General features: G+C 65.1%; 102 protein-coding genes and 2 pseudogenes (2 of these 104 cut by a window edge). 35 read left to right on the forward strand and 69 right to left on the reverse strand.

Annotated elements, in window-relative coordinates; genetic code table 11:
• Positions 1-1094: the 3' portion of an acyltransferase family protein gene (locus BST28156_RS01495; RefSeq protein ID WP_060243047.1), read on the forward strand. It extends 82 nt beyond the left edge of the window; 1094 of the gene's 1176 nt are visible here — the last part of the coding sequence; the start codon falls outside the window, past its left edge; the stop codon is at positions 1092-1094.
• Positions 1095-1467: 373 nt separating this feature from the next.
• Here BST28156_RS01495 and BST28156_RS01500 read toward each other — a convergent pair whose 3' ends face one another.
• From BST28156_RS01500 to BST28156_RS01510, 3 genes are read right to left on the reverse strand one after another with little or no spacing between them, the layout of a single operon-like run.
• The gene (locus BST28156_RS01500) at positions 1468-3930 is read right to left on the reverse strand and encodes a glycosyltransferase family 4 protein (RefSeq protein WP_174901270.1); all 2463 of its coding nucleotides are present in this window, start codon (positions 3928-3930) and stop codon (positions 1468-1470) included.
• Positions 3927-5393 carry an oligosaccharide flippase family protein gene (locus BST28156_RS01505; protein WP_174901271.1) on the reverse strand — a complete coding sequence of 489 codons (1467 nt, stop codon included), beginning with the start codon at positions 5391-5393 and terminating at the stop codon, positions 3927-3929. The genes BST28156_RS01500 and BST28156_RS01505 overlap by 4 nt, the downstream gene beginning before the upstream one ends.
• Positions 5394-5419: 26 nt before the next feature.
• Positions 5420-7612 carry an NHL repeat-containing protein gene (locus tag BST28156_RS01510; protein WP_437341280.1) on the reverse strand — a complete coding sequence of 731 codons (2193 nt, stop codon included), beginning with the start codon at positions 7610-7612 and terminating at the stop codon, positions 5420-5422.
• A gap of 483 nt (positions 7613-8095) precedes the next feature.
• Here BST28156_RS01510 and BST28156_RS01515 point away from each other — a divergent pair, with 483 nt between their 5' ends.
• Genes BST28156_RS01515 through BST28156_RS01525 form a run of 3 tightly spaced genes read left to right on the forward strand, consistent with a single transcriptional unit; the run spans position 8096 to position 11184 of the window.
• Positions 8096-9166, forward strand: a complete 1071-nt coding sequence (locus tag BST28156_RS01515; RefSeq protein ID WP_174901273.1) for an acyltransferase family protein — start codon at positions 8096-8098, stop codon at positions 9164-9166.
• Between the two features lie 31 nt (positions 9167-9197).
• Positions 9198-10244 (forward strand): GDP-mannose 4,6-dehydratase, encoded by a 1047-nt coding sequence (gmd, locus tag BST28156_RS01520; RefSeq protein WP_060243039.1) that lies wholly within the window; start codon positions 9198-9200, stop codon positions 10242-10244.
• Entirely contained in the window at positions 10231-11184 is a 954-nt protein-coding gene (locus tag BST28156_RS01525; RefSeq protein WP_174901274.1) for an NAD-dependent epimerase/dehydratase family protein, read from the forward strand. Before gmd ends, BST28156_RS01525 begins: the two co-directional genes overlap by 14 nt.
• A gap of 115 nt (positions 11185-11299) precedes the next feature.
• Here the strand turns inward: BST28156_RS01525 and BST28156_RS01530 are convergent, their stop codons facing one another.
• From BST28156_RS01530 to BST28156_RS01635, 22 genes are all read right to left on the reverse strand, one after another.
• On the reverse strand, positions 11300-12490 hold the full coding sequence (locus BST28156_RS01530) for an O-succinylhomoserine sulfhydrylase (RefSeq protein WP_060243035.1): 1191 nt from the start codon (positions 12488-12490) through the stop codon (positions 11300-11302).
• A 228-nt stretch (positions 12491-12718) separates the two neighbouring features.
• Positions 12719-14251: an amidophosphoribosyltransferase gene (purF, locus tag BST28156_RS01535; protein WP_060243033.1), complete on the reverse strand. Its 1533-nt coding sequence runs from the start codon at positions 14249-14251 to the stop codon at positions 12719-12721.
• Positions 14252-14302: 51 nt separating this feature from the next.
• On the reverse strand, positions 14303-14797 hold the full coding sequence (locus BST28156_RS01540) for a CvpA family protein (RefSeq protein ID WP_040129826.1): 495 nt from the start codon (positions 14795-14797) through the stop codon (positions 14303-14305).
• Between the two features lie 6 nt (positions 14798-14803).
• Positions 14804-15631: an SPOR domain-containing protein gene (locus BST28156_RS01545; RefSeq protein WP_174901275.1), complete on the reverse strand. Its 828-nt coding sequence runs from the start codon at positions 15629-15631 to the stop codon at positions 14804-14806.
• Positions 15632-15660: 29 nt separating this feature from the next.
• A complete protein-coding gene (folC, locus tag BST28156_RS01550) occupies positions 15661-16971 on the reverse strand; it encodes a bifunctional tetrahydrofolate synthase/dihydrofolate synthase (protein WP_174901276.1) in 1311 nt (436 codons plus the stop codon).
• A gap of 100 nt (positions 16972-17071) precedes the next feature.
• Positions 17072-17944: an acetyl-CoA carboxylase, carboxyltransferase subunit beta gene (accD, locus tag BST28156_RS01555; protein WP_009691548.1), complete on the reverse strand. Its 873-nt coding sequence runs from the start codon at positions 17942-17944 to the stop codon at positions 17072-17074.
• Positions 17945-18008: 64 nt separating this feature from the next.
• Positions 18009-18833, reverse strand: a complete 825-nt coding sequence (trpA, locus tag BST28156_RS01560; RefSeq protein ID WP_060243026.1) for a tryptophan synthase subunit alpha — start codon at positions 18831-18833, stop codon at positions 18009-18011.
• Positions 18834-18867: 34 nt separating this feature from the next.
• Positions 18868-19722, reverse strand: a complete 855-nt coding sequence (locus BST28156_RS01565) for a DNA-methyltransferase (protein ID WP_060243024.1) — start codon at positions 19720-19722, stop codon at positions 18868-18870.
• Positions 19723-19731: 9 nt separating this feature from the next.
• The gene (gene trpB, locus BST28156_RS01570) at positions 19732-20925 is read right to left on the reverse strand and encodes a tryptophan synthase subunit beta (protein WP_060243022.1); all 1194 of its coding nucleotides are present in this window, start codon (positions 20923-20925) and stop codon (positions 19732-19734) included.
• A gap of 56 nt (positions 20926-20981) precedes the next feature.
• On the reverse strand, positions 20982-21680 hold the full coding sequence (locus BST28156_RS01575; RefSeq protein WP_174901277.1) for a phosphoribosylanthranilate isomerase: 699 nt from the start codon (positions 21678-21680) through the stop codon (positions 20982-20984).
• Positions 21677-22489: a tRNA pseudouridine(38-40) synthase TruA gene (gene truA, locus BST28156_RS01580; protein ID WP_060243017.1), complete on the reverse strand. Its 813-nt coding sequence runs from the start codon at positions 22487-22489 to the stop codon at positions 21677-21679. The genes BST28156_RS01575 and truA overlap by 4 nt, the downstream gene beginning before the upstream one ends.
• The gene (locus BST28156_RS01585; RefSeq protein WP_174901278.1) at positions 22489-24564 is read right to left on the reverse strand and encodes a motility hub landmark protein FimV; all 2076 of its coding nucleotides are present in this window, start codon (positions 24562-24564) and stop codon (positions 22489-22491) included. The genes truA and BST28156_RS01585 overlap by 1 nt, the downstream gene beginning before the upstream one ends.
• A 555-nt stretch (positions 24565-25119) precedes the next feature.
• Positions 25120-26241 (reverse strand): aspartate-semialdehyde dehydrogenase, encoded by a 1122-nt coding sequence (gene asd / locus BST28156_RS01590; RefSeq protein ID WP_060243013.1) that lies wholly within the window; start codon positions 26239-26241, stop codon positions 25120-25122.
• 86 nt (positions 26242-26327) lie between these two features.
• On the reverse strand, positions 26328-26447 hold the full coding sequence (locus tag BST28156_RS34630) for a hypothetical protein (RefSeq protein WP_006756675.1): 120 nt from the start codon (positions 26445-26447) through the stop codon (positions 26328-26330).
• 107 nt (positions 26448-26554) lie between these two features.
• Positions 26555-27622: a 3-isopropylmalate dehydrogenase gene (gene leuB, locus BST28156_RS01600; RefSeq protein ID WP_006399581.1), complete on the reverse strand. Its 1068-nt coding sequence runs from the start codon at positions 27620-27622 to the stop codon at positions 26555-26557.
• A gap of 40 nt (positions 27623-27662) precedes the next feature.
• Complete coding sequence (leuD, locus tag BST28156_RS01605) at positions 27663-28313, reverse strand: 3-isopropylmalate dehydratase small subunit (protein WP_060243011.1); 651 nt, start codon at positions 28311-28313, stop codon at positions 27663-27665.
• A 67-nt stretch (positions 28314-28380) separates the two neighbouring features.
• Complete coding sequence (locus BST28156_RS01610; protein WP_174901279.1) at positions 28381-28527, reverse strand: entericidin A/B family lipoprotein; 147 nt, start codon at positions 28525-28527, stop codon at positions 28381-28383.
• Positions 28528-28530: 3 nt separating this feature from the next.
• Positions 28531-29940 carry a 3-isopropylmalate dehydratase large subunit gene (gene leuC / locus BST28156_RS01615; RefSeq protein ID WP_060243006.1) on the reverse strand — a complete coding sequence of 470 codons (1410 nt, stop codon included), beginning with the start codon at positions 29938-29940 and terminating at the stop codon, positions 28531-28533.
• A gap of 200 nt (positions 29941-30140) precedes the next feature.
• The gene (locus BST28156_RS01620; protein WP_437341278.1) at positions 30141-31418 is read right to left on the reverse strand and encodes a cytochrome-c peroxidase; all 1278 of its coding nucleotides are present in this window, start codon (positions 31416-31418) and stop codon (positions 30141-30143) included.
• Positions 31415-32644 carry an alkaline phosphatase family protein gene (locus tag BST28156_RS01625; RefSeq protein WP_174901280.1) on the reverse strand — a complete coding sequence of 410 codons (1230 nt, stop codon included), beginning with the start codon at positions 32642-32644 and terminating at the stop codon, positions 31415-31417. Before BST28156_RS01625 ends, BST28156_RS01620 begins: the two co-directional genes overlap by 4 nt.
• A gap of 56 nt (positions 32645-32700) precedes the next feature.
• Positions 32701-33471, reverse strand: coding sequence for a Tat pathway signal protein (locus BST28156_RS01630; RefSeq protein ID WP_174901368.1), 771 nt, complete (start codon positions 33469-33471; stop codon positions 32701-32703).
• A 33-nt stretch (positions 33472-33504) separates the two neighbouring features.
• Positions 33505-34335 (reverse strand): hypothetical protein, encoded by an 831-nt coding sequence (locus tag BST28156_RS01635; RefSeq protein ID WP_174901281.1) that lies wholly within the window; start codon positions 34333-34335, stop codon positions 33505-33507.
• A gap of 404 nt (positions 34336-34739) precedes the next feature.
• On the opposite strand from BST28156_RS01635, the gene BST28156_RS01640 reads away from it, so the two are divergent.
• Positions 34740-35465, forward strand: a complete 726-nt coding sequence (locus BST28156_RS01640; RefSeq protein WP_060242999.1) for a glutathione S-transferase — start codon at positions 34740-34742, stop codon at positions 35463-35465.
• Positions 35466-35484: 19 nt separating this feature from the next.
• Here the strand turns inward: BST28156_RS01640 and BST28156_RS01645 are convergent, their stop codons facing one another.
• Both BST28156_RS01645 and BST28156_RS01650 read right to left on the reverse strand, forming a co-directional pair.
• Positions 35485-35883 (reverse strand): DUF4440 domain-containing protein, encoded by a 399-nt coding sequence (locus tag BST28156_RS01645; protein WP_174901282.1) that lies wholly within the window; start codon positions 35881-35883, stop codon positions 35485-35487.
• 19 nt (positions 35884-35902) lie between these two features.
• The gene (locus BST28156_RS01650) at positions 35903-37282 is read right to left on the reverse strand and encodes an MFS transporter (RefSeq protein ID WP_174901369.1); all 1380 of its coding nucleotides are present in this window, start codon (positions 37280-37282) and stop codon (positions 35903-35905) included.
• Positions 37283-37495: 213 nt separating this feature from the next.
• Here BST28156_RS01650 and BST28156_RS01655 point away from each other — a divergent pair, with 213 nt between their 5' ends.
• A complete protein-coding gene (locus BST28156_RS01655; RefSeq protein ID WP_174901283.1) occupies positions 37496-38410 on the forward strand; it encodes a LysR family transcriptional regulator in 915 nt (304 codons plus the stop codon).
• 93 nt (positions 38411-38503) lie between these two features.
• On the opposite strand, the gene BST28156_RS01660 is transcribed toward BST28156_RS01655, so the two are convergent.
• The 5 genes from BST28156_RS01660 to BST28156_RS01680 all read right to left on the reverse strand — a co-directional run bounded on the left by BST28156_RS01660 (position 38504) and on the right by BST28156_RS01680 (position 43399).
• The gene (locus BST28156_RS01660) at positions 38504-40036 is read right to left on the reverse strand and encodes an amino acid permease (RefSeq protein ID WP_174901284.1); all 1533 of its coding nucleotides are present in this window, start codon (positions 40034-40036) and stop codon (positions 38504-38506) included.
• Positions 40037-40147: 111 nt separating this feature from the next.
• The gene (locus tag BST28156_RS01665; RefSeq protein WP_009695398.1) at positions 40148-40612 is read right to left on the reverse strand and encodes an Lrp/AsnC family transcriptional regulator; all 465 of its coding nucleotides are present in this window, start codon (positions 40610-40612) and stop codon (positions 40148-40150) included.
• 107 nt (positions 40613-40719) lie between these two features.
• Positions 40720-41478 carry a dimethylarginine dimethylaminohydrolase family protein gene (locus BST28156_RS01670; protein WP_174901285.1) on the reverse strand — a complete coding sequence of 253 codons (759 nt, stop codon included), beginning with the start codon at positions 41476-41478 and terminating at the stop codon, positions 40720-40722.
• Between the two features lie 184 nt (positions 41479-41662).
• The gene (locus BST28156_RS01675) at positions 41663-42904 is read right to left on the reverse strand and encodes a DUF1479 domain-containing protein (protein WP_174901286.1); all 1242 of its coding nucleotides are present in this window, start codon (positions 42902-42904) and stop codon (positions 41663-41665) included.
• Positions 42905-43009: 105 nt separating this feature from the next.
• Positions 43010-43399, reverse strand: coding sequence for a VOC family protein (locus BST28156_RS01680; RefSeq protein ID WP_060242991.1), 390 nt, complete (start codon positions 43397-43399; stop codon positions 43010-43012).
• 72 nt (positions 43400-43471) lie between these two features.
• Here BST28156_RS01680 and BST28156_RS01685 point away from each other — a divergent pair.
• Positions 43472-44427: pseudogene (locus tag BST28156_RS01685) on the forward strand (helix-turn-helix domain-containing protein).
• Positions 44428-44519: 92 nt separating this feature from the next.
• Here the strand turns inward: BST28156_RS01685 and gltA are convergent.
• From gltA to BST28156_RS01720, 7 genes are all read right to left on the reverse strand, one after another.
• Positions 44520-45821, reverse strand: coding sequence for a citrate synthase (gltA, locus tag BST28156_RS01690; protein WP_009690695.1), 1302 nt, complete (start codon positions 45819-45821; stop codon positions 44520-44522).
• A 54-nt stretch (positions 45822-45875) separates the two neighbouring features.
• Positions 45876-46148 (reverse strand): FAD assembly factor SdhE, encoded by a 273-nt coding sequence (locus tag BST28156_RS01695; protein ID WP_060243255.1) that lies wholly within the window; start codon positions 46146-46148, stop codon positions 45876-45878.
• A gap of 7 nt (positions 46149-46155) precedes the next feature.
• Positions 46156-46857 (reverse strand): succinate dehydrogenase iron-sulfur subunit, encoded by a 702-nt coding sequence (locus BST28156_RS01700; RefSeq protein WP_060242989.1) that lies wholly within the window; start codon positions 46855-46857, stop codon positions 46156-46158.
• Between the two features lie 21 nt (positions 46858-46878).
• Complete coding sequence (gene sdhA / locus BST28156_RS01705; RefSeq protein ID WP_060242987.1) at positions 46879-48654, reverse strand: succinate dehydrogenase flavoprotein subunit; 1776 nt, start codon at positions 48652-48654, stop codon at positions 46879-46881.
• A gap of 3 nt (positions 48655-48657) precedes the next feature.
• A complete protein-coding gene (gene sdhD / locus BST28156_RS01710; protein ID WP_006399546.1) occupies positions 48658-49026 on the reverse strand; it encodes a succinate dehydrogenase, hydrophobic membrane anchor protein in 369 nt (122 codons plus the stop codon).
• A 4-nt stretch (positions 49027-49030) separates the two neighbouring features.
• Positions 49031-49447: a succinate dehydrogenase, cytochrome b556 subunit gene (gene sdhC / locus BST28156_RS01715; RefSeq protein WP_009690690.1), complete on the reverse strand. Its 417-nt coding sequence runs from the start codon at positions 49445-49447 to the stop codon at positions 49031-49033.
• Positions 49448-49618: 171 nt separating this feature from the next.
• Complete coding sequence (locus BST28156_RS01720) at positions 49619-50443, reverse strand: GntR family transcriptional regulator (protein WP_174901370.1); 825 nt, start codon at positions 50441-50443, stop codon at positions 49619-49621.
• Positions 50444-50732: 289 nt separating this feature from the next.
• On the opposite strand from BST28156_RS01720, the gene BST28156_RS01725 reads away from it, so the two are divergent.
• The 5 genes from BST28156_RS01725 to acnA all read left to right on the forward strand — a co-directional run bounded on the left by BST28156_RS01725 (position 50733) and on the right by acnA (position 57913).
• A complete protein-coding gene (locus tag BST28156_RS01725; protein ID WP_040129868.1) occupies positions 50733-51719 on the forward strand; it encodes a malate dehydrogenase in 987 nt (328 codons plus the stop codon).
• A 191-nt stretch (positions 51720-51910) separates the two neighbouring features.
• Positions 51911-52918, forward strand: a complete 1008-nt coding sequence (locus BST28156_RS01730; RefSeq protein ID WP_174901287.1) for an HpcH/HpaI aldolase/citrate lyase family protein — start codon at positions 51911-51913, stop codon at positions 52916-52918.
• Positions 52919-53155: 237 nt separating this feature from the next.
• Positions 53156-53668, forward strand: a complete 513-nt coding sequence (locus BST28156_RS01735; protein WP_060242980.1) for a hypothetical protein — start codon at positions 53156-53158, stop codon at positions 53666-53668.
• Positions 53669-53688: 20 nt separating this feature from the next.
• A complete protein-coding gene (locus tag BST28156_RS01740) occupies positions 53689-55143 on the forward strand; it encodes a bifunctional 2-methylcitrate dehydratase/aconitate hydratase (protein WP_174901288.1) in 1455 nt (484 codons plus the stop codon).
• Positions 55144-55195: 52 nt separating this feature from the next.
• Positions 55196-57913 (forward strand): aconitate hydratase AcnA, encoded by a 2718-nt coding sequence (acnA, locus tag BST28156_RS01745; protein WP_060242976.1) that lies wholly within the window; start codon positions 55196-55198, stop codon positions 57911-57913.
• 132 nt (positions 57914-58045) lie between these two features.
• Here the strand turns inward: acnA and BST28156_RS01750 are convergent, their stop codons facing one another.
• The 3 genes from BST28156_RS01750 to BST28156_RS01760 are packed head-to-tail and all read right to left on the reverse strand — an operon-like array spanning position 58046 to position 59237.
• Positions 58046-58486, reverse strand: coding sequence for a DUF1801 domain-containing protein (locus tag BST28156_RS01750; protein ID WP_040129874.1), 441 nt, complete (start codon positions 58484-58486; stop codon positions 58046-58048).
• Positions 58483-58917, reverse strand: a complete 435-nt coding sequence (locus tag BST28156_RS01755; protein WP_174901289.1) for an SRPBCC family protein — start codon at positions 58915-58917, stop codon at positions 58483-58485. The genes BST28156_RS01750 and BST28156_RS01755 overlap by 4 nt, the downstream gene beginning before the upstream one ends.
• A complete protein-coding gene (locus BST28156_RS01760) occupies positions 58914-59237 on the reverse strand; it encodes an ArsR/SmtB family transcription factor (protein ID WP_059518189.1) in 324 nt (107 codons plus the stop codon). Before BST28156_RS01760 ends, BST28156_RS01755 begins: the two co-directional genes overlap by 4 nt.
• A gap of 599 nt (positions 59238-59836) precedes the next feature.
• On the opposite strand from BST28156_RS01760, the gene BST28156_RS01765 reads away from it, so the two are divergent.
• Positions 59837-61576 (forward strand): S53 family peptidase, encoded by a 1740-nt coding sequence (locus BST28156_RS01765; protein ID WP_174901290.1) that lies wholly within the window; start codon positions 59837-59839, stop codon positions 61574-61576.
• Positions 61577-61657: 81 nt separating this feature from the next.
• On the opposite strand, the gene BST28156_RS01770 is transcribed toward BST28156_RS01765, so the two are convergent.
• The 5 genes from BST28156_RS01770 to BST28156_RS01790 all read right to left on the reverse strand — a co-directional run bounded on the left by BST28156_RS01770 (position 61658) and on the right by BST28156_RS01790 (position 67834).
• On the reverse strand, positions 61658-63064 hold the full coding sequence (locus tag BST28156_RS01770) for an MFS transporter (protein WP_174901291.1): 1407 nt from the start codon (positions 63062-63064) through the stop codon (positions 61658-61660).
• Between the two features lie 276 nt (positions 63065-63340).
• Complete coding sequence (locus BST28156_RS01775; protein WP_040129882.1) at positions 63341-64177, reverse strand: ABC transporter permease; 837 nt, start codon at positions 64175-64177, stop codon at positions 63341-63343.
• Between the two features lie 25 nt (positions 64178-64202).
• Positions 64203-65459: an ABC transporter permease gene (locus tag BST28156_RS01780; protein ID WP_174901371.1), complete on the reverse strand. Its 1257-nt coding sequence runs from the start codon at positions 65457-65459 to the stop codon at positions 64203-64205.
• 104 nt (positions 65460-65563) lie between these two features.
• Positions 65564-66610, reverse strand: coding sequence for an ABC transporter substrate-binding protein (locus BST28156_RS01785; RefSeq protein ID WP_174901292.1), 1047 nt, complete (start codon positions 66608-66610; stop codon positions 65564-65566).
• Positions 66611-66703: 93 nt separating this feature from the next.
• The gene (locus tag BST28156_RS01790; protein WP_174901293.1) at positions 66704-67834 is read right to left on the reverse strand and encodes an ABC transporter ATP-binding protein; all 1131 of its coding nucleotides are present in this window, start codon (positions 67832-67834) and stop codon (positions 66704-66706) included.
• A gap of 108 nt (positions 67835-67942) precedes the next feature.
• On the opposite strand from BST28156_RS01790, the gene pdxR reads away from it, so the two are divergent.
• The gene (gene pdxR, locus BST28156_RS01795; protein ID WP_174901294.1) at positions 67943-69466 is read left to right on the forward strand and encodes a MocR-like pyridoxine biosynthesis transcription factor PdxR; all 1524 of its coding nucleotides are present in this window, start codon (positions 67943-67945) and stop codon (positions 69464-69466) included.
• A 23-nt stretch (positions 69467-69489) separates the two neighbouring features.
• Here the strand turns inward: pdxR and BST28156_RS01800 are convergent, their stop codons facing one another.
• From BST28156_RS01800 to BST28156_RS01820, 5 genes are all read right to left on the reverse strand, one after another.
• Entirely contained in the window at positions 69490-70524 is a 1035-nt protein-coding gene (locus BST28156_RS01800) for a lipase secretion chaperone (protein WP_174901295.1), read from the reverse strand.
• Between the two features lie 3 nt (positions 70525-70527).
• Positions 70528-71622, reverse strand: coding sequence for an esterase/lipase family protein (locus tag BST28156_RS01805; RefSeq protein WP_174901296.1), 1095 nt, complete (start codon positions 71620-71622; stop codon positions 70528-70530).
• A 222-nt stretch (positions 71623-71844) separates the two neighbouring features.
• Positions 71845-73977, reverse strand: a complete 2133-nt coding sequence (locus BST28156_RS01810; RefSeq protein ID WP_174901297.1) for a TonB-dependent copper receptor — start codon at positions 73975-73977, stop codon at positions 71845-71847.
• Between the two features lie 83 nt (positions 73978-74060).
• Entirely contained in the window at positions 74061-74429 is a 369-nt protein-coding gene (locus BST28156_RS01815) for a DUF2946 domain-containing protein (RefSeq protein WP_060245895.1), read from the reverse strand.
• 159 nt (positions 74430-74588) lie between these two features.
• Positions 74589-75125 carry a cytochrome b gene (locus tag BST28156_RS01820; protein ID WP_060245894.1) on the reverse strand — a complete coding sequence of 179 codons (537 nt, stop codon included), beginning with the start codon at positions 75123-75125 and terminating at the stop codon, positions 74589-74591.
• Positions 75126-75361: 236 nt separating this feature from the next.
• On the opposite strand from BST28156_RS01820, the gene BST28156_RS01825 reads away from it, so the two are divergent.
• Complete coding sequence (locus BST28156_RS01825; RefSeq protein WP_060245893.1) at positions 75362-76000, forward strand: Pr6Pr family membrane protein; 639 nt, start codon at positions 75362-75364, stop codon at positions 75998-76000.
• Between the two features lie 45 nt (positions 76001-76045).
• Here the strand turns inward: BST28156_RS01825 and BST28156_RS01830 are convergent, their stop codons facing one another.
• On the reverse strand, positions 76046-76780 hold the full coding sequence (locus tag BST28156_RS01830) for a peptidoglycan DD-metalloendopeptidase family protein (RefSeq protein ID WP_174901298.1): 735 nt from the start codon (positions 76778-76780) through the stop codon (positions 76046-76048).
• A gap of 393 nt (positions 76781-77173) precedes the next feature.
• Between BST28156_RS01830 and BST28156_RS01835 the strand changes: the two genes are divergently transcribed.
• Complete coding sequence (locus tag BST28156_RS01835; protein ID WP_060245891.1) at positions 77174-77494, forward strand: hypothetical protein; 321 nt, start codon at positions 77174-77176, stop codon at positions 77492-77494.
• 128 nt (positions 77495-77622) lie between these two features.
• On the opposite strand, the gene BST28156_RS01840 is transcribed toward BST28156_RS01835, so the two are convergent.
• The 4 genes from BST28156_RS01840 to BST28156_RS01855 form a co-directional block, all read right to left on the reverse strand.
• Positions 77623-77967 (reverse strand): DUF4148 domain-containing protein, encoded by a 345-nt coding sequence (locus tag BST28156_RS01840; RefSeq protein WP_060245890.1) that lies wholly within the window; start codon positions 77965-77967, stop codon positions 77623-77625.
• Between the two features lie 200 nt (positions 77968-78167).
• Positions 78168-79580, reverse strand: a complete 1413-nt coding sequence (gnd, locus tag BST28156_RS01845) for an NADP-dependent phosphogluconate dehydrogenase (RefSeq protein ID WP_174901299.1) — start codon at positions 79578-79580, stop codon at positions 78168-78170.
• A gap of 97 nt (positions 79581-79677) precedes the next feature.
• Positions 79678-80319 carry a DUF938 domain-containing protein gene (locus BST28156_RS01850; protein WP_174901300.1) on the reverse strand — a complete coding sequence of 214 codons (642 nt, stop codon included), beginning with the start codon at positions 80317-80319 and terminating at the stop codon, positions 79678-79680.
• Positions 80316-81212: an NAD-dependent protein deacetylase gene (locus tag BST28156_RS01855; protein ID WP_174901301.1), complete on the reverse strand. Its 897-nt coding sequence runs from the start codon at positions 81210-81212 to the stop codon at positions 80316-80318. The genes BST28156_RS01850 and BST28156_RS01855 overlap by 4 nt, the downstream gene beginning before the upstream one ends.
• A gap of 1008 nt (positions 81213-82220) precedes the next feature.
• Between BST28156_RS01855 and BST28156_RS01860 the strand changes: the two genes are divergently transcribed.
• The 4 genes from BST28156_RS01860 to BST28156_RS01875 all read left to right on the forward strand — a co-directional run bounded on the left by BST28156_RS01860 (position 82221) and on the right by BST28156_RS01875 (position 87304).
• Complete coding sequence (locus BST28156_RS01860) at positions 82221-82967, forward strand: GNAT family N-acetyltransferase (protein ID WP_174901302.1); 747 nt, start codon at positions 82221-82223, stop codon at positions 82965-82967.
• Positions 82968-83039: 72 nt separating this feature from the next.
• Positions 83040-83384, forward strand: coding sequence for a DMT family transporter (locus BST28156_RS01865; protein WP_059480609.1), 345 nt, complete (start codon positions 83040-83042; stop codon positions 83382-83384).
• Positions 83385-83474: 90 nt separating this feature from the next.
• Positions 83475-84434, forward strand: coding sequence for an LLM class oxidoreductase (locus BST28156_RS01870; protein WP_174901303.1), 960 nt, complete (start codon positions 83475-83477; stop codon positions 84432-84434).
• Positions 84435-84862: 428 nt separating this feature from the next.
• Positions 84863-87304 (forward strand): mechanosensitive ion channel domain-containing protein, encoded by a 2442-nt coding sequence (locus BST28156_RS01875; RefSeq protein ID WP_174901304.1) that lies wholly within the window; start codon positions 84863-84865, stop codon positions 87302-87304.
• A 120-nt stretch (positions 87305-87424) separates the two neighbouring features.
• On the opposite strand, the gene BST28156_RS01880 is transcribed toward BST28156_RS01875, so the two are convergent.
• Positions 87425-88264, reverse strand: coding sequence for a CerR family C-terminal domain-containing protein (locus BST28156_RS01880; protein WP_174901305.1), 840 nt, complete (start codon positions 88262-88264; stop codon positions 87425-87427).
• Between the two features lie 92 nt (positions 88265-88356).
• Here BST28156_RS01880 and BST28156_RS01885 point away from each other — a divergent pair, with 92 nt between their 5' ends.
• From BST28156_RS01885 to BST28156_RS01915, 7 genes and pseudogenes are all read left to right on the forward strand, one after another.
• On the forward strand, positions 88357-89475 hold the full coding sequence (locus tag BST28156_RS01885; protein ID WP_060245882.1) for an HlyD family secretion protein: 1119 nt from the start codon (positions 88357-88359) through the stop codon (positions 89473-89475).
• The gene (locus tag BST28156_RS01890; RefSeq protein ID WP_174901306.1) at positions 89468-91054 is read left to right on the forward strand and encodes an MDR family MFS transporter; all 1587 of its coding nucleotides are present in this window, start codon (positions 89468-89470) and stop codon (positions 91052-91054) included. Before BST28156_RS01885 ends, BST28156_RS01890 begins: the two co-directional genes overlap by 8 nt.
• Positions 91055-91067: 13 nt before the next feature.
• Positions 91068-92555 carry an efflux transporter outer membrane subunit gene (locus BST28156_RS01895; RefSeq protein ID WP_174901307.1) on the forward strand — a complete coding sequence of 496 codons (1488 nt, stop codon included), beginning with the start codon at positions 91068-91070 and terminating at the stop codon, positions 92553-92555.
• A 223-nt stretch (positions 92556-92778) separates the two neighbouring features.
• Entirely contained in the window at positions 92779-93702 is a 924-nt protein-coding gene (locus BST28156_RS01900) for a D-alanyl-D-alanine carboxypeptidase family protein (RefSeq protein ID WP_174901308.1), read from the forward strand.
• Positions 93703-94205: 503 nt separating this feature from the next.
• Positions 94206-95816 (forward strand): DUF3300 domain-containing protein, encoded by a 1611-nt coding sequence (locus BST28156_RS01905; RefSeq protein ID WP_174901309.1) that lies wholly within the window; start codon positions 94206-94208, stop codon positions 95814-95816.
• 84 nt (positions 95817-95900) lie between these two features.
• Positions 95901-96824 (forward strand): LysR family transcriptional regulator, encoded by a 924-nt coding sequence (locus BST28156_RS01910; protein WP_060245878.1) that lies wholly within the window; start codon positions 95901-95903, stop codon positions 96822-96824.
• Positions 96825-96863: 39 nt separating this feature from the next.
• Positions 96864-97046: pseudogene (locus tag BST28156_RS01915) on the forward strand (cation:dicarboxylate symporter family transporter); the annotation flags it as partial.
• 52 nt (positions 97047-97098) lie between these two features.
• On the opposite strand, the gene BST28156_RS01920 reads toward BST28156_RS01915, so the two are convergent.
• Both BST28156_RS01920 and BST28156_RS01925 read right to left on the reverse strand, forming a co-directional pair.
• Complete coding sequence (locus BST28156_RS01920) at positions 97099-97881, reverse strand: substrate-binding domain-containing protein (protein ID WP_174901311.1); 783 nt, start codon at positions 97879-97881, stop codon at positions 97099-97101.
• A gap of 55 nt (positions 97882-97936) precedes the next feature.
• Complete coding sequence (locus tag BST28156_RS01925) at positions 97937-99232, reverse strand: MFS transporter (protein ID WP_174901312.1); 1296 nt, start codon at positions 99230-99232, stop codon at positions 97937-97939.
• A 571-nt stretch (positions 99233-99803) separates the two neighbouring features.
• Here BST28156_RS01925 and BST28156_RS01930 point away from each other — a divergent pair.
• The 3 genes from BST28156_RS01930 to BST28156_RS01940 all read left to right on the forward strand — a co-directional run bounded on the left by BST28156_RS01930 (position 99804) and on the right by BST28156_RS01940 (position 102842).
• A complete protein-coding gene (locus tag BST28156_RS01930) occupies positions 99804-101195 on the forward strand; it encodes a tyrosine-type recombinase/integrase (protein ID WP_174901313.1) in 1392 nt (463 codons plus the stop codon).
• A complete protein-coding gene (locus tag BST28156_RS01935) occupies positions 101185-102024 on the forward strand; it encodes a helix-turn-helix transcriptional regulator (protein ID WP_174901314.1) in 840 nt (279 codons plus the stop codon). The genes BST28156_RS01930 and BST28156_RS01935 overlap by 11 nt, the downstream gene beginning before the upstream one ends.
• Before the next feature lie 149 nt (positions 102025-102173).
• On the forward strand, positions 102174-102842 hold the full coding sequence (locus BST28156_RS01940; RefSeq protein ID WP_174901315.1) for a hypothetical protein: 669 nt from the start codon (positions 102174-102176) through the stop codon (positions 102840-102842).
• A gap of 631 nt (positions 102843-103473) precedes the next feature.
• Here BST28156_RS01940 and BST28156_RS01945 read toward each other — a convergent pair.
• The gene (locus tag BST28156_RS01945; RefSeq protein ID WP_060080794.1) at positions 103474-103692 is read right to left on the reverse strand and encodes a helix-turn-helix domain-containing protein; all 219 of its coding nucleotides are present in this window, start codon (positions 103690-103692) and stop codon (positions 103474-103476) included.
• An 89-nt stretch (positions 103693-103781) separates the two neighbouring features.
• Here BST28156_RS01945 and BST28156_RS01950 point away from each other — a divergent pair, with 89 nt between their 5' ends.
• Complete coding sequence (locus BST28156_RS01950) at positions 103782-104603, forward strand: hypothetical protein (protein WP_156444532.1); 822 nt, start codon at positions 103782-103784, stop codon at positions 104601-104603.
• Between the two features lie 600 nt (positions 104604-105203).
• On the opposite strand, the gene BST28156_RS01955 is transcribed toward BST28156_RS01950, so the two are convergent.
• Entirely contained in the window at positions 105204-105974 is a 771-nt protein-coding gene (locus tag BST28156_RS01955) for a hypothetical protein (protein WP_174901316.1), read from the reverse strand.
• A 226-nt stretch (positions 105975-106200) separates the two neighbouring features.
• On the opposite strand from BST28156_RS01955, the gene BST28156_RS01960 reads away from it, so the two are divergent.
• Positions 106201-108942 carry a DotA/TraY family protein gene (locus BST28156_RS01960; protein ID WP_254596332.1) on the forward strand — a complete coding sequence of 914 codons (2742 nt, stop codon included), beginning with the start codon at positions 106201-106203 and terminating at the stop codon, positions 108940-108942.
• Positions 108943-109144: 202 nt separating this feature from the next.
• Positions 109145-109432, forward strand: a complete 288-nt coding sequence (locus BST28156_RS01965; RefSeq protein ID WP_174901318.1) for a hypothetical protein — start codon at positions 109145-109147, stop codon at positions 109430-109432.
• A 421-nt stretch (positions 109433-109853) separates the two neighbouring features.
• Here BST28156_RS01965 and BST28156_RS01970 read toward each other — a convergent pair whose 3' ends face one another.
• The 7 genes from BST28156_RS01970 to BST28156_RS35035 all read right to left on the reverse strand — a co-directional run bounded on the left by BST28156_RS01970 (position 109854) and on the right by BST28156_RS35035 (position 113239).
• The gene (locus BST28156_RS01970; protein ID WP_059825664.1) at positions 109854-110456 is read right to left on the reverse strand and encodes a hypothetical protein; all 603 of its coding nucleotides are present in this window, start codon (positions 110454-110456) and stop codon (positions 109854-109856) included.
• Positions 110457-110523: 67 nt separating this feature from the next.
• Complete coding sequence (locus BST28156_RS01975) at positions 110524-110757, reverse strand: hypothetical protein (protein WP_156444529.1); 234 nt, start codon at positions 110755-110757, stop codon at positions 110524-110526.
• 58 nt (positions 110758-110815) lie between these two features.
• On the reverse strand, positions 110816-111229 hold the full coding sequence (locus BST28156_RS34635; RefSeq protein ID WP_059825516.1) for a hypothetical protein: 414 nt from the start codon (positions 111227-111229) through the stop codon (positions 110816-110818).
• Positions 111230-111295: 66 nt separating this feature from the next.
• Complete coding sequence (locus tag BST28156_RS01985) at positions 111296-111610, reverse strand: hypothetical protein (protein WP_174901319.1); 315 nt, start codon at positions 111608-111610, stop codon at positions 111296-111298.
• 138 nt (positions 111611-111748) lie between these two features.
• On the reverse strand, positions 111749-112261 hold the full coding sequence (locus BST28156_RS01990) for a hypothetical protein (RefSeq protein WP_174901320.1): 513 nt from the start codon (positions 112259-112261) through the stop codon (positions 111749-111751).
• A gap of 92 nt (positions 112262-112353) precedes the next feature.
• Positions 112354-112668 carry a hypothetical protein gene (locus tag BST28156_RS01995; RefSeq protein WP_174901321.1) on the reverse strand — a complete coding sequence of 105 codons (315 nt, stop codon included), beginning with the start codon at positions 112666-112668 and terminating at the stop codon, positions 112354-112356.
• A gap of 298 nt (positions 112669-112966) precedes the next feature.
• Positions 112967-113239 carry a DUF5710 domain-containing protein gene (locus BST28156_RS35035; protein ID WP_367651218.1) on the reverse strand — a complete coding sequence of 91 codons (273 nt, stop codon included), beginning with the start codon at positions 113237-113239 and terminating at the stop codon, positions 112967-112969.
• Between the two features lie 111 nt (positions 113240-113350).
• On the opposite strand from BST28156_RS35035, the gene BST28156_RS02000 reads away from it, so the two are divergent.
• Together BST28156_RS02000 and BST28156_RS02005 are read left to right on the forward strand one after the other, a co-directional pair.
• Positions 113351-113728, forward strand: a complete 378-nt coding sequence (locus tag BST28156_RS02000; RefSeq protein WP_174901322.1) for a hypothetical protein — start codon at positions 113351-113353, stop codon at positions 113726-113728.
• 1238 nt (positions 113729-114966) lie between these two features.
• On the forward strand, positions 114967-115343 hold the 5' portion of the coding sequence (locus BST28156_RS02005) for a replication/maintenance protein RepL (protein WP_174901323.1). 61 nt of this gene lie beyond the right edge of the window; 377 of the gene's 438 nt are visible here — the first part of the coding sequence; the start codon lies at positions 114967-114969; its stop codon lies off the right edge, out of view.

The following is a 115343-nucleotide window of genomic DNA, read 5'->3' on the forward strand; positions in this document are numbered from 1 at the left end:
TCGCGGCGCTGCTCGTCGCCTATTTCCACTGCCGGCAGGTCGTCTGGGTCGGCATGCAGAGCTTCCATCGCGCTTACGGTCACGCGCTCGACCCGAGCGTGCTGGTCGGCTACCTGACCTTCCCGTTCGCCTGGGGCTCGGCCGGCGTGCCGATCTTCTTCGTGATCAGCGGCTACTGCATCCACCGCAACGCGGCGCTCAAGCTCGCGGCCGATCCCGCGTACCGGCTCGATGCGCCGAACTTCTGGGCGCGCCGCTTCGCGCGGATCTACCCGGTGCTGCTCGCCGCGCTGCTGCTCACGCTCGCGCTCGACACGATCAGCCTGCAGATCCAGCCCGTCAGCCACAAGATCCGCGACATCGGCGTCGCCGCGTTCCTCGTGAACCTGTTCTCGCTGCAGGGCGTCGCCGGCTACACGTACGGATCGAACGGCGCGCTGTGGACGCTGTCGCTCGAAGTGCAGTTCTACGTCGTCTACCCGCTGCTGTTCGCGGTACGCCGCCGCATCGGGATGCCGGCGGTCGTGGGCGCGATCGCGCTCGTCAACGTCGCGTCGGCGTGGCTGCTCGAACGGCATGACCTGCAGTTCTTCACGTCGTACTGGCTGTCGTGGACGATCGGCGCGTGGATCGCCGACGTGCGCGCGCAGCCGTCGCGCGCCGCGGCCGCGGCGCCGTCGCGCGCGTGGTACGTCGCGGCCGCCGTGCTGCTGGCGGCCGGCTGCGGCGCGTTCCACTTCGGCCAGTACGGCGCATTCCAGCTGTGGGCGGCCGGCTTCGCGTGCTTCCTGTACCGCGCGCTCGCCCGCCCGCCGCGGCCGACGCCGCCGCTGCGCGTGCTGGGCTGGTTCGGCGACTTCAGCTACTCGCTGTACCTGATCCACCTGCCGCTGTTCGTCTGCCTCGGCTCGGTGCTGTTCCACTCCGAACTGCAACTGTCGATCTGGCCGTCGCTCGGGTTCATGGTCGTCGCGATCCCGGTCGCGTACCTGTTCTACCGGCTGTTCGAACGGCCGGCGATGCGGTGGTCGGCCAGCCTGAAGCCGTCGCGCCCCGCCCGCGTCGTCGCGTCAGCGCCCGAACAGGCGGTCTGAGCGTTCCGGTCGGGACCGGAAGCCCCCGCACGGCAGCGCCGGTGCGGGGGCTTTTTGCAGCGCGGATACGGGGCGGCAAATGCCGCAAGGGATCGGATACCGGCGGAAATCGCGGATGCGCCACGCTCGGCGCGTCGCCGGTCAATGCAAACGCGGACAGCTCGTCGCGGCCGCCGACGGCATCCCGACAGCGGCACCGGCCGCGCGCGCTTCACCGGCCCCCGACAGATTCGCCGGCCGTCACGCCACACGCGCCATGCCGTCCTTCGGCGCCCGCAATGCACAAGGCCCCCGCCCGGCATAACGCCGTGCAGGGGCCCTTATCGGCCAGCCACCGGCCCCGCGCCATCGGCGCAGGCGCGGCAACGACCGCTCAAGCCTGCTTCGCCTTCGCCGCGCGCGCCGTATCCGCGAGGATCTTTTCGACCCGCTCGACGTAGGTCTCGGTCCCGAACCGGCGCACCGCGGTCGCGCGCCCGCTCGCGACCAGCCGCTCGCGCAGCCGCGCATCGGAGCGCAGCGCGTCCAGCGCATCGGCGAGCGCGGTCGCGTCGCCCGGTTCGCACAGCAGTCCGTTGTCGCCGTGCTCGATGATCTCGATCACGCCGCCCGCGCGCGCCGCGACGACCGGCCGGCGCGCCAGCATGCCCTCGACGATCACGCGGCCGAACGGCTCCGGCGTGATCGACGTATGCGCGACGACGTCGACGGCCTTCATGCAGGCCGCGATGTCGCGCTGGAAGCCGACGAAATGCACGCGTTCGTCCATCCCGTGCCGCGCGACGTATTCGTGCAGCTGCGCCGCGTATTCGTCCTCGCCGAACAGCGGCGCGCCGACCAGCACCACGTGCATGTCCGGCTGCCGCGCGGCGGCCTCCAGCAGCACGTGCTGCCCCTTCCAGCGCGCGAGGCGGCTGAACGAGCCGACCAGCCACGCATGCTCGGGCAGCCCGAAGCGCGCGCGCAGCGCGGCCTGGCTGACGCCGTCCAGCGCGTCGAACGGCTCGGCCGAAATGCCGTTGAACACGACGTCGACGTGCTGCGGCGTAAAGCCGGTCAGCGCGCGGAACGCCTGCGCGGACGCGTCCGAGTTCGCGATCACGCGCGTCACGCCGAGCCGCGCGCAGTACTTGATCGCCAGCAGCTGCTTGCTGCCGAAATGGTCGTCGCTGACGATGTCGCGCAGATGCCAGACCACCGGCTTGCGCGCGAGCCGCCCGGCGAGCGCGGCGACCACCATCGCGCGCTGCGTGTTCGCATAGATCACCTCGGCGCGGCGCGCGCGGCGCGCGACGTCGCGCACCAGCCGCACCAGCTGCTTCAGCGCGCCGAGCGACACGCCGCCCTGCTTGCGCACGCCCGCGAGCGCGCCCTGGTCGACCACGTCGACGCGCGCGCCGATCTCGTCGAGCGCCGCGCGGAACGGGCCGTCGTCGAACAGCAGCACGTCGGCGTTCGCGCGCATGTGCTTCATGATCTCGAGCAGCGACAGCTCCGCGCCGCCGAGCACGCCGCTCTGGTCGAGCACGAGCGTCGCCGGGCCGCGCGCGGCCGGCATCGGCGCGGCCACGCCGCGCTGCGCGGTCGCGCCCGGCAGCGCCGCCTCGACGTAGTCGAGAAAGCGCTTGCGGAAGGTGTCGGCGGAAAACCGCTCCGCGTTCGCGCGGCACGCGTGCGGCGTGAAGCGCTGCGGCGCGCGCTCGAAATCGTCGACGGCCGCGACGATCGCGTGCGGCGTCTGCTCGTCGAAGAACAGCCCGGTCGGATGCGCGTCCGAGCGCGGATCGCGCACGGTCTCGAGCGCGCCGCCCTTGCCGTAGGCGATCACCGGCGTGCCGCAGGCCTGCGCCTCGACCACCGAGATCCCGAAATCCTCCTCCGCCGCGAACACGAACGCCTTCGCGCGCCGCATCCGGTCGTGCAGCACCGCGAACGGCTGGTAGCCCATGATCTCGACGTTCGGGCCGGCCTTCGCGCGGATCTTGTCCATCTCCGGGCCGTCGCCGATCACGACCAGCTTGCGCTCCGGCGTTTGCGCAAACGCTTCGACGATCAGGTCGATCTTCTTGTACGGCACCATCCGCGACGCCGTCAGGTAGAAATCCTCCTTGACGGTATTCAGCGAGAAGCCGTCGACGTCGACCGGCGGAAAGATCACCGCCGCGTCGCGGTGGTAAACCTTGCGGATGCGCCGCGCGATGAACGCGGAGTTCGCGATGAAGCCGTCGACCGCGTTCGCGGTGCGCGTATCCCAGTTGCGGATGTAGTGCAGGATCATCCGCGCGAGCAGCGATTTCGGCCCGTGCGTGAGGTTCGACTGTTCCAAATACTGGTGCTGCAGGTCCCACGCATAGCGGATCGGCGAATGCACGTAGCTGATGTGCATCTGGTCCGGCCCGGTCAGCACGCCCTTCGCGACCGCGTGACTGCTCGAGATCACGAGGTCGTACCCGGACACGTCGAGCTGCTCGATCGCGAGCGGCATCAGCGGCAGGTAGCTGCGGTACTTGGTGCGCGCGAACGGCAGCTTCTGGATGAACGACGTCGTCACGCGCTTGCCGCGCACGAACATGCGGTCGTCGAGAAAATCGACGAGGCTGAACAGGTCCGCGTCGGGGAAGCACGCGACGATCTGTTCGAGCACGCGCTCGGCGCCCGCGTAGGTCACCAGCCAGTCGTGGACGATCGCCACGCGCAGCGGCCGGGATGCGTCGCGCGCGGGTGCGGCTTCGCGGCGCGCGGTGCGCAGCGCGGCCGCTTCGCCGGCGCCGGCCGCAGCCGTCGCGTCGGCCGTCGCCGCATTGAGGATGGCGTGTTCCGCCAGATCGCGATTCATGTGGTTTTCCTCGCATTGAGACGGAGAATCAGGCCGAGGGCCAGCGCACGCAGCCCCGGCGTCATCGTGAGCGACCATGCGACGTTCAGCGCCAGCACGACCGCGCACATGCCGATCGACTCGACGAGCGCCGGCCACGCCTGCGCCAGAAACAGACTCGCGAGCAGGAACGCGAGGTGCGCGAGCATGTCGAGCACGATCGCGCGCATCCGGATCGCCGACAGGTACAGCAGCACGCCGTAGTCGACCAGCGCGCGCGTCGCGACGACCACCGCCGCGCCGATCAGCCCGAAGTGATGAATGCCGAACCACAGGCCGCCGACGAAGAACGGCATCTCGACGAGCCCGGCGATCGCCGCGCGCGCCGGATTGACCTGCGACTGGATCAGGATCCGCGTGACGCTCGCCTGCCCGACGAGCCACACGCTGATCACCAGCACGCGGCCGACCGGCGCCGAATGCGCGGCCAGGTCGGGGCCGACCCACAGCGTGAGGAACGGCGCCAGCGCGAAGATCGCGACGATGCCGATCGGCGTGAACACGCCGTTCAGGAATTCGAGCGACTGGCGCGCGAGCGTGTCCGCGTGATCGCGGCCGACCGCCGACAGGCGCGGGAACAGCGTGCGCACCAGCGCGTTCGGCAGCATGTTCAGCCGCGTGACGAGGTTCTGCGGCACCGTGTAGTAGGTGACGAACTTCGCGCCCATGCCGGCGCCGAGCATCACGCGATCGAGCGTGTCGGCGACCATGCTCGCGGTGCTCGCGATCAGCATCCAGCCGCCGAAGTTGAACAGCCCTTTCGCGGTGCCCCACTTCGGCGGATCGATGCGCGTGATGCCGAGCACCTTGATGCTCGCGTGACCGAGCATCACCGCCGCGACCAGCCGCGCGACGACGGCCGCGGCCAGCACCGTCTGCAGGTTCGGCGCGATCCACCACGCGGCGCCGAGCGGCAGCAGCTGGAACAGGAAGGTGCCGATCGTCTGGTTCGTGTTGAACACGCCGAAGCGCTCGGCGCCGTTGATCGCGCCGGCGAACACCCACGACACGTTCGCGAGCGGGATCGCGAGCGCGAGCCACGGCAGCGCGAGATACACCTCGTGCTGCATCGCGGCCGACACCTTCGTGAAGTACGCGGTGTAGACGAACGCGCCGAAATAGATCAGCAGCCCGCCCGCGATGCCGGTGCCGAGGTTCAGCCAGAACGCGCTCCAGAACACGCGCGCGCTCTCGGCGGCGTCGCCGCTCGCGAGCGCCTTCGAGATGTGGTTCTGCGCGGCCATGCTCATCCCGAGATCGAGGATCCCGAAATAGCCGATCAGCGTCCACACCAGACTGACGACGCCGTAGCGTTCGACGCCGAGCGCGTGGATATAGGCGGGCACCGTCACCAGCGACACGAAGGTCGGCAGGATCAGCCCGATGAAGTTGATCGAAACGTTCTTGAGTATGCCTTTGTCCATGCTTGTGCCTTGTCGACGACCGCGCGTCACGGTTTCCAGCGATACATCAGCACCTTGCCGCGCGCGTCTTCCTCGACGAACACCAGGTATTCGCCGTTCTCGCGCCGGAACGCGCTGATGCCGAACGGCACGTCGACCCAGCCCGACGCCTTGCCGACTTCCGCGCCCGGGCTCATCACGCCGACCTCCTTGCCGGTTTCCTTGTCGTACACGTGGATCTTGCCGACCGGCTCCACCGTGAAAATGTAGCGGCCCTCGACGGTGATCCCGATCAGGTCGAGGATCGGCTTCGCGTCGAGCTGCCACGGCAGCGCGACCGTATAGCGCGCCACCGGCGAGCCCGTCGACCACTTGTCGAAGCGCACCAGCACGCGGCCGACTTCCTTGTTGATGCCCGGCTGCGGCGGCGCGTCGGCCGTGTAGCCGGTCACGTACAGCGTGTCGGTCTGCGGCTCGTAGATCGCGCGGCGCAGCTGCGTGAACGGCTGCGGCATCGGATAGGTCGTGACCTTGTCGTACGCGTAGATCGGGTTGCCGGCCTTGTCGACGCCGCCATAGCGGAAGCGGTGAATCCCGCGCACGTCGCTGGTGCGCCAGATGTCGCCCTTCGTGTCGACCCACCAGCCCCAGCCGCCCGCCTTCGCCTTGCCGGTCGTGTTGATCTCGAACTCGTCCGCGTCGAGGCGGCCGTTGCCGTTCGCGTCGCGCCACATCCAGTCGCCGCCGGGCGGCTTGTTCGGCACCTTGTCGACCGGCCGCGCGCGGCCCGCGATCAGCCCGGACGGAATCGCGACCTCGCCGTCGCGCTTCGCGTCGAAGCGGTAGATCTTCAGGTGATCGGCGTACATGTCGGTCAGGTACAGGAACGTGCGGCCATCCAGCCGGCGCGCGGTCGGCATGCCGGGCCACTGGTCGGTGTGGAACACCGGATCGTCCGGATACTTGAAGCGGTTCGACAGGAAGCCGACGTATTTCCAGTCCTGGCCCGGCGGCTTCGACAGGTCGAGCTCGAAGCGCTTGTTGCCCGTGTAGACGCTGTTCGGTCGCGCAGGATCGAGCCACGCGCCGTCGACGAACAGCAGCCCCTGCACCTGCCAGCGCAGCGCACCGTCCGGCGTGTAGCTTTCGAGCACCGCGCCGAGCCCCGCACCGATCGTGTCGTGGCGCGGCCCGATGCCGTTCATCGCGACATAGATATTGCCGGCGCGATCGACGCCGACGCCCGTCAGCCCGTTGAAACGCTGCGGCCCCGGCCGGCCCGGCACCGGGCCCGCGAAGATGCCGCCGCGCGTGCCGAGCGTGCCCGACGGCGCATAGCCCTTGCCGCCCTTCGAGAAAATCAGGATCTGCTGGCGCGGGCCGTTGTCCGCGACCAGCACGCGGCCCTTCGCGTCGACCGCGACGTCCACCGCGTCGGTGCCGTCCGGCAGCGCGGGCGCGTCGTCGAGCTTGCGGCCGTCCGCCCGCACGTGCACCAGATGTGCGGGACCGTGCAACGTATCGGTCAGCAGCCACAGCGTGCCGTCGCCGGCGAGCGCGATGCGTCCCGGCTCGTGCGCGCTCCACGTGCCCTTCTTCTGCATCGTCTCGGCGTCGTAGACGTCGACCTCGTCGTGCGACGGATTGGTCGCGAACAGCGTCTTGTCGTCGGCCGCGAGGCCGCCGACTTCCGCCTTCACGTCGCCCGCTTCCGAGCGCGCCGGCGCCGGCACCTCGTTGACCATCATGAAGCTCGCGGCCATCCGCGCGCGGCCGGCATCGGCGCGCCCGCCGGGCGCGACCTGCGGCGCTGCGCGGAACGGCGCCGGCTGCTTCATGTCGCCGAGCGTGCGCCGCGAGATGCCGAACCACTGCTTGCCCTTGTCCGGCCAGATGCCGGGCGACTGCAGATGGCCGCGCTCGTTGCCGACGCCGATCGCGACATACGCGTACTTGCTGTTGACCGCGATCGCATTGCCGCCGAGATTGCCCCAGCCGTGCGTGCCGCCCGCGAAGCCGAGCATCTTGCCGTCCTGGTAGACGCTCGCCTCGGCGCCGCTCTCGTCCCACGGCGCATTCGTATACACCTTGCCTTCGGGCGTGACCGCGATCGCGCGGATGTCGATCTGCGTCCAGCTGCCGTCGCCATAGCCGAACGTGTTGCCGATCCACGACGTCGTCGCGGGCAACACCGTTTCAGCTTGCGCGGTGCCGGTCAGCAGCGCCGTGCACACCGTCATGCCTACCAGAATCAGACGTCGCAATGCGCTTCTCCAGACTCGATACGGAAGCGGCCGGGCCGCGGCAAAGGATCGCCGGACTGCCCTGTCGCTAAATGGGTTTCAAACGTCGCGATGCAGGTTACAAGCAAAAATAATCACAAGAAATTTGGAAATATTTGGGGATGTTTCTGCGTGAAATATCGAACCGGAACAGATTCCCATCGCCACCGAAAACCGGCAATAACGACCGCATTTCGTATTTTTTATCTGTAGAAAATGCCGCTTCGGCATGCTCATGGCGGCTGGCCGGGCGTCAAGCTTTCATTTTCCGATTGAAATTTCCCGATTCGATTGTTTTCGGGCGGATAAATGACACGCGTTTTTTTGCCGATTTCTTTTCCCTAGAATCGATTTCGATTCGATATTTCAATTCAAAGGCATGCATTACGTTCACGCATCGGATGCACGACGTGCTGGCGCGCGTCGCGAAGGAGCGGCGCGATGACGGGCATCTCGCGATCCGCCGACCTCGACCTCGCCCCGCCGCAACACGGCCGCATCGTGCAGCTCGACGGGCTGCGCGCGATCGCGGTCGGCGCCGTGTTCCTGCAGCACGCGCTGAAGGCGCCGCTGTGGATGGGCGTCGACCTGTTCTTCGTGCTGAGCGGGCTGCTGATCACCGGCATCCTGCTCGACCGCAAGGCGCGCGGGCAGTCGTACTTCAGCCACTTCTATGCTCGCCGCGTGCGCCGCATCCTGCCGCCGTACGTGCTGCTGCTGGTGGTGTCGACGATCCTGTTCGGCGCGAGCTGGCTGCCGCACTGGCCGTGGTTCGCGTTCTTCTCGACCAATATCGGGCTGTCGCTGGGCAGCATCGGCCACGACAGCCTGAACGTGCTGTGGTCGCTCGCGGTCGAGGAGCAGTTCTACATCTTCTGGCCGTTCGTCGTGCTGTGGTGCTCGGAGCGCGCGCTGCTGTGGGTCGCCGTCGCGCTGATCGTCGTCGCGCCGGTGCTGCGCGCGATCGCGACGCCGTGGTTCGACTCGTTCTGGCCGATCTACTACCTGACGCCGTTCCGGATGGACCTGCTCGCCGCAGGCGCGCTGCTCGCGATCGTGCTGCGCCGCGACCGGCGCGCGCTGGAGCCGTTCTACCCGCTCGCGATCGTCGGCGCGCTCGTGTCGCTCGCGATCCTCGGCTGGCTGCACCTGTCGTTCCCGCGCTTTCGCGCCGCCAACACGCCGCTATCGAATGCCGCGCTCTACAGCATCTCGCTGCTGCTCTGCACGTCGGTCGTCGTGATCGCGCTGCGCGGCCGCGGCCTCGTGCAGCGCGTGCTGACGAACCCGGTGCTCGTCTACGTGGGCACCGTCAGCTACACCGTGTACCTGATCCACCTGAGCGTGCTGTACGCACTGTGGCCGCTGCACCTGAACCGCTTCGTCACGGCCGCGCTCGCGCTGGCGATCACGCTCGCCTACGCGACGCTGAGCTGGTACGGCTTCGAACGGCGGCTGACGCGCGGCCCGGCCCGCCGCGCGCTGCCGGCCGCCGCACGCACGACCGCCTGATTTTCACTTTCGTTTCTACCAGGACATCACCATGAGCCAAACTCGCAAGAAGGCCATCATTACGGGGATCACGGGGCAGGACGGCGCCTACCTGACCAGACTGCTGCTCGACAAGGGCTACGAGGTCACGGGCACCTATCGCCGCACCAGCTCGGTGAATTTCTGGCGCATTGCCGAACTCGGCGTCGACACGCACCCGAACCTGTCGCTCGTCGAGCACGACCTGACCGATGCCGGCTCGAGCCTGCGCCTGCTCGAACGCACGCAGCCCGACGAGCTCTACAACCTGGCCGCGCAAAGCTTCGTCGGCGTGTCGTTCGACCAACCGGCGACGACCGCCGAGGTGACGGGCATCGGCCCGCTGAACCTGCTCGAGGCGATCCGCGTGGTGAGCCCGAAAACGCGCTTCTACCAGGCGTCGACGTCCGAGATGTTCGGCAAGGTGCAGGCGATCCCGCAGACGGAAACGACCGCGTTCTACCCGCGCAGCCCGTACGGCGTCGCGAAGCTGTACGCGCACTGGATGACCGTGAACTATCGCGAGTCGTACGACCTGTTCGGCTGCAGCGGGATCCTGTTCAACCACGAATCGCCGCTGCGCGGCCGCGAGTTCGTCACGCGCAAGATCACCGACACCGTCGCGAAGATCAAGCTCGGCAAGGCGTCGCGCCTCGAGCTCGGCAACCTCGACGCAAAACGCGACTGGGGCTTCGCGCTCGAATACGTCGAAGGGATGTGGCGCATGCTGCAGGCCGACGAGCCCGACACCTACGTGCTCGCGACCAATCGCACCGAGACCGTGCGCGACTTCGTGCGGATGGCGTTCGCCGCGGCCGGCTACCAGATCGAATGGACCGGCAAGGGCGAACAGGAACGCGGCCTCGACGCATCGACCGGCAACGTGCTCGTCGAAGTGAATCCGAAGTTCTACCGCCCGGCCGAAGTCGACCTGCTGATCGGCTGCGCGGACAAGGCGAAAAGCAAGCTCGGCTGGGCGCCGGAAACGACGCTCGAACAGCTTTGCCAGATGATGGTCGAAGCGGACCTGACGCGGAACAGCCACCATGACACGTTCTGATGCCGGACGCGCGTCGCGGCGCGCGTTCGTCACCGGCCTGACTGGCTTCACGGGCCGCTACATGGCGCAGCGCCTCGAAGCGGCCGGCTACGAAGTGTGGGGCACGACCGCCCCCGGCGTGCCGCGCCCCGACGATCCGGCGCTCGCGCGCTGCACGCTGCTGCCCGTCGACCTGCTCGACGCGAACGCGATGCGTGCGGCGGCGGCCGACGCGCGGCCCGACGCGGTCGTGCATCTCGCGGCGCGCGCGCATGTCGCCAACGACGAGCCGTCGCAGACCTACGCGGTCAACATCGCCGGCACGCGCAACCTGCTGGCCGCGCTCGCGGGCCTCGACCGCCGCCCGTCGGCGGTGCTGCTCGCGAGCAGCGCGAACATCTACGGCAATTCGACGGCCGGCGTGCTCGACGAAACCGTCGCGCCCGCGCCCGCCAACGACTACGCGGTCAGCAAGCTGGCGATGGAATACGCGGCGAAGCTGTGGGCCGACCGGCTGCCGATCGTGATCGCGCGGCCGTTCAACTACACGGGCGTCGGCCAGAGCGAAGCGTACCTGCTGCCGAAGCTCGCCGCGCACTTCGTGCGCAACGCGCCGCGCATCTCGCTCGGCAACCTCGACGTGAGCCGCGATTTCTCCGACGTGCGCGACGTGACGGCCGCATACCTGCGGCTGGTCGAAACCGCGCCGGCAGGCGAAACGTTCAACGTCTGCTCGGAGCACGCGTATTCGCTGAAAGAGGTGCTGGCGATGCTGTCGCGCATCGCCGGTTATGTGATCGACGTGAAGGTCGATCCGCGCTTCGTTCGGCAGAACGAGGTGAAGCGCCTCGTCGGCTCGCGCGACAAGCTGCGGCGCGCAGTGGGCGAGCTGCCCGTCACGCCGCTCGACGAGACGCTGCGCTGGATGGTGGAAGCGATGCGCGACGCGCACGCCGGCTGACACGGTGCGTCGGCGCGTTGCGCAGACGATATAGACCGCCCCAAACGAACGAGCCGTTCGCGCCGGCATTGCCCGGCGCGAACGGCTCTTTGCATCGATGCGGCTCGCGCCGCGCTCAGGCGTCCAGCCCGCGCGCGAGATCGTTGCGCAGGTCGCCCGCGTTTTCGAGGCCGACCGACAGGCGGATCAGCCCTTCGCCGATCCCGGCCGCGGCGCGCGCTTCCGGCGTGATGCGGCCGTGCGTCGTGGTCGCCGGGTGGGTGATCGTCGAGCGCGTATCGCCGAGGTTGCCGGTAATCGAGATCAGCTTCGTGCTGTCGATCACGCGCCATGCGTTCGCGCGCTGCTGCTCGGGCGTGTCGCCCTTCAGCTCGAACGACACGAGCGCCCCGCCCGCCTTCTGCTGGCGCTTCGCGAGCTCATGCTGCGGATGCGATTCGAGGCCCGGATAGAACACGCGCGCGACGGCCGGATGCGAGTCGAGCCAGCGCGCGATTTCCAGCGCGTTCGCCGACTGCTTCTCGACGCGCAGCGACAGCGTCTCCATCCCCTTCAGCAGCACCCATGCGTTGAACGCCGACAGCGTCGGGCCCGCGCTGCGCACGAACGGGAACACCTTGCCCATGATGAAGTCCTTCGAGCCGACCAGCGCGCCGCCCAGCACGCGGCCCTGGCCGTCGAGGAACTTGGTCGCCGAGTGCATCACGACATCCGCGCCGAGCTTCAGCGGCTGCTGCAGCACCGGGCTGCAGAAACAGTTGTCGACGACGAACAGCGCGTTCGCGGCCTTCGCGATCTTGCCGATCGCCTCGATGTCGGCGAGCTCGGTCAGCGGGTTCGACGGCGTCTCGAGGAAGAACATCTTCGTTTCGGGACGCACGGCTTGCTGCCATGCGTTCAGGTCGGTCGGATCGACGAAGGTCGTCGTGATCCCGAACTTGCTGAAGATCTGCGAGAACATCCCGAGCGTCGAGCCGAACAGGCTGCGCGAGCTGACGAGGTGGTCGCCCGCCTGCAGCGCGGCCATCACGACCGACATGATCGCAGCCATTCCCGACGCGGTCGCGATGCACGCCTCGCCGCCCTCGAGCGCCGCGAGACGCTCCTGGAACATCGTGACGGTCGGGTTCGTGAAGCGCGAATAGGTGAAATAGTCTTCCGAGTTCGCGAAGCGCTCGGCCGCTTCGGCCGCGCTCTTGAAGCAGAAGCTCGACGTGAGGAACAGCGCTTCCGAATGCTCGTTGAAGTCGCTGCGCAGCGTGCCCGCGCGCACGGCGAGCGTGTCGAAGTTGAGGGAGTCGTCCATGTCCGTTTTCCGTATTCGATGGCCGCGCGTGCGCGCGAGCCAGGCCAAACAAAAAGCCCGCCATGCGTGTGCATCGGCGGGCTTCGTGCGGTACGACAGCTCGACTCGGGCCGGCTGCCGCCGGCCTTCGCTTTAGCTGTTTGGGGTATTCGCCCCGCGTCCGCAAGCTGAAATCAAATCGACGCAAGCCCACATGCTAGCACGCTTCGGCAACAGCGTGCGCCGCGGTCATTCGACCGACAGTTGCAGGTTCATCTGCGAGCGCGCGGTATCGCCGGCCGTATCGCGATCGGCCTGCGACGCCGGCGTCAGGCGCGCGCGCTCGATCGCGTCGAGATACTCGGGCGTCACGTCGCCGGTGATGTAGTCGCCGTCGAAGCACGACGCCTCGAAGCGCTCGAGCTTCGGGTTGATGTCGCGCACCGCGCGGCGCAGGTCGTCGACGTCCTGATAGATCAGGTAGTCGGCGCCGATGATCTTCGCGACTTCGTCGTCGGTGCGGCCGTGCGCGACGAGTTCGCCGCGCGTCGGCATGTCGATGCCGTACACGTTCGGGAATTTCACGGGCGGCGCCGCCGACGCGAAGATCACCGACTTCGCGCCCGCATCGCGCGCCATCTGCACGATCTCGTGCGATGTCGTGCCGCGCACGATCGAATCGTCGACGATCAGCACGTGCTTGTCCTTGAACTCGATGCTCATCGCGTTGAGCTTCTGGCGCACCGACTTCTTGCGCACCGCCTGCCCCGGCATGATGAAGGTGCGGCCGACGTAGCGGTTCTTGAAGAAGCCCTCGCGATACTCGACGCCGAGCTTCGCGGCGACCTGCATCGCGGCCGGGCGCGACGAGTCGGGAATCGGCATCACGACGTCGATCGGCACGTTCGGCAGCTCGCGCTTGATCTTCTCCGCGAGATAGTCGCCCATGCGCAGGCGCACGTTGTAGACCGGCACGCCGTCGAGGCACGAATCCGGACGCGCGAGATACACGTACTCGAACATGCACGGATTCAGCGTCGGGTGTTCCGCGCACTGCTGGCTGTGGAAATTGCCGGCCTGGTCGATGAAGATCGCCTCGCCCGGCAGCACGTCGCGCACGAACTCGAAGCCGATGCCTTCGACCGCGACCGATTCCGACGCGACCATCCATTCGGTGCCGTGCTCGGTCTCGAGCTTGCCGATGCAGAGCGGGCGAATGCCGAACGGATCGCGGAACGCGAGCAGGCCGTAGCCGGCGATCAGCGACACGATCGCATACGAGCCCTGCAGACGGCGATGCACGCCCGCAACCGCCTTGAATACCGCGGCCGGATCGAGCTCGAGGCCCGTCGTCGACAGTTGCAGCTCGTGCGCGAACACGTTGAGCAGCACTTCGCTGTCGGAATTGGTGTTGATGTGCCGGCGGTCGATCCGGAACATCTCGTCCTTCAATTGCTGCCAGTTCGTCAGGTTGCCGTTGTGCGCGAGGATGATCCCGAACGGCGCGTTCACGTAGAACGGCTGCGCCTCGGCTTCGCTCGACGCCGAGCCGGCCGTCGGGTAGCGGACCTGGCCGATGCCGAAGGTGCCGGGCAGGCTGCGCATGTTGCGCGTGCGGAACACGTCGCGCACCATGCCGTTCGCCTTGTACATGTGGAAATTGCTGCCGTCCGCGGTCGCGATGCCCGCTGCGTCCTGACCGCGATGCTGCAGCAGCAGCAGGCTGTCATAGATCAGCTGATTGACCGGGGATTGGGAGATAACGCCTACGATGCCGCACATGGCATGTCCTTCAGAATGACAAAATCGGTTCCGTCCTGCCCGGCCGCGCGATCACACGCGCACGTACTGGGCCATGCCGTCGGGCAGGAGCTGCTTCAGCTCGTGCACGCCCTGCTCGGCAATCGGACGCAATAGCGCATTGCGCCAGAAATCCTGTTTGGGCAACTCGGTCAACCCGGCCGCCGCGACCAGCAGCACCACCAGCACGCAGCCGCGGACGAGCCCGAACATCATGCCCAGCGAGCGGTCGACGCCGCCGAGGCCGGTGGCCTGCGCGATCCGCGACAGCAGCGCATTCGCGACACCGGCGACGAACACGACGCCGATCACGATCAGCGCGAACGCGATCACCCACTGCGTCAGCGCGCCGCCCGGCCAGTTCGCCGGAATATACGGCACGAGCAGACCGACGTAGCGGCCCGCGATCACGATCGCCGCGATCCAGCCGATCAGCCCGAAAATCTCCGAGACGAAGCCGCGCCACGCGCCGCGCAGCGCCGACAACGCGATCACCGCCAATACAGCGTAGTCGAAAGCCGTCAGCATTGCGCGTTACTGGGTCAGCCCGGCTTCGCGCACCTTCGCGATCGCCGCGGACGCTGCCGCGCGATCCGCGAACGGACCCGCACGCAACAGTGTAGCCGCGCTGCCATCCGCCTGCTTGCGATGCTCGACATATGCGGGCACGCCCGCCGATTTCAACTTCGCGGCCCACGAACGGGCCGTCGCATCGTCCTTGAACGAGCCGAGCTGCACCGCGAAGCGCGCACCGGCCGGCGACGACGGCGACGATGCGTCGCGCGTGTCCGCACCGGACGCATCGGCGTTCGCAACCTGGGCGGGCGCGGGCGCCGGCTTCGGCGCGGCAGGCTTCGCAGCGGGCGCGGCCGGCTTCGGCGGCGGCGCCGCGCTTGCCGTGGTCGTCGTATCGGGTTTCGCAGCCGGCCGGCCCGTGTCCTTCGGCGCGGGCGCGGCGGCGATAGCCGCATCCGAAGCCGGCGGCTCGTCGTGCGCGACGCCTGCCTGCACGTCGGACACATCGTCGTCGCGCGGCGCGGCCGCCTGGTGCGCGGGCCGGTTCGGGATATCGATCGCGATATCGTCCGTCACCGGCTTCGGATGCGAGTCGAGCACCATCGGCAGCACGATGACGGCGGCCACGACGAGCGCGATCGCGCCGACGAGGCGACGGCGTGCGCGTTGCTTTTCTGGAAGGGTCGGATCGAGGAGCAGTGCGTCCGATTCCGGACGCTCGGTGCGGCGCGAGCGTCGCTCGACGCGTTCAGTGCGCTCGGTGCGCACGTTCCGGGAGGTCCCGGTACGACCGCCGCGCCGGACCGGCGCGTCGTCGTCTTTCTTGCCGAACGAGAAAATTCCCATGAATGGCTGAGTCCGAAACTGCTCGTCAGTCAGTGTTGCTGCGATTTACGGTAGGCCATCACACCGGCCACCGTATGGAAACTGCCGAAAACCACGATTCTATCATTCTCGGATGCTCTTTTTAGTGCATCGCGAAACGCTTCGGCGGGAGACGCGTAGCGCGTGACGCTCGAATCGGGCCCGTTCTCGACGCTGGCCTTGTGCAGCGCAGCTTCGAGCTGCTCTGCGCTGGCCGCGCGCGGCAGCGGCAGGTCGGTCACGCACCAGTGGTCGATCTCGCCCTTCAGGTGCCGCAGCACGCCGTCGATGTCCTTGTCGTGCATCGCGCCGAACACCGCGTACGTGTACGGGAAGAAGCCCATGTTGCCGAGATTCTGCGCGAGCACGGCCGCCGCATGCGGATTGTGCGCGACGTCGAGCACGATCGCCGGCTTGCCGGGCAGCACCTGGAAGCGCCCGGGCAGCTCGACATTCGCAAGCCCGAGCCGGATGTCCTGCGCGGACACCGGCAGTTGCGCGCGCAGCGATTCGAGCGCGGCCAGCGCGGCCGACGCATTGATCAGCTGGTTCGCGCCGCGCAGCGCCGGATACGCGAGCGCCGGATAGCGCTTGTCGCGGCCGAGGTAGCTCCACTGCTGGCGCTCGGTGCCCGGCTGCGCCTCGTAGCGGAAATCGCGGCCGACGAGCCACAGGTCGGCGCCGATCGCGGCCGCATGGTCGACCAGCGTCTGCGGCACGGCGGGGTCGCCGCAGATGGCCGGCTTGCCCGCCCGGAAGATCCCGGCCTTCTCGAACGCGATCTTCTCGCGCGTGTCGCCGAGATATTCGGTGTGGTCGATGTCGATGCTGGTAACGATCGCGCAGTCGGTATCGATGATGTTGACCGCATCGAGCCGGCCGCCGAGGCCGACTTCGAGGATCACCGCGTCGAGCCCGCGCGACGCGAACAGGTGCAGGATCGCGAGCGTCGTGAATTCGAAGTACGTGAGCGACACCGGCTCGGGCAGCGACGTGCGCGCGGCTTCGACGGCCTCGAAATGCGGCAGCAGCTCGGCATCGCTCACGGCCTGCCCGTTCACGCGCGCGCGCTCGTTGAATTCGAGCAGGTGCGGCGACGTGTGGCAGCCGACCTTGTAGCCGGCGCGCACGAGAATCGCCTCGATGAACGCGCAGGTCGAGCCCTTGCCGTTGGTGCCGCCGACCGTGATGACGGGGCACGCGAATTCGAGTTGCAGCGCCGCCTTGACCTGCCCGATGCGGGCAAGGCCCATGTCGATGCCGACCGGGTGCGCGCGTTCGAGATGCGAAAGCCACGCGTCGAGGGTGGGAAAAGTGCTCATCGGATCAAATCTGGATCGGTATCGCCACTACGCCAAAAAACGAAGCGCGCCGCCCGACGGTTCAGCCAGGCGACGCGCGAGGGTCACGAGCTTGCGCCGGTCAAGCCAGCGCGTCGGCCGGCTGTCGCTGCAGCAGCGCGAGCAGTTGCGCGATCTCGTCGCGCATCTTGCGGCGGTCGACGATCATGTCGATCGCGCCCGTCTTCAGCAGGAACTCGGCGCGCTGGAAGCCTTCCGGCAGCTTCTCGCGCACCGTCTGCTCGATCACGCGCGGGCCGGCAAAGCCGATCAGCGCCTTCGGCTCGGCGATCACGACGTCGCCGAGGAACGCGAAGCTCGCCGACACGCCGCCCATCGTCGGGTCGGTCAGCACCGAAATGAACGGCAGCTTCGCTTCGGCCAGCTTGGTCAGCATCGCGGTGGTCTTCGCCATCTGCATCAGCGACAGCAGGCTTTCCTGCATCCGCGCACCGCCCGAAGCCGTGAAGCAGATGAACGGCACGTGCTGTTCCAATGCATTCTGCGCGCCGCGCGCGAAGCGCTCGCCGACCACCGAGCCCATCGAGCCGCCCATGAACGAGAACTCGAAACAGGCCGCGACGACCGGCAGCGTGTGGATCGCGCCGCCCATCACGACCATCGCGTCGGTCTCGCCCGTCTCGTCCATCGCTTCCTTCAGACGATCGGGATACTTGCGGCTGTCCTTGAACTTCAGCGAGTCGACCGGCACGATTTCCTGGCCGATTTCATAGCGGCCTTCCGGATCGAGCAGCCCGTCGAGGCGCTCGCGCGCACCGATGCGCATGTGGTGGTCGCACTTCGGGCACACGTGCAGGTTCGCGTCCACGTCGTTGCGGTACAGCACGGCCTCGCAGGACGGGCACTTGACCCACAGGCCTTCCGGAATGCCCTTGCGGCTTTTCGGGTCGGTCTGCTTGATCTTCGGCGGCAACAGTTTGTCGAGCCAGCTCATCGTATGGTTTCCTGTTCCGTGGCGGGACGGGCCGTTCGGCCCGCACCCGCTTCCTGTGTTGTGTTTATCGCGCTTGTCGCGCCGCGTTGCCCGCGCCGTCCAGCGCGGCGCGCAGTTCGGCGATGAACGCCTTCAGCGCGGCCGCCGCGCCTTCCGGCGCGGCGCTTTCGAGCAGTTGCACGAGGCGGCTGCCGATCACGACGGCGTCCGACACTTCGGCCACCGCGCGCGCCGTTTCGGCGTCGCGGATGCCAAAGCCGACGCCCACCGGAACCGGCACGCGCGACTTGATGGCCGGGATTTTACCCGCAATGCTCGAAACATCCAGATTTCCGGCACCGGTCACGCCCTTGAGCGACACGTAATACACGTAGCCGCTCGCGATCTTGCCGACTTCGGCGATGCGTTCGTCGGTCGAGGTGGGCGCGAGCAGGAAGATCGGATCGATCTGCGCGGCACGCATCCGCTCGGCGAAGGCGGCCGCCTCTTCCGGCGGATAGTCGACCACCAGCACGCCGTCGACGCCGGCCGCCTGCGCAGCGGCCGCGAACGCGTCGACGCCCATCCGCTCGATCGGGTTCGCATAGCCCATCAGCACGACGGGCGTTTTCTGGTCGGTTTCGCGGAAGCGCTGCACGTCGGCGAGCACGCTCTTGAGCGACACGCCGCGTGCGAGCGCGCGCTCCGACGAACGCTGGATCACCGGGCCGTCGGCCATCGGGTCCGAGAACGGCACGCCGAGCTCGATCACGTCGGCGCCGCCCGCGGCGAGCGCGTGCATGAATTCGACGGTCTTCGCGGGATCGGGATCGCCGGCGGTAATGAATGGGATCAGGCCCTTTCGACCTTGTTCGGCGAGCGCGGCGAAGGTTTGCTGAATACGGGACATGGCAATTTTCCTTGGTGCGATGCGGCGGCGCGACTCACGCGCACGCCTGCGCGGCGAGCGCGCTCACGCGCTCGTGCGCGATCGCGCAATAACTTTCGTTGATCTCGTAGCCGACGAAGTCGCGCCCCTGCCGTGCGCAGGCCACCGCGGTCGTGCCGCTGCCCATGAACGGATCGAGCACGCGGCCGCCCGGCGGGCAGCTCGCGAGCACCATCCGCTCGATGATTTCCAGCGGCTTCTGGGTCGGATGATCGACGCGCTCCGCGTGCTGCCGGTGCAGGCGCGAGACCGACCAGACGTCCTTCGGGTTGTAGCCCATCTCCAGCCACTTGCTGCCTTCGAACAGCTTGCGCGAGCGGGCCTTCTTCGTATCGGCGTCGTACGGGATGCGGACCGGATCGAGATCGAAGTAATACGCTTTCGAAACCGCGAAAAAGCCGATGTTGTCGTGCACCGACGTGAAACGGCGCGTCGTGCCGCCCATGCTCGGCACGCGGCGGTCCCAGATGATCTCGTTGACCATCGTGAGCTTCGTCTTCAGGAAGCTGAAGATTTCCGGCGCGTACTGCCATGTGCAGAAGATGTACATCGACCCGCTCGGCTTGAGCTTCGGCACCGCGAGCTCGAGCCACTCGCGCGTCCACGCGAGAAACGCGTCGCCCGAGCGCTTGTCCGAGTCGTTGCCGTAGTCCTTGCCGAGCCCGTACGGCGGATCGGCGACGATCAGGTCGATCGACGCGTCCGGCAGCCGCGCGGCCTCGGTCATGAAATCGCGGTTGTGCAGTTCGATCCCGGACGGCAGCGCACGCGGCACGACCGCGGCGACGGGCTGCGCCGCCTCCGCTTCGCTCGCCGCGCCGCCGCCCGGCTCTTCGATCAGGTCACGCATCGGGCGGGGTCAGAGCGCGATGCCCGATCGCTCGGCGACCGTATGCATGTCCTTGTCGCCGCGGCCCGACAGGTTGACGAGCAGGATCCTGTCCTTCGGCAAGGTCGGCGCGAGCTTCACGCCGTACGCGATCGCGTGGCTCGATTCGAGCGCGGGAATGATCCCCTCGATCCGGCAGCAGTCGTGGAACGCCTTCAGCGCTTCGTCGTCGGTGATGCCGACGTACTGCGCGCGGCCGCTGTCCTTCAGCCATGCGTGCTCGGGGCCGACGCCCGGATAGTCGAGGCCCGCCGACACCGAATGCGTCTCGATGATCTGGCCGTTGTCATCCTGCAGCAGGTAGGTGCGGTTGCCGTGCAGCACGCCCGGGCTGCCGGCGATCAGCGACGCCGCGTGATGGCCGGTGTCGAGGCCGTCGCCGGCCGCTTCGACGCCGATCAGCTGCACCGACGTATCGTCGATATACGGATAGAAGATGCCCATCGCGTTCGAGCCGCCGCCGACGCACGCAATCACCGCATCGGGCTGCCGGCCCGCGAGTTCGGGCATCTGCACCTTGCACTCGTCGCCGATCACGCGCTGGAAGTCGCGCACCATCATCGGGTACGGGTGCGGGCCTGCGACCGTGCCGATGATGTAGAACGTGTTCTCGATGTTGGTGACCCAGTCGCGCATCGCTTCGTTCAGCGCGTCCTTCAGCGTGCGCGAGCCCGATTCGACCGGCACGACGGTCGCGCCGAGCAGCTTCATCCGGTACACGTTCGCGGCCTGGCGGCGCACGTCCTCGGCGCCCATGTAGACGACGCACTCCATCCCGAAGCGCGCGCAGATCGTCGCGGTCGCGACGCCGTGCTGGCCGGCGCCGGTTTCGGCGATCACGCGCTTCTTGCCCATCCGCTTCGCGAGCAGCGCCTGGCCGATCACGTTGTTGATCTTGTGCGCGCCGGTGTGGTTCAGGTCCTCGCGCTTCAGGTAGATCTGCGCGCCGCCGAGCGTCTCGCTCCAGCGCTGCGCGTGATAGATCGGCGACGGACGGCCGACGAAGTGCTTCAGCTCGCGCTCGAATTCGGCGACGAAATCGGGGTCGTTCTGGTATTTCGCATACGCGCCGCGCAGTTCGTCCAGCGCGTGCACCAGCGTCTCGGCGACGAACGTGCCGCCATACGGGCCGAAATGGCCGCGATCATCAGGAAGGTTGTACATGGTGTGTCACTCTCGATCGGTCGGCGCGCCCCGCCTGCGGGCCGCACCGGCTTGCATCACCCGGCGTCCGCTTCGCGCACCGCGCGCACGAACGCCGCCATCCGGGCGTGATCCTTCACGCCCTTTGCGCCCTCCACTTCGATGCCGCTCGAGACATCGACAGCAAACGGACGCAGCTGGCGTATCGCATCACCGACGTTTTGCGCGTTCAAGCCACCACTCAAAACGGCCCGACGCGCGAGCTCTGCGGGAATAAGTGACCAATCGAAGACCTTGCCGCTGCCGCCGTAGTCCGGCACGAGTGTGTCGAACAGCAGGCCGCGCGCTTTCGAATAATGAAGACCCGATTCTACCAAATCGGCCGACTGCGTCGAGGGCCCCACGCGCACCGCGCGCAGCCATGGCAGGCGTGCCGCGCGGCCGAGCGCGTCGCACTGCTCGGGGGTTTCGTCGCCGTGGAACTGCAGCAGCGTGAGCGGCACCTCGCGCACGACGGCCTCGATCTCGGCTTCGGTCGCGTTCACGAACAGCCCGACCACCGACACGAACGGCGGCGCGAGCTGCGCGAGTTCGGCCGCCTGCGCGATGCTCACCGCGCGCGCGCTCTTCGGATAAAACACGAGGCCGATCGCATCGGCGCCGAGCGCGGCCGCATGCAGCACGTCGTCGGCGCGCGACAGCCCGCACAGCTTGATGCGCGTGCGCGGCGGCAGGCCGGCCGCGGCGCCCGGGGAAGAAAGGGCGTGATCGGTCATGGTTGTGGGTCCAGATCGGCCCAGACGCTGCTCCACGGCACACTGCCGAGCTGCGCGGGCGGGACGGCGAATTCCGCCGGGTAGCCGACGTGGGCAAGGTACAGCCCGTCGGCCATGAAGGTGGGCGCCGCGAGGTTGCGGTCGCGCCCGGCCAGCACCGCGGCCATCCAGTCGGCCGGATAGCGGCCGCGCCCGACCGCGACGAGGCAGCCCATCAGGTTGCGCACCATGTGGTGCAGGAACGCGTTCGCGCGGAAGCGGAAATGCAGGAAATGGCCGACGCGCCGGATGTCGATCTGGTACAGGTGCTTGACCGGCGTCTTCGACTGGCATTCCGACGAGCGGAACGACGAAAAATCGTGCTCACCGATCAGGTGCGCGGCGGCGGCGCGCATCGCGTCGTCGTCGAGCGGCGTATGGATCCAGCCTGCACGGCGGTCCAGCATCGGCGAACGCACCGGGTGCACGTACAGCGCGTAGTAATAGGTGCGCTCGAACGCCGAGAAGCGCGCGTGGAACGCGTCCGTCATCGGCTTCGCCCATTGCACGGCAACGCTCGGCGGCAGGAACGCGTTGGTGCCGCGCACCCACGAAAACGCCTCGCGATCGAGATCGGTATCGAAGTGCACGACCTGCCCGAGCCCGTGCACGCCCGTGTCGGTCCGCCCCGCCACCGTCGTGTGCAGCGGCACGCGCGCGAATTCGGCGAGCGCGTGCTCGAGCGCGTTCTGCACGGTCTTGCCGTGCGGCTGCGCCTGCCAGCCGCAGAACGCCGCGCCGTCGTACTGAATGCCGAGTGCGATCCGCATCACGCCTCGTCCGCCAGTTTCGCGAGCAGCGCGCGCGCATCGTCGCGCGTCGCCGCATCGTTCGCGTCGACCACTTCCTGCAGCAGCGTGCGCGCGCCGGACAGGTCGCCCAGTTCCACATATTCGGCCGCGAGGTCGAGCTTGTTGCGCGCGATGCGCGCCAGTTCTTCCGGCGTCAGCGCGGGCAGCACCGCGCCCGGCGTCGGCGGCAGGTCGAGATCGAAATCGAGCTTCAGCGCGCCGAACTGTGCGCCGCCGAGCGGCGGCAGCGACGACGGCAAGGACGAATGGGCCGGTGCGTCGTCCGGCTCCCATTCGGGCTCGTCGTCGTGGTCGGCTCGATGTTGCGGGGTCGGATCGGCTGCGCCAATTGGCGGATGGGTGGTGGCTTGACCGTTAGTTGCGACTCGGGGGACTCCGACGTGCTCGTCCAGGCTACCCGGCGCGTCCGCCGCGAGCGACGACTCGCCCGGCGTGCGCGGCGGCAGCGGCATGTCGAGACTGCCGAGCGCGGTGATCGCGTTCTGCATCAGCGCCGCGTGCTGCGCATCGGTTGCCGGCGGCACGACGGGCGCGTCGGTCGACTCGGCGATCTCGGCCGGCTTTGCGTCGTGCGTCGCCGGCGATGCGTTGCTGGTCTGCGTCAATTCGGCATCGTCGGACGGCGAGTGCGTGTGCGCGTCATCCATCTTTGCCGTCGGCTCCAGCAGCGACGGCGCCGCTTCCGCGTCGGACGGTGCAACCGTTTCGGCCGCTGCCGCCGTGGCGGCGGCCAGATTCATGTCCGCTGCCGCATCGCGGGCAACCGGCATCTCCGGCTGGATCGGCAGTTCCTGCTCGACCTCCGGCACGGCCGCGGCAGCCGCGCCACCGCCTGCCGCAGCAGACGCCGCGGCCGCGTCGGCCTGACGCGCCTTGCGGCGCTTGCGCCACAGGAATCCGGCCGCCAGCACGACGACGGCCGCGCCGGCAACCGACGCCGGGCGCCAGTCGATCTGTTGCTCCGCGCGATTCGCGGGCGGCGGCGCGACCACGGGCGCGGCCGACTGCGCGGATGCCGACGCCGGCTGCGCCGCGCTGGCGGCGACCTCGGAAGCCGCATCGCTTGCCGGCGACGCGACGGCGGCCGATGCGCGTGCCTCGCCCGACGTCGCACGCGGCGCAACCGGCGCAGGCGCCGGTGCGACTGCGTCGGTCACGGCCGGCTTGCCGATCCCGTGTTTCTGCAGTTCCATCAGCACGCGATTCTTCAGCGCGAGCAGTTGCTGCAGGCTCGACGGGCGCGGCTGCGACGCCGCCGCGACGGGCGCCGCGCCGGCCGGCTCGCTCGCCGCGCGACTCCGCGCGCCCGACGCCGGCTGGACCGCCGCGTCGCTGGCGGACGACGGCGCGGACTGGATCGCACCGCTCCACATATGCGGGCCGCTCGCGCCCGCTGCCGCAGCAGCCGACGAAGCCGACGCCGTTTCACCGGCGACGAAAGAAGCGCCATGCGCCGCGGAGGCAGCGGATACAGCAGACGAAGCCGATGCGCCCGCCGCCGCCGCCGCGACGTTCGCGCCACTTGCCGTGCTCCGGTGCGCAGCCGAGGCCGCCGAAGCGGATGGCGCGGCAGACGACGCACCATGCGGCGCCGAAGCCGCGTGCTGCGCGCCCGCCGTCCCGCCCGAAGCGGCAATAGCCGCCGAGGCTGCCGCACTCGATGCGCCGGCCGGCGCCAGCGCCGCACCGTTCGCGTCGAGCGCGGGCACCGTCAGCGTCGCGCCGACTTTCAGGCGGCTCGGATCGCGCTTCATGAACGCCTGCGGATTCGCGTCGAACAGCGCGCGGCCGGCGCGCGCGAGCACGCCGGGATCGTGCGATTGCGTGGCCGCGATCGCGATGTCGTTGAGGGACTGGCCGGGCTGGACCGTGATCGCGAGCGGTGCGGGGCCTTCGGCCGCCGCAGTCGCATCGCCGGCACCGCTGCCGGCCGCCCAGACCGACGCGGCCGCGCCGAGCGCCAGGACCGCCAGCGCAGCGCGCACGGCGCGTGACAGACGGGACTGACGCGGAAACAAGGAAATTCGGGACATCGTTGGCTCTATCGCCGCGCGCGGGCGCGGCTCGGATTCGCGTATGGAAGCGTCAATAAAGTCGCCGCAGAAATGCAAAAGCGTCGCGCTGAACGCGACGCTTTCGGCCGGTCTGCGCGTCGTAACCGCGTAGTTTACTTCACGCGATCGGGTTCGGGCCGAATTCGTCTCCGACGGGCGCAACCGCACGGCACATTCGAGCGCGAACCGGCAGCCGCGCCAGACCACTCCACCCGCTTGCCGTACCTCCGCCACACCGATTCGACCGATCGCCCGGTGCAGCGCCGGTTTATCAAAAATCAGACATCAATTGATGCAAATACCGACAACAATTTCACGAAAGGAATGGATTGAAGCCCTTATACTACGCCCCGCATCACCTCCTCGTGCCAAAGGAACCGATGCAAGAAAGCCCCGGACCGGGAGAGCGGTTCGGGGCTTTCGCATTTGCGCGCGCGGCGCGCGGCCGCAGGCGACGCAGCCCCGCCCGAATAAAAAACGCGCCGGCCGCCCCGCGAGGGGCAGGCAGGCGCGTCGTTTTCCGCGCGTTCCGGCTTACTTGTCGAGCAGGATGCGCAGCATGCGGCGCAGCGGCTCGGCCGCGCCCCACAGCAGCTGGTCGCCGACCGTGAACGCCGACAGGTATTCGCCGCCCATCGCGAGCTTGCGCAGGCGGCCGACCGGCACCGTCAGCGTGCCCGTGACCTGCGCCGGCGACAGATCGCGCATCGACGCTTCGCGCTCGTTCGGCACGACCTTCACCCAGTCGTTCGCCGATGCGAGGATGCCGTCGATCTCGTCGAGCGGCACGTCCTTCTTCAGCTTGATCGTCAGCGCCTGCGAGTGGCAGCGCATCGCGCCGATCCGCACGCACAGGCCGTCGACCGGGATCGAGCCCGGCTCGCCCATCGCCGGCTTGCCGAGGATCTTGTTGGTTTCGGCGCCGCCCTTCCACTCTTCCTTCGACATCCCGTTGCCGAGATCCTTGTCGATCCACGGGATCAGCGAGCCGGCGAGCGGCACGCCGAAGTGGCTGGTCGGCATCGCGTCGCTGTTCATCGTCGCCAGCACGCGGCGATCGATGTCGAGGATCGCCGAAGCCGGATCGGCGAGCTGCTGCTGGACCGCGCCGTGCAGCGCGCCCATCTGCGACAGCAGTTCGCGCATGTTCTGCGCGCCCGCGCCCGACGCGGCCTGGTAGGTCATCGCCGTCATCCAGTCGACGAGGTTCTCGCGGAACAGGCCGCCGAGCGCCATCAGCATCAGGCTGACCGTGCAGTTGCCGCCGACGAAGTTCTTGGTGCCCTTGACGAGCGCGTCCTTGATCACGTCGAGGTTGACCGGATCGAGGATGATGACCGCGTCGTCCTTCATCCGCAGCGACGACGCCGCGTCGATCCAGTAGCCGTTCCAGCCGGCCGCGCGCAGCTTCGGGAACACGTCGTTCGTGTAGTCGCCGCCCTGGCACGTGATGATCACGTCGCACTTCTTCAGCTCGTCGACGTTGGTCGCGTCCTTGAGCGTGGTCTCGTTTTTCGCGAACGACGGCGCCTTGCCGCCCGTGTTGCTGGTGCTGAAGAACACCGGTTCGATCAGGTCGAAATCGCCCTCTTCCTGCATGCGCTGCATCAGGACGCTGCCGACCATGCCGCGCCAACCTACGAGACCTACGTTCATGACTAACCCTTTGCTTTGAATGGAGCTTCCCCGCCATTTCCGTCCCCGCGTGACCGCGCGGGGAAACAGGCGGGCACGACGGACGATCAGCGTTTAATGATCGTTTTCGTGGTAATGGTTTTCGTGATGACGATGGCGCGCGCACCCGCACGGGCAGTGTTGCCGTGGAGTTTCAGGACCGGGGAGATCAGGGAAATCAGCGCCATCGTTCGAGTCTACACAAAGCCGGTTGGCCGCACAACGGCCAACCGCGGGCGAACGAGCCGATTTTTGCGGCCCGTTCGCGCCCTTTTCTACCTTACTTCCGCATCGCCTACAGCGCCGCGACCACCGCGTCGCCCATCGCCGCCGTGCCGACCTGCTTGCAGCCCGGCGTCGCGATGTCGCCGGTGCGGTAGCCCTGTTCGAGCACCGTTTTCACCGCGCGCTCGATGCGATCGGCCTGCTCGGCGCGATTCAGCGAATAGCGCAGCAGCATCGCGGCCGACAGGATCGTCGCGAGCGGATTCGCGATGCCCTTGCCCGCGATGTCCGGCGCCGAACCGTGCGACGGCTCGTACAGGCCCTTGTTGTTCTTGTCGAGCGACGCCGACGGCAGCATGCCGATCGAGCCCGTCAGCATCGACGCCTCATCCGACAGGATGTCGCCGAACATGTTGCCGGTGACGATCACGTCGAACTGCTTCGGCGCCTTCGCGAGCTGCATCGCCGCGTTGTCGACGTACATGTGCGACAGCTCGACGTCCGCGTATTCCTTCGACACGTCGATCATGATGTCGCGCCAGAACTGCGACGTCTCGAGCACGTTCGACTTGTCGACCGACAGCAGCTTCTTCGCGCGCTTTTGCGCAGCCTGGAACGCGACGTGCGCGATGCGGCGCACTTCCGGCTCCGAATAGCGCATCGTGTCGAAGCCTTCGCGCTCGCCCGCGAACGGGCCGTCCGGCGCGGCGCGCACGCCGCGCGGCTGGCCGAAGTAGATGTCGCCGTTCAGTTCGCGCACGATCAGGATGTCGAGGCCCGCGACGAGTTCCGGCTTCAGCGGCGACGCGTCGACGAGCTGCGGATAGCAGATCGCCGGACGGAAGTTCGCGAACAGCTCGAGGTGCTTGCGCAGCCCGAGGATCGCCTGCTCGGGACGCAGCGCGCGTTCGAGCGAATCGTACTTCCAGTCGCCGACCGCGCCGAACAGGATCGCGTCGGCTTCCTTCGCGAGCTTCAGCGTCGCGTCCGGCAGCGGATGGCCGCTCGCCTCGTAGCCCGCGCCGCCGACCGGCGCCTGTTCGAGTTCGAACTTCTCGTCGAGTGCGTTCAGCACCTTCACCGCTTCGGTGACGATTTCCGGACCGATGCCGTCGCCCGGCAGCACTGCAATCTTCATGCGTTATTCCTGACTGGGTAGGTTGTGAATGCCACGGCGCTCAGCCGACCAGCTTGTTGTTCAGCCACGGCTGCTTCGCGAGCCGCTCGGCTTCGAACTGGCGAATCTTGTCCGCGTGACGCAGCGTGAGGCCGATGTCGTCGAAGCCGTTCAGCAGGCAGTACTTGCGGAACGCGGTGATCTCGAACGGATACTCGCGGCCGTCCGGCGCGCGCACGACCTGCGCGTCGAGGTCGATCGTCAGCTGATAGCCGTTGAACGCGACCGTCTCGTTGATCAGGTGGTCGACCTGCTGCTCGGTCAGCACGATCGGCAGCAGTCCGTTCTTGAAGCAGTTGTTGAAGAAGATGTCGGCGAAGCTCGGCGCGATGATCGCGCGGAAGCCGTACTGCTGCAGCGCCCACGGCGCATGCTCGCGCGAGCTGCCGCAGCCGAAGTTCTTGCGCGTGACGAGGATCGACGCGCCCTGGTAGCGCGGCTGGTTCAGCACGAAGTCCGGGTTCAGCGGACGCTTCGAGTTGTCCTGGCCCGGCTCGCCGTGGTCGAGGTAACGCCACTCGTCGAACGCGTTCGGACCGAAGCCCGTGCGCTTGATCGACTTCAGGAACTGCTTCGGAATGATCGCGTCGGTGTCGACGTTCTCGCGATCGAGCGGCGCCACGACGCCGGTATGCACAATGAATTTTTCCATGATCCGCTATCCGGTTGAAGGGCCGGCACTCGGCCGGCGCACATCGACAAATTCTCGGGGGTCGGCGTCAGTCCGCGGCGCGCTGCAGCGCGTTGCCGGCGGCGTTGACGTCCTCCCCGAAGCCTCGGACGGTATTGCAGCCCGCGAGGCCGAAGCCCAGCCCCGCGATCGCCAGCGCGGCGAGCAGCCGCGCGATGCGTTTCGATGCCGTCACGCGTTACCCCAGCTTGCGAATATCGACGAAATGGCCTTCGATCGCCGCCGCCGCCGCCATCGCGGGGCTGACCAGGTGCGTGCGGCCGCCCGCGCCCTGCCGGCCTTCGAAGTTGCGGTTCGACGTCGACGCGCAGCGCTCGCCCGGATCGAGCCGGTCGGCATTCATCGCGAGGCACATCGAGCAGCCCGGCTCGCGCCATTCGAAGCCCGCGTCGGTGAACACCTTGTCGAGGCCTTCGCGCTCGGCCTGCGCCTTCACGAGGCCCGAGCCCGGCACGACCATCGCGAGCCGCACGTTCGGCGCGACGCGGCGGTTCAGCTTCTTCACGACGTATGCGGCCGCGCGGATGTCCTCGATGCGCGCGTTCGTGCACGAACCGATGAAGATCTTGTCGACCTTGATCGACTCGATCGGCGTGTTCGGCGCGAGCGCCATGTAGGCCAGCGCGCGCTCCATCGCGTCGCGCTTGACCGGATCCTTCTCGCGCTCGGGATCGGGCACGCGACCGTCGATCGACGTGACCATCTCCGGCGACGTGCCCCACGTGACCTGCGGGACGATCTCGGCCGCGTTCAGCTCGACGACGCGATCGAAATGCGCGCCTTCGTCCGACTTGAACTGGCGCCAGTATTCGACGGCCTGATCCCATTCCGCGCCGGTCGGCACGAACGGACGGCCCTTCAGGTAGTCGATCGTCGTGTCGTCGACCGCGACCATGCCCGCGCGCGCGCCGGCTTCGATCGCCATGTTGCAGACCGTCATGCGGCCTTCCATCGTCAGCGCGCGGATCGTCGAGCCGCCGAATTCGATCGCGTAGCCCGTGCCGCCTGCCGTGCCGATCCTGCCGATGATCGCGAGCACGATGTCCTTCGCGGTGCAGCCGCGCGGCAGCGCGCCCTCGACCTTCACCAGCATGTTCTTGCTCTTCTTCTGCAGCAGCGTCTGCGTCGCGAGCACGTGCTCGACTTCCGACGTGCCGATGCCGTGCGCGAGCGCGCCGAACGCGCCGTGCGTCGACGTGTGCGAATCGCCGCACACGATCGTCATGCCCGGCAGCGTCGCGCCCTGCTCGGGCCCGATGATGTGGACGATGCCCTGGCGCAGGTCGTTCATCTTGAACTGCGTGATGCCGTACGCGTCGCAGTTCGCGTCGAGCGTGTCGACCTGCAGCTTCGAGACGGGGTCGGCGATGCCGTGGCTGCGGTCGGTGGTCGGCACGTTGTGGTCCGACACGGCCAGGTTCGCGCTGATGCGCCACACCGGACGCTGCGCGAGCTTCAGCCCTTCGAACGCCTGCGGGCTCGTGACTTCATGCAGCAACTGACGGTCGATGTACAGCAGGGTCGTACCGTCTTCCTCGGTGTGGACGACGTGGGTATTCCACAGTTTGTCGTAGAGAGTCTGTGCCATGGGTATGCGGGGTCGTTGTGACTACAAGCCTTGCGGATGGAGCCGATTATGCCACGCGGAATGCGCGCCGGCGCAGGCCGGACGCTAAAAAACCCATTAAAAACAGTAGCTTGGCTGGTAGTTCCAATACCTGTATCGGCATTACCCGGCAAATCGGCACGCAGCGCGCGCCGCCCGGCCGGGACGCACTGCGCGCGCCGTCACTGCGGCTTGCGCGGGCCGCGCTGCGCCGCCGCCGGCAACACGTACCCGTCGTCGAGCGTCGCCAGGAACGCGGCGACGTCGTCGATATCGCGCTCGCTCCACACCGGCCGCTCGCCGCGCCGGCGCGTCAGCGGCGCATCCGTCGTGTCGACGTTCGCGCGCAGGTTCGCGGGCAGGTCGTCGTACGGCACCACCCGGCCGCGCCGATCCTTCGAATACCACTTCGCGGGATCCGTATCGCGCTGCACGTAGAAGCGCAGCACGTCCTTCAGCGCGTGGAAACGTCCGTTGTGGAAGAACACGCGCCGCGTCGCCGTATTGCGCAGCGACGGCGTCTTGAACAGCCCGCAGTTCGCGCGGTCTGCCGACTGGTCGGTGCGCACCGGCCCGCACAGGCCGAGGTCGTAGTAAGCGGGATTCGCGTTCGCGCGCAGCTCCCGGTTGCGCGGCACGCCGAGCGCCTCGAACGTGAAGTCGGTCAGCAGCGGATGCGCGCCGTTCACGCCCGGCTGATCGATATGGCACGACGCGCAATTGCCGCGAGCGGGATCGTCGAACAGCCGCTTGCCGCGCATCTCCTGCGCGCTCAGCGCGACCTTGCCGTCGAGGTAGTAGTCGAACTTGCTGGTGTACGGATGAAAGTCGGGATCCTCGAGCTCGAAACGCTCGATCGCGAGCGCCGCGTTCGCAAACGCCTGCTTCGGATCGTCGAGCGCATGCGCGCCGAACACCGCACGAAAGCGCGCCGCATACGGCGCGGCCCGCAGCTTCGCGACGACGGCCTCCGGATTCGGGTTCGCCATCTCGTCCGGGTTCAGCAGCGGAAAGGCCGCCTGGTCGCGCAGCCGGTTGAAGCGGCCATCCCAGCCGAACCCGCCGATCGGCGCGTTGTCGGTTTCGGTCAAGCGCTCGGCCACGCTTGCAGCCTGTGCGTGCGACCAGATCGGCGTCCGGTTCAGCACGTAGCGCAGGCTCGGCACCGCGCGCGTGCCCTGCCGCTTCAGGTCGGCGCCGCCGAGCTGCGCGGCGAGGCCGTTCGGCGGGCCGTAAGCGTGCGCGGGGCTGTGGCAGGTCGCGCACGACATCCGGCCCGACGCGGACAGCGACGGATCGAAGAACATCAGCTTGCCGAGCGCGGCCGCGTCGCCCGGGTCGGCCACAGCGGCCGGCGCCGCGCCGGCACGCGTCGCGCAGAGTCCGAGCGCCAGCGCGAAGCCCAGCGCGCGCCAGCCGACGCGCCGTTGCGCGCCGCCGATCGTCCGCAGCGCCTTCACAGGTTCGTGAAGATGTCGTTGCCGAAGCCCTGCAGCCCGGCCTGCGCCGCGTAGCCGAGGTGATCGAGGCCGAAGATGTCCTCGATGCTGCGGAGCATCGAATAGTGGTTGTACTGCACCGTCGACACCGTGCCCGGCTTGATGAACTTCGAGATCATCACCGCGCCCGTCTGGTCGCCGCCGAAGCTCTGCTTCGTCAGCTCGATCGTCGCGCCCTTGTAGTTGAGCGACGAGGTCTGCGGGAACGGCGCGAGGTTCGGGCCGGGCTGCTCGCTGCAGCACGTGGCGCCCGCAAAGGTGAACGCGGTCACGCCCGGCGACGGCTGCGTGACGCTCGCGTAGCTGCTTTCGTCGAAGTTGACGATCAGCAGACCGTCTTTCTGGAACGCCGGCGACGCGGTGATCAGCGGCACCCACTTCTTCAGGAACGCATCGGCGCTCGTCAGGCCGCCCGGCTCGCCGTTCACGCACGGCGCGTCGTGGCCGTCGTGGCACAGGTTCGGCGTGATCAGGTTGAAGTTCGCGGTGGTGTCGACCGATTTCAGGTCGTTCTCGAGGTTCGCAAGATTCACGACGTTCTTCTCGCAGTCCGGCGAGTCGATGATCGAATGGAAGTACACGAACGGGTTGTGGCGCGCCGCGTACTGGTCGCCGGCCGGCACTGCCGCGCTCGGCGCCTGCGCCGCCTGCGTGAGGTCGGTCGTGTTCAGCGTCGGATGGCCGCAGGTCGCCGCCTCGCGCGACGGATCGTTGCCCATGTCCTCCTCGTAGCCCTTCCACGTGTAGCCGGCCGCCTTCAACTGGTCGGGCAGCGTCTTCACGCTCGCCGGATACACGCAGCCGGAGCCGATCGCCTGCCCGTCCGGCGTCATCCCGGTCAGCTTGAAGTCCTGGTACACCATGCAGTCGTTGTCGGTTTCATTGGTCGGCGACTGGCCGCTGAGCATCGCGATGTAGTTGTCGAGGCTCACGTGCCCGGTGCCGTAGTACTGCTGCACCAGCGCGCCCTGCGCGGACAGCGTCGTGGCGAGATACGGCGCCTTCGTGTTCGCGCCGAAGGTGGTCGCGTAGTTCTCGTTTTCGAGCGTGATCACGAACACGTGACGAATCTGCTGCTGGCCGCTGGCCTGCATCGACGAAGACGATCCGCACGCCGCGACGATCAGCGCGACGAGCGACCCGAGCGCGGCCACCAGCGTGGCACGCATCAGCAAGCGAAAGGACATGACGACTCCGGAATTGACGTGAATGGATACGGGAAACGGGCGGACCTCCGTCCAGCCTAGCCGTTCGGATATTCCTGGTTGATCAGCGCGATCCGCAGCATGCCGAGCTGCGCGCCCAGATTGCCGAGCAGGTAGAGATCGCGACGACGCAGCGCCGCCTGCTGCGCGGACGCGTCGTAGGCGGACGGCAGCGCCAGGCCGGCCGGCACCGCGGCCTGCATGCCGAGCGCATTCGACGCCTGCACGGCAAGCGCCGCCTGATCCCGATGCGTGACGACACCGACCTGGCCGAGCGCCGCGGCCGAGCCGGCCTGCTTGACGATCGCGGCGGCCACGCCGTCCGGTGTCGGCACCGTGCTGAGCGCCGTGGCGGCCGATACGGCCGGCGTCGCGATCGACGTGACGCCGGCCGTCAGCGCGTATTTCGACGCGAGCACGCTCGCCACTTCCTGCTGCGCGAAGATCGGCGCCGCGACTTGCTGGTGAAGCTGGAACACGGCGTCGGCAATCGCTTCGTTCACCGGGCCGGGCAGCGGCGTCGTCGAACCGGTCGCCGGCGCACGGCTGCCGAAGCCGAACGCGACGAGGGTCCGGATCGCGCTCGCGGCGACGGTCGGCGGCGTCCACGAAAAAAACGCATTGAACAGGTAGCCGCTGTCAGCAGCGGCCACCGTGCGGTCGTCGAGTTCGTTGGTCAGCTTGCCGAGCATCTGGCGCTGCAGTTCGGCATCGGAATACGGGACGTCGCCGGCGAAACCGGGCGTGCTGGCCGCACACGATGCGGCGAACAGCGACGTGGAGGCGAGGAAATGGCGGCGGGTCTGCATGGTCATGGAAATCGGATGGAATGGGGGAATGCGTCAGCCTTTCGGGAACGCCTGCATCGTGGCGACGGTGGCGCTCGTCAGCATCTGCGCGTACATGTCGTGCACCAGATAGAGATTGCGGTTGCGCGTCCACGGCTGCCCCGATTGCGGGTCGTAGAGCGTCGGCAGCGGCACCTCGGCCGCCGCGGCCGCCTGCATGCCGGCCTGCTGCGAAGTCTGGATGCAGCGTTTCGCGTGATCGCGATGACCGACGACCGCGACCTTGCCCATCGCGGCCGCCCCGCCTGCGCGCGACACGGCCACGGCCGCGACGCCGGCCGTGCTCAGGTAGACGATCGTGCCGTCGCTGGCGATCTGCGGTTCGATCGACGTCAGCACGTCGGTGCCCATTCCGTATTTCGAGACGAGAAAGCGCGCGATCTCCCACTGCGCGTAGACCTTCACCGGCTTGAGCCGATAGATCGCGTGCACGGCGTCCGCGAGTGCTTCGTTGACGGGGCCCGGATCGGGCAGCGCGGCCTGGTTGCCGCCCGTGCTCGACGTGTTGCCGCTCGCCGCGTTCGGGCGATTGCCGAAGCTGTACGCGACGATCGCGCCGGCCTGTGCAGCCGCGATCGTCGGCAGGTCCCAGGTGAAGCCGACATCGAGCATCGCCGGCATGACGGCGTCGACGGTCGCGGCATCGCCGAGCTGCGCGTTCAGCTTCGCCGACATCTGCGCGGCGAGTGCGGCGTCGCTGACCGGCGTCGACGTGACATCGTCGCCGCCGCATGCGGCCAGCAGCGAGGTCGCGGCGACGGCCGGCGCGGCGGCGAGGAATTTCCTGCGGGAAGAAACGGGTTGATCGGGCTGATTCAAGTTCATGAGAAATACGAAATGATGCGTATCGCGCCGGTGTCGGAGAGCGGACGTCGGCGTTTCGAGTCGCGGGTTCACGGGAATATGGCCATCCGGCGAGTCGTACACCGGACGCGACGAACGTCGAAATGCGGAGACAGCGCCATGCATCGAGCAATTGACGATGCGCGATCGTATTGGCCGTTTATTAAGTTCCAGTGAAATTTTCGATCTAATCGCGTCGATCGTTTCCGCGTTTCGCCTATGAACCGATTTGTTCCGGATATGGTGAATCAGCCGGTCAATTTCACGGGTTGGTGACGCGCGGCAATTTCCGCGCGATCTCCTAGACTGTCTATTTGCGACGGGCAACGCAGCGACGCCCGCCCCCGCGATTCAGCAGCGCCCGCCTCGTCGGGCAGGAGAACGGCATGCGTTATGAACTCTATTACTGGCCCGAGATCCAGGGCCGTGGCGAATACGTGCGGCTCGCGCTCGAAGCCGCCGAAGCGGACTACGTCGACGTCGCGCGCGAGTCGGGCCGCGGCATGGGCGTATCGGCGATGATGCGCATGATGGACAGCGAGAAAACCGAATGCGTGCCGTTCGCGCCGCCGTTCCTGAAGGCCGGCGACGTGCTGGTCGGACAGGCCGCGAACATCCTGCTGTTTCTCGGCACGCGGCTCGGGCTCGCGCCCGACGACGAGGCTGGCCGGCTATGGGTGCATCAGCTCCAGCTGACCGTCGCCGATTTCGTCACCGAGATCCACGATACGCATCACCCGATCGCGAGCGGCCTGTATTACGAGGACCAGAAGGCCGAGGCCGCCGAGCGCGCGAGCGACTTCCTCCAGCATCGACTGCCGAAATTCCTCGGCTACTTCGATCGCGTGCTCGAACGGAATCCGCACGCGAGCGGCTATCTCGCCGGCCGCGCGCTGAGCTACGCGGACCTGTCGATGTTCCAGCTGATCGAGGGATTGCGCTACGCATTCCCGAACGCGATGAAGCGCGCGGAACGGGACGTCGCGGCGCTGGTCGGGCTGCACGACCGTGTCGCGCAACTGCCAGCCATCGCGCGCTACCTCGCGTCCGAACGCCGCATTCCGTTCAACGAGATGGGGATCTTCCGGCACTACCCGGAACTGGATTCGTGAGGCCGGCGCGCGCCGGCGCTCAGGCCGTCACGGGCGTCTCGTGCAGGTGCTGCCAGACGATGCGGCCGTCCGCTTCGCGCCGCAGCACGGCGGTCGAGCGCCGGACCGTGCGCCGCCCCGCTCCGTCGGTCTGCGTCTCGCGATAGCCGATCACCGCGCCGTCGGTGCAGCCGGCGATTTCGCGCAGTTCGTCGATCGCGATCTGCAGCCCCGGACGCGCACCGTGTCCATGGGAAAACAGCGCATCGACGCCCGCGCAATCGAGCACCGCGCCCGACGTCGTCATCATCGAAAATTCCGGCGCGAAACGCGCGAGCAGCGGCGCGAGCCGCTCGGGGCCCGCGCGGCCGGACAACCAGTCTTCGATGTCGACGTGGGCATCGACGATTTCGTTGCAAAACGGATTCGGCAGATTCATCAGTCTCTCAGGTTCGTTTTCATGGTCGGGACGAAACGGCTTGCACAGCCGGCGCGCGATGCGCGGGCAGCCGCACGATCATGCCGAGCGGCAGCAAGGTCAGCAGTACCGCCAGCCCGAAGCACCAGCGGTACGGCGCCGGGCCGCCCGCGTCGAGCGCCAGCAGCGCATTGAGCGCGCTGCCGAGCACGGCCACGCCGAGACAAAAGCTCAACTGGCGGTTGATATTCCACAGCGCGCTCGCGTCGCCCATCCGCTCGGCCGGCACATCGACGAACGCCGCGCTTTGCGACGTGCTCGTGCACAGACTCGCACCGAAGCCCATCGCGACGAAGGCCGCGATGCGCACCGCCTCGAAGGTGGCCCACGGCGTCGCGAGCAGCACGATGCCCGTGCAGTCGACCGCGATCCCGCAGACGAACAGCGGTTTCGCGCCGCACCGCGGAAACCCGCGGCGCGTCGTCGCGATCGCGAAGAACGCCGCGATCGCCCACGGCAGCATCAGCGCGCCGACATGCGCGGCGCTCAGCCCGAGCGTGTCCTGCAGATAGAGCGACGTAACGAGATTGACGCCGGTAAAGACGCCCGGCACGCACAGATAGACCACGACGCCGATCCGCAGCAGCGGCTGTGCCAGCAGGCGCAGGTCGAGCACCGGCGCCGCCGCACGACGCGCATGCGCCGCATAGCCGGCGCCGGTCGCCGCCGCGAGCATCAGCATCGCCAGCGGAAATGCCGCGCCGCCGGGCAGCCCGGCCGCGCTCAGCCCGAGCAGCAACGCGACCAGCGCCGCCGCGCTGAGGCCGAGCCCATGCCAGTCGAGCCGCGGCGGCCGCTCGCGCGCGCCGTCGCGCGGCAACCATGCGAACGCGAGCGCGCAGGTCGCCAGCGCGATCGGCAGCATCGCGAAGAAGATCGCGCGCCACGCCCCGCGATCGACGATCGCGCCGCCGATCGCGGGCGACAACGCCGGCACGAGCAGCGCGACCATCATCACGACCGACGTGAGCCGTGCCCGCGCGTGAGGCGGATACGCGCGATAGGCGATCGTCTGCCCGACCGGAATCAGCAGCCCGCCGCCGAGCCCCTGGATCAGCCGCGATGCGAGCAGCGTCTCGATCGACGGCGACGCGCCGACGCAGGCGCTGCCGAATCCGAACAACAGCAGCGACGCCGCCAGCACGCGACGTTCGCCGCAGCGGCGCGCGAGCCATGTGCCGAGCGGAATCACGACGGTCAGCCCGAGCACGTACAGGTTGCCGATCCACGCGAGCTGCGCGACCGATGCGTGCAGTTCGCGCTGCAATGCCGGATACGCGGCATTGAGCATGAACATGTTCGCGAGATCGAGCGCGAAGCCGAGCAGATAGACGACGGCGATCCTGAAACGGTCTGGCATGGCGGCGTAAAACATCACGAAACGCCGCAGTGTAGGTCGCGCCGCCCGCGCCGGTAAGCGGCCGGATTCGACCGGTCCCGTCGAAAAACTTTGACAATCGGCAGCCGCCTCGACGCAGCGACGCGCCGGGCCGCGGTACGCGACGCCCGCATGCGCCGCACATTCGGGTACCCTTCGATCCGTCTATCGTGTTCACGGGATGAACGACACCTCATGGTGAGCCTGGATCGTTTCGTCGTATTTCGCGCCGTGGTCGAGGCCGGCTCGTTCACGGCCGCCGCGACCGCGCTGAACCAGGCGCGCGCGGCCGTCAGCTTCAACATCAAGCAGCTCGAAACCGAGCTCGGCGTCACGCTGCTCACGCGGACCACTCGCCGCGTCGAGCTGACCGATGCCGGCGAGCGCTTCTACCGGCGCTGCCTGCGCGTGCTCGACGAAGCCGAAGGCGCGATCGACGAGGTGCGCGGCGAACATGGCGGGATGGCCGGCATCCTGCGCGTCACATCGACGGTCGAGTATGCGGCGCGCGTCCTCGCACCGGCGCTGCATGCGTTTACCGCGCTGCACCCCGCGCTGCGCGTGCGGCTCGAAACGCATACGTCGCAGGCCGATCTCGTGCGCGACCGCTTCGACGTCGCAATCCGGCTCGGCCGCCACGAGCACTTTCGCGACCTGCCGTATCGCGGCGTCTGCCTCGGCACCTACGACGTGCTGCCGGTGATGGCGCCCGATCTGCCCGCGCGCGCCGGCGTCCCGCATCCGACATCGCCCGACGACCTCGCGCGCCTGCCGCAGCTCGGCCACAGTCGCCTCGAGCGAATCGCGCAATGGACGCTCACCGATCGCGCGGGCGCCGAACATGTATTCCGGCCTCCCGGGAAACCCCGCATCGTCGTCGACAACGCATCGGTGCTGCGCGAACTGGCGCGTGCAGGCAGCGGTGTCGCGCTGCTGCCCGCCTGGCTCGTGCATGACGATCTCGAAGCCGGCACGCTGGTCGACGCGCTGCCCGCGTACCGGTTTCCGCAACAGAACGTCTATGCGCTGTACGTCGCGACGCGGCACGTTCCGCAGAAAGTGCGCGCGTGGGTGGACTTCATGAAGGCGCAGCTGAAGCACGCGCGCTGAGCGCGGATCGCGTGCATGACCGCTGCATGCCCGATCACGGCAGCCGGCCGCACGATGTGGCGACCGGCCCCCGTTGCCTGCGCAGGCGAACGCTCAGCGCGACGGACCATGCTGCGCGACCGTCGCATCGACCGCGTCGACCGAGCGCGTCAGCCACGGCCCGATGTCCATCTCCTCGTAGCGCACGAGCCGGCTCTTGCGCACGCGGCGATACGCAAACCAGATCGCGACGAACAACGGAATCCACACGTAGATCGACAGCACCTCCATCCAGTCGATACGGGCTGCGAAGAACGCCTGATAGTCCTGCCCGAGCGAGATCACGATGCAGATCGCGATCGCGAACAGCGGCCCGAACGGGAACCACTTCGCGCGATACGGCAGCTGGTCGAGCCGATAGCCCTGCCGCAGGAAACCCTTGCGGAACCGGTAATGGCACACCGCGATGCCGAGCCACGCGATGAAGCCCGTGATGCCCACCGTGTTCAGCAGCCACAGATAGATGCTCTGGTTGTTGACCAGCGAGGTCAGGAAGCACAGCCCGCCGACCGCCATCGTCGCGTACAGCGCGTTGCGCGGCACGCCGCCCGGCGACAGCGTCGCGAACATCGCGGGCGCGCGCCGCTCCGCCGCGAGGTTGTACAGCATCCGCGTCGCCGCGTAGGTGCCGGAATTGCCGGCCGACAGCACGGCCGTCAGGATCACGAGATTCATCGCGCCGGCGGCAAGCCGGAACCCCGCGTGGCTGAACACCAGCGTGAACGGGCTCACGCCGATGTCGGTCACGTCGCTCTTCAGCAGGTTCGGATCCGTGTACGGCACCAGCAGGCCGATCACGAAGATCGCGAGCACGTAGAACAGCATGATGCGCCAGAAGATCTGCTTCACCGCGCGCGGAATCGTCTTGCGCGGGTTCTCCGATTCGCCTGCCGTGATGCCGACCAGTTCGGTGCCGAGAAACGAGAAGCCCGCGATCAGCGCGACGCTCATCATCGCGTGCACGCCGCCGACGAACGGCGCGTCGCCGGTCGTGAAGTTGCGCAGTCCGACCGCGTGCCCGCTGCCGATCAGGCCGGCCGCGATCAGCAGCCCGGCCGCGATGAACGCAACGACCGTGACGACCTTGATCAGCGAGAACCAGTATTCGGACTCGCCGAAGCCGCGCACCGACAGCGTGTTCAGCACGAAGATCAGCACCAGGAAGCCCGCGCCCCACCATATGCCCGGCACCGACGGAAACCAGTAGCGCATCACGATCTGCGCGGCGACCAGCTCGATCGCGATCGTCACGGCCCAGCTGTACCAGTAGGTCCAGCCGAGCGCGACGCCGAAGCCTTCGTCGACGTACTTCTCGCCGTAGATCGCGAACGACCCCGACACCGGCATCAGCGCGGCCATCTCGCCGAGGCCGGTGACGACGAAGTAGACCATCAGCCCGATCGCGATATACGCGGCGATCGCGCCGCCCGGCCCCGCCTGCGCGACCGATGCGCCCGACGCGACGAACAGCCCCGTGCCGATCGAACCGCCGATCGCGATCATCGCGATATGGCGCCCCTGCAGCCGACGCTTCAGCGTCGTCCCGGACGGCGCGGCCGTCTCCACTGCCGCTTGCAAAGCATCCATCGTATTCACCCTGAATGGTTGTCGGGTCGATTCATTTCATTTGGAATACGAATCGATCGACCCGGTGATTCGCATCGAAACGGAACCGGCGCATGGCGCCGCCGCGCCGCGTCAGACCACGCTGCGCTTGATCGCCTGCAACTCGGCCGTCGTCACGATCTTCTCGATCCGGAAGCGCGGACTGTCGAGCCATGCGTTCGCGATTCGCCGGTACTCGTCGAGGTCCTCGCACGCGAGCCGCACGAGAAAATCGAACGTGCCGCTGACCAGCCAGCAGTCGAGCACGGCCGGATTCGCGCGCATCTCGTCCTCGAACGGCGCCTGCGAACGCCCGTGATCGGCCAGCACGATCTGCGCGATCACGACGATCGGCTTGGTCGCGCGCGGCGCGTTGATCACCGCGCGGTAGCCGGCGATCACGCCGAGCGCCTCGAGCCGCTCCACGCGCGCCTGGCACGGCCGCGGCGTGAGGTTCACGAGCTCCGACAGCTTGCGGTACGAGATCCGGCCGTCGGTGCGCAGGATGTCGAGGATCCGGAGATCGATCTTGTCGAGCTGCATTTTCTTGTCGGTCATCCGCGGTCGCTCCGGTCGGGTCGTGGCTCGGGCGCGGAACGTCTCCCGTTCCGCGCGGGGGCCACATTATCCGGCCGAAGCGGGCCGCGCGCCAGCCGCCTGGGATCCTAGAACCGCAGCGACAGGCAGGTCAGCCCGCCGTCCATCTTGCGGAACTCGCTGGTATCGATCACGTGCAGCGGCAGGCCGAGCGTCGCGATCGCGTCGTGCACGCGCGGATAGCCGGCCGGCGTGATCAGCGTGCCGTTTACGCGCAGCGTGTTGCCCGCGTATTCGTCGGCCGCCGAGATCGCGATCCGGCGATAGTCGGCGAAGGCCGGATGCGCGGCCAGCGCTTCGGTGACCAGTAGCGTGTCGTCGCCGAGCGCGTTGACGACCGACTTCAGGTGCAGGCCGGCACCGACCGGCACCGCGACGACCGTATAGCCGTAGCGCGATACGAGCGACTCGAACGCCGCGATGCCGTCGGCGTCGGTGCGGCCGGTCAGGCCGATGTAGAAGCGCTTGCCGACCAGCATCACGTCGCCGCCGTCCAGCCGGCCGTCGCGCATCGGCAGCAGTTCGCGATGCGCGCCGAGCGCCGCTTCGATATGCGCGGTCTCGCCGCGCCGCGCGGGCGCGCCGGGGCGCGTGATCACCGCGAATTCCGGCGTCACGACGGCGACGTCCTCGACGAAGTGCGAATCGGGAAAGGCTTCCAGCGGCGGCAGCTCGGTCAGTTCGACGCCGAGCTGGCGCAGCGCGTCGCAGTATGCGTGGAACTGCGTGAGCGTCTTGTCGTAATCGGGCACGCCGAGCTCGGCGGTGGTCAGGCCCGCGCCGCAGGACGGCGCGGGACGGCGAACGATCGCTTGCGTGAATTGCATCGACTCCTCCATGGTCTGGGTCGCCCCGTGCGGCGCACGAGGCGGCTGCGTTGTGTCCGGACCATTATCGGAAGCCAATTTGCGCAATTCGCGTCGATTTCGGCCGCGCCGACAGCCGATTGCGTCGAATTGCACACGGCGCGCAACGGATTCGGCAGACAACCGTTTCCGCCGCGCGCGCCGCTCACGCCGACGGTTCGAACCCCATCTGCGCGCGGCCGAGCGCGGTGAGGTCGCCGGCCGCCGCGCGTCCGTCGAACGCGACCTCGAAATGATCGACCGGGAAATCGGGCGGACTCTCGCCGGCGACGAACGCCGGCAGCTGGCGGCGCAGGTACGCGTCGTTCTTCGCGCAGCCGGGCGCGGCCGCGATATACATCACGTTGCTGTCGCCGCTGCCGCGATGCGCATCCTCGACCGCATGCACGACGTCGCCGTGCCAGAACACCGCGTCGCCGGGTTCCATATGCGGGATCGGCACCAGCGCGTCGAGCAGCAGCGCATGCCATTCGGGCAGGATCGACAGCGCGCGGCCCGGACGCGCGCCGCACAGGTCGTCGTCGGCGACGTCGTCCTGCAATGCGCGCAGCACCACGTAGGCCATCGCATTCGCGACCGGGATCAGTTGCAGCGTGCCGTCGCCGGGCCCTTGCGGCGTCAGCGCGGTCCAGCCCTGGAACGTGCGGAACATCGAACACACGGCCGGCGACGGAATCTCCTCGACATCGGGCCGGAACGCCGCGTCGAACGGATCGTAGTCGCGCCAGTTGCCGGCCAGCACGTGACGATAGACCTGCCGGAACTGCGGGCCGAGCCAGCGCTCGACCGAACCGCCGTCGACGTGCGGCGACAGCCCGAGCGACGTCGAGCCGGGCGGCCGGCGGCGGATCCGGTCCGCATAGGCCGGCACGCGGTCGGGATCGAAATGCGTGTCCGTGCCGCGCCACAGCCGGTTCAGGAACACGCGCGCCTGCGTGAGCGCCGGCGACTGGCGCGCGGCCACCTGCGGCTTCGACCAGTAAACGCCGTAGATCTGCGGCTTGCCCGACGCGAGATTGCCGAAGTAGCGGTCTTCGGCGCGCGCATGCAGCCGCTCGGTGAAACGGTTCGCGTCGAGATACGCGCCGATTTCGTCGTTCCAGTCGCGCGCCTGCCGCGCATCGAACACGCCGCGGATCACCACCGCGCCGCGCGTGCGGATCGCGTCGATCGCGCGCGGATCGACGCGGCCCTGCGCGATGTCCGAAAACGGCAGCACCGGAATCACGTCCTGCCGGTGCGCATGCGCCGTGCGAATCGCGTCGACCTGCCTCGCGATGTCGCCCGCCAGTTCGCGGAACGTCGCCGCGTAGCGCGGCAGGCCGGCGCGCAGCGTTCTTTTCGCGGCGCGAATCGCGGCCGGCACATCGTCGATCGTCAGTGGCATCGTTGTCTCCGAATCGGATTGGAATGTGATGCCAGCTTAGGGCGACGCCCGGCCGTTCCTCACGTCGATCCGGTCAATCATCGATACAATCCTGACAACCGCGCGTCATGCGGGCCGATGGCAGACGACACAGAGCTTGTTGCCGTCGGGATCGCGAAAATAGGCGCCGTAATAGTCGGCGTGATAGTGCGGGCGCAGGCCCGGCGGCCCTTCGCAGGTGCCGCCCGACTGCAGCGCGAGCGCATGGCAGCGATCGACGCACGCCCGCGTCGGCGCGTCGAACGCGATCGTCCGACCATTGCCCGGCGCAGGCGCGCGGCCGTCGAGCGGCAGCCCGAAGAAGAACAGCGGCCGGTCGGCGTCGGCCGGCATCCAGCCGCACCAGCCGTCCGGTTCGCGGAATTTCAGGCGCAGCCCGAGTTCCGCAAGCAGCGGCGCATAGAAATCGTAGGCGCGTGCGGTATCGCTGACGCCCACGCAAATATGTGAAAACATCGGCTTCGCTCCGTCGTGAGATCGGCAACGATCATGCCACGGCACGACGCCCGCTTTCGTCCGGAGATCGCGATGAAACCGCAGTACGAGCATGTGACCTTCGCGCCCGGCTGTTCGATCCGCGTGTATCACCGCCAGCTCGCGCGCATTCCGTTCGAATGGCACCGTCATCCCGAGTATGAGCTGACGCTGACGCTCAACAGCCGCGGCCGGCGCTTCATCGGCGACCACGTCGCCGCCTATGCGGACGACGACCTCGTGCTCGTGCCGCCGAACCTGCCGCATACCTGGGCGTCGAATGCGCGCATCGATCCCGCTGCACCGGAAGTCGCGCTCGTCGTCTGGTTCGACGGCGACTGGGTGCGGCGGCTCGCCGACTGCTGTGCCGAGTACGCGCCGCTGCGCTCGCTGCTGCGGCGCGCGGCGCCGGGCCTGCAGTTCGACGCCGATACCGCGCGCGCGATGCGTGCCCGCTTGCCGGCCCTGCTCGCGCCGTCGCCGCGCGTACGGCTCGCGGCGGCGCTCGACACGCTCGCCGACCTCGCCGACGCCGGCGGCGCACCGCTCGCGACCGCGCACGCGTACGGCCGCTCCGACGCGCCGTCGCGCCCTGCCGACACGCCCGCGCCGGAAGCCGAGCGGCTCGACCGCGTGCTCGACACGATCGACCGGCATTTCCACGAGCCGCTGCGAATCGACGCGCTCGCCGCCGTCGCGCACATGTCCGAACGCACGCTGCAGCGGCTGTTCGTCCGGCACCTCGGCGAAAGCGTCGGCCGCTACGTGCAGCGGCTGCGAATCGCCCACGCGTGCCGCCATCTGGTCGGCACCGACTGGCGGTCGCGACCGTCGCCGCGCGCTGCGGGATTCCGAATCCGGCGAACTTCAACCGCCAGTTCCTCGCCGCGCGCGGCATGACGCCCGGCGCGTACCGGCAGTTCTTCATGCAGCACGGCCACGCGCCCGGCGGCGACACGCCGGCGCTCGATACGCGGCCGCCGTCGCTGGAACGCGCGCCGCGCAAATGAAAAACACCCCGGCGGAATGACCCGCCGGGGTGTCTGGCGTTGCGCTTCGCCCGACGCAAACGGCCTTGCCGGCCGTTCGCGCCGCGCACGGCTTAACGTGCGTCGAGCGGCTTCGCTTCGCGCGGCGTGTCGCCGATGAACAGCTGACGCGGACGACCGATCTTTTGCTCGGGATCGGCGATCATTTCGTTCCACTGGGCGATCCAGCCGACCGTACGCGCCATCGCGAAAATACACGTGAACATCGACGTCGGGATGCCCAGCGCGCGCTGCACGATACCCGAGTAGAAGTCGACGTTCGGGTACAGCTTGCGCGACACGAAGTATTCGTCTTCCAGCGCGATCTTCTCGAGCTGCATCGCGAGCTTGAACAGCGGGTCGTCGTGCAGGCCCAGTTCGTTCAGCACTTCGTAGCAGGTCTCGCGCATCAGCTTCGCACGCGGGTCGTAGTTCTTGTACACGCGGTGGCCGAAGCCCATCAGCTTCACGCCCGAATTCTTGTCCTTCACCTGCTTGATGAATTCGGGGATGTTGTCCGGCGAACCGATCTGCTCGAGCATGTTCAGCGCGGCTTCGTTCGCACCGCCGTGCGCCGGGCCCCACAGACACGCGATACCGGCCGCGATACATGCGAACGGGTTCGCGCCCGACGAACCGGCCAGGCGGACCGTCGACGTCGATGCGTTCTGCTCGTGGTCGGCGTGCAGGATCAGGATGCGGTCGAGTGCGCGGACCAGCACGTCGTTGACCTTGTACTCTTCGCACGGGTTCGAGAACATCATGCGCATGAAGTTCGCGCTGTACGACAGGTCGTTCTTCGGATAGACGAACGGCTGACCGATGCTGTACTTGTAGGCCATCGCGACGAGCGTCGGCAGCTTCGCGATCATGCGGATCGCGGACACTTCACGGTGACGCGGGTCGTTGATGTCGAGCGAGTCGTGGTAGAACGCGGACAGCGCGCCGACCGCGGCGACCAGGATCGCCATCGGGTGCGCGTCGCGGCGGAAGCCACGGAAGAAGAAGTGCATCTGCTCATGCACCATCGTGTGCTTCGTGACGGTGTCGACGAATTCCTTCTTCTGCGCGGCGTTCGGCAGTTCGCCCTTCAGCAGCAGGTAGCAGGTCTCGAGGAAGTCGGCATTCTGCGCGAGATTGTCGATCGGGTAGCCGCGATACAGCAGCTCGCCCTTGTCGCCGTCGATGTACGTGATCGCCGAATTGCACGAAGCCGTCGACATGAAGCCCGGGTCGTACGTGAACTTGCCGGTCTGGCCGTACAGCTTGCGGATGTCGATTACGTCCGGGCCCATCGTGCCCTTGTAGATCGGCAGTTCGACGCTCGGCGAGTTGTCGCTGAACGATAGCGTGGCTTTAACATCAGACGGAGTCATGGCACATCCTCAATCGAAATAAAGAAACGGGATTCGATAACGGGCGTAACGCGGTTACACGTTGCGCAGCATCTCCAACAGCCGGTGAACATCGGGGCTGTCTAGGTCGCCTTCTGGTTCCTTGCGAGCAAGCAGCAAGTCCATCAGGTCGTTGTCGCTCAGATCGAGCAGGCGCGACAACGCGCCTACGTCTGCATCGGTGAGGTCATGCTCGTATCTGCTGAAGAAACGCTCGAAAACCAGATCGTTCTCCAGCAGACCCCGCCGCGCGCGCCAGCGAAGACGCGCGCGGCGGTGCGGGTCGGATTGATGGGCGTTGTCGCTCATCTCGACCTTAAACCGCACGGCGGACCATCAGTTCCTTGATCTTGCCGATCGCCTTCGTCGGGTTCAGGCCCTTCGGGCAGACGTCGACGCAGTTCATGATCGTATGGCAGCGGAACAGACGGTACGGATCTTCGAGGTTGTCGAGACGCTCGCCGGTCGCCGTGTCGCGGCTGTCCGCGATGAAGCGGTAAGCCTGCAGCAGGCCGGCCGGGCCGACGAACTTGTCCGGGTTCCACCAGAAGCTCGGGCACGACGTCGAGCAGCTCGCACACAGAATGCACTCGTACACGCCGTCGAGCTCGTCGCGCTCTTCCGGCGACTGCAGGCGTTCCTTCTCCGGCGGCGGCGCGTCGTTGATCAGGTACGGCTTGATCGAGTGGTACTGGTTGAAGAAGTGCGTCATGTCGACGATCAGGTCGCGCACGACGGGCAGGCCCGGCAGCGGGCGCAGCACGATCTTCTGCGGCAGGTCGTTCAGGTTCGTCAGGCACGCGAGACCGTTCTTGCCGTTGATGTTCATCGCGTCCGAACCGCACACGCCTTCGCGGCACGAACGGCGGAACGACAGCGTCTCGTCGACGGCCTTCAGCTTGACCAGCGCGTCGAGCAGCATGCGCTCGTGCTGGAGCTCGAGCTCGTACGTCTGCATGCGCGGCGCTGCGTCCTTGTCCGGATCGTAGCGGTAGACTTCAAAAATGCGTTTTGCCATTTCAGATTCCTTTGATTCGGCTTAGAACGTACGCGCCTTCGGCGGCACGGACTCGACCGTCAGCGGCTGCATTTGAACCGGCTTGTAGTCGAGGCGGTCACCTTCGCTGTACCACAGCGTGTGACGCAGCCAGTTCTCGTCGTCGCGGTGCTCGTAATCGCTGTGTGCGTGTGCGCCACGGCTTTCCTTGCGCGCCTCGGCCGACACCATCGTCGCGCGGGCGACCTCGATCAGGTTCTCCAGCTCGAGCGCTTCGACGCGCGCGGTGTTGAACACCTTCGACTTGTCCTTCAGGTGGATGTTGTCCACGCGTGCCTTCAGGCCGGCCATCTGCTCGACGCCTTCCTTCAGCAGCGCCGACGTGCGGAACACGCCTGCATGCTTCTGCATCGTCGCGCGGATGTCGTTCGCGACGTCCTGCGTGTATTCGCCCGAGCTCGACTTGTCGAGCTTGTTCAGGCGCGCCAGCGAGAATTCGCCTGCATCGGCCGGCAGCGGCTTGTGTTCCTTCTGGTTCTTCACGTGCTCGACGATGTGGTTGCCGGCAGCACGGCCGAACACCACGAGGTCCAGCAGCGAGTTCGTGCCGAGGCGGTTCGCACCGTGCACGGACACGCACGAGCATTCGCCCACCGCATAGAAGCCGTTGACCGGTTCCTTGTGATCGCGCGACGTGCCGACGACCTGACCGTGGATGTTGGTCGGGATGCCGCCCATCTGGTAGTGGATCGTCGGGACGACCGGGATCGGCTCCTTGATGCAGTCGACGTTCGCGAACTTCAGCGCGATTTCGCGGATCGACGGCAGACGCTTCATGATCGTCTCGGCGCCGATGTGCGACAGGTCGAGCAGCACGTGATCCTTGTTCGGACCCACGCCGCGGCCTTCCTTGATTTCCTGGTCCATCGAACGCGACACGAAGTCGCGCGGCGCCAGATCCTTCAGCGTCGGCGCGTAGCGCTCCATGAAGCGCTCGCCGTTCGCGTTGCGCAGGATGCCGCCTTCGCCGCGCACGCCTTCGGTGATCAGCACGCCCGCGCCGGCCACGCCGGTCGGGTGGAACTGCCAGAACTCCATGTCCTGCAGCGCGATGCCCGAACGCGCGGCCATGCCGAGGCCGTCGCCGGTGTTGATGAACGCGTTGGTCGACGCCGCGAAGATCCGGCCTGCGCCGCCCGTCGCGAACAGCGTCGTCTTGCCTTCCATGATGTAGACGTCGCCCGTTTCCATTTCGAGCGCCGTCACGCCGAGCACGTCGCCGTCCGCGTCGCGGATCAGGTCGAGCGCCATCCATTCGACGAAGAACTGCGTCTTCGCCTCGACGTTCTGCTGGTACAGCGTGTGCAGCAGCGCGTGACCGGTACGGTCGGCGGCCGCGCAGGCGCGCTGGACCGGCTTCTCGCCGTAGTTCGCGGTATGGCCGCCGAACGGGCGCTGGTAGATCGTGCCGTCCGCGTTGCGGTCGAACGGCATGCCGAAGTGCTCGAGTTCGTACACGACGTTCGGCGCTTCACGGCACATGAATTCGATCGCGTCCTGGTCGCCGAGCCAGTCGGAGCCCTTGATCGTGTCGTAGAAGTGGAAATGCCAGTTGTCTTCGCTCATGTTGCCGAGCGACGCGCCGATGCCGCCCTGCGCGGCCACCGTATGCGAACGGGTCGGGAACACCTTCGACAGCACGCCGACCGACAGGCCCGCGCGCGACAGTTGCAGCGCTGCGCGCAAGCCGGAGCCGCCCGCGCCGACGATCACGACGTCGAACTTGCGACGCGGGAGGGAAGTTTTGATTGCAGCCATTCTTTACACTCTCCAGAGAATCTGCGCGGCATAGCCCGCACATGCGAGCAGCCAGACGATGGTCAGCGATTGCAGCAGCAGGCGCACACCGACGGGCTTCACGTAGTCCATCCAGATGTCGCGCACGCCGACCCATGCGTGGTAGAAGAGGGAAAGCAGCGTCACGAAGGTCGCGAGCTTCATCCATTGCGCGGAGAAGATCGATGCCCAGCCTTCGTACGAGAAGTCGTGCGCGCCGAAGAACAGGACGAGCAGAATGACCGTGTAGACCGCCATGATCGTGGCGGTGACGCGCTGCGCGAGCCAGTCGCGCAGGCCGTAGTGTGCGCCGACGACGAGGCGCTTCGAGCCGATTCGGTTATTGGCTGCCATTTTCTTAGAATGCTCCGAACAGTTTGAGTGCCATGGCGATCGTCAGTGCGATCGAGACGACAAAGACGACGACTGCCGTCCGCTTGCCGCTTTCCTTCGAGACGGCGTCGTGGTTGACGTCCATCAGGAGGTGGCGAATGCCGGCGCAGAAATGGTGGAAGAACGCCCAGGACAGCGCGAGGACGATCAGCTTGACGACGATGTTGGAAAGGAAGGCCTTGAAGACTTCGAAGCTGAGCTCGGACGTCAGGCTCTGGTCGAAGAGGAACAGCAGGAACGGAAGGAACAGGAACAGCAGCGCACCGCTGACTCGATGGAGGATCGACAATTTCGCTGCCAGCGGCATGCGATATTTCATCGTAATGTCGCCGAATCCGATGTTCCGGTATTCCGGCCTCGGTTTTCTTACTGCGTCAGTCATGCTAGACCCCTACTATGTTGTCACACTAATCCGCAATTTTAGCGCCTTTTTATATCGCGCTGCAGCGAAAGTCTGCTCTGGATAGTTGCGCGAACAATAACAAAAGGCGGCCCGAAACGTGCTTCGCGAACATGGGAAGCGCAAACGCACGCCGCTTGTGCCGATACGTCGTCAGCTCAAGTCGTTCTGATAGTAGTACCCGGTTGTGACATACCAGCCGCGTCGCACCTCGACCGGCCGGTCTCCGTATGTATAGGACACGCGCTCCACGGACAGCAGCGGGAAGCCCGCCGGCACGTGCAGCAGGTCGGCCACCGAGGGCTCCGCCGCCACTGCGCGGATCTTCTCGGTCGCGCGGATCATCCGCGTGCCGAACTCCGTCTCGAACATCGCGTAGAGCGGGCCCTTGTATTCGCTGAGCCGCTCGAACGTGAGCCCGCGGAACATCGCGCCGGGCAGCCAGATCTCGTCGAGCACGGTCACCTCGCCCTCGAACTCAAGCAGCCGGCGCACCTGCACGACCGGATCGGCCGGCTTCAGGTCGAGCTGGCGCGCGATCTCGGCCGGCGCGCGCAGGCGCCGACACTCGAGCAGGCGGCTGACGTGCGCGTGTTCGGCGCCGTCGTCGGCCAGCAGCCGCAGGAAGCGGAACTGCGCGCGATCCTCATTGTGCGTCGCAACAAACGTGCCCTTGCCCTGCCGCCGGACCACGAGGTTTTCCGCGGCCAGTTCGTCGATCGCCTTGCGCACGGTGCCTTGACTGACCTTGTAACGGGCGGCAAGCTCCACTTCGCTCGGGATGATCTCGCCCGGCTTCCATTCGCCGGATTCGAGACTCTGCGTGATCAACGACTTGATCTGCTGGTATAAAGGACTGAATGTCGGCGACGGCGAAGCCGCAGGCGTCGGCGCGGCATCGGACGCGCCCGGCTGCCCTGGGCCGCCTGCGCCGGTCTGATTCGCGTTATTCGCCTGGTTCGATGTCATGGCGCGCATTTCATCACAAACCGCGCTTTTCCGTCCACTCAAATTCAGCAAAACATCTGTCTTATATAAGACATATGATACTGTTTGACTTTGCACGTCACGGCTCCTACACTCCGGGTCGAGCAAGGGTTCGCGGGTGCAAGAAGCGCGTCCCCGGCTACGTGCCACGGCCGTCTCCAGGTTCACCGCGTCTGCCATCGCGAGTCCTCCGCCCTGCTTCAATGCAACGCTACGCACAACGCGCATAGAATGGCGTTTTCGCTAGCGTCCCACGCTTCACCCGTCCTGGAGATTTTCAATGGCTAAGCCCGCAAAGCGCGTTGCCGTCACCGGCGCCGCAGGTCAAATCGCTTACTCCCTGCTGTTCCGCATCGCGAACGGCGACCTGCTCGGCAAGGACCAGCCGGTCATCCTGCAACTGCTCGACCTCCCGCAAGCCCAAGCCGCCGTCAAAGGCGTCGTGATGGAACTCGACGATTGCGCGTTCCCGCTGCTCGCGGGCGTCGTGATCACCGACGATCCGAAGGTTGCATTCAAGGATGCCGACGTCGCGCTGCTGGTCGGCGCACGTCCGCGCTCGAAGGGCATGGAGCGCAAGGACCTGCTGTCGGCGAACGCCGAGATCTTCACGGTTCAGGGCGCAGCGCTGAACGAAGTCGCGAGCCGCGACGTGAAGGTGCTGGTCGTCGGCAACCCGGCGAACACCAACGCGTACATCGCGATGAAGTCGGCGCCGGACCTGCCGAAGAAGAACTTCACGGCGATGCTGCGCCTCGACCACAACCGCGCGCTGTCGCAGCTCGCGGCCAAGTCTGGCAAGCCGGTCGCATCGATCGAGAAGCTCGCCGTGTGGGGCAACCACTCGCCGACGATGTACCCCGACTTCCGCTTCGCGACCGCCGAAGGCGAATCGCTGCTGAAGCTGATCAACGACGACGAATGGAACCGCAACACGTTCATCCCGACCGTCGGCAAGCGCGGCGCGGCGATCATCGAAGCGCGCGGCCTGTCGTCGGCGGCGTCGGCAGCCAACGCGGCGATCGACCACGTCCGTGACTGGGTGCTCGGCACGAACGGCAAGTGGGTCACGATGGGCATCCCGTCGGACGGCTCGTACGGCATCCCCGAAGACATCATCTACGGCGTGCCGGTCACCTGCGAAAACGGCGAGTACAAGCGCGTCGAAGGCCTCGAGATCGACGCGTTCTCGCGCGAGAAGATGGACGGCACGCTGGCCGAGCTGCTCGAAGAGCGTGACGGCGTCGCCCACCTGCTGAAGAACTAAGCGCACCGCATCACGCGCATCGCCGGGCGGCCTGCGGGCCGCCCGACAGCCGGGGGCCGGCAACACCGCCGCCCCCGGCTGCACGATCCGATCCGGACACGTTTTGCCGCCCCGCGCCGTCGCTGCGCCAGCCCAGAACGCGCCCGAATCCGATTTTCGCCACGTTGACCCGCTTCCTCGACGTAGAAGAGATGCCCGCGCTCACTCCTGCACAAGTGTTGTACGACGGCGCTTCGCCGCCCGCGATCCTGCCCTGCTGCGATCACTACGCGGGCAGCGAGAAACTGATGCGCAAGTCGCTGGCGCTGCAGGCCGAACTGGGCCCGGTGTTCGACATCACGCTCGACTGCGAGGACGGCGCGGCCGTCGGCCAGGAAGCCGCGCACGCGGAGCTGGTCGCCGCGACGCTCGGCAGCGCCGAGAACCGCTTCGGGCGGGTCGGCGCGCGCCTCCACGACTTTTCCCACCCGCACTGGCGCGACGACGTGCGCATCATCCTGCGTGCCGCGCAGCCGCCCGCCTACCTCACGCTCCCGAAGATCGCCAGCGCCGCCGACGCGGCCGAGATGTGCGCGTTCATCGAAGGCACCCGCCGCGAGCTGGGCATCGCGCGGCCGATTCCGGTCGACGTGCTGGTCGAGACGCACGGCGCGCTCGCGCAGGCCGCCGCGCTCGCCGCGCTGCCGCTGGTCGGCACGCTGAGCTTCGGGCTGATGGATTTCGTGTCCGCGCACCACGGCGCGATTCCCGATTCGGCGATGCGCTCGCCGGGCCAGTTCGAGCACCCGCTGGTGCGCCGCGCGAAGCTCGAGATCGCCGCAGCCTGCCACGCGCACGGCAAGACGCCGTCGCACAACGTGACGACCGAGGTCCGCGACATGGGCGTGGTGGCCGGCGACGCGCGCCGCGCGCGCGACGAGTTCGCGTTCACGCGGATGTGGAGCGTCCATCCCGCGCAGATCCGGCCGATCGTCGACGCGTTCGCGCCGCGCACCGACGAGGTCGCGCTCGCCGCCGAGATCCTGCTGGCCGCGCAGGCCGCCGACTGGGGACCGACGCGCCACGGCGACACGCTGCACGACCGCGCGAGCTACCGCTATTACTGGTCGGTGCTGCGCCGTGCACGCGCCACCGGCCAGCCGCTGCCTTCCGAGGCCGCACCGCTGTTCGGCCCGGCCGCGGAAGGCGGCGCGCCGTGAACGCGCGCCGCCGGCACGGCCGTCACGCGGCTGTCATGCCGCCGCCGGAAGCACGAGCGGGCGGCCGGTTCGAGAAACGACAAAAAACGTAACGGAGCCCGAAAACCTGAAATATCTGCGGCCAAATAGGTGAAAATAGCGGCCGCTGCGCGCTTCCGGGGCGCGTGCAGTTTCAAACCGGCCGGCAGCCTCGGGCTGCGGGCCCTTGTCAACTGATTATCGAAAGGTTCTGACTCCATGAAGAAACTCCTGATCGCTACCGCCATCGGCGCGCTGTCCGCCACGATGCTGGTGTCGGCTCCGAGCGCGTTCGCACAGGGTACGTCCACGACGACCGCGAAGAAGACGGCCAAGCGCCCGGCGCCGGCCAAGCGCATCATCCCGCGCAGCAAGAAGGCTCAGGCACGTGCCGCCGCGAAGGTCGATCCGGTACCGGACGGCGCGGTCAAGTGGTCCTGCAAGGACGGCCTGTCGTTCGACCTCGCCGGCGACATGAAGCGCGACCAGGTCGTCACGGTTCACTGGGCGAAGAAGAACTACAAGCTGCCGCGTCAGGCCACGACGACCGGCGCGGACACGTTCTACGATCCGGCAGCGGGCTTCAAGCTGATCGTGATCCCGAGCAAGGCGATGCTGTTCACCGACGCGAACGGCGGCGAGCGCCTCGCGGACGAGTGCGTGACGCCGGAAATGGCGCAAGGCACGCCCGCGCCGACGCAATCGAACGAACTGAAGCCGGCGACGAACTAAACCGGCTCCCAGGCGCCCCGATGTCCGCCCCGGTCTCCAACGTCCGCCCTGCGCCGGATACGGTACTCGTCGACATCGTCGACTACGTGCTGAATACCGGCGCAATCGACAGCGCACTCGCGCTGGAGACGGCGCGTCATTGCCTGATCGACACGCTCGGCTGCGGACTCGAGGCGCTGTCCTACCCTGCCTGCACCAAGCTGCTCGGTCCCGTCGTGCCCGGCACGATCGTGCCGAACGGCGCGAAGGTGCCCGGCACGTCCTTCCAGCTCGATCCGGTCCAGGCCGCGTTCGACATCGGTGCGATGATCCGCTGGCTGGACTTCAACGACACCTGGCTCGCCGCCGAATGGGGTCATCCGTCCGACAATCTCGGCGGGATCCTGGCGACGGCCGACTGGCTGTCCCGCACGGCCGTCGCGGCCGGCCGGAAGCCGCTTTCGATGCGCGACGTGCTGGTCGCGATGATCCAGGCCCACGAAATCCAGGGCTGCCTCGCGCTCGAAAATTCGTTCAACGCGGTCGGGCTCGACCATGTGCTGCTCGTGAAGGTCGCGTCGACGGCCGTCGTCGGCCGGCTGCTCGGGCTCACGCGCGACGAGCTGATCAACGCGGTGTCCAACGCGTTCGTCGACGGCCACGCGCTGCGCACCTACCGCCACGCGCCGAATACCGGCTCGCGCAAGTCTTGGGCGGCCGGCGACGCCACGTCCCGCGCGGTGCGCCTCGCGCTGATCGCGAAAACGGGTGAAATGGGCTACCCGTCGGCGCTCACCGCGAAGACCTGGGGCTTCTACGACGTGCTGTTCGACGGCAAGCCGTTCCGCTTCCAGCGCCCGTACGGCACCTACGTGATGGAGAACGTGCTGTTCAAGATCGCGTTTCCCGCCGAATTCCATGCGCAGACGGCCGTCGAGGCCGCGCTGCAGCTGCACGCGCAGCTCGCCGCGGCGGGCCGCACGACCGACGAGATCGGCCGGATCACGATCCGCACGCACGCGGCCGCGATCCGCATCATCGACAAGCAGGGGCCGCTCGCGAATCCCGCCGACCGCGACCACTGCATCCAGTACATGGTCGCCGTGCCGCTGCTGTTCGGCCGGCTGAGCGCCGCCGACTACGAAGACGCAGTCGCCGCGGATCCGCGCATCGACGCACTGCGCGCGAAAACCGTGTGCGTCGAGGACCCGCAGTTCACAAAGGATTACCATGACCCGTCCCGGCGATCGATCGCGAATGCGCTGACGATCGAGTTCACGGACGGATCGAAGCTTGCCGAGGTGGCGGTCGAATATCCGCTCGGCCATCAGCGACGCCGCGCGGACGGCATCCCGCTGCTGGTCGACAAATTCAGGACCAATCTCGCCCGCCGCTTCCCGGCCAAGCAGCAACAAGCGATTCTCGACGTGTCGCTGGACCAGGCAAAGCTCGAAGCGATGCCGGTCGATGAGTACGTCGACTTGTATGTGATATAGCCGTCAGATACAGGACTTCTTCTTTCCTAGCCTTAAACCCAGGAAAATCACCATGGCCCACAATCTCCACAAGACCCTCAAGGAATTCGACAGCGGTTCCGGCAAAGGCAAGTTCTACTCGCTGCCGCAACTCGGCAAGGAACTGAAGACGAAGATCGAGCGCCTGCCGGTGTCGATCCGGATCGTGCTCGAATCGGTGCTGCGCAACTATGACGGCAAGAAGATCACCGAGGAGCACATCGAGCAGCTCGCGAACTGGCAGCCGACCGCGAAGCGCGTCGACGAGATCCCGTTCGTGGTGTCGCGCGTCGTGCTGCAGGATTTCACGGGCGTGCCGCTGCTCGCCGACATCGCGGCCATGCGCGGTGTCGCGGAGCGCACGGGCAAGAATCCGAAGAAGATCGAGCCGCTGGTGCCGGTCGACCTCGTCGTCGACCACTCGGTCCAGATCGACTACTTCCGCCAGAAGGACGCGCTCGACCTGAACATGAAGCTGGAATTCCAGCGCAACAACGAGCGCTACCAGTTCATGAAGTGGGGCATGCAGGCGTTCGACACGTTCAAGGTCGTGCCGCCGGGCGTCGGCATCGTCCACCAGGTGAACCTCGAATACCTCGCGCGCGGCGTCCACAAGAAGACGGACGGCGGCGACACCGTGTACTACCCGGACACGCTGGTCGGCACGGACAGCCACACGACGATGATCAACGGCATCGGCGTGGTCGGCTGGGGCGTGGGCGGCATCGAGGCCGAAGCCGGCATGCTCGGCCAGCCGGTGTACTTCCTGACGCCGGACGTGGTCGGCGTCGAACTGAAGGGCAAGCTGCGCGAAGGCGTGACGGCCACCGACCTGGTGCTGACGATCACCGAAATGCTGCGCAAGGAGAAGGTCGTCGGCAAGTTCGTCGAGTTCTTCGGCGAAGGCACGAAGTCGCTGTCGCTGCCGGACCGCGCGACGATCGCGAACATGGCGCCGGAATACGGCGCGACGATGGGCTTCTTCCCGGTCGACGAGAAGACCATCGACTACTTCAAGGGCACGGGCCGCACGAAGGCGGAAATCGCCGCTTTCGAAAACTACTTCAAGGCGCAGAACCTGTTCGGCATTCCGAAGGCCGGCGACATCGACTACACGAAGACGCTGACGCTGGACCTGCTGACGGTCGCGCCGTCGCTGGCCGGCCCGAAGCGCCCGCAGGACCGCATCGAGATCGGCAACGTCAAGTCGACGTTCACCGAGCTGTTCTCGAAGCCGGTCGCGGAAAACGGCTTCGCGAAGAAGGCGGAGGAGCTCGACGCGCAGTACACGACGAGCAACGGCGTCGACGTGAAGAACGGCGACGTGCTGATCGCCGCGATCACGTCGTGCACCAACACGTCGAACCCGAGCGTGCTGCTGGCCGCCGGCCTGCTCGCGAAGAAGGCCGTCGAAGCCGGCCTCACGGTCGATCCGAAGATCAAGACCTCGCTCGCGCCGGGATCGCGCATCGTCACCGAATACCTGACGAAGACGGGCCTGCTGCCCTATCTCGCGAAGCTCGGCTTCGAAGTCGCGGCGTACGGCTGCACGACCTGCATCGGCAACGCGGGCGACCTGACGCCGGAACTGAACGAAGCGATCACGAAGAACGACATCGTCGCGGCGGCCGTGCTGTCCGGCAACCGCAACTTCGAGGCGCGCATCCACCCGAACATCCGCGCGAACTTCCTCGCGTCGCCGCCGCTGGTCGTCGCCTACGCGATCGCCGGCAACATCACGCGCGACCTGATGACCGAGCCGGTCGGCAAGGGCAAGGGCGGCCGCGACATCTACCTCGGCGACATCTGGCCGTCGAGCGAGGAAATCCAGTCGCTGCTCAAGTTCGCGCTGGATCCGGAGAAGTTCGAGAAGAACTATGCGCACCTGACCAAGAAGGGCGACCTCTGGAGCAAGATCGAGGGCGAATCGGGCCAGGTCTACGACTGGCCGAAGTCGACCTACATCGCGGAGCCGCCGTTCTTCGGCAACGACTTCTCGATGGAGCCGGCCGAGTCGATCGCGGCGGTCAAGGGCGCACGCGCGCTGGGCATCTTCGGCGATTCGGTCACGACCGACCACATCAGCCCGGCAGGCTCGATCAAGGAAGACTCGCCGGCAGGCAAGTGGCTGAAGGAAAACGGCGTGCAGAAGGCCGACTTCAACAGCTACGGCTCGCGCCGCGGCAACCATGACGTGATGATGCGCGGCACGTTCGCCAACGTCCGGATCAAGAACCTGATGATCCCGGCGAAGGCCGACGGCACGCGCGTCGAAGGCGGCCTGACGATCCACCAGCCGAGCGGCGAACAGCTGTCGATCTATGATGCGGCGATGAAGTACGTCGACGCCGGCACGCCGACCGTCGTGTTCGCGGGCGAAGAGTACGGCACGGGCTCGTCGCGCGACTGGGCCGCGAAGGGCACGCAGCTGCTCGGCGTGAAGGCCGTGATCGCACGCAGCTTCGAGCGCATCCACCGCTCGAACCTGGTCGGCATGGGCGTGCTGCCGCTGCAGTTCAAGGGCGCGGACAGCGTCCAGTCGCTCGGCATCACCGGCGAGGAAACGTACGACATCGAAGGCCTCGGCGACGACTTCAAGCCGCAGCAGGACGTCACGCTCGTGATCCATCGCAAGGATGGCGAAACGACGCGCGTGCCGGTGCTGCTGCGCATCGATACGCCGATCGAAGTCGACTACTACAAGCACGGCGGGATCCTGCCGTTCGTGCTGCGCTCGCTGCTCGCAGCGTAAGCGCCCTGCTTTTGCAGGTGCCGCAGCCGCCTCGCGGCGGTTGCGGCCGATTTGGATGCGCCGACCTCGTGTCGGCGTTTTTTTTGCGTTCCTGCGCGGCGGGACGGGCTGCCGCCCGTCGCATCGCGCGGGCTACGCCGCGTCGCGGCTGCGCGCTTTCGCGCCCGCACTCCCGCCCGGGCGCGCATTCTTCTTCAGATGCGCACGGTTGTAGTCGATCGCCGCGCGAACGAGCCGCTTCAGCGCCGGCCTGTCGATCCGGTCGCCTTCGAGAAAATCGATCGCACGCCGCGCGTTGCCGTCGAGGCCCGCGTTGAACAGTCCGTCGGGATCGGGCAGCTGCGCGCCGTGCATGAAGGTCAGCTTCACCTTGCCCTTGTGCGCGTTCGCGACCGCGATCGTCCCGTCGCACTCCCACACCGGGCTGCCCATCCACTTCCATGCCTCGACGATGCCCGCGTCGGCGTCGAGGATCGTCCGGCGCAGTTCGGCAAACGTATCGCCGCGCCAGTCGGCAATCCCGGCGATCAGCGCATCGATGCGCTCCGCCGGGCTCGGGTCCGTCGCGCTCATGATTGTGCCTCCGCGCCCTCGCCCGGACGCGACAGCAGCTGTTCGAGCGCGTCGAGGAAGCGCCCCCATCCGTGCTGCGCGCCGCGGTACGCCTGCTCCTGGTCCGCGCGGAAGCCGACCTGCTCCATGCGCAGACGCGTGCCGCCGTCCGGCGTCGGCTCGAGCGTCCAGGTGACGACGCTGTCGAGGCCGTACGCGGCCCACGTATAGGACAGCGTGCGCTGCGGCTCGATCGTCAGGACCTTGCAGTCCACCGCGCCCCAGTCCGCGCGGAAACTGAACGCGCGGCCCTCGACCGGCTCGAAATCGCTCTGCATCAGCCACGCCTCGATCAGGTGCGGTTGCGTGAGCGCGCGCCAGATCTTCTCCGGCGGATGCGGCAGCGCCCGTTCGACGACGACGGAGCGCGTTTCGGTAGAGGCTGGGTTCATGAGTCCATCCTGTTGAGCAGATCTTCAAGGGCATCGAACCGGTTCTGCCAGAAGCCGGCCATCTGGCTCGTCCAGTCGAGCAGCGGAGCCAGCGCCCGCGGCTGCGCGCGGTAATGCGTCTGCCGGCCTGCGTGGCGGTCGCTGACGAGCCCGGCCTGCTTCAGCACGCCGAGGTGCTTCGACACGGCCGGCTGCGATACGCCCGCCCGAGCGGTCAGCGCGGCGACCGTCAGCTCGCCTTCCTCGCACAGCCGCTCGAACAGCGCGCGGCGCGTCGGATCGGCAAGCGTCCGGAACAACATGTCGTGAGCGGATTGCATTCCTGATTCATAACTCGATGGCTATGGATTGGAAGAATACTCGCCCGTCGTCGAGCGTCAAGGTGAATTTCGGCGCCGCCGGATTCGAGCGTTTGCTCTAAATTCCGCTGCGACGCGGCCGATCGAAAGCTGTCCGCAAGACTGCACGCCGCGCCGTTCCACAGTTTGGGGAAACGTTTGCGTTCGACCCGCCCCGTTTTCGCGGTCCGCGAATCCACACGCGTCGTGCGGCATGCCGCCAAGTCGCGTTTGACCACATAGTGCGACGCGGCATGCGGCGGCGTGCGTTCGCAGGCGACGCGCGCCGGCATCGATCCGCTCCGCGATCGCGCAGATTCCGCCGCCGCAGCGAGCAACGCGTGCGCGCGAACGTCACGGATTGCCGGGTCGCCGTACGGAGAACCGGTTCCCGTCGCCGCGCCGTTCATGCGTCGCAGCAGCGACGCGACGCAGGCGAAACCGCGCGCCGATGTCAGAACTGACAGCTATGGAAACTGGCAGCTACCTGAATCGCGCCGACGTCCCTACGCTCGTCACCGCTCGCGGCCCCACAAGGGCCGGGGTTCCAACCACGTCGTCTCTCCTAAAAAGGACTCCCGATGAAACGGAACGCCTGGTTTGCCCGTCCCCTTCCGTCGCCCCGCCGCCTCGCGTGCGCGTGGCCGCTCGTGCTCGCCGCCGGCGCGGCGCATGCGACGACGGACTGGGTCGACACCCATACGAAGGCCTTTCTGACCGGCCCGCAACTGATGGCGCGCAGCGCGGCGCCGTCGCTCGAACTGGCAGCCGGCGAGACGACCGACGTGGTCGTCAGCCTGAAGCTGCGCAACGCCGCGCAGCTCAAGCAGCTCGCACGCGACGTGAATCGCCCCGGCAACGAACACTACCGCCGCTATCTGACGCCCGAGCAGTTCCTCGCCGACTACGCGCCGACCGACGCACAGGTCAAGTCGGTCGTCGACTATCTGCGCAAGAGCGGCTTCGTCGATATCGAGGTCGCGCCGAACCGGCTGCTGGTGTCCGCGCGCGGCACGGCCGGCACCGTCAAGACCGCGTTCAACACGTCGCTCGTGCACTTCCAGTACGCGGGCCGGTCGGGCTTCGCGAACGCATCGACCGCGCAAGTGCCGCGCGCGCTCGGCGACGTTGTCGGCTCGGTGCTCGGACTGCAGAACGTCGCTCGCGCGCACCCGATGCTGCGCATCGGCAACGTGTCGAAGCCGAAGCCGCTCGCGGCCGGCACGGCCACCGGCCACTATCCGAAGGAATTCCCGGGCCTCTATAACGCGACCGGCGTGCCGACCGCAGCCGGCGTGACCGTCGGCATCATCACGATCGGCGGCGTATCGCAAACGCTGCAGGACCTGAAGCAGTTCGCGTCGAGCAACGGCTACGGTGCGGTCGCGACGCAGACCGTGAAGACCAACGGCACCGGCTCGAGCGGCAGCTACAGCGACGACCCGGACGGCCAGGGCGAATGGGATCTCGACAGCCAGTCGATCGTCGGTTCGGCCGGCGGCCAGGTCGGCAAGCTGGTGTTCTACATGGCGGACCTGAACGCGTCCGGCAACACGGGGCTCACGCAGGCGTTCAACCGCGCGGTGTCGGACAACACCGCGAAGGTGATCAACGTGTCGCTCGGCTGGTGCGAGACCGACGCGAACGCGGACGGCACGCTCGATGCGGAAGAGCAGATCTTCACGACCGCCGCCGCGCAGGGGCAGACGTTCTCGGTGTCGTCCGGCGACGAAGGCGTCTACGAGTGCAACAACCGCGGCTATCCGGACGGCTCGAACTACACGGTGTCGTGGCCGGCATCGTCGCCGCACGTGCTCGCGATCGGCGGCACGACGCTGTACACGACATCCGCGGGCGCGTTCTCGAACGAGACGGTCTGGAACGAAGGGCTCGACGGCAACGGCAAGCTGTGGGCGACGGGCGGCGGCGTCAGCACGATCCTGCCCGCCCCGTCGTGGCAGCCGGGCGCCAACCGGCGGCTGCCCGACATCGCGTTCGACGCCGCGCAGAGCACGGGCGCGTATATCTACAACTACGGTCAGTTGCAGCAGATCGGCGGCACCAGCCTTGCCGCGCCGATCTTCACGGGCTTCTGGGCACGCCTGCTCGCGGCGAACGGCACGGGCCTCGGCTTCCCGGCCGGCAATCTCTATCGTGCGATTCCGGCGAACCCGTCGCTGCTGCGCTACGACGTGGTGTCGGGGAACAACGGCTATCAGGGCTATGGCTACAACGCCGGTAGCGGCTGGGATTACACGACCGGCTTCGGCAGCCTGAATATCGCGAACCTCAACCAGCTGATCAAGTCGGGCGGGTTCTGAGCGACGCGAACGGGCCGGCGCACGGCGGTGGCTTGCGGTGCGCCGGCCTGCGGGTCGATGCGGGCAGGCTCCGCTCGCGCGCTACTTCGTCGAACGCTCCGACACGGCCGCCACGCCGGCGCGATGCGACGGCGCGAACAGCCGCAATCCGCTCGCGACGCTCGCCGCGCCCGCAAAACCCGCGCCGAGCATCAGCGCGAGCGTCGGCCCGTGACGCCCGGCGATCCCGAACGACAGCGCGACGAGCGCGGCGCCCGTCGCCTGCCCGATCAGCCGCGCGGTCGCGATGATCCCGCTCGCGCCGCCGCTGCGTTCGGGCGGCGCGCTCGACATCAGCGCCTTCAGGTTCGGCGACTGGAAGAAGCCGAACCCCGCACCGCACAGCATCATCCGCCAGCCGATGTCGACCACGCCCGGCGCGGCCGGCATCGCGGCCAGCGACACCATCCCCGCGCTCAGCAGCGCAAGCCCGATCGCGCCGAGCAGGCCCGGCGGGTAGCGATCCGACAGCCGGCCCGCGATCGGCGCGGCGAGCGCGACGATCGCCGACCACGGCGTCATCAGGAACCCCGTCTCCACCGCGCTGCGATGCAGGACGGTCTCGAAATAGAACGGCAGCGACACGAACGCGAGCCCCTGCGCGGCGAACGCGCACACCGCGGTCAGCGCGGACAGCGCGAACACGGGCCGGCGGAACAGGTCGACCGGCAGCATCGGCGCCGGGTGGCCGGCCTGGCGGCGGATCAGCAGCCCGCCGAACGCGAGCGCGACCGCGGCCGCCGCGAGCACGACCGAGCGCGGCCCGCGCTGCGCGAATTCGCCGAGCGCGAAAATCAGCGACGCGAAGGTAATCACGTTGAACAAGGCGGCGAGCGGATCGAACGCATGCTTGCCGCGCGCCGTCTGCGGTAGCGACGGAATCGCCACCGCGAGCGCGAACACGCCGAGCGGCACGTTCACCGCGAACAGCCACGGCCACGCGGCGACCGACAGGATCAGCGACGCAATCGTCGGCCCCACCGCGAACGACACGCCGACGACCAGCGCGTTGAAGCCGACGCCGCGCCCGAGCCGGTGCGCGGGAAACAGGCTGCGGATCAGCGCGACGTTCACGCTCATGATCGCGCTCGCGCCGAAGCCCTGCACGATCCGTGCAGCCGTCAGTTGCGGCAGCGTCGATGCGAGCGAGCAGCCGAGCGACGCGAGCGTGAACACCGCGAGGCCCGCGATGTAGACGCGCTTGTGGCCGACGATGTCGCCGAGCGACGCGAACGGCAGCAGCGTTGCGACCATCGCGAGCTGGTATGCATTGATGATCCACACGGAGGCGGCCGGCGACGCCTGCAGGTCGGCAGCGATCGCCGGCAGCGCGGTGTTCGCGATCGCGGTATCGAGCGTCGCGAGCGCGACGGCCAGCAGCACGGCGGCCATCGCGCGCCAGTTGACGGCCGGCTCGGCGATGCCGGCGGCGGGAGCGATTTCGGACAAGATGAGGCTCGGCAGACGAGCGGCGCAGCGCGCCGCGAATTGAGCGATGCGACGGCGTGCGGCCGATGATGCAGGCACGTCGCGTCGTCGCGACCCGTATTGTTGCAGAGCCGCATCGAACGTGCAGGCGAGCGCATCGATCGTCAGCCAAACGAAAGGCGATGCGGCGGCCGACTCGGTGCGCGGCGTCTCGTTGATCGCGCAACGAACGACGTGCCGGCCGGCGGTCGCGTCGGGTTTCGTTACGCCGTTTGCCTGTCCTTCAGTCGAGCCGGATCAGGCGACCGCGCGCCGCGCATTACGCCCGCGCAACCACTCGAGCGCGAGCAGCAGTCCCGTCGAGAAGATGATCAGGATCGTCGCGAGCGCGGCGATCGTCGGGCTGATGTTCTCGCGAATCCCCGTAAACATCTGCCGCGGCAGCGTCGTCTGGTCTGCGCCCGCCAGGAACAGCGTGACGACCACCTCGTCGAACGACGTCGCGAACGCGAACAGCGCACCCGACATCACGCCCGGCGCGATCACCGGCAGCGTCACGCGGAAGAACGTCGTCACCGGGTTCGCGCCCAGCGACAGGCTCGCGCGCACCAGGTTGTGATTGAAGCCCTGCAGCGTCGCCGCCACCGTCGTCACGACGAACGGCACGCCGAGCGCCGCATGCGCGGCAATCAGCCCCGTATAGGTATTCGCGAGCCCGAGCGGCGCGAAGAACAGGTACATGCCGACGCCCACCACCACCACCGGCACGATCATCGGCGACAGCAGCACCGCCATCAGCAGCCCCTTGCCGCGGAAGTCCGCCTTCGTCAGCCCGATCGCCGCGAGCGTGCCGAGCACCGTCGCGACGACCGTCGCCGACGGCGCGACGATGAAGCTGTTCTTCGCGGCCATGCGCCACTCGTCCGACGCGATCAGGTTCTCGTACCAGCGCGTCGAGAAGCCCGGGATCGGATACACGAGGAACGTGCTCGACGAGAACGACAGCGGCACGATCGCGAGCACCGGCAGGATCAGGTACAGCAGCGTCAGCACGACGAGCACGCGCAGCGCGACATACCACGCGCGCTCGACGAACGACATGTGCGGCGCGAACAGCGGCCTGGCGAGTTTCATGATCGGTTTTCCTGATGTTTGCGTGTCAGCCCAGGCTCACGTTGGTGCGCGTGAAGCGCCCGTACACCGCATACAGCACCAGCGTCGCCGCGAGCAGCAGCCCGCCCAGCGCGCACGCCATGCCCCAGTTGATCGTCACGTTCGTGAAGTACGCGACGTAGTAGCTGACCATCTGGTCGTTCGGCCCGCCCAGCAGCGCCGGCGTGATGTAGTAGCCGATCGCGAGGATGAACACCAGCAGCGCGCCCGCGCCGACGCCCGGATAGGTCTGCGGCACGTACACGCGCCAGAACGCCGCGAACGGATGGCTGCCGAGCGACACGGCCGCGCGCTGGTAGGTCGGCGGGATCGACTTCATCACGCTGTACAGCGGCAGGATCATGAACGGCAGCAGGATGTGCGTCATCGAGATATACACGCCGACGCGGTTGAACAGCAGCGTCAGCGGATGCGAGATCAGCCCGGTGCCGAGCAGCGCCTTGTTGATCAATCCCTCGCTTTGCAGCAGCACGATCCACGCGGCCACGCGCACCAGCACCGAAGTCCAGAACGGAATCAGCACGAGGATCATCACGAGGTTCGCGCGCCGCTCCGACAGCGTCGAGATCCAGTACGCGAGCGGATAGCCGAGCAGCAGCGCGAACAGCGTGACCGCGACGCCGATCACCAGCGTGCGGCCGAAGATCGCGAGGTAGATCGACTGGTCGGGATCGGCCGGCACGATATGGCCGAAGCCGTCCTGCTTGTGGTCGAGCGCCGCGAGCAGGTAGAACGGCGAATACGTGCTGCCGTTCTTCGCGATCGCCTGCCAGTACGCAACGTCGCCCCAGCGCGAGTCGAGCTCGACGAGCTTGTCGCGCATCTGCGCGGGCGTCAGCGTCGCGTCGTGGTCGCCTTTCAGCGGCATCGCGCGCGCCGTCTTCGCGACCAGCGACCGGTAGCCGGGAATCTCGGTGTTCAGGCGGCGCGCGAGCGCGCCCATCGCGTCGCTGTCGGCGACCTTCGTCATGTCGGCCGCGAGCGAGGCGTATGCGGCGTCGGACGGCGGCGCCTTGCGGTCCCAGTGCGCGAGCGCCGCGACCGTGTCCGGCAGCGCGGCGGCGATCTCGGGGTTCTGCACCGCGCGCGTGAGCAGCGTGCCGATCGGCACGACGAAGATCAGCAGCACGAACAACGCGAGCGGCGCGACCAGCAGCAGCGCCATCGTGCGCTTGCGGGCCTCGGCGGCCTTCAGCTCGCGCTTGAGCGCGGCGCTCGACGGCGCGGAAGAAGCGATCGTCATCGTATTCAACAGTCTGTCTCCGGCCGGACCGCGATTGCGGTCCGGCGGCATGCCGCGCGATGCATGTGCATCGCGCGGCCGGTTGCATCGGCCAACCCGAACGCTTACTTCGTCGCCCACGCGGCGAAACGCTGCTCGAGCTCGTCGCTGTGGTCGGTCCAGAAGCCGATGTCTTCCAGCACCGCGTTCTTGCCGTTGCTCGGCGAGTTCGGCAGGTTCGCCAGCGTCTTCGCGTCGAGCGACTTGATCGCCGCGACGTTCGCCGGGCCGTACGCGATATGCTGCGCGTACGCCTGCTGCGGCTTCGGCGTCAGCGTATACGCGATGTACTGCTCGGCCAGCGCCTTGTTCGGCGAGCCCTTCGGAATCGCCCAGTAGTCGAGATCGTAGATGCTGCCGTTCCACACGACCTTCAGGTTCTTGCCTTCCTTCTGCGCGGCATCGATGCGGCCGTTGTACGCGGTCGACATCACGACGTCGCCGGCAACCAGAAACTGCGGCGGCTGCGCGCCCGCTTCCCACCACTGGATGTTCGGCTTCAGCTCGTCGAGCTTCTTGAACGCGCGATCCTGGCCGGCTTTCGTGCCGAGCACCTTGTAGACATCCTTCGGCGCGACGCCGTCGGCCATCAGCGCGAACTCGAGGTTGTAGCGCGCACCCTTGCGCATCCCGCGCTTGCCGGGGAATTTCTTCACGTCCCAGAAATCGGCCCAGCCCGTCGGCGCGGTCTTCAGCTTGTCCGCGTTATACGACAGCGCCGTCGACCACACGAAGAAGCCGACACCGCAAACCTGCGGCGATTCCGGAATCAGGTCGGACTTCTTCGCGATCTTCGACCAGTCGAGCTTCTCGTACAGCCCTTCGTCGCAGCCGCGGTTCAGGTCGCCCGACTCGACTTCGACCACGTCCCAGTTGACGTGCTTCGCCTCGACCATCGCCTTCACCTTCGCCTGCTCGCCGTTGTACTCGACGGCGGTGACCTTGTTGCCGGTCGCCTTCTCGAACGGCTGGTTGAACGCGGCTTTCTGCGCGTCGCCGTTCGCGCCGCCGAAGTTGACGACCGTGAGTTCGGCTGCCGACGCCGACGCGCCGAACACGGCCAGCGCCAGCGCGAACGCGGTGCGGCGCGCGGTAAAGCGGGTTCGATTCATGATGGTGCTCTCCTCTCGTGATGCTCGTGGTGGTCGTGGTGAAAATGCGCCGTTTGTTGTGTACGACGTGCTGCAGACAATCGGAAGCCGCGTTTACGCGAACACGCGCAGATGCTCGGGCGCGAACGCAAGCGACACGGGCGCGCCCGGCGAAAACGCGTCGAGCGCGCCCGTGCCGAGCGGCACCTTCACGAAGCATTCGTCCTGCCCCGGCACCGCGCAGCGCATGCGCACGTGATCGCCGAAATAGATCAGGCTGCGCGCTTCGCCCGTCAGACGGTTCGCAGCCGCGCCGTTCGCGCGCGCGTCGGCCTGCCCGTCGACGTGTCCGTTCGCGCCGCGGGTGGCGAGGTTCATTCGTTCGGGGCGGATGCATGCGACGGCCGGCGCGCCCTCGGCCGCATCGCCAATGCGACGACCGACGAGCTTCGTGCCGTCGCCGAGATGGAATTCGCAGAACTCGCCGTCGACGCGCGCGATCGTGCCGCGCAGCCGGTTGCTGTCGCCGATGAAGTTCGCGACGAACTCGTTGCACGGCGATTCGTACAGGCGATCCACCGTGTCGAGCTGCTGCACGACGCCCTTGTCGAACACCGCGACGCGATCCGACATCGTCAGCGCCTCGCCCTGGTCATGCGTCACGTACACGAAGGTCACGCCGAGCTTCTCGTGCAGCGCCTTCAGCTCGTATTGCATGTGTTCGCGCAACTGCTTGTCGAGCGCGCCGAGCGGCTCGTCCATCAGCACCAGCTTCGGCTCGAACACCAGCGCGCGCGCCAGCGCGATGCGCTGCTGCTGGCCGCCCGACAGCTGCGCCGGATAACGCTTCGCGAAGCGCTCCATCTGCACCATCTTCAGCGCATGCGCGACGCGCTCCGCGCGCTCGGCCGCGCCCAGCTTGCGCACCGTCAGCGGATACGCGACGTTTTGCTCGACCGTCAGGTGCGGAAACAACGCGTAGTTCTGGAACACCATGCCGATGTTGCGCTTGTGCGGCGGCACCTGGTTCAGCAGTTCGCCGTCGAGGCGAATCTCGCCGCCGGTCGGAAACTCGAAGCCGGCCAGCATCATCAGGCAGGTGGTCTTGCCCGAGCCGGACGGCCCGAGCAGCGTCAGGAATTCCCCGCGGCGGATGTCGAGGTCCAGCGACTTCACGACCAGCGTCTCGCCGTCGTAGGTCTTGCGCACCCCGCGAAAACTGACGATCACTTCATCGGACTTCATCCTGGCTGTCCCCTTGCTGTGCAGCAATCTTTATCGAGATGCGAGCCACTATACGGCGCGCACGGTTCTACAATAGGGAACCATTTCAATATTCCCAGTAGGACCACTTTGGATACCGTGATCGTCGCCGACTGGCTGTCCGCCCGTCTCGACCGGAGTTCGTCCGAGCCGATGTACCGTCAGCTGCTGCAGCTGATGCAGCAGGCCATCCTGACCGGGGAATTGGGGCCGGGGACAAAGCTGCCGAGTTCGCGCACGCTCGCGGCCGACCTGTCGATCGCGCGCAATACCGTGCTGCACGTATACGACCAGTTGACGGCCGAAGGCTATGTGCTGACGACGACCGGCAGCGGCACCTACGTCGCGGACACGCGGCCGGACGCCGCCGCGATGCAGGCGCCGCCGCAGCAGCCATCCGGCGCGGGCACCCTGCCGACGCCGCTGCCGGACGCACACGGCGGCCTGTCGATGCGCGGCCGCCAGTTGATCGAGCACGCGGGCGTGTCGCGCCGCCAGTGGGGTGCGTTCATGCCGGGCGTGCCGGACGTCTCCGAGTTTCCGAGCCGCACGTGGAGCCGCCTGCAGGCGCGCCTCTGGAAGGAAGCGAACCCCGATCTGCTGACGTATGCGCCCGGCGGCGGCTACCGGCCGCTGCGGCGCGCGCTGGCCGACTACCTGCGCGTCGCGCGTTCGGTGAAATGCTCGCCGGACCAGGTCATCATCACGACCGGCATCCACCAGTCGATCGACCTCGCGGTGCGGCTGCTGTCCGATGTCGGCGATCGCGCGTGGGTCGAGGAGCCGTGCTACTGGGGCGTGCGCAGCGTGCTGCAGGCGGCCGGCCTCGCGCTCGCGCCGGTGCCGGTCGATCAGGAAGGGCTCGACCCGAGCCCGAGCGACCTGCAGCATCCGCCGCGGCTCGTGCTGGTCACGCCGTCGCACCAGTATCCGCTCGGGATGGTGATGAGCCTCGCGCGCCGCCGGATGCTGCTCGAATACGCGCGCCAGCATCGCTGCTGGATCATCGAGGACGACTACGACAGCGAGTTCCGCTACGGCAGCCGGCCGCTCGCGTCGCTGCAGGGCCTCGACGACGGCGGCCGCGTGATCTACGTCGGCAGCCTCGGCAAGATGCTGTTTCCGGGCCTGCGGATGGGCTACATGGTCGTGCCGGAGCATCTGGTCGACACGTTCCGCACCGGGCTGTCCGAGCTGTACCGCGAAGGGCAGCTGATGCAGCAGGCGGTGCTCGCCGAGTTCATCATGGACGGCCACCTGACTGCTCATATCAGACGAATGCGCACGCTGTACGGCGAGCGCCGGCAATTGCTGATCGACGCGATCCACGCGCGTTTCGGCGACGCGCTGCCGGTGATGGGCGACGAAGCCGGCCTGCATCTGGTGCTCGGGCTGCCCGACGCCTGCGACGATCGCGCGGTGACGCAGAGCGCGTTCGACGCGGGCGTGATCGTGCGCCCGCTCACCGGCTACTACAGCCGTGCGGACACCGCGCGGCGCGGGCTGCTGCTCGGCTATGCGTGCGTCGCGCACGAAGGCATCGGCCCCGCGTTCGACACGCTCGCGGCGATCATCGAACAGCATCTGCCGCAGTCCGTCACGCGCGCGGCGTAACGGCGGCACGCACGCGGCGTGCGTTACTGGGCGGCGCCCGCGCCGCGATCGAGCGATGCCGCGCGCACCGCTTCGCCGGGTTTCGTGAACATGCGCTGCCGCAGCGCGGCGACCTGTGCGTCGCGTTCCTGCGGCGACAACCCGGCCGCGTCGATCTGCGCACGCTGCGCCGCATAGTCCGCGTATCGGCTTTGCCACGACGCATCGTCCTGCTGCATCTGCGCGACGCGCGCGGCAACCTCCGGGCCGAGCGTCTGCGTCAGTTGCGCACGCATCGCGTCGGGCGTCGCACCGCTCTTCTGCAACTGCGCGATCCGGTCGATCGCCGCCTGCTGCTGCGCGATCCGCTGCTGCGCGGCCCGCTCGTCGGCCGGCATCTGCTGCGCGAGCGCCGCGAGCCGCTCGGCCTTCTGCGCGTCCGTCAGCGAGCGATCCTGCGAGATCTTCAGCCGCGCGAGGTCGTAGCGCTGCCGCCATTGCTCCTCACCGAAGAACGGCTCGCTCCAGTCGCCGAGCGTCCGGTACGCGATCGATGCACGCTGGTCGAGCGCGAGCTGCAACATGCCGATGTCCGACTTGTCGACCGCGCCCGCATCGGGCAGCTTCGCCAGCGCGTCGAGATATGCGCGATACCGGCGCCACACGTCGAGCGCCTCGGCCTGCGCGATCGTGCCGTCGAGCTGCGCGGCAATCTCGCGCACGACCAGCGCATCGAGCGCGGTCGCGTCGAGATCGCTGCGCGCGGTCAGGCAGTAGTCGAAGAAATCGCGCACCGCGCGCGCCTTCGCGAGATGGCCGCCCGCATCGAGCGGCAAGCGCGGCGCGCTGGAACCGGCCAGCGACGAAGGCAGGCTCGCGCCCGCCGGCACGGCAGCCTGCGGCGGCATCGCGAACGCACCGGCGGAGGCCGCCGCGTCCGTCGCGGCATGCCCAGCATCGGCACCGCGATGCCGGGCCGCCCCGCTCCACATCGCGACGCCGGCGACTGCCGCCAGCCCCACGACGCCATAGGCCACGACACGCCGCATGCGCGGCGCGCGTCCATCGCGCACCGTCATCGATCACACGCCCGCGAGCTTCAGCCGGTTCGCATGCGTGCGGATCACCGCGAGCGGATCTTCCGCATAGGCGCCGCGCACGCCGAGCAGCTGGTTGATCTCGTCGAGATGATTCCACTTGTAGTTCGTGCTCAGCACCTTTCCGTACAGCGCGCTGCATTTCGATACGAGCCCGTCGTTCTGGCCCGACCCGCGATTGATCATCACGGTGCCCGTGCCGAGCAGCGCGAGCGTCGACAGATCGAGCGCATTCGCCGGGTCGACGAGCGGAATCGTGCTCGTATCGGCCGCGCCGGTCACGCCGAACGCCGAGATCGTCGGCTGGATCGCGGTGCCGGCCCACGAGTACAGCAGATGCGTATTGCCGCCGACCGTTTCGGTCGGCGCGCCGGTCTGGCAACTGCCCGGCGCACCGAGGCCCGCGCTCGGATAGTTCTGGTTGTAGGCGGCGGCCTGGGCAGTCGTCAGCGTCTTGAGTGCGGCGATCGCATCCTGGTTCGTGTTGTGCGTGCTGCTCGTCAGGATCCCGAACACATTGACGAACGCCGCGATCACCGACGACGACAGGCCGGTCGGATCGGTCGCGAGCACGCCCTGCACGAAGTCCGCGAATTCGGAGCCGCGATGCGGCGTGCCGATCGTCGTCACCGACGCGACGAGATCCGGCGCGACGGCCGCGACGTAGCGCGACGTGAGACCGCCCTGGCTATGGCCGATCAGGTTGACCTTGGCGGCGCCCGTCGCGGCCAGCACGGTCTTCACGTAGGCGAGCAGCTGCTCGCCGCGTCCGTTCGGGCCGTCGTCGCTCTGGAAGCCCGACAGGTTCGCGACGTAGACGGTCGCGCCATGCTGCTGCAGATCCTCGCGAATGCCGTACCAGTATTCGAGCACGCCCGCATACTTGTCGGTGCCCGTCAGGCCGTGCACGAGGATGATCGGATAGCGCGTCGCCGCATAAGCATCGGCCGGCGCGGTCGCCGCCAGCGCCGCGCGCGTGGTCGCGGCCATCGTCAACGCGGCGGTTCCCGCGAACGGCGCGACGCTCATCGCGCACGCCACTGCCCCTGCTGCCACCCTGGAACGCATCGATCTGGCCATGCATGTTCTCCTGATTATTGTGCTGCCGGTGCGAATGAGATCGGATCGACGCAGGGCGATGCCGTCGCGCGCACGCCATGTGTCGAAGCGCGAGTGAAGCACGAGTCGCGAACGTTTGCGTGCCGACTAGACACGCTTCTCTAATCGATTGACGCGCCCCGCCCGTTCGGGCGGGGTCGTGCGCGCGCATGCGGATGCTGCATCGCACACGCGCACGGCGCGCTACAGCTTCGCGCTGACGCGCACCCATGCGGTGCGGCCCGGCTCCATCACCGGCGCGTTCGCCGGATAGCCGAAGCCGGCATTGCCGGCGAGGTTCAGATGCTCGGTGTAGGCCTTGTTCAGCACGTTGTCGACACCGACCGAGATCTGCACGGTCTTGCTGACGTTGTATTGCGCATGCAGCGACAGCACGCCGAACCCCGCGCTCGGACCGAAGTCCTTGCCGACCACGTTGCCCTCGTTCAGCGCATACCGATGCTGCGGCGCAACGACCCGCCACAGGCCGCCGGCCGACCACGCGCCGCGCGTATATTCGAGCCCGAAGCGCGCCTCGAGCGGCGGCATCTGCGGCAGCGGATCGCCGCTCGTCGCATTGCGCCCCCATGCGTACGCGATCGACGTCTCGACGCGCAGCGGCGCAAGAGGCCGCCACGCGACGCCCGCTTCGCCGCCCATCACCTGCGCGTTGACGTTGGTCGCCTGCGTGGTCGGCCCCATCATCCCGGCCGCGTAGTTGAACAGGATGAAGTCCTGCACGTAGCCCGCATACGCGGACACCCATGCGTCGAGCCGCTCGCTCTTGTACTGCGCGCCGATGTCGAGCTGCGTGGTCTTCTCCGGCTGCACGGCCGAGAACGCATTGAGCGCACCGGCCGGCCCGCGGTTCGCCGAAAACAGCTCCCAGTAGTCGGGGTAGCGCTCCGCATGGCCGATCCCCGCGTACCACGTGACCGGCAGCGACGCGAGATCGCGCTCGTAGCGCACGAAGCCGCTCGGCAGCACGCGCGCGCGATCGTCGTCGAAGGTCGGGTTCGGCCGGCTCATCATCATCCCGCTCGTCGCCGGACGCTTGTCGCGTGCGCTCGCATAGTCGATGCGCGCGCCGCCGATCACGCGTGACGCGTCGCTCGCGTACCACGTCAGTTCGCCGAACGCACCCGCGTTCCACATCGTCGCCTGCGCGTTCCACGGCTGGTCGCCGTAGTTCTGGCGCCCCATCGCCGAGCGCGAATCGAGCCGGTTCGTTTGCGCGTCGACGCCCGTCACGAGCTTGAAGTCGTCGCCGAAGCGGAACGTCGCCGCGGCACGCGCACCGAACGTGCGGCGGCGCACCTCGGCCGCCATCCGCATCGGCATGCTGCTGGCCGGGTCGGGCTGCCGCAACGTGTAGTTGTCCATCACATGGTCGGCTTCGTTGTAGTACACGCGCGCCTCGACACGGTCGAGCATGTCGCCGATATGCCGCTTGTCGAACGACAGCCCGAAGGTCTCGCGACGGAAATGCGCGCCGTCCATCCCGCGTCCCGCATATTTCGCATAGCCGTCGCCGGTGCCGGCGGTCAGCTCGACGCGCGTATGGTCGTCGGGCGTCCAGCCGAGCGCCGCATCGGCATTCCACTTGTCCCACTGCGACGGCACGACATTGCCGTTGCCGTCCTTGTAGTCCTGCGCGTGCGCATGATTCGCGGTCACGCGGCCGTATACGTCGGGCGTGCCGGCCGTCACGTCGACGTTCTGGTCGTTGCGGCCGAACGATCCGCCGACGACGCTGCCGTCGAAACGCATGCCCGGCTTGTCGAAGCGCGGCGTCACGCGCTCGAACAGCACGGTGCCGGCCGATGCGCCGGGGCCGTACAGCACGGTCTGCGGCCCCTTCACGACGGTGACCTTGTCGAAACTTTCGGGGGCGATGTACGAGGTCGGCGCGTCCATCCGGTTCGGGCACGCGCCGAGCGTCGGCATCCCGTTCGCGAGGATGTTCAGCCGCGAGCCGAACATCCCGCGCAGCACCGGATCGCCGTTCGTGCCGCCGCTGCGGATCGACGTGAATCCCGGAATCGTCTTCAGGTAGTCCGCACCGTCGCTGGCCGGCAGCGGCTGACGCGGCGTCTTCGGATCCGTGACGACGACGAGCGGCGTCGTCAGCGGCGACGCGACGACTTCGACGGGCGGCAGCAGCGTGGCCGCCTCGTCCGGCGGCATGGCGGCCGCGCGCGCGGTTTCGGCGGCGGCGACCGTGGCGGTCATTACGCTGGCGGCCAGCGCGGGAACGGTGAGTTTCAGCACGCGCGGCAGGCGCGGTGCACCGGTATTGCGCGACGCCCGCGGCGTGCGCAACTGGAAAATGGTCATGGTCGAAAGCCCGAGTGACGCCCTCCACGCGACCACGACGGGTCGCACGGATATCGGCGAGAGGAAGAACGGAACGAAGCGCGTCAGGCGCGCTCGGGCGGTGCGCGCGGATACGCGCGTGGATAACGTTCGGCGCGCGCCGCGACGGCATGCGGCGCGGCGGCGGAAACGAACGAGACGGGAGACGAGGCGAACGGCGCGGCAGCGGGGCCGCCGATCGCGGGACTGTGCGCGAAGAATCCGCAGTAGCCGCATGCATCGAGATGCGATGCATGATCGTGCATGCGCCCCGCATCGGCAGACCGATGCGCGCCGTGCTCTGCGCTGCAGACGACCGCATCGGGCGTCGCCGCCTGCGCGACCCGCCACTGCGACACCAGCGGCGCGGCGATCGCGAACCAGATCGCGAGCACGCCGAGCCAGGCGGTCAGATGACGATGTCGATGCAGCATGCGCGGCAGCCAGTAAGCGGAATGTAAAAGCAGCCGAGATGTTACAGAATGTTCGCCGCGAAGACCAGCCGCGCGTACCGGTAAACGGGCCGGGGGCACATGGTTGTCAATGCAACCATGTGCCCCCGTGCGCGTGCGGGCGACGTCGCTGCACGCGCCTTACGGCGTCATGCGGCGCAAAACGTCGTCGCGCTTGACGAAGTGATGATAGAGCGCGGCCAGCGCATGCAGGCCGATCACGAAATAGAATGCGTTGCCGATCAGCTCGTGCGCTTCCTTGATGGTCGGCCGCAGTGCCTTGTCGGGCCCGACCAGCGTAAACGACACGCCGAGCCAGTCGAGCGACACCGGCTTGCCGCCGAGGTTGATCATCAGGATCCCGAGCAGCGGCTGCGCGAGGATGAACGCGTAGAGCGCGAAGTGCGCGAGCTTCGCCAGCAAGGTCAGCAGCGCCGGCTGCGGAACGGGTTCCGGTACGCGGCTGACTGCCCGCCACAGCACGCGCAGCACCGACAGCACGAGCACGAACGTTCCTGCGGTAAGGTGCACGTTCATCCAGAACGCGCGGCTGTCGCTGCCTTTCGGCCCGCGTATCTCGATCGCCAGATACGCCAGTGCGACCAGCAGGAAAATGGCCCAGTGGAAGAAGATCGCGGGCGAGCTGTAGCGCACCTGTTTCGCGAGGATGTTTCTCATGCTTGGTCTCGTCGTTATATGCGGGGGATGAACGGGCGCCGCGGCTGGCCGGCGCCCGGCGCGCTGCCACGATTGTAGCCGCACGCGCGGCGGGTTTTGCACGACGCAGTCAAATATCCGACGATTCGACCGCGCCGCGCCGCGCTTGCTGGCGAACCGCCATATGGAAAATCCGCATCGCACGCGCAAACGGCTGTGGCACGATGGAGCTTTGGTGTCGACGTCGCGCGCGCATCATGAGCAAAGCGTCCTTCGTTGCGGCCTACCGGCTGATCGCCGCCTTGCTCGCGGTGTCCACCACGCTGCGCAGCGTCGCCAACTACTGGAACATGCCGACGTTTCACCTCGGCAACTACCTCAGCTATTTCACGCAACTGAGCAGCCTGTACGCGGCCGCGATGCTGGCCGCCGGGCTCTGGCGCATCGCGCGCCCCGGTTCGGCCCGCTATGAATCGATGCGCGGCGCCGCCGTGCTGTACATGCTGATCACCGCGATCGTCTACGAACTCCTGCTCGCGCGGCTCGATGCGCTGCGCCATATCACGCCGGCCCTGAACAACTGGGTGCTGCACCGCATCGTGCCGCTCGTGATGCTGTGCGACTGGCTGTACGTGGAGCCGCGCTTGCCGATCCCGCGGCGCAGCGCGTTCGCGTGGCTCGGCTTTCCGGTCGTCTATCTCGGCTATACGCTCGTGCGCGGCGCGCTGGAGAACTGGTATCCGTACCCGTTCGTCGACCCGCGGCCGCACGGCTACCTGCCGGTCGCGATCCAGTGCTCGATGATCGCGCTCGGCGCGGCGGCGCTCGCACTGGGCATCCGCTGGCTCGGCAATCACGCGATCCAGTCCGGCCCGGTCACGCTCAAGGAAGGATGAGGCAGGACGTGTGCGCCGGACGGCGCACACGCGACGGATGGCCCGTCAGCCGCCGTTGCGCGGCAGGAAGCCCATCGGGTCGACGACCTTGCCGTTCTGCCGGACTTCGAACTCGAACGTCGCGCGGCCGCTCGCATCGGTGCCCATCTCGGCGACCGGCTGGCCCGTGCGCACTGCGTCGCCTTCGTTGACGAGCAGCTTGCCGTTATGCCCGTAGGCCGTGATCAGGCCGTTGTCGTGCTTCAGGATCACGAGCGGGCCGTAGGCCTTGACGCCCGAACCGGCATACACGACGCGCCCGTTCGCCGCGGCCCGCACCGTATGGTCGGGCCCGGACGCGGCGATCACGATGCCGCGCGTCTTGCCGGCCGAGAACGGCGTCGCGACGACGCCGGTGGCCGGCCATGCGAGCGAGCCGGGCTGCGCGCTCGCCGCCGGCGGCGGCGTGAGCGACGTCGAGGCGGGCGGCGGCGCAACGCGCAGCACCTGCCCGGGCGTCACGGCGTCGGTGGGCGCCATGTGGTTCCAGCTCGCGACGTCCTGCACGCGCTGACCGTAGGCGCCCGCGATGCCCGCGAGCGTATCGCCCGGGTTCACGCGGTAATAGCCGGCCAGCACGCCCGGGGTGGCGGCCGTCGTCGGTGCCGGCGGCCGCGCCGGCTGCCAGTTGTCGGTCCACGGCGTCATCGTGCAGCCCGTCAGCGCGGCGGCCGCGACGACGAACGCCGCCTGCGGCAGCCAGCGTGCAACGGCATCGTGGATGGGAATCGTTTTTCTCAAGGTACCTCCCGGATTTGCCTCGTCGCGCCGCCCACCGCCCTCCGGCGTGCGACGCACGATGTCCGGCCGAACGGCCGGACCAACCAGTATCCGACCGCGCCAGCGGCGATCGGTTTCCACAGCGGGACATCGGTACGAACGGGCTCGCCGGCCCTTTTTCGTGTCGTCCCGACCGGCAAAGATACCATTTGTCGCGGTCCGGCCTGCGACAGCCGCCCGATCCGGCAACAATCTTGCGGCGCCGCGCGCCCCGCCGGATCGCCATGGAATCGCCGCCGCGCCTTGCCGGGCGGGCCGTTCGGCGGCCGGCATGCGCAGGGCCGACGCCCGGCCGGCAATCGCCTCCTATACTCGAACGGGCGGTCCGACCAACGACAACGAGGAGCAACGACCATGAACAACGCGACGTTTCTTTCCGTGCAGCTCAACGCCGAGGATTTCGCCGGATCCAGCGGCCTCGTCGAATTGCTCAACCGCCACCTGCTGTTCGCGACCGACGTCGCCGAGGCCGCGGACGCGCTGATCCAGCTCGCGAGCGTCACGCACCTGACGGGCGGCACGCGCCATAGCGTCGAGCTGCCGATTCTCGCAGTCGAGCGGCTGCGCGACGCGCTCGACACGCTGAGCGGCTACGACGAATCGTGGCTGCAGATGCTGGAGCCGGCCGCGGCGCTGTTCACCGATCTCGGGCGCGGCAAGCGGCCGCTGCACTGATGCGTCGGCGCAGCCATCCGCCGTACCAATCGCCGTACCAATGAAAACAGCCCGTCGTTCCGTTATACGGAACGACGGGCTGCGGGTACTGCGTGGGGTCGGATCCGGCCGCCGAAGCGGCCGCAGCATTAACGACCCTTGTAGATCGGGGCGTCGTCAGCGATACGCTTGACTTGCCAGCCGGTCTTGGCCTTGGCCGGTACGCCGGATTCCTGCGCAGCGGCCGGTTGCGCGCCGTAGCCGGTCGTGTCGGCGGCGGCGACGTTCTGTTGCGGATTCAGGCGGGCTTCAGCAGCCAGGATGCCTTCCGGGTAGTTCGTGCGGTCGCTGCCGAGCTTGTAGCCGGCTTGTTGCAGGGCGGCCAGTTCGGCCTTGACCTGCGCCCGCGTGACAGGCGCGTTTTGTTGGGCGAACGACACGGCGGGGACGGCGAGAACGGCAGCTGCAGCGAACGTTGCGATCAGCGATTTCATGATGACCTCCGAGATTTTTTTGCTCCGCCGCACACACCATGTCTGCAGCGATGGAACAGAGTTTAGTCTCGCGATCACCTAGGGAAAACCATGAAAGAACGAAAACACTGTTTCCCGGAAGCCAACAATTCCGGGATCCGGCACCGAAAAACCCTACTCAAGGAATAGAATTTCGCAACAATGCCGCTCTCGCGCACCCGTTACGACCAGTTCGCGTGGAAGCTGCCCGGCTTGTCGGTACGCTCGAACGTGTGCGCGCCGAAGAAGTCGCGCTGCGCCTGCACAAGATTCGCCGGCAGCCGCTCGGAACGGTAGCTGTCGAAGTATGCGACCGCCGACGCGAATGCCGGCACCGGCACGCCGGCCTTCACCGCGGCGATCACGACGTCGCGCAGCGACGCCTGGTATTTCGCGGCGATGTCCTGGAAGTACGGATCGAGCAGCAGGTTCGCGAGCGCCGCGTCGTTCGCATAGGCGTCGGTGATCTTCTGCAGGAAGCGTGCACGGATGATGCAGCCCGCGCGGAAGATCTTCGCGATCGTCCCGAGGTCGAGGTTCCAGCCGTATTCCTGCGACGCCGTGCGCAGCTGCGCGAAGCCCTGCGCGTACGAAATCACCTTGCTCAGGTACAGCGCGCGGCGCACCGCCTCGACGAACGCGGCGCGATCGCCGTCGAACGGCGCGGCGGCCGGGCCCGACAGGATCTTGCTGGCCGCGACGCGCTCGGTCTTCAGCGACGACAGCACGCGCGCGAACACCGACTCGGTGATCAGCGGCAGCGGCACGCCGAGATCCAGCGCGTTCTGGCTCGTCCACTTGCCGGTGCCCTTCTGCGCGGCGCGATCGAGGATCACGTCGACCAGATGCTTGCCGGTTTCGTCATCCTTCTTGCCGAAGATCGTCGACGTGATCTCGATCAGGTAGCTGTCGAGCTCGCCCTGGTTCCACTCGGTGTACACCGCGCCGAGTTCTTCGTTCGTCAGGCCCGCGACGTCCTTCAGCACCGCATAGCTCTCGGCGATCAGCTGCATGTCGCCGTATTCGATGCCGTTGTGGACCATCTTCACGTAGTGGCCCGCGCCGTCCGGGCCCATGTATGCGACGCACGGCTCGCCGTCCGACGGCGCCTTCGCGGCGATCTGCTTGAGGATCGGCTCGACCAGGTCGTATGCGTCGCGCTGGCCGCCGGGCATGATCGACGGGCCGTGCAGCGCGCCCTCCTCGCCGCCCGACACGCCGGTGCCGATGAAGTGCAGGCCCGACTGCGCGAGCTCCTGGTTGCGGCGGATCGTGTCGGTGAAATGCGTGTTGCCGCCATCGATCAGCACATCGCCCTTCTCGAGCAGCGGCTTGAGCGACGCGATCGTCGCGTCGGTCGCTTCGCCGGCCTTCACCATCATCAGGATCCGGCGCGGCGTTTCGAGCGACGCGACGAATTCCTCGAGCGTGTAGGTCGGCACCAGATTGCGGCCGGGGAATTCGGCGATCAGTTCGTCGGTTTTCTCGCGGCTGCGGTTGTACACCGACACCGCATAACCGCGGCTCTCGATATTGAGGGCGAGATTGCGGCCCATCACCGCGAGCCCGATCACACCGATTGCTTGTTTGCCCATTAGTCAATTCTCCGGAAAAAACGGGGCGCGACCCGAGCCGGGTCGCGCGCACAGGCGAAAGGATAGTGGAAACCCGGCCGCGATGCGCGCCGGCGTGTCATTGCTCGGCGTGCGGCAGGCGCCGGAACGCGACGCCGAGGTTGTTGGCCGGCATCTCGACGACCTCGATGCAGTCGAGCCCGCGATCGAGGCCGAGCGCGACGACCGTCTCGAGATCGCGCACGCCCCACGACGGGTCGCGGCTGCGCAGCTGTGCGTCGAAGGCCTCGTTCGACGGCGCCGTGTGACGCCCTTCGCGCCGATACGGGCCGTACAGGAACAACACGCCGCCGGGCCGCAGCACGCGCGCGGCGCCCGCGAACAGCGCTTCGGTGCAGGCCCACGGCGAGATATGAATCATGTTGATGCAGACGATTGCGTCGAACGGTGCGGCGGGCCACGTCGCGTCGCGCACGTCGAACGCGAGCGGCGCATCGACATTCGCGACGCCCGCATGCGCGATCCACGCGGCGACCGAACGCCGCGCCTGCGCGTCCGGATCGCTCGGCTGCCAGCGCAGCGCCGGCAGCGCGTGCGCGAAATAAACGACGTGCTGGCCGGTGCCGCTCGCGATTTCGAGCACGCGGCCGCTCGTCGGCAGCACGCGGCGCAGTACGTCGAGGATCGGCCCGCGGTTGCGCTCGGCCGCGGGTGCCGACAGCCGCGCGGACGGATCGGGAGGCGACGTCGCGCCGGTCATGATGCGCACTCCGCCGCGTCGCTCGCGAGCCCCAGTCGCGCGTTCAGCGCATCGAGCGCGGATGCGCAGTGCGCTTCGACCTTCAGCGTCAGCATCGGATCGGCGCGCGTATGGCCGAGATTGAGCGCGGCGACCGGCTTGTGCTGCGCCTGCGCCCAGACGCAGAAGCGATAGCCGGAATACACCATCAATGACGAACCGACGACGAGCAGCGCATCGGCCGCGTCGAGCGCCTGCGACGCCAGCGCGACGCGCTCGCGCGGCACGTTCTCGCCGAAGAACACGACGGCCGGCTTCAGCAGGCCGCCGCACGCAGGGCACGCCGGGACGCGGAACGTGTCGAGCGCGGCCCATTCGAGATGCGCATCGCCGTCCGCGGCCGGTTCGGCCTGCGCGCCGAGCAGCTCGGGGTTGTCCGCTTCGAGCACGGCCTGGATCGCCGCGCGCTCGTGATGCGCGCCGCAGTCGAGGCAGGTGACGCCGTTGATGCCGCCGTGCAATTCGATCACGTCGCCGCTGCCGGCGCGCTGGTGCAGCCCGTCGACGTTCTGCGTGACCAGACGCTCGATGCGTCCCGCGCGGCCGAGCCGCGCCAGCGCGGCGTGCGAGCGGTTCGGCTGCGCGCGGCCGACGACCGGCCAGCCGATCATGCTGCGCGCCCAGTAGCGCCGTCGCGCCGCATCGGAGCCGAGGAATTCGTGAAGCTGGATCGGCGGCGAGCGCATCCATCGACCGTTGCGGTCGCGATAGCCCGGGATGCCGGAGTCGGTGCTGATGCCTGCGCCGGTCAGCACGAACAGGCGCGGATGACGTTCGACGAATGCGTGCAGCGCATCGAGCGCGGACGGATCGGCCGGAACGGATAAGGGATCGTGCAAGGCGGTATCGTTCATGACGGCGGCGCGTGAGCGGGTGCGCCGGCAGGTCGCGCTGCTGCGCGCGCGGCCGGCACGCCAGCACATGATACAGAACGCCGCGCGATCGGGCAGGCGCCGGCGCTGCAAAAAAAGACGCCCGACCGCTGCGCGGCGGACGGGCGCTTCAACAATTGATCCATCGGGGTAGTGGATCAACTGACTACACGGCAGCGTTGCCGCGTCCGCCCTCGCATGCCGGCGGACGATCCCCTGGGGCAACGCCCACTGACCGGTCCTGATGCCGCACGTGTCGCCGCGCCATCGGCCCGGCCTCCGATCGCAGGCCTCGTGTCACGCATCGACGCCGCCACGCGATGTCGCGCGCGAACGGCGCGCGCGGCAGGCATGTCAGGCGCGCGTCGCGCGCAACGGCAAAGCGGTCCGGAATACGTACGTGTCCGTCTGCGTGCGCCCGCGGGGGCATCCCCGATGGCCGACCGGCACCTGTCGGCCTCGTGCGTCACGCATGCACGTCAACGTCCAGAAAGAACCCGAATGTTCGGATCGAACGGAATGCCGCGCGCTCACGTCGCCGCGCTTGACGGCGAAGCGAACACCCGGGCAGGTCGGCGATTCATGTTTGCAACACGGTACGTTGCGATGCGGTGTGTTTTCATTCTGTTGTCCCCGTCTCAGATGCGTCCGACCTACTGAAGCGGCCGCCGGCAACACTGTGCCGACGATCGCACTCACGGCGCGTACAGACATGCAAGGAGCGCACCATGCATCGCGGCGCAAGGCCATGCGGCCGGCCGGAACGGCCGTGGCGCGCATTGCGCGCCGGCGCGGGCCGCGAACGTTTCGAAACTGAAACGGGAGAACGGGCCGTGCGATCGTCGCCGGCCGGCCGCGCCAGTCTCCGCACCGGTTACCCGCGCAACGGGTGGCGCAACGGGTTGTTGCATCGGCGCGGCAGCGCCGGTCCGCCGACTCCGCTTACAATTGCCCCACACTGCCACGCTCGACTACGTTCGCCCTCGACGCATGCTCAACGACAAAGACTGGCTGGATATCGACTATCGCACGCTGTTCCGGCTGTGCCGGGCCGCCGGATCGATGCAGCGCCGGATCGAACGCGAGAACGATCCCGATTGCTCGCCCGGCCCGCGCTTCTGGCTGGGCGGATGCGCCAGCGGCAACCGGTGCGGCGTGCGCGCCGATGTGCGCGACGACATCGCCGCCGAACTGGTCCGCGTCGCCGGCAGCGAGCCGCCCTTCTTCGATCGCGCGACGCCCGCCCATCTCGACCGCTATCTGCACCTGCTCGCGCCCGTCGCGCACTGGAACGTCGGGCTCGTCTACGCAATGCCGCACGCGCTGCGCTGCGACGCCGGCGCAGGCGTCGCGCTGATCGACGGCGACAGCGACGCGGGCCGGCAACTGCACGCATCGCTGTCGACGCACGGCATGCCCGAAGGATTGGGCTCGATGGGTTTTCGCAGCGTCGACGATCTGTGGGCGCCCTGGTGCGCGGCCGTCGTCGACGGCGAGGTCGTGTCGGTCGCGTTCGCCGCGCGGCTGTCCGACGTCGGCGCCGAACTCGGCGTCGCGACGGCGCCCGCGTTTCGCGGACGCGGGCTCGCGGCAGCCGTCACGGCAGGCTGGTCGCGGCTGCCGTCGCTACGCGCGCGCACGCTGTTCTACAGCACCGACCGCGACAATCTCGCATCGCAGCGTGTCGCGGCGCGCCTCGGCCTCGCGTTGCGCGGCACGACGCTGCGGATCGCGTAGCGTAGCGTCGGCGTGACTTTCGGACGACGCGCCGACAAGCTTCACGACACCGTCCGACTGGAGGGCTCGCACATGATCGCCGTTTCCGGTTCGATCGCCGCATGGGCGATCGTGCTCGCGTCCGGGTTGCTGGAAATCGTCTTCTCGGTCTCGATGAAGCTGTCCGACAGCTATACGAAACCCGTGCCGGGCACGATCTCGATCGTCGCGGCCGTTGCAAGCGTATGGCTGATGAGCTTCACGCTGAAAGTGCTGCCGCTCGGCACCGCCTACGCGGTCTGGGCCGGCATCGGCGCCGCCGGTACGGCGGCGGTCGGCATCGTCTGGTTCCACGAACCCGCAGCCGCAGGACGGTTGCTGTGCATGGCGCTCGTCGTCGCGGGCATCGTCGGATTGCAATGGCAGGAGCGCGCGTAATCCGTCGATAACCGCAACCCGCGTCCACACACGGCCAACCGCAGATCAATCGGCGCACGCGTTCGCTGCGCCCCGCAACCCGGGCATGCAATGACCTCATCCACCCGCAACCGTTCCGATATCGCGCATCGCGTCTTCGCCGCCGACCGGCTGTCGATCGGCCTGACGCTGCCGCTGCTGCGCAGCGGCGACATCGTCGCGGATTTCAGCGAGCAGGTCGAACTCGCGGCACTCGCGGATGCGCTCGGCTTTCGCGCGCTGTGGGTGCGCGACGTACCGCTGAACAGTGCCGACTATCCGGATCCGGTCGGCCACCTCGACCCATGGGTGCTGCTCGGTGCGCTGGCGGCGCGCACGCATCGCATCGCGCTCGCCAGCGGCGCGATCGTGCTGCCGCTGCGCCATCCGCTGCATATCGCGAAAGGGGCGCTGTCGGTCGCGACACTGTCGCGCGGACGTTTCATCCTCGGTCTCGGCTCCGGCGACCGTCCGCCCGAATATGCGGCGTTCGGCGTCGACGCCGACACGCGGCGCGAACGGTATCGGCGGCACTGGGAAGTCGTCGCGGCCGCGCTCGGCGTACCGTCGCGCGTGCTGCCCGACGACGCGCCGCCCGATGCGCCCGAGTTCGCGTTGCTGCCGGCCGGCGCCGAGCCGGTCCCGCTGCTCGCGGTCGGCTCCGGCGGACAGAGCGTCGACTGGATCGCCCGCCACTCGCTCGGCTGGATCACCTATCACCGCGATCCCGATACGCAGCGTGCGCGCCATTCGATGTGGCGTGCGGCGGTCGACCGTCTCGAGTCGCCGGCATTCCGCGCGTTCGGCGTGGCGATGCGGCTCGATCTCGATGCGAATCCCGATGCACCGCCCACCGCCTTGCCGCTCGGCTATGCAACCGGGCGGCGCGCATTGATCGGCCTATTGCAGGATATGCGTGCAGCCGGCGTGCATCATGTGACGCTGAATCTGCATGCGGACCGTCCCGTGCGCGAGGTGATCGAGGAAATCGCCGCGTATGTGCTGCCGGCGTTTCACGACGCACCGACGTGAACGATCAGGAATGCGAATGCGTTGTCTTCGACGGAACGCCCGATACTCGGCGGCGCAACGTGGTTCGATCGTTGCCGGCCGCGCAGGCGCGTGAACGATACGGCGGAGCACGGTTCGTGCCCGCCGGTGCGCATTGACGTCGATCGCGACCCGCGCGTCGACGATGCCTTACGAATCGACAGGAACGGCTGTCGCCGTACGGACTTGTCGACGGTCTGCGTCAGCCATCCGCGCTCCCCGCTGTCGATGCGCGAACAATCGCGCGCTCGATGCACGCCCATGCGCACCGCCGCACCGATCCACGATACGAAAAGCCCGGTCCGCAAATACATCCGCGGAACTATTCGGTTCGAGCCGGGATCATGTTAACTTCCGTCCATCGTTCAGCTCGGCGGGCCGCGCGCCGTTGCGCGCCCGCATGCCAACACATGCGACATATCCTCCTCGGCTGGCTGCTTGCCGCCGTCGTCTCGGCCGCACACGCGGCCGCCCCCGCACCAGCCGCCGCGTCGGCCGCCTCCGGCGCCGAGCCGGCGCTGACACCGCAACAGGCCCGGCAGGCACTCTCCGTGCTGGAAAACCCGCGACAGCGCGAACAGGTCGCGACGACGCTGCGTGCAATCGTCGCCGTCGGCGCATTGAGCACGCCCGCGGTCGCGGCGAGCGAAGCGGCGCCGGCAAGCGCCGCCTCGGCCGCCGAGCCGGCCGCGCTCACGTCGAACGGACTCGCGTCGATGCTGGTTCGGCAAGGCTCGCGCTGGGCCGTCAGCATCGGCAATGCGCTGAGGGAGTCGCTGCACTCGCTGCTTGACGTCGGCTCGGTCGGAAACTGGTGGCGCGACAAGCTGGTGCGCGCCGACGCGCGCGCGGATCTCGCGCATGCGCTGTGGACCATCGTCGCCGTGCTGCTGCCCGCGTTCGTCGGCGAATGGCTCGCGATCCGGCTGCTGCGACGCGCGCAGGCCGCACTGGCCGCGCGCCGCGCCGGCACGCCGCGCGCGAACGCGTCGGACCCGCACGCCCCCGACGACGACGATGCCCCGCATCCCGACGATGCCCCGCCGGCCGGCTCGCCCGACGCCACGCCGTCATCGTCGCAGGGCCGGGGTCATGCGCGACGCCACAGCACGCTGCTGCACCGGATGCCGCGCGCGATCGTCAGCCTCGTGCTGCGCGCGGTGCCGCTGCTCGTGTTCGTCGGCGTCGCGGGCCTGGCGATGTCGGTGATCGCCGACGCCGGCACGCCGGCCGAGGCCGCGCTCGAAGCGCTGATCGACATCTACGTGATCTGCCGGCTGATCACGATCGTCAGCCGGCTGTTCTTCCAGCCCGACGCGCGGCAACTTCGGCTGCTGCATATCAGCGACGCGTGGGCCGGCTTTGCGCAGCGCTCGATTGCGCGGATCGTGATCGTCGTCGGCGTCTGCACGGCCGCGACCGAGATCGCGGCGAACTTCGGCCTCAGCGAAGCGGGCCACGTCGCGCTGCTGAAGGCCGTCGCACTGATCGGGCACGTGATGATCTCGGTGCTGATCCTGCAGTGCCGCCGCCCCGTCGCCGCGCGGATTCGCGCGACCGGCGACGACCGGCCGACGTTCGCGGTCGTCCGCAACGCGCTCGCGGATGCGTGGGCGCCTGTATCGGTATTCGTCGTGATGGCGCTGTGGTTCGTGTGGGCGCTCGACGTGCACAACGGCTACCGCGTGCTGATCACGCTCGGCGGACGCTCGATCGCGGTGATGATCGCGATGCGGATGGTGTCGATCGTCGTATTCGGCGCGCTGGCGCGACTGTTCCAGCAACGCGACGACGACCGCACGCTCGTCCATCTCCATGCGTACCGCTACTACCCGCTGCTGCGCCAGATCGTATCGGCCGTCATTGCCATCGTGACCGTCACGCTGCTGCTGCAGATCTGGGGCGTGCCGGTGTTCCGCGCGTTCGAGACCGGCACGATCGGCCACCGGCTCGCGTCGGCGCTCGTGACGATCGCGATCGCCGCGGTCGTCGCGCTCGTCGTCTGGGAGGCCGCGAACATCGCGATCGAACGGCGCCTGCAGCGCTGGACCCGCGAAGGCAACTTCGTGCGCGCCGCGCGGCTGCGCACGCTGCTGCCGATGCTGCGCACGCTGCTGTTCGTGATGATCGCGCTCGTCGTCGTGCTGACGGGGCTCAGCGAAATCGGCGTGAACGTCGGCCCGCTGCTCGCGGGCGCCAGCATCTTCGGCGTCGCGCTCGGCTTCGGATCGCAGAAGCTCGTGCAGGATTTCATCACCGGGATCTTCCTGCTGATGGAAAACGCGATGCAGGTCGGCGACTGGGTCACGCTCGCCGGCGTGTCGGGCACCGTCGAATACCTGTCGATCCGCACCGTGCGATTGCGCGGCGGCGACGGCTCGCTGTACACGATTCCGTTCAGCTCGGTCACCACCGTCAACAACACCAATCGCGGGCTCGGCAACGCGGCCGTCAAGGTCAGCATCGCGTACGGCGAGGACATCGATCGCGCGGTCGCGACGCTCAAGGAAATCGGCGCCGCGTTGCGCGACGATCCGAAATACCAGGACGGCATCCTGTCGGACTTCAGCTACTGGGGTATCGATCAGGTCGACGGCGCGGCGATCGCGCTCGCCGGGCAGGTGCAGTGCAAGGACTCGGCGCGCTGGGGCGTGCAGCGCGAATTCAACCGGCGGATCGCGGAGACGTTCCGCGAACGCGGGATCCGGATCGCGAATCCGCAGCGCAGTCTGGTTGCGTATGAGGCGGGGGCGCCGCAGCGTGACGGTGACGGCGGTAGCGGCACTGCCGCAGATGCGGATGCGGATGCCGGACAGCCGCCAGCCGATGACCGGGCGCGCAAACCGGACTGATATTCGGCGGCATGGGGCGGCGTCGTGCAGCGTTGCTGCGCGGCATCTCGCAGTCGTCTGGTTCGCGTCGATCGACGCACGACGCTCGTCATCCGAGCGTCGCATCGCGCCAGCCCGCGCTCAGCGTCCGGCCGGCTTCTTCGCCCGCGACACCGGTTTCGCGCCGCGCGTCGACGCGGCAGCCGGCGACGCGCCGCGCTTCGCCGCACGCCCGGCCGAAGCCCGTGCGCCCGGCTGCGCCGAATCGAACGCCGACGCATCGCGCTGCGCATGCCACTGTCGGAGCAGCAGGCGCGTCTGGTCGGCGATCGTCGTGCTCAGCAGCGCGGCCCCGTCTGCATCGAACGATTCCCATCCGAGCAACTGCAATGCCGAGCGCTGCGCGACGTGGAACACCGTCAACTGCCCGAACAGGCTCAGCGCGCGCAGACGCGTGACGGGATCGTCGGCCGGCCGGCCCGAGATGCGCCCGATCAATTCCGCGCTCACATCGTTGAGCGGTTTGCGCATCCGCTTGAGCAGGATCTCGCTCGCGCTCGCGGGCTCCTCCCCGTTCTGCTCGCGTGCGAAGAACATCCGCTGGTTCATCGTCTTCGGCGCCGTGAACATCCGGCCCGCGAGCGCGAGCAGCAGGCCGACGAACGCATCGATCAGCGCATCCGCGTCCGCATCCGCATCGAGCATCGCGCGCGCATGCTCGACCGCCGGACCGAACACCTCCCAGGCGAGCTCGACGATCGACTCCACGCACGCACGGTAAACGCCTTCCTTGTTCTCGAAGTAGTACTGGAGCGCAGGCGCGTTCACGCCGGCCTTCGCGGCGATGTCGCGTGTCGACGCGCCCGCGAACCCGCGCTCGCCGAACAGTTCGATCGCGGCCTCGATGATCCGCTGACGTGTCTCGTCGCCGCGTGCGTAGCCGCCCGTCGAAGTGCGACGCAGCTTCTTCGCTTCGTTCATGCATTCCTCGTCATTCGATCGATCGACATTCTACTTGACACAATTTTATCAACTGGAATAATTTTTCCGTTTGGAATAAATTGGGTATTCGCATGTCGACGCCGCAGGATTCGCCACAGAAAGCAGATCGTCAGGAAAACGGAACAACACCCCGCAACGGCGGTTCGAAACGGCGCATCCTGATCGGCCTCGCGGTGCTCGCGGCGATCGGCGGCGCCGTCTGGCTCGGCCGCTGGTGGACGGTCGGCCGCTTCATCGAAAGCACCAACGATGCGTATCTGCAGGCCGACAGCATGACGGCCGCGCCGAAGGTGTCGGGCTACGTGACCGACGTGTACGTGCGCGACAACCAGGTCGTCAAGGCCGGCGACCCGCTCGTACGGCTCGACACGCGCCAGTATCAGGTGTCGCTCGACCAGGCGCTCGCGACCGTCGACGCGCGCCGCGCGGACATCGCACGTGCGGAAGCCGACATCAACCAGCAGCGCGCGAACCTCGAGCAGGCCGAAGCGCAGGCGAAGGTGTCGCAGATCAATGCGCATCATGCGAGCGACGAATACGCGCGCTACGCGCCGCTCGCGGCGACCGGCGCCGAAACGCACGAGCGCGTCGCCGAGCTGAAGAGCACGCGCGACCAGGCGCTCGCGACGCTTGCCGCGAACAACGCGTCGATCGCCGCCGCGCGTACGCAGATCGCGTCGTTCACCGCGCAGCTCCAGCAGGCGCGCGCGCAGCTCGAAGCAGCGCAGGCGAGCGCCGCGCAATCGCGACTCGACCTCGACAACACGATCGTGCGCAGCACGCTCGACGGCCGCGTCGGCGACCGCACGGTGCGCGTCGGCCAGTACGTGCAGCCCGGCACGCGGCTGCTGACCGTCGTGCCGGTCGACGCGATCTACCTCGTCGCGAACTTCAAGGAAACGCAGATCAGCCGTATGCGTATCGGCCAGCACGTCGAACTGCACGTCGACGCGCTGCCGGACGACACGCTGTCCGGCGTGGTCGACAGCTTCGCGCCCGGCACGGGCGCGCAGTTCGCGCTGCTGCCGCCCGAGAATGCGACCGGCAACTTCACGAAGATCGTCCAGCGCGTGCCGGTGCGGATCCGCATCGCGCCGAACGCACGCGCGCAGCAGCGGCTGCTGCCGGGACTGTCCGTGACCGTCGACGTCGACACGCGGTCCGACGACAACGAGCCGCGCCATGGCTGACACGGCCGCCACCCCACCCGCGCCGCCGCACGAAGGGCGCGCCAGCGTCACCGACTGGATCGCGGTCGCGGCCGGTGCGCTCGGCGCGCTGATGGCGACGCTCGACATTTCGATCACGAACTCGGCGCTGCCGCAGATCCAGGGCGAAATCGGCGCGACCGGCACCGAAGGCACGTGGATCTCGACCGGCTACCTGATGTCGGAGATCGTGATGATCCCGCTCGCCGCGTGGCTCACGCGCGTGTTCGGGCTGCGCAACTTCCTGCTGACGAACTCCGCGCTGTTCATCGCGTTCTCGATGATGTGCGGCTGGTCGCATTCGCTGCCGATGATGATCGCCGGCCGGATCGGCCAGGGCTTCACCGGCGGCGCGCTGATCCCGACCGCGCAGACCATCATCCGCACGCGGCTGCCGCTGTCGCAGCTGCCGGTCGGGATGACGCTGTTCGGCCTCATCGTGCTGCTCGGCCCGCTGTTCGGCCCGGTGCTCGGCGGCTGGCTCGCGGAAAACGTCAGCTGGAGCTGGTGCTTCTTCCTGAACCTGCCCGTATGCCTGCTGCTGATGGGATTGCTCGTGTTCGGACTGCCGTCGGACCGCCCGCAGTGGCATGCGTTCTTCAACGCGGACTGGCTCGGGATCGCGGGCCTCGCGATCGGCCTGAGCTCGCTCACCGTCGTGCTCGAGGAAGGCCAGCGCGAGCGCTGGTTCGAATCGCACATGATCGTCACGCTCAGCTACGTGTCGCTGGCGGGGATGATCCTGATCGCGCTGTCGCAGCGCTTCGCGAAGCGGCCGATCATGCGCCTGTCGCTGATGCGCAACCCGCGCTACGCGAGCGTCATCGTGATCGTGTCCGCGGTGGGCGCCGGGCTGTACGGCGTGTCGTACCTGCTGCCGCAGTTCCTTGCGATCGTCGCGGGCTACAACGCGGAACAGGCCGGCGCGATCATGCTGCTGTCGGGCCTGCCCGCGTTCCTCGTGATGCCGATCCTGCCGCGCCTGCTCGGCAAGGTCGATTTCCGCGTGCTGGTGATCTCCGGGCTGCTGCTGTTCTGCCTGAGCTGCATGCTCGACATCACGCTCACCGCGCAAAGCGTCGGCCACGACTTCGTGTGGTCGCAGCTGATCCGCGGCGTCGCGCAGATGCTTGCGATGATGCCGCTGAACCAGGCGTCGATGGCGGCCGTCGCGCGCGAGGACTCGGGCGATGCGGCCGGCCTCTACAACATGGCGCGCAACCTCGGCGGCTCGATCGGGCTCGCGATCATCGGCACCGTGATCGACCGGCGCACGACCTTCCATACGGCCGCGCTGCGCGAATCGGTGAGCGCCAACTCGCTGATCGGACAGGACCGGCTGTCGGCCTATGCGGGCAACTGGTTCGCACAGACGGGCGATCTCGCGTATTCGCACATGCGCGCGCTCGGGCAACTCGCGCAGCAGATCCAGGTCCAGGCCGTCGTGATGACCTATTCCGAAACCTTCTATCTGCTGGGCCTCGCGCTGCTCGCGTGCGTACCGCTCGCCCTGCTGCTGAGAACGCCGCGCGGACCGCAGCCGATGTCGTCCGGCCATTGAATCGTCTTACGCCATGAAGCCTTTTTCCCTGCCCCGCCGCCCCGCGCTCACGCTGTGCGCGGCCGCGTGCCTGCTCGCCGGCTGCACGGTCGGGCCCGACTATCGCGGCGCGCCCGCCGCGCCCGATGCGCCGACCTTCGTGCGTGCGCCGGCCGCCGGCATCGACGCCGGCGCGCCCGCGCCGAGCGAATGGTGGCGCGCGCTGAACGATCGCCAGCTCGATGCGCTGATCGCCGCTGCGCTCGCGCACAACCCGGACCTGCACGCCGCGCAGGCGCGGCTGCGCGAAGCGCGCGCGCAACTCACGCAGCAGCGCGCGGCGCAGCTGCCGAAATCGTCGGCCACTGTCGCGGCGATCCGCATGCGCGAACCGGATCTCAGCGCGCTCGGCTCGCTGCTGCCGTCGAGCAGTTCGGAACAGTCGGGTTCGCCGGCCTCGTCGCTCGGCGGCTCGGGCCCGCTGCAACTGTATTCGGCGGGTTTCGACGCGACCTGGGAGATCGACCTGTTCGGCGGCACGCGCCGCGCGGTCGAAGCCGCCTCCGCCCAGGCCGAGGCAGTGGATGCCGATCTCGCCGATACGCAGGTGTCGCTTGCCGCCGAAGTCGCGACCGCGTATGTCGACCTGCGCGACCAGCAGCAGCGGCTCGCGCTGTCGCAGCGCACGGCCGCGCTGCAGCAGCGGATGCTCGAACTCACGCAGCAGCGTCGCGCGCGCGGCGTCGCCGGCGACGCGGACATCGAACGGCTGACGACCCAGGTGGAGAACACGCGCGCGTCGCTGATTCCGCTCGATGCGCAGGTCACGGAATCGCTCGACCGCCTCGCGATCCTGACCGGCCGTGCGCCGGGCGCACTCGATGCGGAACTGTCGAATGCGAACGCGCCGCTGCCGACGCTGCCGGCTACCGTACCGATCGGCGACCCGGCCGCGCTGCTGAAGCAGCGCCCCGACATCCGCTCGGCCGAACGCCGGCTCGCATCGAGCAACGCGCAGATCGGCGAGCACATCGCCGACTACTTCCCGAAAGTGACGCTGCTCGGCGATCTCGGCTTCAGCGCGACCGATCCCGGCCATCTGTTCCGCAAGCAGAACTTCACCTGGATCGGCGCGCCGTACCTGCAATGGAACATTCTCGATTTCGGGCGCACGCGCGGCGCGGTGCGCGCGGCCGAGGCGTCGCGCGACGAGGCCGAGGCGAACTACCGCAAGGCGGTGCTCGGTGCGCTGCAGGATGCGAACACCGCGCTGCAGCGGTACGGGCACCAGCGCGAGCACGTTGTCGCGTTGACCAAGGTTCAGACTTCGGCGACGCATTCGGCATCGCTGATGGACGAACGCTATCGCGCAGGCGTCGCATCGATGATCGATCTGCTCGACACGCAGCGCGAAGCGCTGTCCGCGCAGCAGAACGTGATCGCGGGGCAGGCCGAACTGCTCAAGGACTACGTGTCGCTGCAGAAGAGCCTCGGGCTCGGGTGGCAGGCGAACGCGGGGTGACGGCGGGTTGACCCGCGTTGCGCGACAGCGGCCGTCACGTGTTGGCTCCGGAACGTCGACAGGGTATGACGAGTCGAAGCAGGTTTCGATTCATCGCGATACAGTCCTGCCGTTCGCGGCGAAACTCGCGACCCAGACGCAACGGTGCGCCGGTTCGTCCTCGCTCGACGCGCACCCGCACGGCCGGTCCACGCCGTTGCCCCACCCTCACACAGGTTGAAACTTGAAGTCACGCCGCCATTCATTCCGCCTTCGCTTCACCAAGCTCGTCGCCGCCGCCGCATCGTGCGTCGCCGTATCGGCAGGCCATGCCGCCGTCGGTCCGTCGCCCGACGTACACGCCGTCTCGTGGATCGTCGTCGATGGCGAGTCGGGCCAGACGCTCGTCGAGCACGACGCCGACGTCGAGCGCCAGCCGGCCTCGCTCACCAAGCTGATGACCGCCTATCTCGTGCTCGATGCGCTCAAGCGCGGCGTCGTGCGATGGGACGAGCAGGTGTCCGTCGACGCGGCCGACATCGGCACGGTCGGCAACGACGAGGCACGGATGTATCTGGTGCCCGGTCAACGCGTATCGGTAAGAGCGCTCGTCCAGGGACTCATTGCTGCCTCAGCGAACGACGCCGCGCTGGTGCTTGCCAGGCGCATCGGCGGCTCGCCCGCCGGATTCGAGCAGAAGATGAATGCGATGGCGCATCGGCTCGGGATGAATCACACCCGCTACGCGACGCCCTCCGGCATCACGACGCCGGGCAACACCACGACGGCACGGGACCTGTCGATACTGGCACTGCGCCTGACGAAGGATTTTCCGGAGTACTACCGCTTTTCGTCGGAACAGCATTTCTCGTACGGCGCCTTCCACAAGCGCAACAAGAACTGGCTGCTCGGCAAGGATCCGTCCGTCGACGGGATGAAGACCGGCCACACGCAGGCGGCAGGCTACTGCATCGTCGCGACCGCGAAGCGCCGACAATCGTCGCCGTCGATCGACAGGCGCGTATTCGCGGTCGTGCTGGGCGCGCCCACCGCGAACGACCGGATCGCCGGCGCCGAAAATCTGCTGAACTATGGATTTTCGGCGTACGGCGACCATGCGGTCGTCGACGCTTCCGGTACGCATGTCGTTACGCAGAAGGTTCGATGACGCACACACCTCCGGCCGCCGGCGTACGCCCGGCGATCGAGACGCTTTGCCGTTCTCGGGAAAGCATGCTGGCAGATCCGATCCCCGCGAGTTTCGCCGTGGGTCGTAAACACGGCCGACGCCATGTCCGTCGATCCTCCGGGACCGTGCATTCGGTGCGTCGGTGTTCGCGACGCGCAATCGACAAATACGCTTTCTGCGTCTTCGTTCCGGATACTTGAATGATGTCCGCTGCCATTTCATTCAAGCGGGCAGCCGACCCTTTCAAACAGAAAGCCGATCACACACTGTTACACAACACACCGACAACCTTTGGGCGCGCCGCGCGTTTATCAGATTATTGGTTATTAATTCGTCGCGGGACGACAACCATGCGAACAGGACGACCCCGCCCGTTCCGGTAGATGCCGCCGGCGTGTGCGAGAGCAGCGTCCGGGCACCGTGCCGGGGCCGGTCGCATGGCCCGCGTGTCCGCTCACGCCCAGACCTCATCGAAAAACGCCATGACATCCGTACACCGCCGTCCCGTCAGAACGCTGATCGCATCGTCCCTCATCGTGTCGCTGCTCGGCCTCTCCGCATGCAACAAGAACAACGGCGCCGCCGCACCCGCGGTGCCGGCGAGCGACGCGAGCGCGGCATCCGCGCCGCAGCCCGCTTCGACGCCCGTCGCGTACACGCCGCCGAGCGCCGACCAGCTCTATCAGATGGTCGCGCCGATCGCGCTGTTCCCCGACAAGCTTGTCGCGCTCGTGCTCGCAGGTGCCACCTACCCGGACCAGATCTCGGCCGCCAATACCTGGGTTTCGCAGAACCCTTCGCTGAAGGGGCAGGCACTCGCCGGCGCTGCCGACGCGCAGCCATGGGATCCGTCCGTCAAGGCGCTGACCGCATTCCCCGCCGTGCTTGCGCAAATGGCATCGAACCCGGCGTGGACGACGTCGCTCGGCCAGGCGTACTACAACGATCCGACCGACGTGATGAATGCGATCCAGGTGATGCGCCAGCGCGCGCAGGCATCGGGCCATCTTCGTTCGGGCAGCCAGCTGCGCGTCACGCAAGCCGCACCGGCCGCGCCGGCGAACTACACGCCGGCCCCCGATGCACCCGCCGTCTATTCCGGCCCGGCCGTCGTGCCGCCGCCCGAACAGGCGATCGAGATCGAACCTGCGCAGCCCGACGTCGTCTACGTGCCGTCGTACAACCCGGCGGTCGTCTATGGCGAACCGGTCTCGACCTATCCCGGCTACGTGTATCGGCCGCCTGCATACAGCACCGGCGAAATGGTGGCGGCCGGCGTGATCACGTTCGGCGTCGGCGTTGCCGTCGGCGCCGCGATCTTCGGGCATCACGACTGGGGATGGCATTCGTGGGGCATGAACTGGGGCGAACCGCATCGCGACGAGCCCGGCCGCGGCGACGGCTGGCGACGTCCGGCCGTGGTGTACAACCACGCCACCTACGTTTCGAAATCGACCACCGTGGTCAACAACATCACCAACATCCGCAACACGCGGATCACGAACAACTACGGCGGAAACGTCACCAACAACACGACCGTCGAGCGCAACGCGATGCCGCCGGGCGCGGAGCCGATGCGCGGGCAGGCGATGCAGCAGCGTCCGGGCGCCGCGCCGATGACGATGCCGCACTTCGGCGCGAACGATACGCGCCCCGGTGCGCGGCCGTCGCCGGAAGCGTTCGCGCAGCAAGGTCGCGCGAACGACGGGCATGGCGGTGCGCCCGCGCAGCACCCGTCCGATGCGATGCAGGCCCAGCGGCAGCAGGCAATGCAACAGGAACGAGCTGCGCAGGAAAACCGGGCGGCGGGACAACAGGCGCAGCAGCAGCGTCGGGAGATGCAGCAGCGCAGCGAGGCCGGGCAGCAGCAGCGGCAGGAGATGCAGCAACGCAATGAGGCTCAGCAGCAGCAGCGGCAGGAGATGCAGCAACGCAACGAGGCTCAGCAGCAGCGGCAGCAGGAGGTGCAGCAACGCGCGGCAAGGGAACAGCACCCACCCTCACCCGAGCACGCGCCCGCTCCAGCGCCGCATCCGCATGCGGCACCGGAGCAGCATGCACCGCACGAATCGCGCGATCATCATCCCGAGTGAGCCGCCCTACCCGTTTTCATTGCAGCCCATCGTCCCCGCAGATTCATGCAAAATACTCCGCATCCGAGATGCGGAGACTTTCCCGTGGGGATCAACTTCGATTTGAACGACTTGCAGGCATTCCGCGCGGTAGTGGAAACTGGAAGCTTCCGAAAGGCCGCCGAGTCGGTCAGCATTTCGCAGCCGGCCCTGAGTCGTCGGATCGACAAGCTCGAGGAAGCGCTCGGCGTGCGCCTCCTCGAGCGCACCACGCGCAGCGTGATGCTCACCGCAGTTGGCCGCGTGTTCGCGCAGAGCGCCGAGCAACTGCTCGACGATCTCGACGCCGCCCTGCTCGGTATCCGCGACGTATCGTCGAGCCGGCTCGGCCATGTGACCATCGCGTGCGTTCCGTCGGTGGCCTACTACTTTCTGCCCAACATCATCGCAAGCTATCGTCGCCGCTTTCCGCGCATCCGGGTCAAGCTGCTCGACGCGAGCGCGAACGAGGTGCTGGGTGCCGTCATCAGCGGCGAAGCCGATTTCGGCGTGAGCTTCATGGGCAGCCAGGAATCCGAAATCGAATTCAAGGTGTTGCTGCAGGAGCGGTTCGTCGCCGCCTGCCGCCGCGACCATCCGCTCGCGCGCAGGAAGCGCGTGACCTGGAAAGAACTTTACGAACACGACTACGTGTCGGTGGACAAGACTTCGGGAAACCGTCTGCTGCTCGACCAGGCGCTTGCGGCCGTGGCACCGCGCGGGCCGAGCGTGTGCGAAGCGCGCCACGTGACCACGCTGCTCGGATTGATCGAGGCAGGGCTCGGCGTCGCCGCGGTACCGTCGATGGCAATGCCCGGGCACGACCACCCGATTCTCACGAGCGTGCCGCTCGTCGAGCCGGCCGTCAAACGACGCGTCGGAATCGTGAAACGGCGCGGACGGCCGCTTACGCCGGCCGCCGAGGCATTTCATCGGATGATCGTCGATGCGAAGCGCGGCGGTCTCGCTGGCAGCGGTGCGTCGGTGTGACGGCGGCGGAAGCGCCACGGAGAGAACCCTACCGCGAGCGTGACCAGGCTGCTTGAACCGCGCTATGTGCGGGTCCTGCTCGCCATGATGCTCGGCGTGATCGTCGGTCACGCATGGCCGGCGGCAGGCGCGATGCTCGAGCCCCTCGGCGATGCGCTCGTCGGGCTCGTCCGGACGACTGTCGCGCCGATCGTCTTTTGCACGATCGCGTCCGGCATCACGTGACTGCCATAACGGGAAGACAGACCGACACGAGCCTTCCCGCCAACGGTCCTCAACGAGTGGAAACGGAATCCAGCCCGGTCGATCTCACGTCGGCCTGCACATCGGGCGACGCGAGATAATCGAGCAGCGCTTTCGCTTCCTTCGGATGCTGCGCGCCGACGGGAATGCCGGCCGCGAAACGCGTGACGGACTGCAATGATTCGGGAATCTTGCCGACGAACGTCGCACCCTGGACGGGCAGCAGCTCGCTCACCTGCTGAAAGCCGATTTCGTATTCGCCGTTCGCGACGACCGACGCCACCGGAATTCGCGGAATCATCTTCGCCTTCGACTTCACCTGCTCCTCGATACCGAGCTTCCTGAACAGCTCGCGTTCGATATACACGCCGCTCGCGCTGTCCGAATAGGCGATCGACTTCGCGTGCAGCAGCACCTGCCGGAGGCCTTCCGGCGTGCTGATATCGGGTTTTGCGGCACCGTCGCGCACGACCATGCCGATGCGCGAATCGGCGAGCTCGACTCGCGATCCGGGGATGACCTTGCCTTGCTTGATCAACTCGTCGAGCGCGTAGCCGACCATGATCACGGCATCGGCGGGCTCGCCGCGCGCGAGCCGGTTCGGAATCGCTTCGGGCGACTTGCCCATCGACGGGCCGAGTGCGGTATCGAGCGTATTGCCCGTCGCGGACGCGAACCGCGGGCCGAGCACCTTGTAGGCGGCGGTGAAGCCGCCGGAGCTCATCACATGCAGCTCGGCGGCCTGCACGTTGGTCGCAACCGCAGCGGTAAGGGCGAGCGCGGTCGTGCAAAATTTCAGCAGCAGATTTCTCATGATCATGGTCGTGCGAATTCGTGGGTGTTCGTGAACATTCCGGACAGAGCAGGCATCAATGCACCGGCGTCAGGGTCGCCGCGCGGGGGCGATAGAGCGCGAACGTCGCAAGCAGTGCGCACACCGCAGCGAAGCTCATCCAGTAACCCGGTGCGGCCTTGTCGCCCGTCATGTGAATGAGCGCGGTCGAGATGGCCGGCGTGAAGCCGCCGAACACGGCCGTCGCGAGGCTGTAGGCGAGCGAGAAGCCCGCGACACGCACCTGCACCGGCATCACCTCCGTGAGCGCGACGACCATCGCCCCGTTATAGATCGCGTACATGAACGAGAGCCAGAGCAGGACCAGCAGCATGTTGACGAACGACGGCGCGTGAGCGAGCAGCGACAGTGCCGGGTAAGCGGTCACGATTGCGAGCACCGTCATGCCGACCAGCAGCGGCCGGCGGCCGAGCCGGTCCGACAGCGCACCGCCGATCGGCAGCCACACGAAGTTCGACACGCCGACGCAGAGCGTCACCAGCAGGCTGTCGGCGGTGCTCAGATGCAGCACCGTCTTGCCGAAGGTCGGTGCATAGACGGTGATCAGATAGAAGCTCGTGGTGGTCATCGCGACCAGCATCATGCCGGCGACCACGACACCCCAGTTCTGCACCAGCGTACCGAACACCTCCTTCATGCCCGGACGATGCCTGCGCGTCTTGAACGCTTCGGTTTCCTCCAGATTGCGACGCAGCATGAAGATGAACGGCACGATCATGCAGCCGACGAAGAACGGCACGCGCCATCCCCACGCGGCGATCGCCGATGCGCTCAGCCACTGGTTGAGCGCGAAACCGAGTCCCGCCGCGATGACGATCGCGACCTGCTGGCTGGCGGACTGCCAGCTCGTGAAAAAGCCCTTGCGTCCGGGTGTCGCCAGCTCGGCGAGATAGACCGATACGCCGCCCAGTTCGGCACCGGCGGAGAAGCCCTGCAGCAGCCGCCCGAGCAGCACGAGCACGGGCGCCAGCAGCCCGATCGTCGCGTAGCCCGGCACGAACGCGATCAGGATGGTACCGCTCGCCATGATGGACAGCGTGACGATCAGCCCCTTGCGGCGACCGACCTCGTCGATGTATGCGCCGAGCACGATTGCACCCAGCGGGCGCATCAGGAAGCCGGCGCCGAACACGGCGAAGGTCATCATCAACGATGCGAATTCGCTTTGCGCGGGAAAGAACACATTGGCGATCTGTGTCGCGTAGAAGCCGAACAGGAAGAAGTCGAACTGCTCGAGAAAATTTCCGGCCGTGACGCGAAAGATCGCGGCGGCCTTCGAACGTTCGGCCGGCAGGCGGGACGAGGGATGCATCGGGGTGTCTCCTGAAAAACCTGAAATACGCGGGAGGGGGATGGTCGATTGTCGTTTCCCGGAATGTTCGCCCGGCATCGATCAAACGATAAGTGCAATTTTTGGAAGGATTGATGCAGGATGGCTATCAATCGGGATGGGCTGCGGCGATCGGGAAGGCGGTTGGACGCGCTCTGCTTCCTTCATTCACCGGACGTGTTTCAGGACGGACTCGATGCGCCGACGCGCCCGGAATCCCCTGGACGCGTCACGAAACAAAAAACCCGCGAAGCCTTTCGGCATCGCGGGTTTCGATATTCCCTCGGACAACCCTGGAAACGAATCTGGTGGGCCCGGCGGGATTTGAACCCGCGACCAATCGATTATGAGTCCGCTGTCGTGAGCATTTCAGAGCTCTGATTTACCCACAAAAAATCCATAACTTCCTGTTTTTGCTGGATTTATTGTTTTCAGCGGTTGCCGTTCGTTGCCACTTTTTGCCACTCACGCGTAGCCTAGCATGTAGCCTAGACACGTCCTGTAGCCTGCGCCAGAATCAAGGCTACAGACTTCCCTCAGGGCTACTCGAAACGTGTACAGCTACCCAACCAAGACCAAACTGACGCTCAAGGAAATTGAGAGCTTCCCCCTCTGCACGGATGGCAAGCAGGTCACGATCTACGATACCACCCTACCGGGCTTCGCCCTTCGCATTGGCAAGACAGCGAAGACCTTCATCGTCTACAAGCGGGTCGCTCATGGAGCCCCCAAGCGAGTGACGCTTGGGAAGTACGGACAGATCACTTTGGACGAAGCACGCAAGCTCGCCAGCAAGAAGCTTGCTGAACTGAGTTCAGGCATCGATCCACTTCAGGAAATTCGCGCCAAGAAAGCTGAGGAACAGAAGTCTGAGGAACACACCATCCAAACTCTGAAATGGCTGCTGGACGAGTACACCAAAGAGCACTTGGAAAAAGCTAAAGGTGGCAAGATAGGCACCATCAAGGGAGTCAAGCAGTGCCATGACTACTTTGGCGAGAAAACCATTACCCTGCTCAAGAAGGACCCCAAAGAAGACGGGAAATGGCTTGTTGATCGTCAAGCAAAACTCTCCGATTGGTTGGCACGCCCTTTCCGCTCGATCACACGCGAAGAAATCCTAGATCGATTCAATATGTTTGAAGTAGCAAAACCTCTTCGTGTATCGAAAAAAGATGGCCTCATCCCGATCACGCGCACCCACCAGATGTGCTTCAAGTACCTGAGCTCGGCCTACAACTTCATCATTCCGCGCCTAGAACTTGACATTAAGGAAAACTTCCGTAATCCAGTAGATGTCCTGTCCGTCTATCGCAAATGGACAAAGCCCAAGAAGCGGACCAACATGGTTGAATTCCGAAAAGAGGAATTCGCTTTGTGGTGGAATGCTCTGCTTGCCTACCGACAGCACAACGAAGTAGCAAGTGATTATATTTTATTCTCACTACTCCAAGCTGGCCGCTCCATCGAAATCGCCAATCTGAAATGGGATCAAGTTGATTTTGAGCTCGAAGAAGTCAACTACGACGCAACAAAAAATAGTGACGATTACAAATTCCCCCTCACCCATCTTGCACTGGAAATCCTAAAGCGTCGCAAGGAGCTTGCAATCAACGAGTACGTTTTCGGCTATGCCGATAGCAAAACAGGACACATTCCTCAGGATGCCAAGTTTCACTTCAAGAACATTGCAGAAGCCTCCGGCAAACTGATCTCTCATCACGATCTGCGCCGTACATGGGGCACGGCTGCAACTTGGCTGGACATCAACGAGCGTACGTACAACTTCCTGCTCAAGCACAAGATGAACGATGTGAACGAACACTACCTCATGCGGAACTACGATAAGATTAAGGCAGCGCTGCAAAAGGTGGAGGATTTCTTCATATCCCAAGCAGCCAAGCTCACTGCCACGTTGCCAGAGAAATCAGAAAATGACACCTGATGAGTTCATTTTTAAGCTCAAGAGCCTGCCTCCCGATACCACCCTCACCCCATATCATTTGATTGCTGTTTTGGAGACTATTTCGCACTCCATGGGCAGGGGTGAGGATGACATCGACAGCTACCCTGATTCGAAACTCATCAGCGAAGAATCTCTTGCCGAATGGATTGATGAATCGATCAGCACCCTCCAAAAATGGAGAGTGAGCGGCAAGGGCCCCAAGTTCATCAAGAAACCTAAGAACATTGCCTATCGGGTTGGAGATGTCCGGGAATGGCTGGACAACCTCACTGTAGCTTCAACGGCTGAAAGCCATGTGAGGCTACATAGACTGGAAGGGATCTTTGACGCAAAGTTCTTCCCTCCCACTCCTCTCATCATCTGCTCAAGCCAAGCAGAACCGATGCCCTTCTTCGATTCGCTGACCGCCCCACCCGAAGCAGTAGAAGGCTTCATCTTAGACTATGTGGAGCACTACTCCACTCCAGAAGAAAATCTTGCAGCTTGGCTTTACAACAAAATGGGGTCCGCTTCTCTGGCCGATCTACATAAGCCAATGAAGGAAGCTCTAGCAAACGGCGCAAACCCTAACAGGAAAGCAAAGCGCGTCATTGGGGAAAACTTGGTGGAGTTCTCCGTGGCGGATCTGCTTGCCACCTTCAAGGGCACCGATTTTGGCTTTGGCGAGTTCGTGTACCTTCTTCTCGATCATGATCTTGACGTTAGCGACGTGAAAGACCCTTCTGTTCAGCTCATGCAAGCTGTCAACGCTCACCATCTGCATCACAAGCTACAAAGCACTCTCCCACAGAAGCCCCCTCAATCATAAAATTTCCTCCTCAAGAAGGGTCAACTATGTTGACTCTTCTATACCTTCATCATAAAGTACCTCCATCAACAAACACATGGATTGATTGAGTGAGTTGTTGATATGACTAACATCCTCAACTTACTGAACTACACACTGGAGCTGCATATATGAGCAACATCTTCCTCACGCAAGCCAAGGCAGAGCGTTTCGCAGAACTGGACGCAAACCGCTACGCCCTCAGCCCTGAGGAGCAAAAGGAGTATCTGAGCCTCCTTCAAGAAAACAGCAAGATCTTCGCTGAACGTGACAGCAAGATCGAAGCTCTGAAGAAGCAAGTAACGGAATTGAAGATTTCGGCGCTGGAGCTTTTCACCCCGGCTGATTTCACACCGGAATCCGCTCTGAATTTGATGGTGAACCTGCAAGCCATCCATCACTTCTCGGCCGACCAACTCGGTGTGACTGCCCCGAAGGCAACCAAGGGTAAAGGCGGTAAAGCCGAAGGCTCGAAGCCGCGCGCTACTCGTCCCAGCGATGCTAACCCCATCCTCATCAAGATTCCGGGCACGCCGCGTGGCGTCGACTACCACAAAGGCCGCATCTATGAGCAAGCGACCTCTAGCCTGAAGGCACCCTATCAGACGATTGCCAAGGTGTTGGCTGAACACGGTAAGGATGAGAAGAGCCTGAAGCCCTTCTACACGCCGGAAGGTACGGAGTATTTCAAAACCGAAGAAGGCAAGGCGGAGCTGAAGGCGTTGCTTCACGCCATCGCCAATCCGAAAGACCCGGCACCGGCGAATCCGTTTACCAAGAAGGAAGCAGCGGCAGCGTAAGCTCCATGGCGATCAGCAGAAAGAAAAGCACTCTCCGGGGTGCTTTTTTACTTTGGAACTATCAAATTTGATAGTTGACGATGCCAATTAATCCAGGAGAATTTACAGAACAACTATAAAACGAGAAGAAATGCCAAATCAGAAGAGCACATATAGCCCAGCAGGTAAGATTCATGGCTTGCGAAGTAAATTCTACCACCAAGAAGATCTGGATAATGGGATATTTCTTCAGTATAGCCGGACATGTGGAATCAAGGAGGGAGTCAAAAAAATAATGGAGCTATTGAAGCTACCCAACATCTCCTCGATCACCACCAAACTAAATGGCAGTGGCGGAATAGACATCATCAAGCTGGATTTCAAGCGCTCAACCAATCGAGATAAGATCACGCACTCCAATCGGCCAAGATAAATGAGAAAGCCGCCCATAAAGTACGCGACCTGCCGTTGACTTTTGTGAATTTCTTTAGATAATAGAAATGACTTGAACCCAATCAGGTCAATAGGCCCGATACCCGGCTTATTTATATTTGTGAATGAAGGCTCCAACACAACAGTGCTGGAGCTTTTTCTTTATATGCACAAAACAAAAGGCACCACACTGTGACCTTCCCTCCAGGTCGATAGTTTCTTAGAGCCTTGCTATCACTTCACCTGGCGCAGCACTACATGCTTCGCACCATTCCACAAATTCAAGCACATCCATGTACTGCTCGCCCCTCTCTAGCTTCGAGACATAGCTCTGCCCCTTGCCCAATTTTTCAGCAAGCTGAACCTGGGTGAGATTCGCTTCGCGGCGCACCTCCCTCAGGACACGTCTGAGCTTCTCGTACCGTTGACCATATAGCATCCGGGCATGCTATAGTCTCGACCAGAATAGTCGATTTCAGACTATTCCTTGGTTTCAGTATAGATATCAACGACTTAGCAAGGGGCAACATGAAGAAAAAAACACTGGTTGTGGCTCTTGGTGCGGTGATCGTCCTGGCCGCGTGCGGGGGTGGTAATGGCGGCTCTGACAGCTCCAGCAATGGCTCTGGAACTACCTCAGGCGGCTCTACATCGACGGGGGGCTCGACCACGAGCTCAAGCCTGAAGCCAACTCAGTACGCCCTCTACAAGTATGGTACCCAGTCCTCCCTTTCGGGCAGTGCTGGCACCGTATCCAATGCCACGGCCAATGGCGGCACTCTGGCGCTGGATAGTGGGAATACGGATCTGACGATTACCGACGCCACCCAGGGCAGCATGTCGGCGTCTGGCTTCTACATTACGAATCGCGCTCAAGGCAGCGTGATCATGTTGTGCGATTCCCTGCCGTCCAATGGCACGGTGGGAACGGGAACGAAGAGCCGCTATGTGGGGGCCGCGATCAGCACAAGCGACGGCACCAATCAAGCTACCCAAGTCACCAATGCGGCGGACCTTGCTGGGCAGACCCTCTACAACATCGAGGACTGCTCATATCAAAGCGCGGCCGGCAACCCCCAAGGTCAGAATTCGGCTCCCGACTCATCCACAGCAAGCATGACCGTGGACAGCAGCGGCAACGTCACCTTCAACAATGGTACGGCCAATATCACGGCTGCTCAGTTCAGCGCCCTGCTTTCAGGCAGTGCGGTCACGAGCCCAAGCGCAAACACTTACTTTACTGCATACAAGATCGGTTCCGGCTCTTCTGCCAAATCGCTGATCGTGGAGCGCGGCATCCCTACTGACACTTCCAAGACGGGCTACGTAGGCATGTGGATCACCAACTGACGATCTATCTTCAAGCTGTGTGACGCAAAGCGCTCGAAAGGGTGCTTTGTCATATGAATTGGAGAAACTATGCGCGAGTGTACGTTGTTGGAGCATGGACCAAGCGGTTCCAGCACGAACTGGTCAACTCACACATGCACACACATTTGTGTCGTGTTATAGTCAGCGACCTAATTTTAAAAATTACTGAATAGGGGGTAGTATGCAAGATCCAAAAAAGAACAATCGCCCTTTGTACTTCGACCTCGGCCGCTCAATTGGCATCATAATTGTATTTTCTCTTTTGAATTTCCTCACGTGGCTCCTAGCCGCCCTGTTCACAGCAGTTTACCTGATGCATGCCAATGGCGATGTATCCACAAATGCTCATGTAACCTTCTCTGCCAAATTCGCATTTCTCGCGCTCATCCCATTAAACTGGCTTATCTGGAAAACAAAACTGAGCGATGGGAAATGGCGTGTCGCATTTTTCCGCACATAAAGTAGCGACAGGCAAACAGTATCGGGCTCCGCCTCCCATTGAATGCCACTACGGCCTACTAAGAACGGATAGACACAAAAAAGCACCCAAACGGGTGCTTTTTTTTACGATTACCGCCTTCAGTTCAAGAACGGCTCGATTGGAGTGAGCAGCACGGCCTTTATGTAAGCGAAATTTTGCAAAAACATCGCCACAAACAGATTGCAAGCCAAAATATAGCCTAACGCGCCCATGCCGACCTGAGAAACCGAGAATTTCAGCGCCCCATCAAATGTCCGCTCCGTAAGGAATGCGAAGACCAAATAGAGAACTGACAGGAACAGCATGGAAAATCCGATAACCGAGATCAGTGGATAGCCAATAGTTTTGGTTATCGCATAGCTCAGATCCAGCAAAGAAGTGCCACCAGAGAACAAACCTAACGCAGCACGCATATTGGGATACAACGACGCTGCTTGGCTCGCTGTGTATTCCAAGAAAGGTGTCGCGCACCAAGTTAGCCAACACACGATGCCCGCTCCGATCACATAAAAAAGATCCCAGAGCCTGCGCCCAAAACCAAATCTCACGCAATGCACAATTGCTGCACCCAAGGCAATGGGAACGCCAATGCATGCCACGATTCTGATAGAAGAATTGAACGCCGCCCCCGCCAATGGATAAGCAAGAAAAACTGCGATAGCTAACAGATTCCAGAGATACCTGAAACTCTTTTGCGCCGGCGCCAGGGCTTCGTTGTAGACAACGGAAACAGCGTTATTGTTGCCGTTCACATGAACGTTCTTCTTATTGACGTTCCAAGTAAGACGCAAGGATTTAATAGTGAGTGCAAAGGTGGCCGTTACCGTAACAAGCCCCTTCAGACTAATGAGATCACTGAGGACTGACATATTACCCCTATAATTATTACGAACGGTACAAATCGAAACCTATTGTACTACGAAAAGCAATGCATTAGGCACGCAGCACCTGCCTGAGTTTTTTATTGCCCACTATTTTGACATTTTCAAATTCCCTTGTAACTTGTATACATAGGGAGAAATATATCCCTGCACAACAAAAATAAAAGGGACGACGATGATAAAAATAAGAAAAAGCGCAATCACGCTACTAGCAATGCTGCTACCTAGCCTAGCATTTGCCTCCAATCTATTTGATGTTCCCGCTGGCGATGTCTCCATGAAGGTGCTAGGAGCAATCTTTGGCGGCTTACTGGACAGTGGTGGTGGCTCTGATCCGCTGCTTGCCGGTATCAAAATGTTCAATGGCGGTTGCTTGATTATCGGCGGGATTTTAGCGGCCTACACCATATTGGCCGGGACACTGAACACAGCGCACGATGGAGAGATGTTGGGAAAGAAATTCTCTTCAGTGTGGATACCCGTCAGATATTCAATAGGTACTGCCCTAGTCCTTCCCGTCGTTGGCGGTGGTTATTGCGTGATGCAGGCCCTTGTTATGTGGCTTGTTGTCCAAGGCATTGGATTAGCTGATGGTGTGTGGTCGGCATATATGAGCAACCCTACTTCAGCAGCCAACACCAATGTAGCTAACGCAAGAGCACAGGTTCTCGCTGTAGCACAAGACGCTTTTAGATCCTCTATTTGCTATCAGTCCTACGCCAAAGCAATCGCTGAATCCGACTCTCTATTGAAATGGGGTCAATATTCTTACTCCAAAATTCAAACACCACAAGGCTATGTCTATGGAGATGCATCTTCGAGCGTAAGAAGAAACGGTTGTGGTGCTGTCAATTATCCTCAGGACACTACCATCGACACCACTGTCGCCAACACTAGCCCTTCTACCAATGCAGGATACCTTGGCGATTTAGGTACCATTTTCGCTCCAATGGATGTGTCTGCTATCAATAAGGCACAAAATACCCAGACAGACGCATTAGTAAACAAGATGGATAGCCTAGCCAAGCAAGTTCTAGCTTCTGCTCAAAGTGGCGAAGGCGTTTCCATGACACCTGACCAGGCCGCTGCCTACTACGCACAAATAAGCCAAGCAGCAGACGACTATCTTAGCGGTGTGAAGTCCACGGCCGATGGTTTGTCCACTGGCGATGCTTACGAAAAAATCAAATCTTCAGCCAGCAATCAAGGCTGGATACTAGCTGGCGCTTGGTTTACTAGAATCATTCAAATGAATGATCGAATCAACAAGTCAGTCAGCTCAACAGCAACCAGCGATTTCACATCACCAAAAATGGATGCTCTTATTTTTGATGATGCAGCCAAGTATCTTCGTGCGGCCGACTTAGTGTTAGCAAGCGCGAAAAACTCAACTCCAACAGACTCATTCGGAATCGAAACCAACGACAAAGAAACAGGCGGTCAAACTCAAGTAACAAGCAACTTGTGGCTAAAAATAGAGGCCAAGATTACCGAATCCATGACAGGGGTGAATCTTTACGAATTAAAGAACGATGCACGCCACCCCCTTATCATTGCCAATGACCTAGGAAACAGGTTAATTGCAACATGCAAAAACATTATGCTTGGCTTAGTCACTGCGATCCTTGGCGCAGGAATTATAGGAGCAGTCACAGGCACAACTGGATTAGTTGGCGCTGTGGTCAGCATGATGGGTTGGTTCGTAGATGTACCTGTCAAGCTTCTCATGGGTGTTGCCATGGGAACCGAGTACATCTTGCCTAACATGCCTTTTATTATTTGGATTGGTTGTATTGTTGGCTGGGTTCTTCTAGTCATTGAAGCCATTATTGCCGCACCTTTATGGGCAATCATGCACCTTCATCCAAATGGGGATGATCTAACCGGACGTGGTGGCAATGGCTATACCCTAGTCCTATCACTACTTCTTAGACCAGTTCTTATGATCTTCGGCATGGAAGCATCAATCGTTATTTCTGCCGTAATTGGTGAATTTATCAACAAAACCTTCTTTGAGGTGTTTGCTCAGAACACAGGGTCATTCACCGGCCTTAGCGCTGTAGTTGGCTTAGCAATGGGAACGTTGGTCTATTTCATTGTTATGTTCATTTTCATAAGAAAATGCTTTGGCTTAATGTTCCAGCTTCCTGATCAGCTACTACAGTGGATTGGCGGGCCAACAGGAGCGCAATTAGGTCAGTTCGCTGGTGAGTTCTCACAAGCTGCTGACAAGGGCGCTAACGCTGGTGCTGCTTTAGGCGGATTTGCAGCTAGTGCAGCCGCCAAGAGTATCTCAAAAGGTGGCGGAAAACTTGGAAGCTTCATTGACAATAAAATCAACGAAAGAAAAGAAAGAGCGCTCGCCGGAGACAAAAATCTTGAAGGCGAAGCAGGTCAAGGTGCTGCTGACTTCAAAAATCAGTTTGACGGCATGAAGGCTAATGTTAACCCTCGTGCTCTATTCAAGAACAACTATGCAGAGTTGAGACGAGCAGCCCAAAACAGCGAAGCCTATGCTGCTGCTTTGATTGGAGCTGTCAATACCGATCCTCAACATGGCAGAAATGACTTCGAAAGTGCCTTCGCTGAATCTGCGGCTAACGATCATGCTGACTATGGTGGCAGTCCAGTTCAAGCTGCCACAGACATTGGGCAGAAGCTTATGGAACGCAATTTAGGTAGTGGAGAGTTCGGAGACTTTGCGGTACCAGCGGCTCGCAATACCGAAGGTCAGATCGATGGTAAGAAGGCCAAGTCCGTCATGGCAACCATTGGGCGAATGCAGAGCAGGATCGGTCCAGACAGAACCAAGGACGTCCTTGATAGAGCTGTTGCTACGGGTGCATCAGGAACCGACCTCATGAAGCAAGCGGAATCCTTCTACAAGGAAGAGTTGGCCAAACCTATTGAGCCTGCCCCTACCTCAGGCGGCGTAGATGATCAGAAAAAAGATTAACCGCGCAAGCACCTTCGGGTGCTTTTTCTTGACTTCACCCAAGGCATAGCCCCCAAAAAATCCAAACATTTTCGACACCCCCCCTCGCAAACAATCTGTCAACTATCAAATTTGATAGTTGATTTATTCGAAAAATATTACCTAATAAGTATCGGTTGCGCGAACCTCGCCAACACGACACTATAATCAAGGAGATATTTATATGATAGGAATGAACAGAATACCTGTTATTCAATCCGCTGGAGTTGGAATTTTTGACACAACCCGAGTCAAAGACGTTAGAGCAGTAAGAGTGGGCAACTCAATCTGCGTGACAATGGAAGTGGATGAGAAGCCACAAGTCTACACAGCCGACCCTCAAATGTTGGAATACCTTGCAAACACTTACGGCGGCGATCTAGACATGATCAGCACCATCAAGGCGGGACCAGACATTTATGAGCATGCTCCAGTCTATAACCCACCTGTCAAACAGAAGAAATTCTGGTAATTGCCACACATGTTCTTTTCATTATTATGAGTGGTGGCGAGAGTGAGGCAATGTGAGCGGGAGCTCGTGAAACATCCACAAAGAGCACTCAAGGGAAGTGCTTTTTTGTCGCCTATGATTTGACATAGACATTTTTATCCATATAATGAAAAAGCCACCTCAAGCGGTAACTTGAAAGTGGCCTTATGACAATTGTCCGTCGCTATACGTTCGCTAGGATTTCATCAATAAGCTGGTGTCGCCAATACCAAAAGTAAGATAGCAATTGACAATCTCACTAGAAGGCGGGTCATTTTCTTGTTCATGACCTTCTCCTTTTCCGCTTTGGTTTGCATAGTTTTCACTATGGAATCCAAGTAGGCGGTTGCACTTGGAAGCGGAAGCTTCATTGTAAACAGAAAAGCACCACAGGGTGCTTTTCTTATTGCTCCAGGATACCCGCTAGAGCTTCTACAGCATGGAACAAGGTGTCCTTGTTGCTGTCTTCTTTGAGCTGACTGAAGACCTCGTGTAGCGGCCGCATTGCCCACCACAACCAGGTGCCATCATTGAGCGCCTTCACTGGCTCCCATACCTGGTAGGTGCTCTTGTCTTTGTTCTGCCTGTTGAGCTCCACCTTGTATATCCCTCCGTCGTATTTGAGCCGACAGCAGCGCAAGAAGCGGGCTGGCAAGTTGTGGCCGTTCGGATCGGGAGCTTTGGCATTCACTGACACCAGCACGATCTCCCCGAAGATCTTCACCTGGTCTTCTACTTCCAGCAGTAGCTCTTTCTTCCAGCTAGTCCGATACTTGACCTCCACAAGCTGCTTGGTGGTCTGCTCCCGGTTCATGACCGTGAAGTCAGGGAGGTGGCTCATCGCGTCTGGGTAGCCAAGAGCCCCGTACTCGGCACTGGTGAGGCACGAGAGCTCCCTGAGCACCTTCTCTATCCCGCTGTCAATGACACGATACTGAGCGTCTTCCAAGATCGCTCTGACAATGCCTTCCGTCATCTCCTTCTTGATACGGCTAGTGAAGCTCATGCTCACGGTCATCTCATCGAAAAAGAAAAGCACCCGAAGGTGCTCGGACTGCTGAGGTGTCAACTACTTAGAATGTGCAACAAATCATTCCGCATCCACCAAAATGGCACTCAAATTGAGGGGTAATGATTGGGGCTTCCTCGGATGTCTCACTCGCCGCCTGAATTGAACTCAATTTCTCATCTAACGACTTCGGATTGAACCCAATCTGAAAAGTACCCTTCTGAAACCCCTGCTCAGTCAGCACATGGCCAATTTTTTCCAGAGTGGCCAAGAGGTGTTCGTGCGTCAGATGATCCATGATGGTCTCCAAATGCGCCAGAGAAAAATTTGAGGTCGGCGCTCCCCTCATTCGAATCCTAATTCTGTTTCTTTAGCTCTGGCAGGCAGTAAATGCAGCGAACACGCCGTGCCTCCCCGTCTAGGAATTCTTGGCTGTCCCCCGATCCTGTCAGCTCATCCCACTGCTTCTCCATGTACTGCTGGAACAGTGCCGTGATAGTCGGGTGGCAACGGACGATCTGTTCTGCGAACTGAGGATAGAGGCTCAGGAACGCATACAGAGGGTATTCGTCGGCCCCGGCGTGAAAGTCCGGTTGCTGAGCGTCGATAACGATCTTCTGCCCCCCCACTTCCACATAGAGGCTCGGATATGCCAAGGCGATGAAGATATCACCTAGGGTGAGGTTTGTGTCGACAAGGAACGCGATTGGCTCATTCTCAAACAGGAATTGAACGTATTGGTCAGACGTCGTCTTGTGGTTGGATTCCATTGTTTTTCTCACATGAAGGCAAACGTCTTCGCCAAGTCATGTGGTTGGAATCGATGATACGAGTGATCATGGTGTTGCCTTCAGTTTCAGCTTCTTGATTTCGGTCGCGATGCGGATGTTCTCATCCGTAGCAGGCACGGTTTCCGATGCCCCGTTGAGAAATACGATAACAAGCACTGCGCGATACTGCGTAGGTTGCCTATCGTTATCCCATTCGATTGGTTCATAGAGTCCATATACAAAACCGCTGATCTGCTCGGGAAGTAGCGCCCCTAGCTTTGAACCCTCAAAGACAAAGCTCTCTTCAGCCATTTTTATCCAATATTCCTTTTTCTCGGGTTCGTCAGTGTCAGCCCAAAACTTCCAGAACAGGGCTCTCATTCTTCTTGTTATGCTCATACATCCTCTCTTGTTACGAGAAGATCATACAAAGCCCCAAGCGAATGTCAAGATGAATGAAAGCACCCGAAGGTGCTTTCATGAGCGGCAACATCCGAAGTATAGCAAAACTTATTCTTTTCAGGCGGAATGAGCAACCTTTTCCTCACGAGCCTTCTTGCGCTTAACAGCAACCTTGGTGGCTTCATTCACGGTGTTACCAAACTGAGATTGGTCCGCAAGAATGATTGCTTCAGTTGCCAAACCTTCAGCCTTGATCTCTTCTGGTGTTTTCCCGGCCAACTTACCATATTTCATAGCAAGCTCACGAAACGCACGCTGAGAGGCAATCCAATCGGCCAACATCTCCTGCTGCTTCTCGTAGGTTTCACGAAAGCGCCCATCGTGAGCTGCGATTTCTGCAAAGGGCTTAGCAAGCAAATCTTTGTAGAAATCACGCTCTTCCTGATAGCGCTTCGCTTCCTTCTTGGCAAATGAGCCAGCGGCTTCAGCCATCCCGGCACGATGGTTCGCATCACCTATTGCCTCGTTCTTTTTCTTCAAGTCCTGATTTTGGCGATCAATGACACGCTCTTGGGAACCCATCTTTTCCAAGACATGCAAACCAGCAGTATAATTCAAAAAGTCGCTCATATTTTCACCCATAATTAAAGTAATTTGTCAAGCATTATTTGTACACTACCGTACAAATTATGAAAAAGCAAATTTATTCAATGATTTATCGCTTATTTCGCAGGCTTGAAAAAATTTTTCCTAGAAAGCTCTCTCCTTACCTTCCACTTGGTATAGAAGACCCACCTCCCGGACCATATTCTGTAGATAAAAACTGGCGACGAGAAAAAAAAGAAAATGGATACCGCAATATATGACCAAGCCTGAGCGATTTCTTGTTGCTTACCTTCTGCTACTCCTGCCATTCCTACAACGAGCATGAGAGGCGCAATAGAGAGACTAGAAATGCAAGCCACTGTCATCACGATCTTTACCCATTTGGTGGCGAGACGCAGCAGCCATTCAATAATTTTTGATAGATCGTCCATGCTTTTCCTTGTGTTCTCATTTAGAGTTAAGAAAACTTGGCAAGCATGTCAATAGTCTGAGATAGAATAGTCTGGAATCGAATATAGCACACAATCCCCGCCGTGCGTGCAAGAGGTTGACATGGGTAAGGCCGAGCAATGGGGCTGCTGCATAGACGGCCGCGAATCCTTGCGTGGTGCCGCTCGAGATCAGATCGACGTCGGACGCAGGAACGGGCCGGGGACAGCCTAAGGCGGCACCCAGAGAACCTATGGCTTCTGCCGCGTAGGCCGGTTGAAGAACAAGTGTTGCACGGCATCACTCCTTCCGTTCCCAATGAGGGATGCGAGTCTCCGTCTTGCTGGGCTTGTACTCCCTCGCGCGACCATCCCTGAACCGATAGAACTGCTCTTCCCTCTGTCTCTGTTTGTACGAGCTTGGATTGACTTGCTGGGCAGTCATCCAACGAATGAAGGGCTGAATGTCGTCCACATCGACAACATACCAAGTCTTCCTTGCACTATCCCACTTTGCCCCAAGCATCCTTGCTTTGTCTTTTTCCTTGAATGGAACGTTTGGATTTATTCTCATATTAATTCCCCACCAAGGACGACATAAGAAAACTCGACTCACTTATCAACCAGTCATCGTTGACAATATTCCGATTCACAATAAAATTGAATTGGAAAAACGAGGAAAACTATGGAGATAAAAGAAGACATCATCGAAGTTTGGCTACATGTTCCAAACTGGTGGATCGATATGGCAGACATCGATTCCAATAAAAAATCAGAAGAAGTCGCATACCGCACCTCTGACATACCTATCATGGCGATTCATAGTCAGCGCGGTTTAGAGCGGTTCCAAAGTGAGGGAAACAGCATCCCTGGAACAACAGTCATCCTAGCAAAAATGCAAATGGAGGATATGATGGAGTACGCCAATTATTTCTATAGCTCCAGCAGAAACCATGTTAACTCCAAATGGGAACCCATTGTCAAGTTTGATATCGAGCATGGAAAGTTCAAGCTACCGAGCAGCGCCGCAAATGCAATCAACTCAAGACGAAAGTTTAGATAATCCAGTTAGCAGCGGTACTTCAAGAAGTATCGCGGCATGGAACAGAGTGCCATCCAGCATGGCACAGTGGTGTGCCAAATTTTTCCGTACTCGCGCCAAGAAACCAATATCGGATCTTGCGGATGAACAGCGGTCGCCTGCTAACCATGTGGCACCTAAAGGTGCTTCTATCTGCTCGATCTGATGCGCTGTACGGGCGCTTGAGCGCAACTACCATCTGCTGTCCGGGCAGCAGACCCCCGAAGCCGCCTTCGGCGTTTCTTTATATTTCGCTTTCGCTACATTGCCGTCCTGACGGACGAAGTTAAATCCACCCGAAACTATCCGATCTCACTGATCGTGTTTTTAGCTCATTTTTTGAGAGCAAATAGCCTGTCGGCTACCTCTACCTATCCAGAGACATAAAAAAGCGGTTTTGGGGTGTTTTTTTAAGGTTTTCCGGGCAACTCCCAATCAAAGCTCTGCCTAACGAATCTACATAGACTGCAAAGTCATCTTTGGGAGAGCCTTCGCTCTCCTTCTGGGCAGTCGTAGCTGCCTAAGACAAGTCTTCCATGCCTCACGGCAACTCAACCTCTGTCCACAAATCGATATCTCCGTAGGACATGCCCATAGGCAGCCTTCCTGAAGAAGAGCCTGCACGGCGATTGAGTGCATCAAAGGACAATATAGCCTGCCGTCTTGCAGACTCTACCCGTAGGGGAACGTAATCCTGATCCCGTAGGGCTTTAGCAGTCTATCGAAATCAACTCATCTTGCGGATAGATCCCGAAGGGCACCGAGACCTGTACCCGTAGGGTAGAGAGGATGAGCTAGATCCAGTTCCGAGCACTGGAGCCCGAAGGGCAGCTAGAGAAGCGCAAGCAAACGGGACAGAAACGCCGAAGGCGGCTTCGGGGGTCTGCTGCCCGGACAGCAGATGGGGTTTTTCAAAGCGTGATTGAATTCCCTTGTAGAGGTGCAATCCCGTAGGGTTGAAAATATCTCCTTATTAGATATAGATGTGAAAAAAGCGAGATCCTTGATTGACAAGGGTTTTCAGATGAGCAGCGAGCCACCGTACATGTCCACCTGGGTGGACACCCAGGATGGCACTCTGGTCGATCATTAAAATAGTTTAACCGACCACTGACCGGCCTCTTGACAATAAAAAAATATTCGTTATTTTCATGTCATGCATTAGGCCAATTTTGTCCACGCGGATGGACAAAATCCTCACTTTTAAGGAAGAAATAATAATGAGCTATAAACAACAAATAGTGGACAGCCACACGGGGGAAGTCAAGTCAGAGAGAGTCTTGCCAGAGAATTTTGGCTTTGTGATGCTCTTCGAAAGTGAAATCAGCTCCCTAAGAAAACTCATTGGAGACAACCCCAAAGCGTTGGAGCTACTACTTCTTTTAATGGAGCAGATGGACAAAACAAACAGCATCGTTGCATCAAGAGCAACATTGAAGGAACTGCTAGGACACTCTGAACGAACGATTACCCGCTCCATCGCTTATCTGAAGGAAAAGCAGGTAATCACAACCTCTCGTGCGGGCAGCACCGTCATCATGCATGTGAACGCAAAGGTTGCTTGGAAGAACGGAAGATCCAAAGCCAAATTCGCGAA

It is taken from the genome of Burkholderia pseudomultivorans (assembly GCF_902499075.1).
Lineage (GTDB): Bacteria > Pseudomonadota > Gammaproteobacteria > Burkholderiales > Burkholderiaceae > Burkholderia > Burkholderia pseudomultivorans.

Coding starts and splice junctions, on each gene's coding strand:
- BST28156_RS01500 (WP_174901270.1), bottom strand. CDS start 3,930: ATGAATCGCGATCTGGCGGAACACGCCATCCTCAATGCGGCGACGGCC.
- BST28156_RS01505 (WP_174901271.1), bottom strand. CDS start 5,393: ATGGACAAAGGCATACTCAAGAACGTTTCGATCAACTTCATCGGGCTG.
- BST28156_RS01510 (WP_437341280.1), bottom strand. CDS start 7,612: ATGACGGTGTGCACGGCGCTGCTGACCGGCACCGCGCAAGCTGAAACG.
- BST28156_RS01515 (WP_174901273.1), top strand. CDS start 8,096: ATGACGGGCATCTCGCGATCCGCCGACCTCGACCTCGCCCCGCCGCAA.
- gmd (WP_060243039.1), top strand. CDS start 9,198: ATGAGCCAAACTCGCAAGAAGGCCATCATTACGGGGATCACGGGGCAG.
- BST28156_RS01525 (WP_174901274.1), top strand. CDS start 10,231: ATGACACGTTCTGATGCCGGACGCGCGTCGCGGCGCGCGTTCGTCACC.
- BST28156_RS01530 (WP_060243035.1), bottom strand. CDS start 12,490: ATGGACGACTCCCTCAACTTCGACACGCTCGCCGTGCGCGCGGGCACG.
- purF (WP_060243033.1), bottom strand. CDS start 14,251: ATGTGCGGCATCGTAGGCGTTATCTCCCAATCCCCGGTCAATCAGCTG.
- BST28156_RS01540 (WP_040129826.1), bottom strand. CDS start 14,797: ATGCTGACGGCTTTCGACTACGCTGTATTGGCGGTGATCGCGTTGTCG.
- BST28156_RS01545 (WP_174901275.1), bottom strand. CDS start 15,631: ATGGGAATTTTCTCGTTCGGCAAGAAAGACGACGACGCGCCGGTCCGG.
- folC (WP_174901276.1), bottom strand. CDS start 16,971: ATGAGCACTTTTCCCACCCTCGACGCGTGGCTTTCGCATCTCGAACGC.
- accD (WP_009691548.1), bottom strand. CDS start 17,944: ATGAGCTGGCTCGACAAACTGTTGCCGCCGAAGATCAAGCAGACCGAC.
- trpA (WP_060243026.1), bottom strand. CDS start 18,833: ATGTCCCGTATTCAGCAAACCTTCGCCGCGCTCGCCGAACAAGGTCGA.
- BST28156_RS01565 (WP_060243024.1), bottom strand. CDS start 19,722: ATGCGTGACCTGATCGAAGAGCCGGGCGGCGGCGCGGCGAGCGAAGCG.
- trpB (WP_060243022.1), bottom strand. CDS start 20,925: ATGTACAACCTTCCTGATGATCGCGGCCATTTCGGCCCGTATGGCGGC.
- BST28156_RS01575 (WP_174901277.1), bottom strand. CDS start 21,680: ATGACCGATCACGCCCTTTCTTCCCCGGGCGCCGCGGCCGGCCTGCCG.
- truA (WP_060243017.1), bottom strand. CDS start 22,489: ATGCGGATCGCACTCGGCATTCAGTACGACGGCGCGGCGTTCTGCGGC.
- BST28156_RS01585 (WP_174901278.1), bottom strand. CDS start 24,564: ATGTCCCGAATTTCCTTGTTTCCGCGTCAGTCCCGTCTGTCACGCGCC.
- asd (WP_060243013.1), bottom strand. CDS start 26,241: ATGAACGTAGGTCTCGTAGGTTGGCGCGGCATGGTCGGCAGCGTCCTG.
- BST28156_RS34630 (WP_006756675.1), bottom strand. CDS start 26,447: ATGGCGCTGATTTCCCTGATCTCCCCGGTCCTGAAACTCCACGGCAAC.
- leuB (WP_006399581.1), bottom strand. CDS start 27,622: ATGAAGATTGCAGTGCTGCCGGGCGACGGCATCGGTCCGGAAATCGTC.
- leuD (WP_060243011.1), bottom strand. CDS start 28,313: ATGGAAAAATTCATTGTGCATACCGGCGTCGTGGCGCCGCTCGATCGC.
- leuC (WP_060243006.1), bottom strand. CDS start 29,940: ATGGCACAGACTCTCTACGACAAACTGTGGAATACCCACGTCGTCCAC.
- BST28156_RS01625 (WP_174901280.1), bottom strand. CDS start 32,644: ATGTCCTTTCGCTTGCTGATGCGTGCCACGCTGGTGGCCGCGCTCGGG.
- BST28156_RS01630 (WP_174901368.1), bottom strand. CDS start 33,471: ATGCAGACCCGCCGCCATTTCCTCGCCTCCACGTCGCTGTTCGCCGCA.
- BST28156_RS01635 (WP_174901281.1), bottom strand. CDS start 34,335: ATGAACTTGAATCAGCCCGATCAACCCGTTTCTTCCCGCAGGAAATTC.
- BST28156_RS01640 (WP_060242999.1), top strand. CDS start 34,740: ATGCGTTATGAACTCTATTACTGGCCCGAGATCCAGGGCCGTGGCGAA.
- BST28156_RS01645 (WP_174901282.1), bottom strand. CDS start 35,883: ATGAATCTGCCGAATCCGTTTTGCAACGAAATCGTCGATGCCCACGTC.
- BST28156_RS01650 (WP_174901369.1), bottom strand. CDS start 37,282: ATGCCAGACCGTTTCAGGATCGCCGTCGTCTATCTGCTCGGCTTCGCG.
- BST28156_RS01655 (WP_174901283.1), top strand. CDS start 37,496: ATGGTGAGCCTGGATCGTTTCGTCGTATTTCGCGCCGTGGTCGAGGCC.
- BST28156_RS01660 (WP_174901284.1), bottom strand. CDS start 40,036: ATGGATGCTTTGCAAGCGGCAGTGGAGACGGCCGCGCCGTCCGGGACG.
- BST28156_RS01665 (WP_009695398.1), bottom strand. CDS start 40,612: ATGACCGACAAGAAAATGCAGCTCGACAAGATCGATCTCCGGATCCTC.
- BST28156_RS01670 (WP_174901285.1), bottom strand. CDS start 41,478: ATGCAATTCACGCAAGCGATCGTTCGCCGTCCCGCGCCGTCCTGCGGC.
- BST28156_RS01675 (WP_174901286.1), bottom strand. CDS start 42,904: ATGCCACTGACGATCGACGATGTGCCGGCCGCGATTCGCGCCGCGAAA.
- BST28156_RS01680 (WP_060242991.1), bottom strand. CDS start 43,399: ATGTTTTCACATATTTGCGTGGGCGTCAGCGATACCGCACGCGCCTAC.
- gltA (WP_009690695.1), bottom strand. CDS start 45,821: ATGACTCCGTCTGATGTTAAAGCCACGCTATCGTTCAGCGACAACTCG.
- BST28156_RS01695 (WP_060243255.1), bottom strand. CDS start 46,148: ATGAGCGACAACGCCCATCAATCCGACCCGCACCGCCGCGCGCGTCTT.
- BST28156_RS01700 (WP_060242989.1), bottom strand. CDS start 46,857: ATGGCAAAACGCATTTTTGAAGTCTACCGCTACGATCCGGACAAGGAC.
- sdhA (WP_060242987.1), bottom strand. CDS start 48,654: ATGGCTGCAATCAAAACTTCCCTCCCGCGTCGCAAGTTCGACGTCGTG.
- sdhD (WP_006399546.1), bottom strand. CDS start 49,026: ATGGCAGCCAATAACCGAATCGGCTCGAAGCGCCTCGTCGTCGGCGCA.
- sdhC (WP_009690690.1), bottom strand. CDS start 49,447: ATGACTGACGCAGTAAGAAAACCGAGGCCGGAATACCGGAACATCGGA.
- BST28156_RS01720 (WP_174901370.1), bottom strand. CDS start 50,443: ATGCGCGCCATGACATCGAACCAGGCGAATAACGCGAATCAGACCGGC.
- BST28156_RS01725 (WP_040129868.1), top strand. CDS start 50,733: ATGGCTAAGCCCGCAAAGCGCGTTGCCGTCACCGGCGCCGCAGGTCAA.
- BST28156_RS01730 (WP_174901287.1), top strand. CDS start 51,911: ATGCCCGCGCTCACTCCTGCACAAGTGTTGTACGACGGCGCTTCGCCG.
- BST28156_RS01735 (WP_060242980.1), top strand. CDS start 53,156: ATGAAGAAACTCCTGATCGCTACCGCCATCGGCGCGCTGTCCGCCACG.
- BST28156_RS01740 (WP_174901288.1), top strand. CDS start 53,689: ATGTCCGCCCCGGTCTCCAACGTCCGCCCTGCGCCGGATACGGTACTC.
- acnA (WP_060242976.1), top strand. CDS start 55,196: ATGGCCCACAATCTCCACAAGACCCTCAAGGAATTCGACAGCGGTTCC.
- BST28156_RS01750 (WP_040129874.1), bottom strand. CDS start 58,486: ATGAGCGCGACGGACCCGAGCCCGGCGGAGCGCATCGATGCGCTGATC.
- BST28156_RS01755 (WP_174901289.1), bottom strand. CDS start 58,917: ATGAACCCAGCCTCTACCGAAACGCGCTCCGTCGTCGTCGAACGGGCG.
- BST28156_RS01760 (WP_059518189.1), bottom strand. CDS start 59,237: ATGCAATCCGCTCACGACATGTTGTTCCGGACGCTTGCCGATCCGACG.
- BST28156_RS01765 (WP_174901290.1), top strand. CDS start 59,837: ATGAAACGGAACGCCTGGTTTGCCCGTCCCCTTCCGTCGCCCCGCCGC.
- BST28156_RS01775 (WP_040129882.1), bottom strand. CDS start 64,177: ATGAAACTCGCCAGGCCGCTGTTCGCGCCGCACATGTCGTTCGTCGAG.
- BST28156_RS01780 (WP_174901371.1), bottom strand. CDS start 65,459: ATGACGATCGCTTCTTCCGCGCCGTCGAGCGCCGCGCTCAAGCGCGAG.
- BST28156_RS01785 (WP_174901292.1), bottom strand. CDS start 66,610: ATGAATCGAACCCGCTTTACCGCGCGCCGCACCGCGTTCGCGCTGGCG.
- BST28156_RS01790 (WP_174901293.1), bottom strand. CDS start 67,834: ATGAAGTCCGATGAAGTGATCGTCAGTTTTCGCGGGGTGCGCAAGACC.
- BST28156_RS01800 (WP_174901295.1), bottom strand. CDS start 70,524: ATGACGGTGCGCGATGGACGCGCGCCGCGCATGCGGCGTGTCGTGGCC.
- BST28156_RS01805 (WP_174901296.1), bottom strand. CDS start 71,622: ATGGCCAGATCGATGCGTTCCAGGGTGGCAGCAGGGGCAGTGGCGTGC.
- BST28156_RS01810 (WP_174901297.1), bottom strand. CDS start 73,977: ATGACCATTTTCCAGTTGCGCACGCCGCGGGCGTCGCGCAATACCGGT.
- BST28156_RS01815 (WP_060245895.1), bottom strand. CDS start 74,429: ATGCTGCATCGACATCGTCATCTGACCGCCTGGCTCGGCGTGCTCGCG.
- BST28156_RS01820 (WP_060245894.1), bottom strand. CDS start 75,125: ATGAGAAACATCCTCGCGAAACAGGTGCGCTACAGCTCGCCCGCGATC.
- BST28156_RS01825 (WP_060245893.1), top strand. CDS start 75,362: ATGAGCAAAGCGTCCTTCGTTGCGGCCTACCGGCTGATCGCCGCCTTG.
- BST28156_RS01835 (WP_060245891.1), top strand. CDS start 77,174: ATGAACAACGCGACGTTTCTTTCCGTGCAGCTCAACGCCGAGGATTTC.
- BST28156_RS01840 (WP_060245890.1), bottom strand. CDS start 77,967: ATGAAATCGCTGATCGCAACGTTCGCTGCAGCTGCCGTTCTCGCCGTC.
- gnd (WP_174901299.1), bottom strand. CDS start 79,580: ATGGGCAAACAAGCAATCGGTGTGATCGGGCTCGCGGTGATGGGCCGC.
- BST28156_RS01850 (WP_174901300.1), bottom strand. CDS start 80,319: ATGACCGGCGCGACGTCGCCTCCCGATCCGTCCGCGCGGCTGTCGGCA.
- BST28156_RS01855 (WP_174901301.1), bottom strand. CDS start 81,212: ATGAACGATACCGCCTTGCACGATCCCTTATCCGTTCCGGCCGATCCG.
- BST28156_RS01860 (WP_174901302.1), top strand. CDS start 82,221: ATGCTCAACGACAAAGACTGGCTGGATATCGACTATCGCACGCTGTTC.
- BST28156_RS01865 (WP_059480609.1), top strand. CDS start 83,040: ATGATCGCCGTTTCCGGTTCGATCGCCGCATGGGCGATCGTGCTCGCG.
- BST28156_RS01870 (WP_174901303.1), top strand. CDS start 83,475: ATGACCTCATCCACCCGCAACCGTTCCGATATCGCGCATCGCGTCTTC.
- BST28156_RS01875 (WP_174901304.1), top strand. CDS start 84,863: ATGCGACATATCCTCCTCGGCTGGCTGCTTGCCGCCGTCGTCTCGGCC.
- BST28156_RS01880 (WP_174901305.1), bottom strand. CDS start 88,264: ATGAACGAAGCGAAGAAGCTGCGTCGCACTTCGACGGGCGGCTACGCA.
- BST28156_RS01885 (WP_060245882.1), top strand. CDS start 88,357: ATGTCGACGCCGCAGGATTCGCCACAGAAAGCAGATCGTCAGGAAAAC.
- BST28156_RS01890 (WP_174901306.1), top strand. CDS start 89,468: ATGGCTGACACGGCCGCCACCCCACCCGCGCCGCCGCACGAAGGGCGC.
- BST28156_RS01895 (WP_174901307.1), top strand. CDS start 91,068: ATGAAGCCTTTTTCCCTGCCCCGCCGCCCCGCGCTCACGCTGTGCGCG.
- BST28156_RS01905 (WP_174901309.1), top strand. CDS start 94,206: ATGACATCCGTACACCGCCGTCCCGTCAGAACGCTGATCGCATCGTCC.
- BST28156_RS01920 (WP_174901311.1), bottom strand. CDS start 97,881: ATGAGAAATCTGCTGCTGAAATTTTGCACGACCGCGCTCGCCCTTACC.
- BST28156_RS01925 (WP_174901312.1), bottom strand. CDS start 99,232: ATGCATCCCTCGTCCCGCCTGCCGGCCGAACGTTCGAAGGCCGCCGCG.
- BST28156_RS01935 (WP_174901314.1), top strand. CDS start 101,185: ATGACACCTGATGAGTTCATTTTTAAGCTCAAGAGCCTGCCTCCCGAT.
- BST28156_RS01940 (WP_174901315.1), top strand. CDS start 102,174: ATGAGCAACATCTTCCTCACGCAAGCCAAGGCAGAGCGTTTCGCAGAA.
- BST28156_RS01945 (WP_060080794.1), bottom strand. CDS start 103,692: ATGCTATATGGTCAACGGTACGAGAAGCTCAGACGTGTCCTGAGGGAG.
- BST28156_RS01950 (WP_156444532.1), top strand. CDS start 103,782: ATGAAGAAAAAAACACTGGTTGTGGCTCTTGGTGCGGTGATCGTCCTG.
- BST28156_RS01955 (WP_174901316.1), bottom strand. CDS start 105,974: ATGTCAGTCCTCAGTGATCTCATTAGTCTGAAGGGGCTTGTTACGGTA.
- BST28156_RS01960 (WP_254596332.1), top strand. CDS start 106,201: ATGCTGCTACCTAGCCTAGCATTTGCCTCCAATCTATTTGATGTTCCC.
- BST28156_RS01965 (WP_174901318.1), top strand. CDS start 109,145: ATGATAGGAATGAACAGAATACCTGTTATTCAATCCGCTGGAGTTGGA.
- BST28156_RS01970 (WP_059825664.1), bottom strand. CDS start 110,456: ATGAGCTTCACTAGCCGTATCAAGAAGGAGATGACGGAAGGCATTGTC.
- BST28156_RS01975 (WP_156444529.1), bottom strand. CDS start 110,757: ATGGATCATCTGACGCACGAACACCTCTTGGCCACTCTGGAAAAAATT.
- BST28156_RS34635 (WP_059825516.1), bottom strand. CDS start 111,229: ATGGAATCCAACCACAAGACGACGTCTGACCAATACGTTCAATTCCTG.
- BST28156_RS01985 (WP_174901319.1), bottom strand. CDS start 111,610: ATGAGAGCCCTGTTCTGGAAGTTTTGGGCTGACACTGACGAACCCGAG.
- BST28156_RS01990 (WP_174901320.1), bottom strand. CDS start 112,261: ATGAGCGACTTTTTGAATTATACTGCTGGTTTGCATGTCTTGGAAAAG.
- BST28156_RS01995 (WP_174901321.1), bottom strand. CDS start 112,668: ATGGACGATCTATCAAAAATTATTGAATGGCTGCTGCGTCTCGCCACC.
- BST28156_RS35035 (WP_367651218.1), bottom strand. CDS start 113,239: ATGAGAATAAATCCAAACGTTCCATTCAAGGAAAAAGACAAAGCAAGG.
- BST28156_RS02000 (WP_174901322.1), top strand. CDS start 113,351: ATGGAGATAAAAGAAGACATCATCGAAGTTTGGCTACATGTTCCAAAC.